This is a genomic window from Shewanella sp. 10N.286.54.B9 (assembly GCF_041468565.1).
Classification (GTDB): Bacteria; Pseudomonadota; Gammaproteobacteria; order Enterobacterales; family Shewanellaceae; genus Shewanella.
In genome coordinates this window covers 1-115,343 of the sequence record NZ_JBFRIY010000044.1, presented here as the reverse complement: position 1 = coordinate 115,343, position 115,343 = coordinate 1, and the positions used below count along the sequence as shown (strand labels likewise).

Sequence of the window (115,343 nt, the reverse complement as noted above, 5' to 3'; positions counted from 1 at the left end):
TGCCACAGTGGAAACTTAAAACTTATTTGAAATTTAGCTTCTAAATTATCAAGAGTAAAAGGGTGCTCTTTGGCCTCTTGAGCAAAGGGTTCCATATTCGGTGAACTGTTGTAAGTCACAGGAAGAATGTAGTTCACCTTATGCGGTGTTATCACATAAGGGCGGTCACCGGTTTCTGTTTCTTGGGTAATGCGGTTATCTACCAGTGACTTTTCACGCTTCACTTCGATATCTTCAGTGCTGCTACTTGCTTGCTCTGTGCTTTTAACTGGGTCGGCAACAGATGCAAATGTGCAACTTAATCCAATAGACAAAAATAGTGCGCCTAGCTTGTTCATAACATTCCCTGAAAGTGATTAAAACAGTGCTTTTTTAATTTGCGAACAAGTTTACCTAGCAACCGAGGTTATTAACAGAGTTATAGCAAGCTGGTAACTGACTCTATGATGCCGTTAAAGCGTAATACTTGCAGTCAATGTTGTGATGAAAAGCTAATATTGACCAAGCTAACTAGATCCAAATGCAATAACTTAGTGCTGAATAGCTGCTCGTTGACTGGCTGGTTTAGCATGATAAATACTGTTAGTTGTTATAAATTGCTGATTTTGTTTGTTTTTATGGTATTTTAATATTGATTTAATGACATGTACTACTTTTCTAATAACTAAAAGTTATAAATGATTTGAATTTTCTATTTATTATGGAATAAGAGGGCGGCTATATTCAGGCTATCAAATTAGAGTGAGGGTGCGTGATGGAGATTGTAACTTTACCGGGTCAAGCCGCAGGTGGAAAAGTGTGGCTAGTAGGTGCAGGCCCTGGTGATGTCGATCTACTAACAGTCAAAGCTTATCGAGTGTTGCAAAGCGCCGATGTAGTGCTTTATGACGCTTTAGTTAGCGAAGATATCATGGCGCTTATTCCTAATAAAGCAGAAAAGATAGCTGTGGGGAAACGTGCAGGCAAGCACAGTGCAGCGCAAAGCGAAATCAATCAACTATTGGTAACCAAAGCATACACCCGTAAAAACGTAGTACGCCTTAAAGGTGGCGACCCGTTTATTTTTGGTCGTGGTGGGGAAGAGTTACAGACAATTGTTGAAGCCGGTCTCTCATTTGAAGTGGTCCCTGGAATTACTGCTGCAAGCGGCACCGCTGCTTATGCGGGGATCCCATTAACCCATCGTGATTATGCGCAAGGAGTGAGTTTTATCACTGGCCATTGCCAACTAGAAAGTCGTCCTATGGACTGGCTGGGTTACGCAAACCCCAACAATACCTTAGTGGTATACATGGGGATCTTAAATGCCAATATTATCAAAGCTGGTTTGCTGGGCGCAGGACGTTCTGCAGACACGCCTGTTGCAATCGTGTCGAAAGCGACAACTCATGAGCAGCGTACTTTTGTCGGTACACTCGACAATATTGAGCAACTTGCATCCAATCCAGAACTTGTCATGCCAGCCTTAATGGTGATTGGTGAGGTGGTCGAATTGGCTGATAGCTTGAACTGGTTTAAGGCTCAAGGTTTACCAAGCAGTGATGTAAGTTTAAACAAACAAGTTAAATAGATGTGCTTAGCACAATAGAATCAAGAAGACGGAGAATTAGCATGGCCGCCAAAGAGTTAAGCCATTTGCAACAACTAGAAGCTGAGAGTATTCAAATTATCCGCGAAGTAGCGGCAGAGTTTGATAACCCAGTGATGATGTATTCCATCGGTAAAGACTCTTCAGTGATGCTGCATCTAGCACGCAAAGCTTTCTACCCAGGAAAGATCCCTTTTCCTCTGTTGCATGTCGATACTGACTGGAAGTTCAAAGAGATGATTGCCTTCCGTGACGCGCAGGCAAAAGAGTTTGGTTTTGAATTGCTAGTGCATAAAAACCCTGATGGTATTGAAATGGGCGTTGGTCCGTTTACCCACGGCAGTGCAAAGCATACCGACATCATGAAAACTCAAGGGCTTAAGCAAGCACTAAATAAATATGGTTTCGATGCCGCTTTTGGTGGCGCACGCCGTGATGAAGAAAAATCTCGAGCAAAAGAGCGAGTGTACTCGTTCCGTGATAAGCACCATACCTGGGATCCTAAAAACCAACGTCCAGAGCTATGGCGCACTTATAACGGCGCGGTGAATAAAGGCGAAAGTATCCGAGTTTTCCCTTTGTCTAACTGGACTGAGCTTGATATTTGGCAGTACATCTACCAAGAGAATATAGAGTTAGTTCCACTGTATTTTGCACAAAAGCGTCCGGTTGTTGAGCGTGATGGCATGATGATAATGGTTGATGATGAAAGGCTACCTTTAGAAGAGGGCGAAACGGCTAAAGAGGAGTTAGTACGTTTTAGAACGTTAGGTTGTTACCCACTGACCGGTGCAATGCATTCAGAAGCCGATACGTTAGAGAAGATTATCGAAGAGATGTTGTTAACTCGCTCAAGTGAGCGACAGGGACGACTTATCGATTCAGATCAAAGTGCCTCGATGGAACTCAAAAAACGTCAAGGTTACTTCTAAGCGCGGCAAGTTACAGCCTTATTAGATTTCAAAGGAATTACTCATGAATCAAGCAGTCAATAACAACACCCGCTTAGCCGCTGAGCTTGAAGATTTAGGTGTGAAAGAATATTTATCTCAGCAGCAACATAAAGGTTTGCTGCGCTTTTTAACTTGCGGTAGCGTCGATGATGGTAAAAGTACCTTAATAGGACGTTTACTGCATGACAGTGCCCAAATTTACGAAGACCAGTTAGCCAGTCTAAAAAATGATAGTGCTAAAGTGGGTACCACTGGCGAAGAGATTGATCTGGCATTACTGGTAGACGGCCTACAGGCTGAGCGTGAACAAGGGATCACCATCGATGTTGCCTACCGTTACTTTTCAAGTGATAAACGCAAATTCATTATCGCTGACACTCCAGGTCACGAACAGTACACGCGAAATATGGCAACTGGCGCTTCTACCTGTGATCTAGCGGTTATCTTGGTTGATGCGCGTTACGGCGTACAAACTCAAACTCGCCGTCATGCCTTTATCGCTTCGCAGTTAGGTTTGCGTCACTTTGTGGTTGCGATTAACAAGATGGACTTGCTTGGTTTCGATGAAAAAGTCTTTAATGATATTAAAGCTGAGTTTGCTGAATTTGCGGCGCAGCTAGGCGATATCGATATTCGTTATGTGCCGCTTTCAGCATTAAAAGGTGATAACGTTGTTGAACGCAGCGCGCAAACTCCTTGGTATACCGATGGCACTTTGCTAGAGCTATTAGAGACTATCGATACTCGTCGTGAACTCAATAGCTTGCCAGTGCGTTTCCCTGTGCAATATGTATTGCGCCCGGATCTCGATTTTAGAGGCTTCTCTGGCACTCTGTCTTCAGGAGTTATTAAAGTCGGTGACGAGTTAGTGGCTTTGCCATCAGGTAAGCGCAGTAAGGTTGAGCGTATCGTGACATTTGATGGTGATCTTCAAGAGGCTATTGCAGGGCAAGCGGTAACCTTAACACTTGAAGATGAAATCGATATCTCTCGTGGCGATCTACTATCACAAGTTGAAGATGCGCCAACGTTGGCTAATCAGGTGAGCGCAGATATCGCTTGGATGGACGAAAAGCCGCTGCAAGTAGGCCAGTTGTATGATCTAAAAGTGGCCGGTAAAAAGTTACAAGCGAGTGTAGCGAATATTGAGTATTTAGTTGATATCAATACACTAGAGCGCAAAGATAGCGAGGTGATTGGTCTAAATGATATGGCGCGAGTAACGCTTGAGTTAAATGAAGCGATTGCAATCGACCCATACACTTTGATCCGAGATACCGGTGGCATGATCTTAATCGATCGGTTGTCGAATGCGACAGTCGCCGCGGTAATGGCTGTGACAACTTCAAAAGCAAAGCCCGCAAGCAGTCAGTTTACTGATTTTGAGCTTGAGCTTAATGCATTGATCCGTAAGCAGTATCCGCACTGGCAAGCGCTAGATATAAGTAAGTTAGAGGGCTAGCCGTGTCAGAGCTGTGGGTGTTATCAAGCATACTGTTTGTCCTTGTTGCAGCCTTAATGGCTGGAATATGGACACCCGCAGCCCTGTTTTTTACGGCAGCATTAACCACTTACCTGCTTGGTATGGTGGAGTTGCAAACGGCACTTGCCAGTTTTACTAATGCAGGCTTAGTGACGTTAGTGCTGATCATTCTGTCGACGACAGCGCTAGAGAAAACTTCGTTGCTGGGCAAACTGAGCCAAGTGGTGGGTCAAGGTTCGTTAGCATCAACTATGGCAAAGTTAGGCTTTTCAACCGCGATATTGTCTTCGTTTACCAATAATACTGCGGTGGTGTCATCCTTAATTGGCGTGGTGAGACGCAATCAGTCGCACGCACCCGCTAAGTTACTATTGCCATTGTCTTATGCGGCTATTCTCGGCGGCACCTTAACGTTGATTGGCACTTCTACCAACCTTATTGTTAACTCCTTTGTTGAAAATGCAGGCCTAGTCCCCCTAGGCTTTTTTGAGTTTTCACTGATTGGTGTAGTGATAGTCACGCTTGGCGTTGGTTTACTGGTATTACTTGCCAATGTGCTGCCCGATAGACGTGAAGAAAGCGCAGAGGAAAGCTTACCTTACCTGCTTGAGGCGCGTGTGGCTAAACAGTCGCAGTTGATTGGTAAGAGTGTGCTAGATAACCGTCTACGTGCATTGAAAAAACTCTACTTAGTAGAACTTGAGCGCAGTGGAATACGTATCTGCCCGGTCCCTCCGCATCTTGTGCTGCAAAGTGAAGACATATTACGCTTTGGTGGTGCTGTTGAATCTGTAGAATTATTGCATCAGTTTGATGGACTTGAATGGTTTGGTAAGCAGCAAGCGAAAGGGCAGAATCTGATTGAAGCAGTGCTTTCACCCACATCAAAACTGGTTGGAGCCTCGTTAAAGGCATCCAAATTTAGAGAGCGTTTTGATGGTGCCGTGCTGGCTATTCGTCGTGGCCATGACCCGTTAAAAGGTGGCCTTGGTGATATTGAATTACAAGCGGGTGATGTCTTATTGATTACCCCTGGCGATAGTTTTAGCCATAACGCTAAGCTGGCCTCTGATTTTGTTGCGGTAAGTGGTTTAGATTTGAGTGTGCGGTTAGATAATAAACGCAGTCGTTGGGTGCTCGGCGGCTTCGTATTAACCATTTTTGCCAGCCTTATAGGCGCTATGCCTTTGATTAAAGGCTTACTGCTACTGTTGATTAGCTATGTCGCTATCGGCGCAGTGAGCTTAACAGAGTTAAAGCGACGCTTTCCTATTGAGCTGGTTGTTATTGTAGGCAGTGCACTTAGTTTAGCTAATCTGATGTTATCGACGGGGCTGGCAAATGATATCGCTAGTTTTATCTTAACGTCACTCAATGGGTTTGGTGTTTTTGCCGCTTTTGTCTGTGTGTATTTTTTAACGTTACTGCTAACAGAGCTTATTACCAATAATGCGGCTGCAGCACTCGCTTTCCCAGTGGCTTACGCCATCGCCTTGAATTATGGCGTCGATACTCGGCCATTTATTTTAGCGGTTGTGTTTGGCGCGAGTGCGAGTTTTATTTCGCCTTACGGTTATCAAACTAACCTAATGGTTTATAGCGCGGGAAATTATCGTTTTAGCGATTTTTTAAGAGTGGGAATACCGTTATCGGTATTGTACTCGTCGATAGTCATTATTTTAGTGCCAATGCTGTTCCCGTTTTAGATTTTAGTCAATCCTAAGCGTGTTACCTGATAGCTTGGCACATTGTTATTTATTAGATTAATGTTTTTGGAGTGGTTATGTCTGACATCGTTTGGCACCAACATAGTATTGACCAAGAGTCTCGTGCAAAGCTGAAAGGGCAAAGCCCTGTACTGCTTTGGTTTACCGGGCTTTCTGGCTCTGGTAAATCAACGCTAGCTGGAGCATTAGAGCGGGCACTGTATGATGCTGGTTTTCATACTTATCTGCTTGATGGTGACAACGTGAGGCACGGCCTGTGTAAAGACCTTGGTTTTAGTGCTGATGATAGAGACGAGAATCTTCGCCGTGTCGGTGAGGTGGCTAAACTCATGGTTGATGCCGGTTTAGTGGTTTTATCAGCCTTTATCTCACCGACTAAAGAGGAGCGTGAGCGCGTTCGCGCCCTTTTTGATGAGGGACGCTTCATTGAGGTTCATGTGTCTACGCCGATTGAGGTGTGTGAAGCCCGCGATCCTAAGGGGCTTTACAAAAAGGCGCGAGCGGGAGAAATTAAAGACTTTACTGGGATCTCTGCGCCATACGAAACCCCAACGGCGGCGGAGCTGACCATAGATACCAATAAAGGTGATTTAGCATCTCAAGTTAGCGCGTTGCTCGACTATCTAGCTGCGATTCAAGTGATTGACGGGGCTAAGCTAAAAGCGGCGGGTTAGTGTTTCACTCAAGCTGAATTGAAAACAATGCCATACATGGATTCATGTATGGCATTTTGTTTATAGGGCGACTGAGTTCTACACAGCGACTTAATTTGAAGAGAAAAATTCTATTTGAGATATTAGATTCTATGAGATCTATAAAAGTGGTTAAGTTATGTTTTACTGCAAGGCCCATTGTTTACAAAGAGGCAAATTAGATATGCTAATTTGTTAATTTTGATAAATTAAGTTATGTCTACTAGCGGAGAACCTTGGTCGATGCCCGAACCAGAAAAATCGAGAATTGAATCTTTTGAGACTGGGCAAGAACTTGCCGCTTGGCTCAAACAAAATCACGCAACTGAAACAGAGTTGTGGGTAAAGATATTTAAGAAAGGTTCTAAGGTTCAGAGCGTGACTTGGGATGATGTGGTAGTAGAGGCTTTATGCTGGGGCTGGATAGATGGCATAAAGAGGTCGCTTGATGAGCAAGCTTACCTTCAACGTATTACCCCAAGGAAAGCTCGCAGCAGCTGGTCTAAAAGAAATACTGAACATGTCGAACGCTTGATAAGTGAAGGGCGGATGAGGGAGCCTGGCTTGTTACAAGTCTTAGCTGCTAAAGAGGACGGGCGCTGGGAGAGTGCTTATCGTGTCAGTGAGATGGTGGTGCCTGCAGACTTCTTAGCTGAACTAGAGGCTCTGCCGCAAGCCAAGCAGTTTTTTGAAACGCTGAATAAATCGAGTCGTTATGTAATCGCTCATGGCCTGACAAGTGCTAAGAAACTCGAAACCAGACAGAGACGATTTAGCAAGTATATAACCATGCTTATTAATAAAGAAAAACCCTAAATAATTAACGTTCGAGATAACTGCTTTCCAATAAAGGAAACTCGTTATTTGTTCTTGAAGAGCAGTCGTTATGGCCAATGGCTTTGACTAATTAACGCAGCATCAGTATGCAGAGGAAGTATGTCGATAATAGATACAAGAGTCATAGATTCAGTCATTCTGGATGATGAGGATAAAAGCGTTGTTTTGCTAATAACAGATCACCTTGACTGGCAATCTCCTAAAGGACATTTACTTTCACTGCAGCAGAAACTGAACACGTACATTGAATTTGTCGAATCAAAACAAATTCAAAATGAGTATCCCAAGGCTGTGGGCAGAGACATATCAATTGTGGTTGCGTACCAATATGATCTTATTGAGCCTGCTGTCGTCTTCTATGAGCAAGCGGCAAAGTTTTTGTTGGAAAAAGCTAATATCAAACTTCTTTATGCATTTGAGCAATGTTGAGGGCTTTAGTCATACTCTTGTTGAGTCGCTAAGTAATTGTTATACATTGCTAATCAATCCGAAAATCTTGGGCAAATACCGCTTTTAACGCTTTGATATAGCTGGTGTCAGTATTGAAGTGGATCAACTGCGCAAGTTCATCGCCTACTGGCGTAAAACGATAATAACTAAAGAACAGCTGACCACTTTTTGGTGTGAGCTTTAGCTTGATGTTACTGAGCGCAAAGTTAATCGGCTTTTTACTACTAAGTAGACCTGTTTCTAGTTCACTGCGGTGTAAAATTCCGGCCTCAATCAAGGTTAAAATATTGGAGTAGGGTAAACCAAACTGTGATAACGCTATATTGGTTTGGGTGGGCTTCTTAAATAGATGACCTAAACCACCGGCATGCTTAAAGCCAATGACTAGCTTCAATTTGCTCTCATTATTAACCAGTACTGACATCCCTAAGGCTTTTTCCAATATTTGCGCTTCTTTGTGGGTTAGCTGCTTTAAGGTGGTTAATGTACGGAGGCTAAAGTTACCCGGGTTGGTGATCTCGCTGGCTAAAATACGCCCCCAAAGCTCCTGCATTTTGCGATTGTGGATCTGCTCCGCAAGCTGAAAGAATTGGTGCGCCCAATCGGCATCAAGATCCATACCGGTTACATCAGATGGTGTTTGGCTTATGGCAATCTTATAGATGGTTTCTAAATTTGATTGGTACTGGTTAGCGAGCTTTTGCGCTCTATACGCGCTGCGTTCGGTAATAGAAGCACTACTTGGCCGGTAATCACCTTCGCTGCTGAGTCCAAGCATTCGCCCGAGCAGCAATGCTTTCTTTCTTGCTGACACATCGGCTGACTTAGCGCTATCAATCACAGTTGGTTTGTCTGTATGCGCTTTTGTGTCTTGAACTGTTTCAACCATCAGCCGAGTCCTTTGTAAATATTACAGTTATCTTTATGCCGAACAAGTGGTTCATTGTCTAGCTATTTATCTGCATTAACCAGAGGTGCTAGCTTGCCAAATAGTGCCACCTCTTCACCTCTTTGTGGGTGACGGGGCACATTTACCGCAAGGATCAATGAGCAGACTGCAAAGCCTGCACCGATGTAAAATACTAGCGCCGGTGAGGTTAGCCACAACAAGCCTAGCAGTGCAGGGATCACCACCGCTGCAATATGGTTGATGGTGAAACTGACTGACATAGTGGCGGCAATATCTTTGGGATCGGCAATTTTCTGAAAGTAAGTTTTTACTGCAATCGCCATCGCAAATAAAAGATGGTCAATCACGTAGAGCGCAGCAGCTACTTCTGCGTGCTCAACTAGCGCATAGCTGACAAAAACCAGTATTAAACCAACATATTCAATCGTGAGTGCATTACGCTCACCAATACGACCAATGAAGCGGCCTATGGCTGGTGCAAATAACAGATTTACCACGTAATTGATTAAGAATAGTGAGGTGATCTGGCTGATACTGTAGCCAAATTTTTCAACCATCATAAAGCCTGCGAATACCATGAAGATCTGTCTTCTGGCACCGGAGAAAAAGGTCAGCATGTAATACAGCCAGTAGCGTTTTCTGAGAATGATTTTCTTGTGTTGTACTTCCCCCTGAGGAAACGTCGGGAAATACAAAGTGATGGTGATGACCATCACTAGCCCTAACACACCGATGATGGCATACATCCATTGGTAATCGAGCTGTAACCAAGTCATGATTATCCAAATACTGCCATAACCCATCAAAGCTGCAGCGCTTCGCCAAGCGAGAGCTTTTCCTAAAAAGGCAGCGGTGTTTTTCTTTTCTACCCATTGCAGTGTTAATGATTGATTAACTGTTTCAAAGTAGTGAAAGCCAATCGACATCAATACCGTGGTGATATATAGCCCCAGCACTTGTGGGAAAAATCCGGTTATCGCAACTCCCACGCACAATAAGGTTAGCGATAATAAAGCAAAGGTTTGCTCTCTGATTAGCAGCAGTACAAAGATAGCAGTGAATGCTAGAAAACCTGGAACCTCTCTCAAGCTTTGTAAAATTCCTATCTCAGCACCAGTAAACTGTGCGCGTTCGATAACAAAATTGTTAAGCAGTACCTGCCAGACGGCAAACACCAGTGACATGATGAATGTCATCCAAAGTAATAATTTTTGCGGGTTATTCTTCATTGAAACGATCCATGTACTACGGCGAAAGGATGAGCAGTATATACCCAATTAACATTAAGCAATACAAAGATGTGAATGCCTAAAAATACTCTCGCTTTTCGGACGCTAGATCCTTAGCTGCATTAATCACGCTGAAGTTCTCCATTTTTACTTGCCCTAATTTCGGCTTTGTAATCTAACGAGTTGGGCATGAGTTGCTTACACAAAACCTGCTTTGCAACGTGGTAAGTGTTCAGCTTCGACTTGGTGTAAGTGCTTTTTACACAAGTACATATTAAGCGCATATTGGTTGTGATATTACCAATGTAAAGCCTTATGTATGATCCACTCTCAGGCACTATTTTTAGTTAACAAGTTTGTAATAGCTAAATAATTACAGGTTTCACCAATTTAATCTCCACTGCCATTTTCAAATTTATCTGCTATGCATGTCATATTAAACTATTGAAATATAGCGGTTTATTGTTTGAATTGATAAGTGTTACCGCTGTTAATTTGCTTTGGCTAATGTAAGTTTAATGTAAATTATATTGTAAAGAATAATGCAAATCGTTCTCATTTAATGTAGTTTGGCGGCAATTATTAGGGATGCTGGTTTCCAGCAAGAATCAATCGAGAGCCGTTTTATGAAAAACATGTCAAAACATGTGAAGCTAAATCTACTGGCCGCCACTATCGCTGGAGTATTCAGCGCCAACGCCATGTCTGCAACTGATCCTGAAGCGTTAGCCGCTGCGATTGCTAAGCAAGAAGCTGAGCTGGTGGCATTGAAGGGGCAACTTAAAGAGTTGGCTAAGCAACAGCAACAGCAAAATGCTCAGGCTGAGCAGCAGAAACGACAGCAGGTGGAGCAGCAAGCTGCTATTGAAACGGTTCAAGCTGAATCAAGCAAACTAAGTAAATTCTCTTTTAAGTCTTACGGTAGTGTCATCTATACCAATGATGAGTACTACGACAATGTTCAAGACACTACGCCTGAACGTCGTGGGCGCTTCGATTTAGAGCGTATTGTGACTGAGTTTGGCTATCAGTTTAACGATGAGTGGGACATGGAAGTTGAAATTGAATATGAGCATGGCGGTACTGGTTCATCTCTAGAGTACGACGGCTTTGATGAATTTGGCGAGTTTGAAGCTGAAGTCGAAGCTGGCGGTGAAGTTATGATAGAGAAAGCGCAAATTCGTTATCGCCCAAGCGATGCGTTTGGCGTTAAGTTCGGTAATATCCACCTACCTGTTGGTTTGAGTAGCACCCTACACAAGCCTAATCAATACCTTACTGTTCAGCGCCACAAAAGCGAGGCTGCAATGCTTCCAGCTGTCTGGAATGAAAACGGTATTGGTGTTTTTGGTGAAATCGCTAACTTCCATTATCAAGCGCAGGTTGTCAGCGGTTTAAATTCTGAATACTTCCGTACTTACGATTGGGTTGCTTCTGGTCACCAAAAACGCTTTGAGCATGTTAATGGTGATGATCTGGCATACGTCGTACGTTTAGATTACGGCAATTTTAAAAGCGGTTCTGCTGTCGGTGTTTCGTATTACTACGGTAATACCAGTGGTAATCGTCATAAAACTAACAAGATGAGTGCCGATGGTACCGTGGGTATTTTATCTGTTGCTGGCGCCTACGTTGAAGGTCCGTGGATCCTTCGCGGTCAATATCTTAACGGGACCTTGAGCGACTCTGATGCCATTACTCAAGCGAATAAAACGACTCCAGGTTTGAAGCCGGGCAACTTTGCTCAACTAGGCAGCGAGTCTGAAGCTTTCTTTGTAGAAGCGGGCGTTGACTTAAGCCACTTTACCTCAATTCCAGTCACTATTTTTGCCAATATCGATTATTCAAATCCGCTTAAAGAGGTTGAATCGGGCATCGCCACTAAGCGATACGAAAATACCTGGATTAGCGGCGGTATCAACTATTTCCCAATTCCAGAGATTGTCATCAAGGCTGAAGCGGGTGTGCAGCAAGTTGCTGTGTCTTCAATCCCTGATACCAACTTTTTTGCGCTGGGCGTGGGCTACCAGTTCTCGCTATAAACAATTAAACACAAGTTAACTAAATCAAATTATCTAAGTTAAAAAAATGGAGTTTTTAATGAAACAATTTACTCATTCAGCGGTTGCTGTCGCGTTAATTTCTGCACTTGCTGCATGTGGTGGTTCTGGTTCTGACAGTACACCAACAACTGAACCTGATAACTCTTTCTCTTTCGATGCCACTGAGATGGTGACCAACCTTACAGAGGACGTCATCGTTGCTGGTTACAATGACTTAGCGGGCGAAGGTGAAGCTTTGTTACTCGCAACTCAAACATTGGTTGCAACCCCTACCCAGGCGAATTTAGAAGCAGCACAAGATGCATGGAAAGCGGCGCGTCAGCCTTGGGAGCAAGGTGAATCGCACATCTTCGGCCCAGTAGACTCAATGGGGATTGATCCACATTTAGATAGCTGGCCTTTGAACACCATTGATTTAACCACTGTTCTTTCTACAACGACAGGTTTTGATGCTGAAACCATTAAAAGTTGGAATGATGACGTGCAAGGATTCCATACTATGGAATACCTATTATTTGGTGATGGTGTCGCTGATAACACTAAAGCCATTGCAGATCTAACGGCCAACGAACGTGACTATTTAATGGGGCTTGCTGAAGTATTCCGTGATTACACTAAAGACCTGGATGATGCATGGGTTGTTAGTCATGACGCTAGCACGGGCAAAGCTTATGGTGAATTGCTTAAAAACCCTGGTAGTGATGGCAACACATTTTATAGCTCAAACGTCGGTGTAGTTGAAGAGCTAATTAACGGCATGATTGGTATTGTTGATGAAGTGGGCAACGGTAAAATCGCCGACCCATTTGGTGATACTGCCGCTAAGGCTGATACCTCAAAAGTTGAGTCGCAATACTCTTGGAACTCGCTAACTGACTTTAGTAATAACATCATTGGTGTACGTAATGTCTACCAAGGTGAGCTGACTGGTGCTGCAGACAAGCAAGGTATTGTTGATTTCGTTGCTGCGGCAGACAAGGACTTAGCCACGCGTGTAGGCACTGAAATTGATAATGCTATTTTGACTATTCAAGCGATTGAAGGCTCAAATGACATGCCGTTCCGTCAAGCTATCTCTGATACTGAAGGTCGCACCCGCATCGAAACTGCAGTAGAAGCATTAACAAAGCTGCAAACAAGCCTAGAGTCAGATGTACTTCCACTACTAAAGACGTGGAAAGTGTAAATAAGTGACTTTTAAAAGGCATAGGGAGTCTCTCCCTATGCCTTTTTTATGTAACCACCGGCATTTAGGTTTGTAGCTGCTAGGTAGCCTCACAAGCTAAATCGACGGTAGAACGTGTGTGGTAACAAAATGCGAAATAAAAATTATAAATTTAGATCAAATTCTATCAAGCTTAATGCTTTAGCAATCGCTACAATATTAAGCTTGTCGGCATGTGGCGGTAGCGGTGATGATGAGACGACACCTACACCGGAAGAGAAAATCTATCCTGCCTATACTGATATCACAGCCAGTGGCGGTGATACCACAACCTATGATGCTTCCGAATCTGGCCATGGTTTCTCAACACCAGCACCGAATTTAACTGATGAAGAGCTGGCGTTACATTTGGATGGTGACCTTGGCTTTGAAACCGCTTTTACAACCGCGCCGAACCCGGCACATCCAGATTTAGATGGTCTTGGTCCAGTATTTAATAATGCCGACTGTAACTCTTGCCATCAACGTGATGGTCGTAATTCAACGCCGCAAGTTACCGCAGGCGAAACTCGAGTTAAGCTGGGCTCTGAAGCTGGTATTTTTCTAAGGATAAGTAAAGCGCCTGATGAGCCATGTGTTACAGGTACTGCGGCAAACAACTATTGTGCACCCATTGCAGTACCAGATTTTGGCGGTCAGTTATTTCATCGTGGCGTGTTAAAGGCGCGCTCAGACTGGCAGCAAAATATGTTTATTGGCCAAGCAGATGTCTACCTGTCCTATGAAACTAAAACAGTTACCTATAGTGATGGCACGAGTGTGACCCTAAAGAAACCACTGTTTAATGTTGAGAACCCTTACGATGCACCTGGGGAAACTAAATCAAGCTCAAATGTGACCTCTAATCTGCTTCAAGACGATGTGCTTATGGGCTGGCGTAATGGCATGCCAGTGTTTGGCTTAGGTCTTTTAGAAGCTATTCCTGAAGCCGATATTGTGGCAAATGTTGATGCTGAAGACAGTAATAACGATGACATTTCGGGGCGTGCAAATTACGTATTTGATGCGGTAAAAGCGCAAAGTGGTGATAGTCACCCGGTATCGTTAGGTCGCTTTGGTTGGAAGGCCAATACACCAAGCGTCAGAGTACAGTCATTAGGTGCATTGCGTGGCGATATTGGTATTACTAATCCGTTATTTCCCGATGAAAGCATTAAAGGCACCGCGCTGCATGATGATTACCTCGTACGTACCGGCTTTACCGATACTGGAGAGGGGATCGATGGTGAACCTGAAGCCAATGCTGAATTTAGTGACTCAGTCGTGTTTTACGCTGAAACATTAGCGGTTCCAGCAAGACGAAATGTCACAGACCCAAATGTTCGAGAAGGTGCGCGTCTGTTTGAGCAACTTAACTGCAGTGGCTGTCATACGCCTAGCTTTGTCACTAAAGCCTCGGGTGATATTGGTGGCACAGAGATGATTGCGGGGCACAAGAGCCAGACCATCTATCCTTTTACTGACATGCTATTGCATGACATGGGTGACGAGCTGGCGGATGGTCGTGCTGATTTTCTTGCCGACGGTAATGAGTGGCGAACCCGTCCACTATGGGGAATAGGCTTGACCCAAACTGTTAATCCTCAAGCTGGTTTCTTACATGATGGCCGAGCAGCAACGCTGGAAGAAGCTATTTTATGGCATGCTGGAGAGTCGCAGCAAAGTACTGATGACTTTATGGCGCTTACGGCAACAGAGCGGTCTCAAGTTATTGATTTTTTGATGTCTCTCTAATCTAAGGCTGTAACAATCAAAGGGAATACATTTTTGTGTATTCCCTTTTTTAATTTTGTGAGGTAGGTAAAGTTAAAACGGCTTATCGCTTGGAAGCTCGTGATCTGATTCAATTAAAAATACTCGATTTTCACCTATGATTAACCCAATTAAATTTTACCTATAGGGGAGCATCTGGTGAGCAATATTCTTATCGTTTATTCAAGCGTACATGGCCAGACCCGCAAAATTTGTGCTTATCTTGAAAATAAGCTGGTAACTTTAGGCAATAAAGTTAAAGCCGTTAGTATCGATGAAACCGTTGATTTGGCCGCGTTTGACAAAATCATTATCGGTGCAAGCATTCGTCATGGTAAGCATAACCCCGCTGTTTATGACTTTATTGAAGCCAATCAAACCCTGCTAGAACAGAAGCCTAGTAGTTTTTTCTCAGTCAGTTTGGTTGCAAGAAAGCCATTGAAAAATACAGCAGAAACGAATCCTTACATGCAGGCCTTTATTGAAAAGTCTCCATGGCTTCCTGAACTAGTAGAAGTGTTTGGTGGTAACCTCAATTACCCAAGTTATGGTGTTGTTGATAGAAGCATTATTCGCTTTATTATGTGGATGACTAAAGGGCCAACTGAAGCTGATACTAATATCGAATATACCAATTGGCAAAAAGTAGAGGCTTATGCTGATAATGTCGACCAGCTGACGGTCTAATTTGTTGTTTTGAGGCGTTAAGTTACCAATTTGAGGTGAGAATGGCTAAATCAAGATTACAGAAAGTTCTGAACGTTTTCGTTGCGCGTCAGCACATCATGATTATTATTAGCGTTGCTTACCTCATCTTGACCAGTGGTTGGATCTTGATGGGGCGGAGTTTAAGAAATAATGCCAGCCTCTGGGATCTTAGCCATGTTTATCTTGGATTGTTCGCTGCTGTTCTCGCTGTTTCATTCTTAATTACCACATGCCTAAAGGGAAAGTGGCGTCAGTACTTTCCTTGGCTAATCGCAGATTTCTCACAACTAAAAAGTGATTTACAGGGGCTGGCAAAAGGTAAGGTACCGATTGCGGGTGGCAGAGGTCTGTTTAGTATTGTTGAAGGCCTAGGGTTGCTATTATTTTTAGCTGTGGGGTTTACGGGAGTATTGTGGTTTGTAACCCAAGGCTCTAGCGACGCGCTAATGTGGCGTAGTTACCATATCGTTTGTGCTAAAGGTTTTATTGGCTTTATCGTGGTGCACGTTATCTTCGCTTGTTTACATCTGCTCGACTTTATCCGTAACTAATTATCGCTAATACTGAAACAAAGCTTTTATCTTTAAAGGCTTTAAACTAACTTATCCCTATGGACTCGTTAGTGAAGGGTAGGCGTTTGCGGCCAAAGGTTATTCAGCTTATTGATGATGCAAAACTGGGTGGTGTTAATATAGCACTAGAAAGTCTTGCGGCCTCAAAACTGAAACATGAGTTTCAATTCCAGTTAGTTCACACTCAACTTAACCTGCCTAAATTTAGTCACTATGACGCATCCGTTATAGTGATCCACGCTGCAATGAGTTGGAAAAAAATACCTGCACTTTTAGCATTGAAAGTCGCCAATTGGTCGACGCCTATCTTGTATCAAGAGCATCATTATAGCCGTGAATTTGTTGGCCATTGTGTGGACAATCCTACCCGTTTTAAATGGATGCTCAAACTTGGTTATGCCGTGGTCGATAAGGTGCTTAGTGTTTCTAATCAACAGGCTGATTGGTTGGTGAGCTTTTGCCAGCAGCCTGAAAGTAAAATAGCTCGAGTTGGGCAGGCTAAAGAGTTAGCTTTGTTTAAGGCTGTCGCTAAGGGGGAACGTCATAGTCCGCTGCGGTTGGCCGCTTATGGACGGCTGACTAAACAAAAAGGTTTTGATTTATTAATCAAAGCGATTGCTCATTTCCCTGATACCGAAGTCACCTTAACTATTGCGGGTGATGGTGAAGATAAAGAGGCACTACAACAGTTGGTTGAGTGTCAGTCGCAAGTCCGATTTATTGGCGAAATAGAGGATGTAGCCAGTTTTCTGAGCACTGTTGATGTGGTGGTGATCCCTTCTCGCTGGGAACCTTTTGGGCTCACTTGTATGGAGTCCGTTGCTGCTGGCAAACATGTTATTTTACCCGCAATTGATGGCTTAGCCGATCAATTACCTGATTCTGAAGAGTGCATAGGCTTTGAGGTTATTACCTCTTTGTCTGTAATTGGGATCATCGAGGCGATAGACAACGTAAATAAGAGAACTGACATAGGTGTTAGCGAGAGTCAACGCCATGCAACCGAGCTAGCTTGGGAAAACATGCTGGAACGGTGGCGGCAGTTATTAATCCAGTACAAATGAAGCTATTTTAGCGGGTACAAATACAAAAAAGGCGCCTTTAGGCGCCTTTAACATAAGTAAATGGTTACTTATGTTCTACCGCTAGGTAGTTGATTAGGTCGATAAGCTCACCAAGAGTACGGACAGAACTCATGTTAACGGCATATTTGTCGTTAACCACGAATGCTGGAACGCTTTGTACTCTAAACTCTTGCTGCTGTGCGCGCCATAAAGCGAGTTTAGCATTAGTTTCTTTACTGTCCGCAGCTGCATCATATTGCGCGCTATCTACGCCAAATTTGGCGAATACAGCTTTGATGTCGTCACGGCTTTTTAACGGTTCGGCATGTTTATGTCCTGGAGCGCTATGGTCGTGCTTTTCACCATTGTCGCCCTGAATAACCTTAAACATAGCATCAGTAAGTGGCTTTGGGTTATCTAAGGTTTGAATCACTGCAAGAGAGCGCATGACTTCAGTGTTGATTTCAGTGTTTGCAAAATCAACATGTTTGCTGTCAAAGGTTACTTGTTTATTTAGATTGGCTTTAATGTCTGGTAGGTACATCTTTTCCATATTGAAGCAGTTACCGCAGTAAAACGAGTAAAACTCAGTCAGTTTAGGCTCACTACTTGGTGCTTTATTTGTAACAACAGTGAAGTGTTTACCTTCAACGAATTGTGCTGCAAAGCTGCTCATAGGAGCGACTACTAGGGTTAGTGCTAAAGCGATATGTTTAATCAAGCTAATGTCCTCAAAGTGACCTTGGTCTTTATCGACAAGGTTATATAGTAACGAAAAATACAGGTATTAAGCGTCCGTTACACTAATTTATATAGTTGTTAAGAATAAAACCAGATGCTTAATTATGACTTAATTTTTCCTTTCTGACATGTACTAGAGTGTGACATATATAATGCTTTAGACGGGAATCGAAACTTTTCATATTAAAGTTTGTAGTGCTTCACAATCTAGATTGAATTCCTATAGATTTTTTATTTTGTCAGGAACTTTATGGCATTAGTGGACTATATAACATTAACCTGCAACGGTTACGTTTCAGCTGATGCCATGGTTCAATATTAATAATTTAAGCTTTTCATAGACATCACGACTAAGATTAACCTGATTAAGCTAGCGACTTGTGTTAAATTTTAGCCAGATATTGAGTTTTTACTGTTGAGCCGAAGCGCTCTGGGTTAAAACCAAAAAGTCATGTTGGGGGAAATGGATTTGAATACAGCATCATATTTAGTTATAGGTTCGATGGTATTTACTGGAATGGGGCTGACTGCCAAAGCTGAAGGTACTGATTGGCGAATTGCTTTTGGTGGCCATAATACCATTGTAGAGCAGGTTGACTCACATACTCTGGGCGCCCATGCTGGCTTTTTTGTTGAGCATGTCACTGAGTCTGATATTAGCTGGAAAGGTAATATCGATATTTTTATCGATGACGATAAAGATAAGCTCGACCCTGACCATATCCCTATTTGGTTCCAAACCGCTTGGTCAGTTGATGGTAATTTGTATCGCTTTTCACCGACAATGAATCTGCAGTGGCAGGTGACTCTGGATGGTAAGCGCAATACGGTAAGCTCGGTAGAAAAACAATCGAAACTATTTCCAGCCATTGTCGCTCGATTCGATAATCAAAAGTTTTATGCCGGCCTAACGCTAGGTGGTGGTCATTATATGCTTGAAATTGATGATGATGTGCCAAGAGAGCGTGGCTATGATCGTGAAGACTTTCAAAATAAAACTGGCGCTTATACTGTTGCGGCAGATACCCAGATAATGCTGGGGGAGTCGTTTGATATCTATGCGGGCGCTCAAACATGGAATGATGGTAGCGACTGGCTAGAAAATAAATACTCAGCTGTTTTTAGCTATCACTCCGATAGCTGGATTGAAGACAGCGAGGTAAAGCTTAGTATTGAGCACAGTGAATACAACTTAGATCCATTTGATAATCGCGACAAAAACGATGCTGACTATTTAGCTATTTTGCCTTGGGATAACGACACGTTAGTTCGAATATATGTCGACATGCCTTGGGGTTAAGTGACGTTTTAAAATAATAATACTAAGAGCTGCCAAAGGCGGCCTTTAAAGTGACATCACTGTCTTTGTGTGAGCGCTATGAAAACCTTTTCTTTGTTAGTTTTACTGTTTGCCACACTAGTGGGCGTTGTCATTTCAGTGGCCATAGGTCAAAGGCTGTATGTGGAAGAAACTCAAGCTATTGAGGTTGAGTTTAGTCACGATATTGATGATAAAGCTCGGGTGTTGGAACAGGAGGTTATGCTTAATATTGAAGTTTTGCATGCGCTAAAAGGCGTATTTATAAGCTCTGAAAATGTCAGTCGTGAAGAGTTTCATCAAGTAGCCACTAGTTTTCTTTTGCGTCATCGTAATATTCAAGCTTTAGAATGGGTGCCAAAGGTTACTGCTGATGAACGGGACTCTTTTGAAAATAACCAACAGCGAACTGATCCAGACTTCGAAATTGTGGAAACATCGGTTAGTGGCGATTTAGTCGCAGCCAAGAAACGCAGTTACTACTTTCCTATTCTTTATATGGAACCTAGTTTTGGCAATGAAAATGCGCTGGGCTTTGACTTTGCTTCCAATTCTAAACTTATCCCGCTACTCAATGACTCAAGAGATCTTGGTACACCTATCGCGACTGGCGGTGTGGACCTTACTCAGGTTTACGGGCAAAAAGCGGTGGTTATTTTTCTTGCCGTCTATGAAGGTGAATCTAATACGCTAACTAAACGCCGAGAACGGCTTATAGGGTATGTCACCGGCGTGTTCAGAATTGCAGATATGTTCGATAGCGCGATAAAAAGAACTTGGGTGCAAGGGATCTATTACACCTTAGAAGATATTACCAATGATAAGCACCAAGCCCTTTATAGTAATTTGTCTGCTGACGTTTCAGCTACCTTACATCAAAGTCATAGTGAGATAGTTTATCAGCGGCCATTAACCCGTTTTAGCGGCCGGCAATGGCAAATTCATGCTATGCCAAGTGAAGGCTATATTGCAGAGCGACGAACTGCATTTCCCTATTTAGTTGCGCTGTTTGGCATATTAGGCTGTATGGTATTGGCCATCTATGTGTTCTTTATCATGAGGCACAGTCATATGGTTAATATGCAGGTACTTGGGCGTACACGAGATCTCAATGAGGCGAAGAAAAAGCTTGAAGCACTATCAATGACAGATAGTTTAACTCGCATCGGTAATCGTCGTTTTTTTGATGATGCTTTTGAGCGAGAATGGCAGTTAGCAATTAGGAACAAAACGCGGCTTGCGCTACTAATGATAGATATTGATAACTTTAAGAGTTACAACGATACCTATGGTCACCTTGCTGGAGATAAATGTTTAATTGAAGTGGCTAAAGCAATCGCTGAAGCTTTGCATCGACCTAGTGATGTGGCTGCGCGCTATGGCGGTGAGGAATTTGTGGTGATTCTGCCCCACACTCGTGATTGTTTATCACCCGCCCAGCGTTGCTGCGCAAATGTTGCGGCACTCAATATTGCCCACTCAAGCTCTACAACCCGCCCTTATGTCACTGTCAGTGTTGGAGTTACCAGTATTATCCCAACAGAGTCTGACGATATGGTTAAGTTTGCCGCTGTTGCTGATATGGCGCTTTATAAAGCTAAAGAAAATGGCCGTAATCAAGTGTTTGTTGATGCTGAGGCGATAATACCTAAAGCGCCGTAGTTTGGTCAGTCGTTAACTTATGCCGCGAAGGGCTGTGTTGTTAGTTTTTTAATACTGCAGTGAATTGATTCACTTGCTGCGATGAGCTGAACTTTAGTTATCATCAAATAGTAATTTAATTATATTTTGTTATGATTTAGTCAGTTTAATAATTTGATGAGATATCGATGTTGAATCCACTGTGGCTTAAAACGTTCGTTACGCTTGCAGAGGTTGGGCATTTTACTCGCACAGCCGAACAGTTGTTTATGACTCAACCTGGCGTTACTCAGCATATCAATAAGCTTGAGAACCAAGTTGGAACTTTACTGTTAACTCGCATAGGTAAAAGCTTTGAATTGACTGATGCTGGCTTGCAATTATTATCGTACGCTAAAACTAAAATCATCGAAGAGGAGCATCTACTGCAGATATTGCAGACTGATGAGCCCCATGCTGGAACGTGTCGCTTTGCTTGTTCGGGTGCCTTAGCAATGCACTTCTATCCTCGATTTGTCCAGTACCAGCTGCAACATGAACAGCTGCAGGTTGCTTTAGAAGCAGCCCCTAATAGCAGAATTATAGAGAGCATATTAGACAATAGCATCGATGTTGGCATTGTCACACAGCAGCAATCTTCGCTGGAACTGAATCAACTGTATTTAGGCAAGCAAGCGCTATGTTTAGTGCTGCCACCAAGCTTCAAAGGTCGTGAAATAACACTGACATTGCTGGAGGATATAGGCTTTATCAATCATCCTGACGGCCATTATTACGCCGAGCAACTGCTGAGTGCTCAGTTTGGCAATGAGTTTGTCGGTATGAGTAAGCTGAAGCAGCGTGGCTACATTAATCAGCTAAACCAAATTCTATTACCTGTTTCAAAAGGTTTAGGTTTTACCGTTCTGCCGCAGATTGTTGTCGATGAATATCCTGAGCCCTTGTTTATTGCTAATACTTTGTCTGAAGTGGCAGAAGAGCTATATATGGTCAGCAAAAAGCAACGTCAGCTGCCAAGTCGTTATCAATGGTTTATCGATACGATTTGTGAGCAGTTGACGCCACAGTAACGGTCAGCAAAGTTAGCTGTTACTCTGCGCCAACTCAGAGTCTTCACGTTTATGTTGTTGGATAAGGCGGTATTCAATGATGCTGGAGATGATAAACATCATCAAGTAGCCACAGCCCATGGCAAGTATCACCGCAACCACGTTATCAGTGAACATTCGTAAAATGTAAAACATCGCTATTAGCGTCACAACCCCAGCTACTCTAATCGACAAACTTTGTAAAAAGTGGCCATGAGCTTTGATGTAGGCCACCTGAAAGGCGTTAAGCATCATAAAGCCAAAGAACAGTGCAAAGTGCATCAATACCGGAGCTGCAGTCGCATAAGTCGATGGGAATACTAGTGTGACCAACTGTTTGCTGTAAAAAATCATAGCGAGAAAAAATACAGTGCTAATAGCAATACCTAGGGTGTAAAACCAGCGCCGCATTTGCGCTATCTGTTGATGCTGCCCCTGCCGTAGACATTGTGCTATTTCCGGCAGAATATATCGATAGACGGGGAACACAAACAATAGCGTCATGTAGGCGAACATGGGTCTCACAACAACTTGGAAATCACCGAGCTCATCAACGGTAAAGTAAGCGACGGTTAGCAAAACGGTGATGTAAATCATTAAAATGCTCGCGCCTACCTCGAGAGAGGACAGCATGCTTTTTTTCACAAAGCTGCGCATTTCAGGGTCTAGCTGCACTGGTGCAAGTGGCGTGGTGGCTATCTCTTTACGACGTTGAATAAACATATAAGCTGCTACGGCGATACTCGACAGCATTAAGCTAAAGAACAGTGATGAAACCGCGCTTTGTTGCAGTAAGTAATAACAGAATAGAAATAAGGTTATTTGTACCATAGGCTCTATCCATATTGCCTTATTTGCAATGTGGTACAACCGATACATACCTATTTGATTGGTGAAATAGACTTTAAAGCCCATTCCTAGAATGATACCGACTAGCTGCACGTATTCGACATCAATTTTGAGCTGATGCTTTATATAGGGCAGTACAATTCCCCAGGTGAGTAGTACCATTAATATCAATGAGTAACGGAAGATATTAGTAATGTCTTGCGCATTTTTAGTTTGCGAGAAACTCACCACCATAGAGGTTCGAAATCCGCTTAATAAGATTAACGACAGTGAGATGATATCGACAACGGTGTGGTAGAGGGCAAGATCGCTCTTAGCGACCCATTGAGCCAACCAGATTTTAAACGCTAGTCCAAGGGATATACTGGCGAGAGTAGCCCATATTGCCGATATAAAAGAGCGCTTTGCCCGTTCGAATGAAGTTTCTGACATAGAAGAATATAGCTCGCTGATAACGGCATGAGGTATTGATACTAGGCAGAAATATTACGTGACTATTATCAGCGCAGCAGAAATTTCGTTAAAAGGTGTGATCTTGTTAGAAAACTACTGACTAATTAATTAACCCAAGCAATTTTTATCCAGTAAGAGGAATTTCTGCGGCTAGTCTTTAGTCAAAAACATGTGGGCAAGCTGAGTAGTCATTGAAGCTATCATCCCAGCGGCGAACATCATTAGCGCGGCGCCAGCGGCTGTGCCAAAACTCCATTAAACAAGTGCCACCATCGAGTTCGACTAGAAAGGTATCTTGCTCTTTGACCTGGTCGTAAGGCGGATAGTCTTTATTGCGTCCCCAAGTAATACCACCGCGGGAATCGGCCCAGTGTTGCCAAAAGTCATCGATGCTAAGCCACTGCTCTGTAGGCTTATACCAAGCTACAGCTTCGCCTGAATGGATAATTACTTGGCCATGATAATCGCCTGTTCCTGCCGTGATTGCGGTTGCGCTAGCAGTTGATATCATAAAAAAGCCACTCATTAGTACAAATGAAACTAGTATAATTTTAATCATAAATATCTTTGGTTTGGCGAGAAATAGCTTTAAGTATAGTTGCATTTATTTACTTCTAAACCATCCGGTAATTGAAAGGCGTTGCATAGGAGTATAAGGGGGCAAATAGGTAACAGCATGAACATGACGAACATCAAATATCGTCATAGAGTTAAATTTTGGTGTCCAAGCTTCCCTTGGGGTGCCGTCATCTTGGTAAAATTGAAGTAAGCCGCCCCAGTCTGGATGCCATTGAGGGGTAAATCCAAGCACAAAAGCAAGAATTCTTCCTTCACGTTCAACCACGTCATTGTGTCGAGTTAGAAAGTTACCTGGCGTATAACGAGTACCTTGTGCACTTGCTAACTTTATATCTGAGCGTCCGGATATGTAACGCAGCTTTTCGAGGGCTTCTTCACTGTTGAGGTAGTTTTTTACTTCAATTAAGGGGCGCGGGCTTAAAGTATTAATCATGTGACGACCATACCAAAACCCTACGCCTTTAGAAGCATCACTATATAGATTCGAAAACAGTTGTTTACGATCTAGTTGAGACATTTTTGCTAGATCTTGTTCAGACGACTCAAGTGCACGACCTTGCTGAGTATAGGCATGTTTGAATTGAGTATTCTGGCCTAGGCTTTGACCTATAAGGCTTGCATGCTCTGGTGTCCAAATATTATTGACTGTGACTCTAAGGTCTTTTTGGTATTCAGCTTTAACCGCATCCCAGTCTACGCTGGTTGAAAATGTACTTTTCAATGTCTCTCCTTAGATTTTTCACTCGTTTATTTGTTTGCGTCTATACGGAATTTAACAGAATAATTACTTAATTAGGTGTGTTAAATGTTTGTATTTATAAAAGGTACCAGATATTACGGTTTTATTGGCGATAATAAGGTTATTTGTTTACCTTTGGTAAGGGGATATTCTGATTTTGTTTAAATGATGTCGAATATAAATTTTTAGTTGTAGGTTTTTGCGTGTTTCACGCATTGTTCATTAGGGGAATTAAATGGCTCTAAAATCCAATGTTAGCGTTTTTTGTAGCAGTATTTTTGCTATTACATTTTTGCCTTTTTTTGCACTTGCGGCACCAGCAGCTAATGTGAAAACTTCCATCGATAGAGCTGAAACCCCTGATAATGTGAAGGAAAAACTGCTGCTTCCCTATTTTTTTAACTCTGATTCTATGGGGCTTAATATTGGTTTAGGCGGTATGTTGAGTGGATATTTTCAAGACCAAATGACCATTGGTGGCACCGTCTTTGGTGGTGATGTAAGTCGGGGGGCGGGCTTAGGCGTTTGGAATTTTAAGCTGCCCAAAACCGAACGGTTTTTTTTAAGTACTTATGGTTTTCTTGGTTATTATCCTGATCAGCGTGCCTACGCTGGGGCTGGGCGGGAGTTTATTCCTGCAGGCACGCCATTACCGGGTAGTAACGACTCTACTAATTTACAGTTTTTAGAGGCGGATGGTTCTTCTAATTGGTTTGATATAAAACTTGAGTACGCATTGCCTATAGGGGCGACAAAAGATAAAGGCATGGTGGAATATAAGCTTGAAAACGGCTTATTAGTTTCAGAGCCGAGCGGCGGAGATAGTTGGAATCCGCTGGAAAGTGGGGCTACTGTGGTGGTACTACGGCAGTTTAATCGGTATCAAAGTTTTGAGTTTGCCGATGACGAACTTGATGGCACTATCCATGCCATCGAGCTGGGGATCTTGTACGACAATACTGATTTTTCAGTTAACCCATCTACTGGTAGTAGCCAGTACTTCTCAGTTTCACATGATGCTGCTTGGCTAGACTCTGATAATGAGTGGACCTTTGTGAATCTTGATATGAGTAAGTACTTCTCATTTGGCGCGTCAGAATATGCAAGCCAACGTATTCTCGCACTTAACTTTTGGACAGGGTACTCACCTTCTTGGGAGCTTGAATACGACGACCAAGGCGGACGCCAAGTTATCAACAATGCTCCATATAATGAAGGAGCGACTTTGGGCGGTTTCTACCGTATGCGCGGTTTTGACCAAAATCGCTTCCATGATAAAGCGGCCATTTATACCAGTGCGGAATACCGCTACACCTTAAAATACAACCCCATTGAAGACATCAATTGGCTTAAGTTTTTACGCTTAGATTGGTTCCAGGTTGTAGGGTTTGTAGAAGCTGGCAGAGTGGCTCCTGAGTATACCGCCAGTACATTACTGTCAGATCTAAAAGTAGATTACGGCTTATCGTTAAGGGCATTAACGGCTGGATTGGTGGTTCGTTTTGATATCGCTCACTCAGATGAAGCAACAAACGGCTGGGTTATGGTGGATCATCCTTTCTAGGTTTAATGGCTATATTAGGGAAGTGTTTTTGTTTCGATTAAATAGAATGAATGCAACGGTAATTTGTGTTATTCGTTCTAATATTTATTTGCTAACTTGAAGGTGATCAAAAATACTTTAGGTAAAACAGATGAACATAATTAAGCAATATCCAGCGCATAAAACCATGGACGGCGATGGGGTTAATATCACTCGAATCGCCGACTTTACGGGTAGTAATCTTGATCCATTCTTAATGATAGATGAGCTTAAATCTGCTGAGGAAGCAGACTATATTGGCGGTTTCCCTCCTCACCCACATCGCGGCATTGAAACCTTCTCCTATATTCTTAAAGGCGGCATGGAACATAAAGATCAACTCGGCAATGTAAAAACGATACAGGCTGGAGAGGTGCAATGGATGAGCACTGGCAGTGGGGTTGTTCATTCCGAGATGCCGTTAGCGGATAGTGATTATGGCCTACATGGTTTTCAAATCTGGCTCAATATGCCTGCAAGTGAAAAAATGCGTCCAGCCCGCTATCAAGATACGACGAGTACACCTATTCCAGAACTTAGAAATTCAACTGGAGCGCAAATTAGAGCACTCGCAGGCGAGTGGCAATTTGCGGGGCAGTCTGTTATTGCACCGATTCAAGAGCTGGCAGGTAATGCAGAAATAGCCGATGTTAACATTGAGGCAAACGGCAGTGCAGAGTTGATGTTAGAGCAGCATGCTTTTGTTGGTTTATACATCTATTCTGGAGAGTTGCTCGCAGCAGGAGAGGTTTATCGCGCGCAACAGCTATTGATTGTTGATGCAAGCAAAGTGATCAGCTTAACTGCAAGCAATGCTGGTGCGAGTGTGTTGCTCTTGGCTGGCACGCCTATTAAGGAAGATATTGTGCACATGGGGCCATTTGTGATGAATAGTGAAGCTGAGATACGCCAAGCTATCGATGACTATCAAAGCGGTCGTTTTGGAGAGATACCACCAGTCTAAAACTCAGTATTTTTGGAGCAAGCTATGCTGTCTCAAAGCTTGCTCCGTCAGTGTTTACAGCTTTGACGCCGGCATTATCTTTGCGCTAGTGACGAATTTAATCGGTGTTTTGTTAGGATTGTTTTTTGAGGGTGAGTAATTTTCCACTGGAAACTGGTCAAGCTTTGCTTGGGTCATATAGTTTTCAGGTGTGGTGCTAATTAGCTTTTTCTCGACCTCTTTTCCGTTTGAATCGATAGTGACTTCATAAACCCACTCTCCCGCACCCTTGGGCAACCATTTGGGTTTACTGTTATACATTTTGGGTTTTTTATATTGCACTACCCAATAGTTCGACATGTCGTCGACATTAATTTCAATCACTGCAGAGCTAAATACAGGCACTATTTCTTCTTTAGGTGTTGACTGGCAAGCCATAAGTGCGAGCGCCAGAATGACAAGGTAAATCTTGTTCATTTTCACTGTCCTTAGTGTGGTTATTTGATTATTGCTGGAAACGCTGCTTTTTTTCGATTTCACATTCATCAACTGGTTGAGGGTCATTGCTCCGGTCTGTTATCCAGCACTGGTCGTAAATAGAGCAGTAGCAAAGACTTATTTTTATATCGTTATCAATAGCCAGAAAGAGTTTGTTCTGAGCTCCTTGATATATTAGTGGTTGGATAGATTTTTCAGCGGGCAGGATTCGTTGACTAATATGTGACTGAGTAAATCTAGGGATTTCTGGAATTTCGTCCCATCTTTTAATTGATTTAGATTTGTATGTTACAGCAGCATACTTGATGATAGCGGGACCAGTCCCATTGTTGCTCACACCGTAACTAAAGCTCTGATCACTATAGCTGCGAAAAATCTCCAACCGAGGCCATACAGATGCGCGAGCATAGGCTCTATCTATATAAGCGGAGTAAATACCGACTACAGTAGTAACCACACTAATCAACAGCGCAGACAGCGCCACGATCATTTCGGGCTTCTTATACCACGAGGCTTCTTCCATGTTACAAATCTTCCTGTTTTAATATTCTTGTTGAGTTTTTACTTATTAAATTCAGCTGTATAGCGCAAAATATTACCACCTTGCTACTTGTGGCTACAACCCTATAAATCTGGGGGCGTTACGTTGCAGGTTTATAGAAAAGCGAGCAGCAATACTCGCTTTTATCTATCAATCTAATAGGATTTAATTCGCCCCGTTTAACGCTGATTATTCTCTATATCAAAGATCACTTCGCCGTCGACCCAGGTTTGCAGCACTTCAGCTTGCCAGATCTCGCTGAAGTCATCTTTGATGATATCGCGATCGATAAAGATGAAATCGGCTTTCATCCCTATATCTAAGCTGCCTATTTGATGCTCTTGGTGCGCTGAAAAAGCCGCCGCCGTGGTGAAGCTTGTCAGCGCTTGGCTGATGCTCATACTTTCATCTGCATACCAACCTTTATCTGGTTGGTTGTTATGATTTTGACGGGTGACAGATGCATGTAGCCCATAGAAAGGGTTGGCTGATTCCACCGGGAAATCTGAACCCGCGGCAATCACAGCATTGGCTTTAAGCAGTTTTTGCCACGCGTAGGCACCTTTAATGCGATCGGGCCCGACTCGGTCTTCTGCCATATTTTTATCGCTGGTGGCATGGGTTGCTTGCATAGAGGCAATAACACCCAGATTGGCAAAGCGCGGAATATCTTCGAGGCGGAGGATTTGTGCATGCTCTACTCGATGACGCAAAGCTTTAGTATTGGTTTGCTTAATAAGAGCCTCATAGGAATCTAGAACTAACTTATTGGCATGATCGCCAATAGCATGAGTATTGACCTGAAACCCTGCTTGCATTGCGGTTAACATATAGCTCTTAAGCTGTTTATCGCTATGGAGCAGCAGCCCTTTATGGCCATGAAGATCTGAATAATCTTCGATTAATGCAGCTCCTCTGCTACCCAATGCGCCATCAGCGGAAATTTTAACGCTGTTAAAATCGAGCTTTTGCGACGGATGGTGATACGGACCTTCTGCCATCAAATTATTGAATTGACTATCACCCGCTGCAACCATGCCATATACCCTAATCGGCATCTCATCTCTATTGGCTAAATTCTTATAGGCAGTAATGGTATTGCTGCCCACACCGGCATCATGAACACTGGTTAAACCTAAACGCGCAAGATCGGTCATTGCAGTTTTTAATACAGTTTCTTGCTCGCTGATACTCAGTGCTGGAATAGCTTGGCTTATCAAACTCATTGCATTGTCGATAAACACCCCGCTTGGCTCTCCATTCTCATTGCGTATTATCTCTCCGCCAGCAGGTGCTTTGCTGTCTTTGCTAATTCCGGCTAATTTCATTGCTGCACTATTCGCCCAACCTGCATGACCATCAACTCGTCTTAACCATACCGGTGTGTCAGGAAAGTGTTTATCCAGCGCCGCAGCAGTGGGGAAGGTTTTACTTGGCCACAAGACTTGGTTCCAGCCGCGCCCCTGCACCCAAGAAAGGTCAGGGTTTTGTTGGCGAAACTCGCGGGTGCGTTTTACGGCTTCAGCTTCCGACAAGCTGCCGCGCAGGTTGGTACGCATCAAGTTGAGCCCCCAACCAAGCACATGGCCATGGGCATCAATCAACCCAGGTAGCATGGTTTTACCATCGGCGTCGATGACCCGCATATCTGTGTTTATGTGGGGTTGTTGCTGGTTGTAGAGGCGGGTTATTTTGTCATCTTTGAACTCTATCGCGTCAAAAGTGCTGAGTTGGCCATTATTGATACTGTAGCCATTAACGTTTTTTATCAGAGTGGTTTGAGCATGGGCACTGCAACTTAATGCTAATAACGCAGGGTAAATCCATTTGTTGATATTTTTCATGACGTTCACTGTCTTAATTTGCTGTTGTTTTAGTTGGTATTATACCCATCCGACCTGAAAATGCAGGGTTCAGTGGGAGTTTAATGGGCTTTAGTCACAGGCTCATTGCTCCATGCTGAACCTAAGCACCTACATCCATATAGGCGAGGCATTGATTGCAGCTAATGGTTGCTCCCTTGGTAAAATTAATAACACAGAGTAAAGCCCATGTTTTTTATATAAGAAACGCCCATCGAAGAAGGGGTTGTGCAAGCCCACTTTGTTGTTGCGGCAACTTAAAAGGGAATAACCATTTCCACGTAAACGCGCCTAGAATTGAACTAGCACAACACCTCTGAAACGAGCATTTGCAAGTGGGATGGGTATAGATACTAACAGTTGCGGTTCATTACGCAATACGTAGCTGTTTCGCGTTATGATTGGTTAATCTATAGCAAAGTACAATGCAGATTAATGCGCTGGGAATCGGTATGAGTTTATATAAATTTGCCTTAGTGGCTGATAAATCAGTACAAATAAGGCAAGCGCTTGGCGCCGAAGCGGAGGCTTATTTTGCCGCTATGGAAGCGGCAGAGCTGGCCTTCTTCGGTTCAATAATGAATGAGAACAACCAGCACAAGCTTGATTGGTTACTGCTGCGCACGCACCTGATTAGTCGCATGAGTGACAAGGACATTGCAGCACTTACTGCCTATCGAGTCGACAAAGTTCAAAATGTTGCTGACCATCTTGATGGAAATGAACGGCACATATCTATCGTTACCATCGATACCTTAGCGGCGGCGATGACTGATATTAAAGCCCAACAATGGATTGGTTTTGACACTGAAACTGCGGCAACCTTTGACAAAGGTCGTCGCAACACCAACCCCGTATCTTTGATTCAAATTGCGACAGCGACTCACTGTTACCTGTTTAGAATGGTTGGCAACAATATATCGGTCTTTCAAGCGGCGCTAGCAGAGGTACTGTCTGATAAATCCAATATCCTTAAGATTGGCATTGGTCTTCGCAGTGATGTGAATGCGATGAAGCGTGATTTCAATATAGCGTTAAGCCCGATGTTAGATCTCAATTGGTTGCTCAATCAGCTTGGTGCAGCGAAACAGATGGGGACAGTACAAATAGCTGCAAGCGTATTATCGCTTAAGTTACCTAAGAGCAAGCGGGTGACATTGTCGAATTGGGCGTTGCCACTCGACAGACCATTATCAGATGAACAAGTTTTGTATGCCGCAGCCGATACGTTGGTGGCATTAGATATTTTTCACGGATTGTTTGCACAGCTAGCTCCTTATAAAATGCTTTGGCCGAATACAATAAAGCAGCGTTTTCTGGAAGAGGAATGACAGTGATAAAGAAGGGACAATTAGTTCGTTGGAACGACAGTAAAGGCTATGGCTTTATCAGACTTGAAGCTAAGGGTTCAGATGCGGGATCTGAAGATGTATTTATGCATATGTCTGCTCTTGAGCCCATGGGGAGGCGTCCTCAGCTAGGTGATGTAGTCTACTTCCAAATAGAGATGCAAGCCGATGGCAAGAAAAAAGCATTTGCTGCGCGTATTGAGAAGAGCGACATCGGTTTTGATGGCAATAAGCGACGTAAAGCAGCAGTAAAACCCGTTAAGCCACAAAAGCCAATTAAAGGCGTGTTATATCGTATTGCGATAATGCTGGTGGTATTAGCGATTGCCAGTTTTGTGTATAACAAAACTATAGCGCCAATGACTGCAAACACCGCACTACCAGTTATTTCAAATGCTATTGCCGCAGATGACTCGCAAATTAGCCAAGCGTTTAAGCAACAGCTTAGTGGTATACAAGTCCAAAGTGCTGGCGTGGTCAGTAGAATACTCAATGATGACAACAAGGGCAGTCGTCATCAGCGGTTTATTATTAAACTCAATAACGGACAAACGCTGTTAATTGCTCATAATATCGATTTAGCCCCGAAGATTAATGGTTTGAAAGAGGGTGATACGGTGAGCTTTTATGGTCAATATGAATATAACGATCGCGGCGGCGTGGTGCACTGGACTCATCATGATCCTAATGGTCGCCATGTGGGTGGTTGGCTAAAGCATCAGGGAAGAACTTACCAGTAATAGCTTTTAGGGCGGCGAACTAATTCGCCGTCCTGCTCTCTACTCTATTAGGCTCATTTTGCGCTGGCGTTTTTATTCAGTCTTGCGCGTAACTGATCACCAAACTGAAACAGTGCTAACCCCGTTAACACAAAGCAAGCGCCAATTGCCAAGGCTTGGGTTATCGCTTCGCCATTAAGCTGTGCGCCCAACATCATCGCAAATACTGGGGTAATGAGAGTGACTAATGCTACAGTGCTGGCGTTGAGGTGCTGCAACACATAGAAATAAGCAATAAAGCCTATTAACGAGCCAAAGACACCCAAATAGACGATTGCCATTAATGAACGTGGCTGCCAAGTGTCGATTGGCACTGTGCCATCAAAGAGTATCCAGGCAATAGCAAACATCGGTGTTGAATAGATAAGTGCCCCTACGGTACTGGCAATCGGATGGATGTTTATATTCACAGTTTTTATCAATACGCCACTTAAGCTAAATAAACTTACCGCGGTTAAAATCAGCAGCAAGCCAATCCAGCTATCGCTCGCCAGTGAAAGCTTAGCGGAGCAAACGATGCCAAGACCGATAAATGCAATCGCCAGAGCAAGGAAACGCATCGGACTAAATTTAGGTTCATTCAATATCTTTTGGGCTAGTAAACCAGAGATTAAAGGTGATAGTCCAAAGATCAGCGACATGGTACCTGAAGGCAGGTAACGCGCGGCAAAGTAGCTCAGTAACATACCTCCTACAATCCCAATTGAAGAAACCGCGTAGAGTTTTCTTGCGGTGGGGTTCCACGGTAAGCGAATACGCATTAATAAGATGATTAGCGAGCCCAGTAACAGGGCGATCAGCATGCGTAATAATACCGCCATCGTCGGATGCACTGACTCACTGCTCCATACGATCCCTAGTGGGGTTGTCGACCAAATTAATACCACCGACATAAAGGCCGCGGGAACCATCTTGGGTAATGCTGTTGCTGACATCTCAACACTCCTTGCGTTTATAGCCAGGTCACACATAGTGACATCATAGCTAATGATACAGATTAGATTAGAACCGCTGTTGGGCAAGGCGAGAAAAGGAGAGTTGTCCATCACCGCGCTGCTGACTGTTTGCGGTGTGGAATCGAGAATTACTGGCTAACTATTGTTATATTCCCAATTTACCGCGCAGCGACATAACCACATCACACTGGCGAGAAGTCGCAGTGTCAGGCAATTTGCTTGGCAGTAAATAGCGGTGAGAATAAGTGTCATGTTACCAATAGAATTTAATGTCTCGAAGGCCCAATAGTCTAATTGTTGTGCGTTTGAGTCAACAGTTAAATCAGTAAAAGGTAAATTAAATCTATGCTGCAGCTTTGGAGAGAATACTAAGCGGATATGCTGTTATCGTTTTTATCAAAAAACACCAGTGCTAGATAGTCAAAAGGGGCTAAGCCCTTCAGCTTTTGCCCCTTTTGTTTGCGGTTGTAAGACCCCTTGCCCTTTTTAGGTTTCTCAGTACGTGTTTTAAATAACGGACTGGTAACGATAGCCTTTAATGCATTGTCTTTAATAACCCCGCGGCCACTTTCGTGCTCTATTGGCGGTGATTGGCGATGTTTTGCCATTTGCTGACTCCAGTTAAAATTTTAGGTCGAATGTTTGCTTTCGCTGGCAATTATACGCTTAAAAATTGTACGTGCTAATACTTTTATAACGGTAATAGGTATTAGCACGTGGTTTTCGGCTATGCGTTAAGCGAAGATGAAGCTATAAAGGTAGCCAGCACCTATTGCCATACCGAGGATCACAGTTAAGAACGCTGCTATCATCTGATTCTTAAAAATCGATTTAAGCAAAATTACTTCGGTAAGGCTGGCTCCAGCGCTACCGATAATAAGCGCCATGACTGAACCGAGTGCCATACCTTTGGCGACTAATGCTGAGCTTAATGGAATGACAGCCTCTGCGCGAATGTAGAGGGGAATACCAATAACAGCAGCAATAGGAATGGCATACCACATGCCTTCACCTGCATACTTTGCAATAAGCTCTGTAGGCATAAATCCGTAAATGAATGACCCAAGTAAAATACCGACCATTAAGTAAGGTAAAACCTGCTTAAAGTCTTTCCATGTTGAGCGCCAAACACGCATCCAGCGGTTATCTTCAGTTGCTTTAGCTTTATTGTCGCCACAACTGCTTTGGGTTGTACTCGCTGGTGAGCTGCATGAGCTGGCTATTGGAGCACTGCCACATGACGCTGTTGCTAGGACTGGCGCAACAGGCGCAGGTTCATTGCAGCACGACGCTGCTTCTGCTTGAACTGGCGCAGTTTTAGGCGCTGTATCGCCACAACTTGTACCACAACTCGAGGCAGTTACCGCTTCATAAGCTTCTGGTTTAACATAACGCTCAAAGCCTAGTTTCTCTAGCACATAACCAGCTGTCACCGAAACGACCATAGCGACTAAGAAATAGAACACCGCGACTTTAAAGCCAAATGTTATGACGAACAGTCCAATAATGATTGGGTTCAATAATGGGCTTGAGAACAAGAAAACCATCATAGGGCCAAAACCTGCTTTAGCTCTAAGTAACCCTTTCAAGAAAGGAATGGTAGAGCACGAGCAAAAAGGCGTTATCGAACCCAAAAGCGCGGCAATGATGTAACCTTTACCTTTCTTCGAGCTCAAAATTGATTGGATCTTTTCCGGCGGAATATATTCTTGCAGTATTCCGACTATGTAACTTATAGCTAAGAATAGTAAGGTTAACTCTGCGGCTAGAAACAGAAACATATTAGCTGTCTCTTTTGCCATGTTGATGATTTCAGGGCTCATAATAATGACCTAAGTAAATATTTGTTTGTTATTTCTGGAATTATCGAAATAATTAAGGTGGACAGATAATAGACTCATTGAAAATAAGATCAAGCCTTATTTCGGCATTTATCGAAATAAAGTTTTGAGTTTCTTCGGTAGTGTTAAAACTTCTGGCTAATAAATGAAGTAAGCGCTTATGATAGGTTAAGGCTTTTCAAGAGCTTAAAGGAAGAAAAATGCTAGACGCTATTTGCAAATATGATGAAGCTGAACCGATCATGTTTTCAGTGTTTAAGTTTCAAAAATTATCTGATGATGATATCGAGAGGTATCGTCAAGCACTCGTTTGTCCAGCCTGTGCAGGTAAGGCTTATTATCGTAAAGCGTCAAAAGATGGCAAAGCAGCCTGCTTTGGTTCTCGATATCATCACAGTGATTGCGCCGAGTTTAAGCCATCTGCAGCTAAGGCACGCGAAGAGCTACATGCCATTGAAGTGAATCAGCTAGTGGTTGATAGCGATGCGATGATTATCGATTTTAGCCGCGTAGCAAAAGTTTCTAAGGCTAAATCTCAGCAAAAGGTGCCAAAAGAAACATCGTCGAATAACGTAAAAACAAAGCCAGAAAAAAGTGCGATCGAGGGAGGGGAAACTGCCCTCCCGCTTAATGATTCTTCCGCTTCAAAAGCAATTAGTGATAGTGAGAAAAGTGGGACTGAAAAGCGAGTTGCGACTCAAGGACTGGAGAAAGTACTGCATAGTTTATTGCGAGGCAGTGACTTAGCAAGCTCAGAACTGTGGGTTTACACCGATGAAAAGTATCGCTGGCGAGCAAAGAACTTATTTGTCAATTTTGCTGATGCGGAGCCAACTGAAAATGGAGCGCCACGAATGTATTGGGGCACCATATCCCATACCGATAAACAGCGCTTGTGGTTAAACCCTGCAGAGACCAAAGATGTCGGGATCCCTATCGATATGTTTTCTAGCTCGCTAGCCTCTCGTTTCGATCTGCAGTCGCGTCGCGACTTTGAAGGCGCGGGGATTATTTTGTTCGGAAAATGTTTTTGGAACAAAAATAAAAGCCGTAAAATTATTCAGCTATGGAGTAATGATATTAATCGGCTATTTATCTCAAAAGCGGATGAAAATGAATAGCGATATTTGTTAATCAAAAAGCTAATTATTGTGTGTTGTTTCATATGCTTGAGCCATGAGTTTACTATTATGTCGTAAAAAGTATTTACGATATTAATAATATTGATTGACTCAAAAGCGATTGAGGATTATTTTCTGCGCGATGTTTTTCCTAGGGCGTAACAACAGACCCGTAAAATACAGGGTATCGGCAGATACATTAACAGGAAAGCAGCAATTGAACTCGGCAAATAAGTGTTTGAGTTTGGTGAATAATCTTGCCATTTTGGCACTTTATTATAAGGACCTTAGCGCATGTCTGAGCCGACAGCCTTAAGTCTTATCCCACCTGCGGTGGTTTTGGTGTTAGCAATCGTGTTACGCCGTCCAATCCTTTCTTTGATCATTGGCGCTTTAGTGGGCCTCGCGATGTATGACAGCGCGAATATGCTGACTAACTTTGCTGATACATCTTTATCTGTTATGGCTGATGAAACCATTGGTTGGTTAATTCTAGTCTGTGGTGGTTTTGGTGCTTTGATTGCGCTGCTGGTAAAAACAGGCGGTTCGATGGCGTTTGGTCGTCATGCACTCAAGTTAGCCAAAGGGCAGAAGTCTTCACTGTTTATGACATTCATTCTCGGTATGGTTATCTTTATTGATGACTATCTGAATGCGCTAACGGTGGGATCTACCATGAAGCGAGTGACCGACAAATTTAAGGTCTCTCGTGAGATGTTAGCCTATGTCGTTGATTCGACCGCTGCGCCTGTTTGCGTGCTGGTGCCACTTTCGACTTGGGCAGTATTTTTCGGTGGCCTCTTAGTCGATAACGGTATTGCCAGTGAGGGGCAAGGAATTGCAGTCTACATGCAGGCTATACCTTATATGCTATATGCCTGGTTAGCGGTCGCTATGGTGCTATTGGTTATTTTGGGCATTATTCCCGCTTTTGGGCCAATGAAAAAAGCGCAGCTTGCGGCAGCTAAGGGTGAGCCTGCAAAGAAGCAGATCGATTTAGATGAGGTGCAGACCTCTGATGAGTATGCGCTTAAAGCCATTGAAGATGAGTTTAAGAATGCCGATGACGGCGGCAAGTTACATAACTTCTTTGTGCCGATTTTATTGCTAGTTGGCTTTACGGTTTACTTTGATATTGATGTGCTTAAAGGGCTTATTGCGACATTAGCATTAACCTTACCTTATTACGGTATACAGAAACTGATGCCATTGTCTGAGATGATGGAGCAGATGATTGATGGCTTTAAGAACATGTTGCCAGCAATTGGAACGGTAATTGCTGCGTTCATCTTCAAAGATGTATGTGACAAACTGATGTTGCCTGAGTTTGTGATTAACAGTTTAAGCCCCTATATGACGCCAGTTTTGTTACCCGCGGTGGTCTTCTTAACTATGTCATTGTTAGCTTTTGCAACCGGATCTAGTTGGGGCATTTTTGCGGTTTCAATTCCGATTGTTATGCCGTTAGCACAAGCCGTTGATGCCAATATTCCACTGGTGATTGGTGCATTGTTATCGGCGTCATCCTTTGGCAGTCAGGCATGTTTTTATTCCGATTCTACGGTACTGGCAGCGCAAGGTTCGGGGTGTAATCTAGTGAGCCATGCGGTGACTCAATTGCCCTATGCACTCATTGCAGCTGCGCTTACCTTTGTAGGGTTTTTACTACTGGCCTAAGTTTGGTTAAATTCTGCATACAAGGGGCACTATTTAGTGCCCCTTTTTAATTGCATATAAATATGATTAGTTTGAGTTTTTTGCGTGAATGACTAACCCGTAGTAACGGTAGTAAGCGATAAGATTGCTACTTATAAATAGGATCTCCATCACAACCGCTGCCGGGGAGCCTAAAACAATATTGTTGACCAGCCAAATGCTAGTACCGATGAGCATAAACTGACGCAGTCGTCGGTCGTTTTGACAGAATGCAGCAATAGTTTGAAGCGAACTTCCCGCAAAACTCAACACACTTAATACACCAGAAAAGGTCAGTATCAATCCAAAGGTATTTAAGCAGAGAAACAGACTCATGACCCGTTTGGAGTGAGTAAAGATAGTGACAAAGTATCGGACAGTAGCCAGTAACATTAATACTGTAGCAGTCCACTGTTCAAGGAGTGCGAAATGGCTGGTAATGAGTACGCCTGAAATAGATAAACAGGCCACTATTTTTTGTTTTTGTTTAAATTGAAATGAAAGAATATCGAACACAATCGCGATAGCAATTAAGCACTGTGAAAGGGCGTAAACGGACATGCTGTAGCCTTAGCTTTATAAGCTTGTAGATACAAGCTTTTCAATCCTCTAAGGCTAAGCACGTCGTTTGTTATAGTCATTATCTTAAGTTAATTTATCGCTCTTTTACTTGGCTTTATTGGAGGGGCGGGACTTTAATCTAGACAGGCTCACCGGAGTTATCCCTATGTAACTGGCTAGCTGGATGTTATTGAGTTGCCTAACCCAGTTAGGCCTGTATTCGGTTAGAAATCGATACCGTTGCTCAGGTGTATTGAGTAACAAGAAGGCTTCTTTCTGTTCTTTATAAATTAACTGTTGGCTTAGTAACGCTATTTTGACTGTTTGCCATTTCGGTTGAGACAGAAGTCTTATAGGAAACTGTAAGATCAATGCATCTTCTAAAACCTCTATTTGATACTGGGCGGGTTGCCCTGTTAACCAACTGGAATAGAGAAAACAAAGCTCATTAGTAAAATAAAACTCTTTAGACAAATCACTGCCATTATCGCTATAGTGACAAGCCTTTAAAATGCCAGAGACGACAAAAAAGACATGGTTTTGAATTTCACCTTGGCGTAATAAAATATCACCGCAACAAACGGACAAGCTTTGTGCTAAAGACTGCACGCTATTAGTGGCTAATACTTCATCTAGTCCAAGTTCATTTAAAACGCTGGACAGAATCACTAATGCTTCTTTAGGTGGGACCGGTGTTGACTCCCTATGGATTAGATTACTCAATCGAAAAACACTCCTTATTGGCATAATTCAATTAATGAACCAGCATCTATTAATGCTACTTTCTGCGTCAACGCGAATATTTACAAATGGTGTATTTTGACACAGTTAGTGTTTAACTGGTGATAACTCATTGTCTACTCAGCAACGAATATAAAATAATGTAGAGAGGTAGTCATCTGTTTTACAAGTAGTTTGTTGTATTTATGTTGCAGGTTTGTATTTATTCTGTTTTGATTTGAGGTGTTTGGCTAAGAATGTAACAAAATGTTTGGCTTTTTGAGTTTATCCTGCTAGGTATAAAAGGGCACCCACTCAAGAAAGGATAATCTATGAGTCAAAATAGCCTGTTTAGTCGTACTAGTATAATGCTAACCGGAGCCCTAGTTACTTTGGGTTTATTCATCTTTATGTCACAGCTAGTCAAAACGGATCAAGTCTCTAGCGGCACAGCAACGGTCGCACCTGTTTTTCAAATTACTGCTGATATTCCTGAACCATTACCTCCTAAAAAAATTGTTAGGATTGAGCCTAAACCTGTTGTGACAAAACCTCCAGTGATTACTATCCCTAACGGTGGTGACGGCGATGTCACGTCGATTGCTGAGATGAGTCCACCTGTCATGCCACAAGTTTTAGAGCAGTATACTCAAGGCCCTATTAATCAAGATGCGTTGCCAGTTGTACAAGTATCACCGCAGTACCCGATTGCAGCAGCAAGAGATGGTAAAGAGGGCTATGTGGTACTTGAATTTGATATTAGCACCTTGGGCAGTGTCACTAATGTCAGCGTGATTGATGCTAATCCAAAACGAATTTTTAACAAATCCGCCGTGCGGGCTATCAAGGGGTGGAAGTACAAGCCGAAAGTCGTTGAAGGTAATCCTGTTACGCAAAAAAAGCAGCAGGTGAGGTTAGATTTTACGTTGGATAAAGCTCAGTAGTATGAGTTCGAATAGAACTTGGGCGTAATCGAGAGCTAGAGTTTACCGCGTAAACATGACAGCCATGATTACGCGGATTTTAACTGTGTGGCTACTGAAGCTATTGCAGGTCGATTGTCACAACATTAGTCACGCCAGATGCTAATTGCACCATTCCTGTGGTATAGAAATCACCACTTTTAGCCTTAGCCTTTAGGTAATATTCGCCGCTATTAAGCATCTTAGCTCTGGTATCTAATGTAAGAATTGACTTCTTGTTCATCCAGCCATTCTCATCCATTGAATACAAGTATTGATTGCTTTCTAATGCTGCACCACTATCAAGATGATAGGCAACAAAACGCACCATTGTCATTCCATTAGGATTTTTCTCTGCCCTAATTGAGCGAATTACACCGTAATCCTTACTTGTTTTTCCTGTGCGATGGACGCTGATATCTTCGGATTCATTAGCATACTGCACAGGGCTATGTTCATAACCTGGAGCAGTCGTGGTGGTGTTGGTCGTTGTAGCAGAACCAATGCTCGCTATGTCAGATACTGAGCTAGTGATGTTACGAATGTCGGTGCTTTTACAGGCAGCAAGGCTTAATACTGCTGCACATAGGAGTACTGTTTTCATTATTTAGTCCGTTAAAGAGGCTTAAATCCATGGTTAAATCTTAGTTAAACTAAGTGGTTAATTTTGCGCAGTGCTAAGGTAACAATCACTTAGATAGGAGTCAATATAAGCTTATTATGGTTAATATTGATTTAAAGCCACTGAAGCTGGCTCTAAATCAATAATTTAACGCTAAGTAACTGCGTACTGATTACTAAAGAAATATAGCAACCCAGAAAAACTAAACCGCTTGAGGCGATAGAGTGTTGGATTTAGAGCTAATAAGCTGGCTTTTAGAGGCAAAAACAGCGAATACACTCCAAATTAACGCTACGACTGCGCATATAGTGAGAGGTTGCTGCCAGCTGCCGTTATGTTCATGAATCGCTCCCATAATAATTGGCCCTGTCGCGGCCAAAAGGTAACCTAAAAACTGTGCCATTCCCGACAGTGTGGCAGCTTGATGTGCCGTTTGGGTGCGTAAACTTATCAGAGCTAATGCGACAATAAAACCGCCTCCCGCGCCAAAACCAAATAGCATTCCCCATACCATGGCGTAACTCGGTGCATAGATTAGGCCGACAATGCCAAAAAACGCCATGATGGTTAAGCTAAAACTCAGTAAGCGCTTATCAGTGATCTTTGCCATTAGAGGAATAAGTATTATTGCGGGCACAGCGGTGAACAGTTGCAGTACACCGTGAATGACCCCTGCTTGATGATGACTGTAACCAAGCTCAACCAAAATAGTTGGAAGCCAACTGATAAAGATATACATCAAAAATGAGTTCAGCGCTAAAAACAAGGTGATGCACCAAGCATCGGTATTTCGCCATAGATAACTGTGGCCATCAAGCTCAGTGGAATCTTTGCTAGGTGCTGTATGGCTACGTAATTGTGGTAACCAGACGAGCATGGCAATAACTGGGAAAATAGTTAGGCTAGCTAATGAGAACGCCCAGCTAGGCAAGGCACTAATTGACAGTCTTGATGCTAGATCTGCTAATGGAATGGCTAAGCTGGCACTGAGCGCGGAACCGGCCCCCATCATGAGTACGTAAATAGAAGTCATAGTGGCAATCTTGGTTGGGAAATCACGCTTCATTAAGCTCGGCAGCAATACATTGGCAATAGCAATACCGGCGCCAATAATTACGGTACCAGAAAATAGCCCTATAGCATTGCCTATCGACCGAATGACTAAGCCGATGGTTAATAATATCAGTGATAGCATTAAGGCTTGTTCCAGTCCTTGCTTACGACCAATTCTGGATGCGATTGGAGAGAAAAAAGCAAATGCGAGTAAAGGTAGTGTGGTCAGCATTCCAGCTTGGGTCGCCGATAAATTCAGTTCTAAGCGAATCAAATCAAGCAGAGGACCGATACCTGTGATCGGGCTTCTAAGGCTAAGCGAAATAAGTAGTACACCTAGCATCAAAAAAGCGCCGCCAGTAAGACGAAAAGAGAGTTGTTTTGCCATGATGAGTTCCTCGAGCAAAAGAATGACTGCTTGGCAGTGAAAGTGGGCTAGATTACGCTTCATTTCTATTGCTGTATTGAGCTATAGTGACATTTTATATCTATAAACGGTCAAGTGGTTGCAACAAATTAATTCGTTTCCTGTATTTGACTCAGATGCTTTTCCGCAAGATGTGGTGGCTTTAAGCATGTCAGGAGGAGAGCGGGATGCAGAAACACCACAACATCAGCATCGTAAGTGTCAGCTAGTTATCGCACTTAGCGGCTATGTAAAGTGTAAAATTGCCGATGCTATTTGGATGGTGCCTCCTAACAGTGCAGTGTGGATCCCTAGCCAACAGTGGCACAGCAATTTGATCTCCAGTAATGCCAATGTATGTATGCTATTTGTTGATCCTGACGTGACAGGCATGCCAGAAAAGAGTTGTACCTTATCGATAACCCCATTGATAAGGGAGTTGACGATACATTTGACTCAACAAGAGCAGGACTACCAAGCCGGCAGTGCTACAGCTGACGTGGCAAAAGTACTCATCGATCAATTAAGGTTGATGCCGACAGCGCACTACGATTTTCCAACGCCGAGTGAACCAAGGTTAAAGTCAATTGCTGCGAAGCTGATTCAAGCACCGAACGATAGAAGAACTGTCGCTGATTGGGCTAGAGCTCATGCCATGAGTGAGAGAACCTTAGCGCGACTCATCAAGCAAGAGGTCGGGCTAACCTTTGGCCGTTGGCGAGGGCAGCTGCATATCGTATTAGCATTGCAAAAACTTGCTAGTGGTGAGTCTGTTCAGCGTATTGCTGAAGAGCTAGGTTATGAATCTGTGAGCGCTTTTATTACTTTTTTCAAAAAAACGCTCGGTAAATCACCCAAGCAATACATTAAGCAGACTAATCCTTAAAGCAGTGCCTTAGAGCTTGATCATCTCTTGATAATGGCCGCTACTTTCTAAGCCACACATCTCATCATAAGCAGTTTGATACTCTAGCTGGGTTTGTTGGTAACGATGGTTGCGCAGCAGCTGCTTGGCTTGCACCAATGAATTAACGACTAAAATCTCTTCCTCTTCAGTAAGCTCAATGAAGTTTTTATTGGAATCGACTGCACCAACAAGATAATGGGTGGAATCTGCGACACCGATGATCTTGGGTACATTGGTTTGCTCGAACGCCGCTTGTTGCAGTGTGTCTGCTTTGCCGAAGTTTTTCATAGGTAGCTCCTTGTCTATTTTCAAGGTATACGTTTTCTTGGTGAAATTAGTTCACCTTTTAAACCGCTTTATGCGCCAGCAAGTTGATGCTAATAACCTTGGTTACTTACACTTGATTGGTTTATCTGACTGGCTTTTGCTATTTATTTGGTCTTATTAACCATGACTTTATTTGTTGGTTGAGGCATTGTATTGAGTGTCTAAATTAGACTTCTCCTATTCATTACTTGGTTACGCATGAATGGGTAGAACTGGCATCATTAAAGAAAGGATAAGCAATGACGTTAATATGTCCGAGGATTGTGATTGTGGGCGGCGGCGCTGGTGGACTTGAGCTGGCGACTCAATTAGGGCGCAAGTTAGGTAAAAAAAAGTTAGCGCAGGTTATATTAGTTGATAAGAATCGCACCCATATTTGGAAACCTTTGCTACACGAAGTCGCGACGGGCTCGTTAGATTCTGATCTTGATGGTGTCGTTTATTCAGCACATGCCGCTAAACATGGTTATCAATTCCAACTTGGAACCTTTTGTGGTTTATCGCCAGAAGATAAGTCTATCTCTGTAGCACCGATTACTGATGATAACGGCAAGGTGTTATTACCTGAACGCCAGATACAGTTCGATAAACTGGTGATTGCTATCGGTAGCGTCAGTAATGACTTTAATACTCCAGGAGTAAAAGATAACTGTTTTTTCCTCGACTCTCATCAGCAAGCGAATCGTTTTCACAATGCGCTTTTAGACAGCTTCACTCGGGTGCACCAATCAGATTCTATCAATGAGCTTAATATTGCGATTGTTGGTGGAGGCGCGACTGGGGTAGAGCTTTCTGCTGAGCTTTATCATGTTACCGATCTTCTTAAAGTATATGGCCTGAGTAAAATGACGGCTGATAAGCTCAATATACATTTGATTGAAGCTGGGCCGAGGATCCTGCCTGCTTTGAGCGAAAGAATCGCTGGCTCTGCGCGTCATGAGCTCACTCAACTTGGCGTCTCAGTCAAAGAAAATACACGTATTAGCGAGGCAACTGCTGCTGGGTTTGTCACCGCCGAAGGGGTGTTGATTGAGGCGAATTTGATGCTTTGGGCTGCAGGTGTAAAAGCCCCTGACTTTATCAAAGATATGCAGCTATTTGAGCTTAACCGAGCTAACCAGATTAAGGTTAAAGCCACACTTAAAAGCACTGTGAACGATGATATCTATGTGATTGGTGATTGTTGTGCGTTTGAACAGGCTGACGGCAGCTTTGTCCCACCTAGAGCGCAATCGGCGCATCAAATGGCACAATGTGTAGAAAAGAACATCATTAGTGATCTCAAAGCTGAACCGCTTATTGATTATGTGTATGTGGATCACGGCTCATTGGTCAATCTATCGCGCTACAGCACTGTGGGTAGCCTGATGGGCAACCTCACTAAAAGCAGCATGTTTGTGGAAGGTAAAATTGCTCGATTTGTTTATATCTCTTTATATCGCATGCACCAAAAAGCGATTCATGGCACCTTTAAAACCATCGCACTTTGGCTAGCTGAAAAGCTGATGAGAGTGGTTAGGCCAAGAATGAAATTACACTAGAGCATTAGATATTATTAACCCAGTCAAAATTACCGTTTAACGGAGGACTGAGGTACAGTAAGCGTAATAAGAATAGTTTATATTTCATTATAAGATGGACATTTGATGAGCAAACAAGTGATTGATTTAGGATTCGATTTCGATAATAGCTATGCCAATGAACTTGAGGGGTTTTATGTCTCTTGCCAAGGTGATAAAGCACCCACTCCGGAGTTGATGAAGCTAAACATTGCATTGGCTGAACAGCTAAGGATCAGCAATCAAGATCATGCTCAGTTAGCCGAAGTCTTTTCTGGCAGCGAAGCGCCCCTAGGCGCTGCGCCATTAGCACAAGTTTACGCCGGACATCAATTTGGTGGATTTAGTCCGCAATTAGGTGATGGTCGGGCTTTGTTGTTAGGGGAGGTGCTTGATGCAAGCGGCAAGCGACAAGATATACAGCTGAAAGGGTCTGGACGTACGCAATTTTCTCGTGGTGGTGACGGTAAAGCGGTCTTAGGAGCGATACTGCGCGAGTACATACTGTGTGAAGCCATGCATGCGTTAGGCATTGCGACCACTCGAGCACTGGCGGTTGTGACCACCGGCGAGCCTATCTATAGAACCCGATATCTACCTGGTGCCGTGCTCACGCGAGTTGCATCTAGTCATATTCGGGTGGGGACATTTGAATACTTTGCTTCGCAAGGTGCAGAAGATAAGGTTAAGCAACTGGCCGATTATTCCATTGCACGTCACTATCCTGAGCTTAAACAGAGCCAACAACCCTATTTAGATTTAGTCTGCGCTGTGCGTGACAAACAAGCGCAGCTCATTGCCCAATGGATGTTAGTTGGCTTTGTACATGGAGTTATGAACACAGATAACATGACCATTAGCGGTGAGACTATCGATTACGGCCCATGTGCATTTATGGACGATTATGATGCTCGTGCGCTATTTAGTTCTATCGATCAAGATGGTCGTTATAGCTATAGTAACCAACCTACGATGGCGCAGTGGGACTTAGCTCGCTTTGCCGAAACACTGCTACCGCTAATCAGTGACGATTCAGATAAGGCGATAGCGCAAGCTACTGATGCGATAAAGGCATTTTGGGATAAATTTAAATCACATTGGTTAAATGGCATGCGCGCTAAACTGGGTATGACAGTCGAGCTTGAAGGTGATTATGAGCTTTGCGAGCAGCTACTGGCATCGATGCAAGGGCAAAAAGTGGATTATACTCAGCTGTTTCGATTGTTAGCCGATGATCTTTTGTCCGATAGCAATGAGGCTGAATTGCTCTTTACTGACTCAAGCTTATTTACGCAGTGGAAATCACTATGGCTGACCCGCTTGGCGCAAGAGTCAATGGCTGACAGTGAATCGGCAAAGCTGATGAATTCGGTTAACCCAATTTATATTCCGCGAAATCATTTAGTGGAAGCGGCTATTGAAGCGGCTGAGGAGCGCAGCGACTATCAGCCTTTTGAAATGCTAGTGAAGGTATTAGCGCAGCCATTTGTTGAGCAACAAGGTCGAGAGGAATATAGCTATTGCGCGCCAGCAAGCTTTGGTAAATTCACCACCTACTGCGGTACTTAATCATTAGACTCACCATCAAAATATCGGTCTACTCCAATAGTTAAAGCCGAGTCTTTTTCTCATAAGACTCGGCTTCTTTTGTCCTTTACAAACATAAAATTCAATTTATACATAAGCTTGAAACGGTAACGTTTTCGGAAGGTCACAGGCATTTTCGTTGGTTAAACTTACCTACATTGAATTGATTATTATGGGTAAAGGCTACTTGTCCATCTGTCGATTCTATTCAAAAAGTAATATCGGAATAACTTTCGGCTTCAAGCCATTTGCTACTCAAGGACGGTGGGATATGAACCATTATATTAAGCGAAGTAAAAATCAACTAATTGTTATTTTATGTATGCTAGTTGCACCTATGGGTTGTGCCCATAGTCAGCAAGAGCGCGCTAACAGTTATGTTTTCTATGGCGGGGATATACTGACAATGGAGAGAGCCACTTATTCGGCAGAATCTACCCCTGAAGCTATGTGGGTGAAAAATGGTATTATTGAATTTCTAGGGAATAAAGATGAGGTACTTAAGGCTGCTGGTAGGGATTTTACAGCGGTTGATCTCGAAGGTAAAACCTTGATGCCAGGTTTTGTTGAGCCACATACCCACCTTCCTCTAGTGATTAGCTTTTCAGCCGTTACCGACCTTTCTCCCTGCCTGCCTGAGCCTTATGATTTCCAATACTATAAAGATGATCCCGGCGTTGATTGCCCTAAGGGCTTTGAGAGTACTTTTGAGGTTTTAAATAAAAGTAAAAAGCGTCAGTTAGATGGAACTGAATGGATAGTGGCTAATGGTATTGACCCCTCTCGTATGGGGAATGATCCAATAGAGATGACGACCGTTAAAGCATTCATTGATGCACCAGCAGAAATACTAGAAAAGAAAGTCACAGATGGCAGCACATCCCCTATTTTTCTGTTGGATCAATCAGGACACGTGGCCTACGTTAATAGGCAAGCCTTCATTGCCGCTAAGATATGTAAAGCAGGCGCTGATGAAATCTGCGGTCCCGACAATTTAGCCAAGGGGGCAAAGCTGCCTGGCTCTCTAGGGACTTGGGTCGTCGACGCTGGTGGCCATTTTACCGGCAAACTCTTAGAAGAGCCGGCATATGCGAAATTCATGTTGGCGATTATTGAAGCTTTGGCTGCTGGAGACGATGAGAAGGAATCAGCCTTAGAGACGAGTCCTTTTTTCTTTATGACTAAAGAGGAGGGACTAGCAAAGGCGCCACAGTTCATCGAACAACTGGCAAGCACAGGCATCACCACTATTGTCAATGCGGGTGGCTTTAAAGAATCTGAAGTACTTTTTTTCAAAGAGCTCGCAGCGGAGCAAAACTCTAGACTTCGTTATCGTTCTTTGGTGAGTGCCGATATTATGGCTTCTGCTGAAGTTAACGACATTGATGGCAATAAGCAGACTGAAGCACAGAGGTCGTTCGCCGTTGCTAATCGTTTGAGAACACCTGTCTGGGATGCTAGTAATAAAGGCTTGTACGGCGTCTACGGGGTGAAGTTGTGGGTAGATGGATCGACTCAAGGTTGCAGTGCTTATTTAGCGGCTGACTACTCTGAAGCTGGTATTTGCCAGGGGACTGCTGGAGATAAGGGGGCAAACTATTCCAGTAATGCCTTATTAAATGCACTGAAGCCTTTTTGGTCGGAATGGCAGGTGCAGGTTCATGCCAATGGCAATAGCGCCATGACTCAAGCGTTGGCAGCATTCTCGACACTGCAATCGAACTGCGGCTCAGGTGATGCAGCTAATAAGCAACCGATAGTATTGCACCATGCCACCGTTGGCGGCAGCCCTGAAGCACGAACCAACATTGTGGCTGACATTGCTAAATATCGTCTTGAGTCATATGAATGTAAAGGAAATGCGAATGAAGCAAGTCCGCTGGATATATCGGTTAGCCACACCAGTGCGCATATTGCTTATTGGGGGGGCGCTTTTCAAAGCATTTTAGATGGCAAAGGGCAAGTTGAAGAAGGTGGGGCAATTGAACCAGATACTAAGGGCAGATCGACTCTTATCGACCCGATTGCAGAGGAAACGAGACTTGGGATCCCTTATTCGTTACACAGTGATGTGCCTGTTTCACCCGCCAATCCACTTTGGTATGTGCAACAAGTTGTCACCCGGGATACTTGGTTTTACACCGACTTAGCCACAGATGACGCTGAACCTATGCCTGCGAATAGTATAGAGGGAAAACAGAATGCCGATATTTATCAGGCGTTAAGAGGAATTACAATTGTGCCAGCGATTCAAAATCAGCTGGAGAACTATATTGGTAGCTTAGAAAAAGGCAAAGTAGCTGATTTAGTTATATTGGATAAAAACCCACTAAAAGTAGCTGCAAAAGATATACATAGCATTAGAGCTAAAAGTACCTTTGTTAACGGCATAGAACATATTTGGATTCAGCCTGAATAACTAGGCTTCATCAGCGACTTTTAATAAAAAAACCACGCAATGTAATGTTTCATTGCGTGGTAGTCGAGTACTAATGCCGAGTTGTGGGGTGAGGCATCAATCTAAAAACGCTAGCTCTAAGTGTGCTTTTTCACCTTTGACTTCGACTGCGACGCGATAGCTGTCAATGGCATCTTTCCACTCAACTGAATCTAGCTCAAGGTTGTACTTACCTGATTCTAATTCCGTAATTGCCATGGTGCAGTCGACATCGGCAATGCAGTTAGAATGGTTAGCTTGATGCCAGCCAAGCTTATATTTGACTGATGAACTGCCTTCTTTAGGATAGCCCATCAAGATTAAGTTAAAGGCACCTGCGTCAGTGACTAACTTTTCGTCATCGCCAGTCAGTGTTAATGCCACACTGCCTTTTTCTGCATCGACAGTTGTTAAGTTAACGCTCAAGGTTTCTGTATCATTAATTCCAATTGTCGATACAGGTGGCTCAACAGGTGGTTCTACTGGTTTGTTGTCGTCATCATCACTACCACAACCGAGTAAAAGCACAGAGCTGAGGCCGATAGCACAACATAGTTTAGTGTGTTTCATTATCATTCTCCCTGCTATTAGTGGCCAGTGTGGCAGGTATCACATGCCATATTGGTTTTCACACTTGGGGCAAATGTAGATTCAGAAGTGTGGCACTGTTGACAGCTGGCAACCGTATCTGAAATTGGATGTGGATTTGTCGTATCACCGTCAAATGCATTGTTTAGCATAGTGACTAATTCATAAACAATTGAAGCTGACAGTTGCTTACAACGCATACCTTTTTGGCTAAATGATTTACCATTTTCATTGGCCCAAAGGCTAATTGAAGAGTGACACATAATGCTATTGGCAGATGTTGGCGTACCGACTTGATCGAGCGTCTCAGTCATATCAGCACCAATGCCAGCAATAAACTCAGCAGTTTGCAGTGGCAGCTTCTCACTTTCGTAGTAGCGCATGGTTGGGTTAAGGATACTATTGGCCGATTCACCATTAATAGATAGCAAGTTAACTAGCATGCCAGTCGCGTTAATATTACCGCAAACTGTTCCTTCGCCTAACATACCAGCATAACCATAATGTGCCATTGCGGTAGGTACTTGAGCAAATTTCTCTGCATCAGGAGAGTTTGATGCCGCTAAGCTTTGAATAATGCTGTCAAACACTTGGAACATACAACCGTTTCCAGTCTCATAAGCTAACTTGGCGACAGTCATTGGATCTAACTTAACATAAGCGAGTCGAGTACCGACTTCTAGTTTCCAATCACCAGTACTACTCGTTACGGCTGCAATAACTGGGTTGGCTACTAGTGCGCCGCCAGCGGCTACTGAAGAGATACCAATGATACGGTTTATTGCTTGTCTTCTATTTAATGTTTTCATCGTTTCACGTCCCATTTTTTATAAGTCACTCAATACTTAGGTTGAGCGTTTTGAATTAGCAGCAGACTATTGATAACTGACTTAACTCGGTGCCAGGTTTCATTGCTGCCTTGGCTTGAGGTAAGCATGACAGGCGTGAAAAATGGTGATGAGAGCTAGTTCAAAGTAATTTTTTGGGGAAATATGGCTGTGACATTAATTCGCTTTGTTAGCATTTTACGTCTTAGATTGACGGTTTATTGATAAAAAAGTTCGTGATCAGTGTTTTTGTTAGTACGTAATACTAATTACAGGGTTTTACCTTACTTATTATCATTAGGATTAATTGATCTAGATCTAATAAAGGGTCGAATCGCTATATGTTTATATCGTCGATTAATAATTATTAACAGCTTTTCTGTGAATGCTTAATCGCTGAAAACTACTCAAATTTTGTACTAATATTAATTGGATAAGTACATTGCTTATTAGTGCTTTATAACATTGACATGCTCTACATTATTGGCATTAGTTAGAACTAATGCATAGTTGTCACTAAATTATGCAATCTATTACCAATTTGTGATTAGCTGGAGGTTTGTCGGCTCATATATCGAGTAAACTGCATATAGATTATTATACGGACGTGATTGATATGCGGTTAAAAACCTTTGAGTTTGACATTGCTAATAGCCAACTATTTAACAGTGACACTCAAAGCTCATTTCATCTAACTCGTACCGAATGCCAGGTACTTGAACAGCTTGCTAACCACCCTAATCAAGTCATGAGTAAAGGGCAGCTCGCCTGTGCAGGTTCACAAACTGCAGTAATGAGTGAGTCGGCAGTGGCAAAGGCTGTTTTTACGCTACGGAAATACTTTGGTGAGCAGCATGCAGAGCTCATTGAAACACTGCCACGTAAAGGCTATCGACTTAATATAGAAGCGCCTACAGCGAGTTGGTCAAAGCATTCAAGAGCGAAAAAAAAGTATCTTGTATTCACCGTTACCGGACTTCTTTTAACTTGTATTGCAGTCGTCACCGCGATGCACCAATACATATTGTTTGAGAGTGTCGATGCACCCATTAAGAACAGCCGCAATATAGTATTAGATAATGGTGAACAGGTGCTCCTGACTTGGCTGGAATCGCCCCGCATCAGATTGCGACAAGAAGTTCCCATCGAAGAAAAAGTCATTGCAGCATTGAATCGTTGTCCACACCTAACGTGGCAGAGTGTAAACCTGGCGTTTTCTAATGATATGCAAGTGCTAAATGTGTCTATGCTTGGGCAGTCTGCGAGTGGTGAAACATTGATGAGAAACATTAAGACTATTGATTTTAGCTTGAGCCCAGAGTTCATTTCACAAAGCTGGCTGGAAGAGGTATCTCTCTGTGATTAAGTATTTAAAAGTAGCACTTAGCGGCGCACTGCTAGCACTTGTGATCGGTGTCATTGTGTTGCAACACATAAAGGCCACAGAAGTTGATATTGTGCTTTCTTGTCGTAATGAACTAGTGGCTACCAATCCGCAAACCCATGAAATAGAGCATCACTCACTGATCGCTGATTTTGCATTGCAAAAGCGCTCTGCCAGTATTAGTTATCGCTATTTCACTACTGACGGCATTCCTATCGCTACTTTACAATTAAAAGGGGACGTGTTGAGCGCAAATAAGGATAAAGATACCTATATCCTTAACTTAGTGAGTAGCGAGTTGATCCGCCATAATAGTGAACTATCATTGCCACTGCATGGAACACATTTAGAAGCTTTCGCCAGCCGTAACATCACCAAGGAAGGGGTACATAATCTGACTATACAGATTGTTAGCCGTGATGAAGCAGAAAATACGGCACTTTTGTATTTCTTGCCTAGCACAAATATTTGCGCCTGCAGTTTAGTCACCATGGGCTAATTCTCTGCCGTTAGGAGAGGTTAAGTCTATTTCGGTTTGATGGCTTTACGCTTCTTTGCTTTTTATCGACTTTTTTTCCACCTTTCTCTTTATATAGTGACGTTTTAAACACTATAGACAAGCGTTTCGGGGGAAACATTATGAAGAAAGTGAGTAAAGCGATAATGATTGCGGGCGGCAGCCTTTGCATATTAGCAAGCAATATTGTTTCAGCGACGGAGACTGAATCGTTACCAACAAAACACTGGTTAACTCAAGCGCCCAATCAGAGTGTAAAAGAGCAACGCTTGGAACAGTACTTGCGCGGGTTTGATCAACCCATGTGGGAAGTAGGCGAGCGCTATCAACATATAGAACAAGCCATAAGAGATAAAAACTTTGAACTGGCAACTTATCACTGGAACAAAATCAAAACCACCATCGAAAATGGACTGATGAAACGTCCTGCGCGGCGTCAAAATGCCGAGGCGATACTGCTAAACGCCACTTGAGGCGAAGTGAGTGCCGCATTTGCTAGTATGGACATCGATAAGGCGCAGCAAGGAGTCGTTAAGGCGAAAGCCGCGTGCATGGCATGTCATGCGGCTGAAAACGTGGCGTTTATTAATAATCAGCCATTGTTCACTCAATAGAGCAGCCGTCGCTCTGCTAGTGAAAGCAAGATCAGCTATAATTTTATTATTGGTTTGCGCTTACAGCTTGCTTGTTGCCAACAAGCAAGCTGTAACATCTATGTATCGGTGGTGAGCATGACAGAACTTAAAGTAAAGCGTGTTGGTAAAGGGCTAGGGTTAGAGTTCCCCGAAGAGATTGTCGAGCAATTACACCTTGGCGCGGGTGACGATATTTGTTTAGAACAGATGGGGCACGGTAGTTTTCGACTCAGGAATAGAACCGATATGCAGGCTGAGCAGATTGCATTAATCGAAGGTTATATGCATGAGGAGGATGCTTAGCCTTAGCGTTTTTCTGTTCATTTTTAGGGTCATTGAAACGAGTTATCATTGACCTAACAGCTTTCCAGCTCTTGAATTGTTAGCACTTCATTAAACCTCAATGCGTCGCTTTTATTATTGTTTTTAAAAACCTTACAAGGCACAAAAGCATTTTATTGGTATTCAATATAGAGTAAATACAGTTTTTATTTACAAGCCTTTGTTATCGTTTATCGATAATAAGTTATTGACTAATGTTGGTTCAACAGGTAGGTTTCAAGCTAAATTAGCTGAAGTTATACCAGTCACAGTAAGTAAGTGTTCAGAAATAGCGTAGGAAAAACGCTAGAGAACAAGGCGGGAGTTTTCGATAAGTAGTTATTCTACAGTTAAAATTTCTAACGACGTTATCGGGTGTTTTAACGAGCTAGGGTGAGCAGTTACTTACTACGATTGGTATTAAATAAGGATGTTGAATGAAACGCGTTGGAAACATAATCATGTTTTGCATGGGGTTATTGCTACTGTCGGCTTGCCAGACTATATCTATCACCGAGAAACACTTTCTATATCCTGACGACTCAATTACTCAAGACCAAGTAGACAGTTGGGGGCGACAGCAACAACTAGAGTTTATAGTCATTGCTGCAGCCGATGGCACCGAGCTGAAAGGTGCGCTAATTACACAAGTTAATGCTCGTTCTACACTGATCTATTTTGGCGGCAACCAGTTTCGGTTAGAGTCTCAAGGTGGAGAGCTCGCAAAGATACTGAGCCAGTTTGGGAATAATCTGTTGATTATGGATCATCGTGGGTACGGTATGAGTCAAGGCTCTCCAACTATTAGCGCATTACAAACCGATGCCGTTGATATCTATGATTACGTAAAATCTGACCCAAACCTAGGAGAGCTTCCAGTTATTATTCACGGACTATCGTTAGGCAGTATGATTGCAGGTCGCTTAGCCCACCAACGTCCAATCGATGGCTTAGTATTGGAAGGCTCTACAACTACGGCGCAAGGGTTGATTGATGCTCAAGTACCTTGGTACGCGGCACCATTTATAGAGCTAAGTATTAGTGAAAAATTGGCAAATGTAGATAACTTAGCCAATATTGAAAACTATACTGGTCAATTACTCATAATGGTGGGAGAAAATGATCAAACTACGCCAGTGAGTTTGTCAGAAAGTTTATATAAGCAGGCAACCACGGCAAGTAAACAGCTGGTGGTGGTTGAAGGTAAAGGGCACGGTAATGCGATTAAGTCTGAAGATTTTTCTGCGATGTATAAAGCTTTTGTGCAGAGTGTTATCTTAGCTAAAGCGAGTGAAGCGCTATGAATAGAATTAAAACGCTGAGCTTACTTGTTAAACTGGGGCTATATTTCACCTTGCTGTCAATGCTTCTGAGCTTGTTGATAGGGGTCTTGCACCAAGATCACCATCTTGTTATTGGTGGAGAAGGTGGCATGCAAGCTTGGTTGGGGCTAGAGGTCTCCGGTAATTGGCAATCGCTGGCTGAGGAGTTAGCACTCAGTGGCTTTAATGAGGTGCTGTTACTGGGCGTAATGCAATTAGTGCCGCTGCTTATTATAAACTGCATATTGCTGCGACTATTTAGTTTATATCAACAAGGCAGAGTATTTGATCTCGCTAACATCAATTGTTTTAGGTATTTGGGATGGACGTTAGTGGGCCAGTTTTTACTCAATATCATCTACCCGCCTTTGGTCACATTGGTTATGAACTCAATGTATGCGGATCTTGCACTGACACGGTCTATTACTTTTGGTGAAAACGACATTGCAATGTTATTAGTAGGTTTTATCATCATCGTTATTGCTGAAGTGATGCGACAAGGGCTAATCTTGAAATTAGAGCAAGAGCTAACAATTTAATATGGCAATTATTATTGAGCTTGATGTACAGCTCGCACAACGCAAAATGAAATCGACTGAGTTGGCCGCAGCGATTGGTATCACTCCGCAGAACTTGTCAATTCTAAGAGCGGGACGAGCTAAAGCTATACGCTTTTCAACTCTAGAGGCCATTTGTCGTTATTTACAATGCCAGCCGGGAGATATTCTGCGTTATCAAGATGATCCTACCGAACCTTAAGGGCTTCATCGTCGATAGAGGTTGACTGAGTAAGGCTTGTATTCCAAGCCTTCAACTTCCTTTTTTAGCTAGATTTTTAATTAAGAAACATTGTTTTCAACTGCTCAGGATGCCGATAAAGCTGGTGCTACTCTAGAGGTGATTTTCTACATCAGCCGATAACAGATGTGCTCGATATTAATGTACACTTTGGTGGCTAAACCTTAAGTGTTTGGCGTTTTTAATCAGCTTGATAAAGTCACTTCGCTTCATATGGACGAGGTTGCTGTGATCTCCTGCCTCAAAATAGATCTCTTTAGCATTGATCAATAAGTCATCATAAACCGCTTCTAAGTTAAAAGCGGCGCCTAAAGAGGGGATAGCGCCCAGCTTACAATCATTAAACATTGGATAGATCTCTTGTTCGCTTATTAAGCGTAGGTCTCGGTTTAGTTTATCACCGAGAGAGCGCAAACTAACTCTATGATCCGCGGGTAAAACAGCCATCATCTTACGGCCTTCGTGATCCTCTAAAATCACAGCTTTGGCAAGTTGTGTAGGCGACACATGTGCAGCAATCGCGGAGCCTATGGAGCTGACACTGCGAGGATGCGACACGAGATCGTACGTCACTTTATTGTCGTCTAAATACTGAGTCAACCGAGTTGAAATAGTCATAATATTACCTCTATTAGCGATATGACCTTAACCATAATTATAGTTCAATCCGCTTGACCGTGTGTCGGCTTAGGTGATGGATATAGCATCACCTGCTAGGTTATTTGGACCTTATCGATTGCGGCAAGATTGAGCTGGCAACTAAAATTGGCACCACCGAGGTGGCTGTGGCTGACTGATAATGTCCCTTGCATTCGCCTTGCAGCAGCTTTTGCAATCGCTAAACCGAGTCCTAATCCACCCGTTTGTTGGCTGCGGCTCTGATCTATGCGAGCAAAAGGTAAAAAGATGGTTTCAAAGTGCTGACTTTCAATACCTGTACCATCGTCATCAACACTAATAACGAGTTGACGAATTTCGCCCTCTTTTTGGCTAAAGCTGAGCGTGACTTCAACTTGAGAGCAGGCATACCTAAGTGCATTTTTAAATAGATTATCAAACATTAACCTGAGGTATGCGGGGTCACATTCAAACTCCATTGGCTGCAGGTTTAAGTTGATGGTAATAGCATGGTCTTTGCTTAACTGCCTAATTCGGCTTTGTAAATATTCATCAAGTTTGACTCGTTCCTGGTTCTGGCTATCACTTTTCTTTGACAGTGCATTGAGCTTTGAGAAAGTGAGTACTTGGCGAGTTAACTTTTCGATATCGTCTATATAATTATCAATATTATCGAGTAAGAGCTGTTCTTGAACATCTTGTTTGCGTTGTCGTAAAAGTCCTGTAGCGAGTTGGATTCGGCTCAGTGGAGTGCGCATCTCGTGGGGAACGGCTTGGGCAAATATTTGGTTTTCTTTAACGGTTTCTGTAATTGAATCAGCCATTTTGTTAAAGCTATTTGCTAGTAAGTTGACAGGCTCTGAATAGTGACCATTGGCCCTAATGTTAAGTTCACCTTGGCCAAACTTTTGGTTTGTCTGCACTAATTGGTTTATTTGTTTTTGTAACTTTCGTACCGAAAAGTAGAGCGTTGTACCTATGGTGATGATGACAATGAGTAGCAAGATAAATGGAGCAAAGCTAGTCGGGTTATGTTGCCAGACTTTTGTTATTGTCGATAGTAACTCGTCACTTGTGCGATCAAAAAACAGATCATGTTCTTCTAAGTCCGATAATAGTAGTATGCCTTTGGGCTGTTCAAGTGGGTATACGGCAAGTAGCCTATTTTCTGTCATCTGATAAATAGCAGTATCGTTGATCTTGGTTAAAAACTGACAATCAACACAATCTTTAGCGGCAAACCACTGCTGCTGCCAGTCAATTTTAAACTGATTTCTTTGTTGTTCTAAATCGATTATGTACTTTACTGGGTCGACTTTCGTATGCCTTAGCTCGGAACGGAGTTCGATAAATAGATGAAAAGTATCTTCATAAAAATCAATATTTTCATTGCGTTCTAGAAAAACCTCACTGAGATACAGCGTCAACAAAATGCTCGCAAATAATGCAGCAAGCAAGCTTATATAAAGGCGTGTGAACAGAGGTGGAAGTATATTAGTCATTAATTAACATGTAGCCTTTATTGCGTACGGTGATGATTTTTTTGTAGGGTGGATGGTCATCATTGAGTTTTCTTCTCAGGCCTGATATTCGCATGTCGACAGAGCGATCATTGAAGTCGTAATCAATACCTCGTAATGAGCGACAACAATCTTCCCTTGATACCACATTGCCTGCGTTTGATGCGAGTATATGTATCATCTCATATTCGGCAGTCGTTAATGGAATTGCAACGGAGTTATAGCTAACTAACTGTTTGGCGCTATCAACGCATAGCTGTCCCACTACGAGTTTGTTAGCAGTTGTGGCTTTGGCGATTTGACTGCGTCTAAGTAATGCTTCGATTCTAGCAACCATCACATGAGGACGGACAGGCTTGATGAGGTAATCATCTGCACCTAGCTTAAGTAAACTGACTTCGCTCATGTCATCAGCACAGGCCGTTAATACCAGAATGGGAGAGACGTAGAACTCTCTAACTTGTTTGCATATCGATATACCATCTAAACCAGGTAGCATTAAGTCTAAAATGATGAGGTCGGGTTGATAGTGCTGCACGCTGCTAACAGCTTTGAGCCCATCAGTAACGATTTGAGTGTGGTAGTTTTCTGCTTCAAGGTACATAGCGGTAAGACGAGAGATCTCTTTATCATCTTCAATAATCAGTATTTTGGCCTTGGTCACTCAATTTCCCCTTGGCATTTTTTAATCAAAGCAGTCGCTATAATTTTACAGACTATTGCTACTATTAAAAGTGCGCTTACATATGCTTACGCGTAGCGATTATCAGCTTACTCGCTCTTACTCGTTTAACTATTTCCCTATGTTAATTTCAATGTTCACATTTTGAATGAGTTGGAGTTATTTATGGTGATTAGAGCATTCGTTGTCGGCGCTGTTGTTAGTGGCGTATTGGGGTTAGTGGCTTGTAACTCAGATTCTTCAAATACATCTAATAGTGGTAATGATAGTAATCTTGGCTCAGGCTTATCGGCAGAAACTAAAGCGTTAGGCATTGAATCTGTGCCGGCGAGGTTATCTACGACCTATAGTGCAGCCCTTAATTTTAACCGCTACTTAGCAGTCAAAGCCCCTAATGGCAAACCTATTCATTTGATAGCTCAAGATAAGCTGAGTGATAACCAGGTTTTACGTGCACGAGCAATCCTAAATCATTACTTAACCGACCTACCAGGCTCTACATTTGGTAGTGATAAGTCTGCTGTGGCTAACAAAATGGCTGATAATGGCGCTGTTTTGTTATTACTTAACGGCAGTGACGATGGCAGTAATAGTGCTACGAACTTAAATGGCCAGCCATTGTACCAAAATGAAATACAAGTAGAGGGAGGCACTTGGTATATCAGTCAGGATTATGAACAACATCGGGATGCCAGTTTTGAAGAGATATTACATATGGTGCATGATTATGGCATTGGAGTTGATCAAAATAGTGAATTTGTCGGTGCATTACCGGGATTCCAAGCCGAAATCCGTTCAGCTCAAATAACAGCACTCAATGATAAGTTATGGGGTGGGGATGCGAACTGGATTACCGAGCTGACTGCAGAGAACAGTTTAAGCCAAGAGTATTTAGCAGCAGTCATTGATGCTTACTATGGTCTATGGGGGGCATGGACTGGCAGTGAGACCCACAGCATGTGGGGAGGGTATATTGCGAAGACTCGAGCTGAACTCAACGATGAAGATCCATCCGCTGCAGCACTTATGAATAACCAGTTTTTCCATTCTTACTTAACCTACAATGCGCGTATAGATGCAAGTTTTAAGGGCGATTTTAGCCTCAGGTTTAACCCTGAACTCGGCTATACCCATCACTCTCAATACCTTAAGGATATAACCTTAACAGGTACAGAAGCCAGTAATGTGGTGGTTAACCAACTGGATAATAATATCACTGGAAACAGTGCGACGAATCAAGTCAAATTCAGTGGTAACTCTTCACAGTACAGTATTGATAAAAAAGATGATGGTACAACAACAATTACAGACATGGTGCGTGATAGAGACGGGTACAACACGCTAAACGGTATTGAGCAGGCTGTATTTATCGATAGCAGCATTTCTTTGTAATTTGGATTACCAAAGCCGCTGCATTAGCGGCTTTATATCAATGTTGTTAACTCACTCTGCGCGAGTAACGCTGCTCAAAGCTAAATGCACTCATTTTAAAGGTGCGGACGGCATCAACCCAACCCACAATAAAAGGCACAAGTGTCCAGCTAAACACTAGGTATAAACTACCTTTTAGGTAGTGGCCTAAATAAAACTTATGTACCCCTAAGCCGCCAAACAGAATGCTAAACCATACCGCGAGACGTTGATTTTTGATGCGAATATCAGGGTCGACACCACAGAGAGATTCCAGCCCTTGTGCGGCCTTGCAATGCGGACAAGTTGTTAGGTCAATCTCAATCTCTTGGTGGCACTGAGGGCAATTGATATTCTGCATCGCAATCTCCAATTATCAAAAAATACATTATGCGTACAAGCGTGCGCTGAAATATAGGTGTGTAGTTCACACTATTAAAATAAAGCTCATAGGATTGATGAGTTAAGAGTGGTTTGCTGCAATTGAATTTGGGTTATTGAGGTTAGGATATTGAATTTTTTACTAGCAAGGGGAGGGCAATGCATAAGTCCAGCGCTGTTTGCCTATATCAATTGATATAAGCAAACTTTCTATTGGTCGTGTTTTTGTTTGTTATCGATAATATTCGCTGGCTTAAGGGCTATGAAATGATATCTCGATAGAGGTTAGATCGTTTACTGGTGATGCTCTTTTAGCTTCTGAAACAACACATCTTTTAGGTTGGCGCGCTGTACCTTGAGTTGGTGCATATGCTCGTCATCAGTCGGGCTACCGTCAATTTCTAGCTGACGAATTTCATAATCTAATAGGTGATATTGCTTGGACTGTTCTTCAAAGATTGGGTCTTTATGGTTCAAATGGACAATGTCTTGTTTAAATTCTGGGAAGTCAAAAATAAGCGCGTGATTTTCATTTAGCATAGTTACTCCTGAAATGTGAACTACAACGTTGTTACTCTCCACATTACAGCATTCTTGACTTTATCAAAGGCTAAATTTAGCTATTTTAGTGATCTCTCTAACAAAATTTATTAGCCTTATTAAAGCCATTAAGTAAGGTCGTTATCACGCCGGCGAAAACACAATTGAATTCGTCTCATGAAGTGTATTTGGCCATGTTATACACTTATATCAATCCCATTATGGATATACTCAGTTCAGAGCTTTCTCAGAGCTTTCTCAGGGCTTTCAATTCAAGGCGCGTTGTTAAGCCAATGCAACGTAGCAGTGAAAGCGCCAGAGGCGCTCACAACGTGCGGCTGATATTTAAGGCATGGGGAAATAACTTAATACAGCGCATGTGCCATTCGATAGAGAATAACGATTAGCGATAAACCACTGACTTGTCTAAGTGATTTTAACTCCCGCTGAATGAGCAACTCTTTAATGGAGTTGGTATTAGCTAAACGTGTCCTTTAATTGATTGGCAAAGGCGATAAACTTCTCTTTAATCGTGCGCTTTACTGAAACAGATAGACTGCCGAGAATGACTTTACCTTCGATAGTAATGATAGGGGCTTGGCGGTTTGCCATCGACGGCGCACAATTTTCAACACTACTTACCGCGCAGTAGGTTTTGCACACCACATTAACATTCTCAGGAATAAATACCGTAGCACTGCCAAGAATACAGTTCAGTTTTATGGTGATATCTTGATGCTGAAAAATGGCATCGGTAAAGTCGAGTGTCGTTTCACCTAATACATTGTTAACTTGAATTGTTTTAGGCACAACCCATTGGCCGCTGCGCTCATTGTTGCCAAGTACACAATTAATACTTAGGTCGTCATCGCGCTGCTTACTTGAGTAATTAGGAGTGAATTGTTGATCTTTTTTACTGCTATATTCTTCGTCAGTAGACAATGACAGATCAGCAACTAAGTCGAGCAACTCTTGATGCGACTCACTGGCCATCGCATCATCGAGACGACGCTCAAACGCTTCCGCGGAGATGACTCCGTGGCTATAGTTCACAATCAGCTTATCAATGACTTCTTCTCTAACTTTTTCTATCGGCCTATCTTCTAATGTGACTGGCATCTGCCGCTCCTTTGGCTGTTAATAGTGTTTTAGAGTATGGACGACTAATTAAGCATGTTACATACCAACTTACTAAACATCATTTTAATCATTATGTTAGCTGATTGTTAATTTAATTTGAGCCAGAATAGCTACAGCTATTTAGCTATTTAGTTAAACATAACACTAAAAAATGGTGATTTTAACAGCGCTACAGCAGTACCGTTGCAATTGGTTATGATGGAGGTGGTATTGCCGATGAGGTTAACTGTAGGCTTAGATTACTTCAACTTTAGAGCCTGCCAATAATCATATAGAGCAGCGATATTGGATGAACAAAGTAGTGGCACTGCAGGTTTAAGCTGCTCATCGCTCCAAAGCCACCACTGCATTTTAAGTAACTGAGATATTTCTGTTGCAGAAAAGCGGAAACGAATGTGCTTTGCTGGGTTAGAGCCCACAATTTCATAAGGCGCGACATCTTTGGTCACCACAGCGCGGCTAGCAATAATAGCGCCATCACCAACATTGACGCCACTCATTATCATGGCTTCACTACCAATCCAAACATCATTACCAATAACGGTATCGCCAGCACGTTCAAAACCATCAATCCCATGACTAAAGTTTTCATGATCCTGATAGAAAAATGGAAAGGTACTGATCCAATCGTGTTGGTGGCCTTGATTACCCGCCATCATAAATACCGCACCTGAGCCAATGGAGCAGTAGTTACCAATAATAAGCTTATCGACGTCTGTTCTATCGGCCATAAGATAACGCGCACAATCATCGAAACTATGATTGTGATAATAGCCAGAATAATAGCTATGCTTACCGACAATAATATTGGGGTTAGTGACTTGCTCTTGCAGTGGCTTACCCACAAATGGGCTTTCGAAATAGTTGTTCAAGTTATAAAACCTTTAGTTCTAATGCAGGCAATATTTTAGTCAGTAATTAGCACTGGGTGACAACACTGGTAATTGTTGGCTCTCCAGAGGTTTGCCAATGGTATTCAAAGTAGCAATTAGTTGCGAAGAGTTTATGCCAACGATTATTCAGATTTTGCAGAAATTCGGTTGATCACTTCATGAGCTTCTTTTAGTCCAGCGCCTGTCTCCTGGCGATATAGGCGAATAGCGGTTAACTTTTTACCTAAGGTAATCGCCGTTAACACCTCTCTAGATACATGTATGTTTTCATCAAACACAATGCCGTTATTCTCTAGCAATGTGTCTATTTTATTTTCTATGATTTTTAATTTTCTATCTGTTTTTTGTATATGGAAAATGTAAAAAACGAGCCCTAAAATAACGATGATTAACAGTGGTTCATCCATGATGTATCGATTCCTTGTCCCTTGAGGATTTTGTTACACAGTGTCTTCAAATTGAGCGTTATAAACTCATTTGTTCTGTATAGCACTTTTGATTTACTTAGGGAAGCGGCGACAATATTGTGGAGCGATTAGATAGAGAACATCGTCAAAAATAAACAGCCCCAGTCAAAGTTATAGAACTGAGCGTTACATCGGTCAGTGGATAAAATTAAAAGGTAGAGACAAAAAATGCCGATAGTTAGTGCAACATCACTATCGGCATTTAATTTAGGCTGAATCAGCTCTTAGGAATGAGCGCCAATTAAGGTTAACCTTCGCTTTCCAGCCACTCTAGGTCTGAGTTCACCCAAGCAAGGGTCAGTTGCGCTAAGGCGATATAGAAATTACCGGTGTCGACCTTGGCGACCTTTGCTACAAAAGTCGCTAACCAATTGGCGAGATTGTCGCGAATAAACTTAAGCTGCTCTTGGTTACTGCTATGCATATTGATATGCGCCACATAAGCCAAGATTACCGCCAGATGATCAGCAGGCTCTGGGAACTCGCTCTGCACTTGCAATTGACTCTGTTTCAAGAACTGCGTCATCTGTTGATGCTGCTCGCCAAATAACAGTGGCTCGTCACCTTTTGCTACAGGCTTGTCGGTTAAATACAGACTGGCGTAAGGCGAAGCACTGTGTTTGGTACCGACTAAAAATAAGCCACAATAATCGGCAGCTAGCTCAAGCAGAGCTTTGTCACTATTAAGTTTGGCAAACTCGGCAACGATCACATCAACGTCAGCTTTAAAGCTTGGTTCAGCAGCCAGTTGTGACCAAAACGCTTGCGCCTGAGTGCTGGTTAACTCATGCAGTGTTTTATGGTCGATCTCCTTGGCAAACAAAGATGAAAGTAACTGGTAAATGGTACTTCTCGCTTGGTTGACTGGGTTCGCTGCTGTTGCTGTGCTCATAGTGCTATCTCAACTGGTCCGCTAAATGAACTAACATTGGGTACTTTACCTTGATACTTTTCAAATTCAACCAGGCAAGTATAGGCTGAGCAAGCTTGCGCCAGTTTTGAGGTACCAATATCTTGAGTCAAAGTGTTTGGATCGCCGTAGCTACACAGTGCTCCAATTTCTGCACCGCCCTCTTTGCTACCGTCTTCACCAACCGGGCCATACCAAGCACCTTCGTGGATACGGATAACGCCTTTAGGGAAGTTACTCGATACCACTGCACCAGCGAGTAGTTGACCGCGGTCGTTGAATACGCGTACCACATCACCCGCTTTAATACCGCGGTGTTTAGCGTCATCAGGATTTAGGTAAACAGGTTCGCGACCATTCACTGTGTAGGTTTCACGGAACTGCTCTGATTCACACATCTGTGAATGCAAACGCTTATCAGGGTGGCAAGATTGCATCCACACTGGGAACTTATCAGAACCTGGTCCGCCGTGGCTGCGCTCTGATTTTTCCATCCAAGTGGGGTGGCCTGGGCAGTCATCGTAGTTATATTGGGCAATTTTACGGCTAAAGATCTCAATCAAACCTGACGGTGTACCCAGTGGGTTGATCTCGGGATCTTCTCTAAATGCCGCATGACGTGTCCAAGGTTTACCTTCACCAAAGTGTACGTAACCCTGTTTCCAGAACTGGTCAAACTCAGGCATTTCAAACTTACCCGCGTTAGCATTTTTACAGTCAGTGTATAGCTTGTTGAGCCATTCACGTTCGGTCATGCCGCGGGTGTACTCTTTCTCTTTACCCATAATACGGGCAAAGCGCGTGAATATTTCAAAATCTGACAAGCTTTCATAAAGCGGCTCGACCATCTTCTGCATTGCTAATACACCACGGTTAGCATAGCTACCATAGACATCAATATCGTTACGCTCAAACGTGGTACATGCCGGCAGCACGATGTCTGAGAAGCGACAAGTTGCCGTCCAGTTCATGTCGATAGTGACTACACATTCAAGCTTTTGAAACGCTTGCTTCATGCGGTTACGATCTTGGTGGTGGTTCCAAGGGTTGTTGCCTGAGAACACCATCATTTTAATATCTGGGAAGGTAACTTTGCTGCCGTTTGAGTCAATGGTTTTACCTGGCTCAAGGATCGCGTCTATCCAGCGTGCAACAGGTATGGTGCTGCTCGTGCCTTTAAAGTCATTGCTGTCAAACAGTGGCTTTTGGTCTTCATCCAAGTTGCGCGGGAAAGCGCCCGGCGCTGCTGCACCAGATGATGGCACGCCAATGCTTGAATAATGATGACCATAGCTAATGCCGCCGCCGGGTAGACCTATTTGACCTATCATGGTGGCCAGAACAGCTGCCATCCAGTAGGGTTGCTCGCCATGCTGCTGACGCTGAATACACCAGCCCATGAGCATTTGGGTGCGATTCTTGGTCATTACCTTGGCGAGATCGCGAATAATTTCTGCGGATACGCCGGTGATCTCAGCCGCCCATTCTGGTGTTTTTGCAACGCCATCGGTTTCACCTTGAATATAAGGTAGGAAACGATCGAAACCTAAGCTGTAACCTTCAATAAACTGAGTGTCATGAAGGTTCTTTGCCACCATTTCGTGGGCAATACCTAACATTAACGCTACGTCAGTTTGTGGGTTAACGTATAACTGCTCACAGCCTAAATATTGTTGGGTTTTAGTGACGACAGGATCGATGCTAATAACGCGGATCTCACCTTTTGCCACTTTCTCTTTTAGCTCGGCAAGGTAAGCATAAGACTCATGAGTCTCAGCATTCCAGCCGACTTGCAAGTTCTTGTAAGGATCGTTCGACCACAAGATAATCGTCTTAGAGTTCTCAAGAATGAGCGGCCAAGAGGTGCCCTGGGCATATACTTCTGTAGAGCCTAAGATGTAAGGTAAAATGGTTTGCCCAGCTCCGGTAGAGTAGTCGCCGACCTTCTTAACAAAGTTGCCATGCATACCAACAGCGCGCTGCATATGGCTGGTGCTAGAGTGCAGCTGACCAGTTGCACGCCAGCCTGTTTGGCCTGCATGAAGTCCTGAAGGGCCATATTTAGTTTGCACTTCATCAAGTGAGTCTTTAAATAGTGTGAGTGCTTTATCCCAAGTGACACGTACAAAGCGGAAATCACCACGTTGGGTGGTATCACTTTTATGGCCTTTAAGTAAAAAGTCCAAACGAACCATTGGGTAACGCACACGAGACGGGTTGTAGACTAAGCCTTTAACACCGTTAATCATGTCTGTTGGATATTTATCACGGTCAAACGGAATAACTTGATCAATCACACCGTTCTTACGCTTCATTTTGAACGCACCAAAGTGTGAACCTGTGGTCAACCAGCCGTCACTTGATTTGGCGCCTGTTGCAGCTAACGCGTTAAGTGGCGCTAATACTGACGAACCGCTAAGTACAACATACGAGGTGCCGACTAAGCCTTTTAAAAAGTCTCTTCTGTTCATGTTGTTATATCCTATTAGTGAGCCGACTTATCGAAGGTTGATGAATGCTCTTGCAGGTACTTCTGTACTAGCGCTTGGGTATCTTGGTCCATGTTGACGAAGGCGATCATGCCTTGGAACATTCCAGGCCAAGTGTTAGCGTCAAAATGCGCTTCATCTGGCTGGGTGTGACATACACTGCAGCTGTCGCTATAGGTGCTGCGTGCGTAGTTCCAAAGTGGTTGTAAGTCGCTAAGTAGATAGTCGGTATCTGTCCAAATGACCGCTTCTACACGCTGCCATTTAAGGCCTGTCATTGGATCTTCTTTCTCTTCGAAAGTTTGAATCACTCCCTCTTCAAGCGCCGCATCTTTTGTCAGTTGAGCCGAAAGAATATTCAAACCAAAGTCATAGTAGATCACGCGACCTGCACCGATTTTCTTTCTCCAGCCATCGATACCTATCTTGGCGCGATTGCCCTTAAGTTCTAACACTTTCACTTTAGTGGCGATGTTCAAGGTACCGGCTTCTACGTCTGTTTTTTCATTAAAATAAACAGGCTTGGTCAGTGCAGTAAAGTAGCTTTGGTCAACCTCTAGGCCGTTAACACCTGAACCAACTTCTGCAATCAGTTCTGGTGCACGGGCGGTACCCATATCCGGTAACTTGTGAGCGATGCCTTTGTGGCAATCGATACAGCTTTGATCTAGCTCAGCAGCGCGTTTCATCTGCTTTTGCGCAAGCTTAGACATGCTGTCCCACTTCATTGAGTCGTAGTTATGGCAGTTTTTACAAGCTAGAGAGTTATCACGGTCGAATCGCTTCCATTCACGGCTTGCCATCTCTAGGCGTTTGTCTTCGAATTTTTCAGGGGTATTGACGGTTTGCAGTAACCAGCCCCAAACATCATGAGAAGCTTCGATTTTACGGCCAATTTTACGGCTCCACTCATGAGGAACATGACAGTCAGGGCAGGTTGCGCGTACACCTGAGTGATTTGACCAATGCACAGTTTCTTGTAGCTCTTTATACGGCATGCTTTCCATGCTGTGGCAGCTAATACAAAACTCTTCGGTGTTGGTGGCTTCAAGTGCGGTGTTAAAACCACCCCAAAAGATAACTCCCATTAGAAACGCTGACACACTAACGGTGCCGAGTGTAAGGTATTGTGCTGGTTTGGTTAGTGTGCGCCAGATGTTAAGTAACCATCTCATAATCGCATCCTCGTAATAAGTTTATAAAGTGAAATAGGGGATTAGTGAGCGACAACGCCGCCAAATGCTTGGATCATCCAAATGATGAAGCCATAGCTACTCACAAAGGCAATGCTTAGCGCAGGGAATAATATAAAGATGATGAAGCTCAATGCTTTAAGCTCATCTTTCTTGCTACTCGTATTCGGGTTATTCGGATTTTGATTTGTCATGACCATTCAGCTCCAGCTCAATCCTTTCTTTGATGAGGCCATTATAGGGAGATGATGTGAACAGCGATGGGGCTTGCAATGAACAGCTTGAGACAAGTTATGAATAAATATGAACAGAATTAGAGATTGGTAATTAAGCAAGTTGTAGTTTTTAAAATCAGTGACTTGTATTGGTTTTGGCTGGAGGGTGGACGTAATAGCTTGCAGAGGTTATATCAGCCGTCCATAAGCGCTGCAAACAGCGGCTGATACTAAAAGTGTGATTATTTTGTCATAACATGATAGCTAATAAATCCAATCCAACTTAGGGTCAGTAAACCCCAAGGTAGGTAAGGACTGGCGGCGCGGTCTTCTATGTTTTCTTCAGTATGCTCATTTTCAGCTGCTTTGGCTTTAGCGCGAACCTGTTGTTTCTTTTGTTTATCACGAACCCTAGCCTTACCTTTTTGCTGCTTTTTATATTCAGCAATGCCTTTTTCTATACCTTGAGCAATCAGCTTGGTTTGCTCTTTTGTTTGACCTGGTTTTTGGTTTGCTTTAGCGACTTTCATCGCCTCATCCTTGGTTTCGCTCGAGATCTGTTGTGCCATATTAATTGAATGCTTAGCTAAGAATGAGCTCACTATAACATGAGCGCATTTATCATTTAGTGACTTATTTTCCCTGCTAGCCTAAATGCTTTTTAATTTTGATTTTCAGCCAAAAATTCAAACAGACCTGTTTGCATATTCACATTCCAAAAGCGTCCCGCCAACGTCAGTGTTAATGCGTTACTGCTTAGCTGCGCGAGTCCATGACTTTGCCATGCTTTGAATAACGGTTGTAATTGCTCGACAAGATCAGTTTCAAGCTGGCTAAATTGCAATTTCCCGCCGTCTAAACCTCGTTTAAAAATAGCGTCGAGTTTGGCTGATGGGTTAGGCGTAAACATCATTCCTGGTACATTATGAGGCGTAGATAATGATGCGTCATTACCAATCGTGCAGGGCTGTTGTTGGGCTTGATGCCAATCGGTCAAACTGCGAGCGTTCATCATCGAATGACCATGAATACTGCCACCAGCACCTGCACCAAAGGGAAGGATCTCAATGCCACTCTTAGCTAACGAGTTATAGACGCTGCGCTCACGTGCATCGCGGCGCCAGTGGCAACTCGATAAACGTTGCCATTGGTTTGATTCTAGATGCTCTGCGCCATAAGCATACATCTGTGCGCGGGTTTGACTGTCGGCTTGAAATTCACTGCTATTGGTTCCGAGCACTTTGCCTTTGTCACTGGCACGATCAATTCGGGTACCACCTAGACCTATAAGTTGATAAAGATCGACTCCATGGACACCGCTATCTAGGACTGCTTGTAAATCCTGCTGCCAGATTGACAGAGTTTGCCCCGGTAGGCCAAAAATAAGATCGACCACGATGCTGGCGCTATCATGTTGGCTTAACGTTGATAGTCGCTGCAATAATTGTGCTTTGTCATCAAAACGGCCTGCGGCGCGTCTAACTTCAGTGTCAAAACTCTGCACACCGAATGAAAAGCGATTAAAGCCAGCAGCCAACGCGCTATGCCATTTGCCATCATCAAAGCCATTGAGACGACCTTCGAGCGTCACCTCTGCATTATCAACTAATGGGAAGCGGTTTATTGCCTCACCTAGCATCGCAATTTCTGTAGCTTGTATATCGGTAGGTGTGCCACCACCTACGTATACCGTGTCAAATGGTTGGCTTTGTGCAAATGGGCTGTTAGCGGCAACGCTTAATTGCTGACACAACTGCTGCACATAATCACTTATTCGCTGAGGGTTAGCGCCATTTTCGAAGAAATTACAGAAACTACAGCGCTTACGGCAAAAAGGGATATGGACATATAGCGCTCTATGCTGTGCCTGAGTGGGTTGTTGCCACCATTGTTGCCACAGCTCTGGCGTGACATTCGCTGGGCGGCTGCCACTGCGACCAGCGTGTGGTGCACTCTTTACCTTAAAGGCATGCTGCAGTGGTTCAGGGCTTGAGATCCCTGTCATGGATGGCGTTAGAATCATTATTTCTCTCAAAAACTACAATTATAATCGATTGCTGAATGATAACTATTATCAATTGAGATTTGAGTGAGATGGATCAAGTTAGCTGCTGTTTGCAATGTAAATGTTGAGTCGAATGGGGCGGCATGAGCCATCTCCATCCGTGGAAATAGCAAAGCTAAAACGAGTATCAATATACCCATTAGCAAGAGTAAGTTGTTTGTTGACTCGATAATTAAAACAGCAGTGGTGTTTGTTGTCCCGGTTCCATCACTACTATGGGGTCGTACTTCCATACTTGTCTTATGGTTTCTGCTGTTAATGCTGCAGCAGGAGTACCATCACTGACCACTTTTCCCTGCTCCAATATAATCAACCTATCAGCATATCGGGATGCTTGATTTAGATCATGCAACACAACCACCACTGCATAATTGTTTTCATGGGCGAGTGACTTTGCCAGTTTTAAAACCCGGTGTTGCTGCGCCAAATCTAGTGCTGATGTTGGTTCATCTAGAAACAGGATTGCAGGTTTGTCTGATTGCGTGAGTTGAGTTAATACTCGTGCCAGCTGTACTCGCTGCTTTTCACCGCCTGAGAGTGTGGGATAGCTGCGCTGTTTCAAAGCCGTTAGATCTAATTTATCTAGCTGACTATCGATGAGTTGCTGACCTTGCGGCTTTGAAAGCGTTAACGGGTATAACCCCATCTCAACCACTTGATTGACCTTAAAGGGAAATGTTAACGAAGCATGTTGTGGTAACACTGCGAGTGATTTAGCTAACTGCTGCCTATCCCAGCTACCCAAGGCTTGGCCGTGAACTTTTATTCGGCCAGCTTCAGCTTCAACCTCTTGGCATAAGCTTTTTAGCAGGGTTGACTTACCTGCGCCATTTGGCCCCAAAAGCGCAGTGACTTCACCTGCTTGTATCGTCAAGTCTATGTCTGTGAGTACAGGCTTATGACCGATGCGTACTGACAGGTGGTTAACTTCTATTACAGTCGCCTTAGAGTCAGATTGCGACAAAGGTTTAGATTGAGAAAACTTTGTTTGCTTCATGCTTATATCAACCTCATATTCATACCAGCCGACTGCGCTGTTTGAGCAATAAAACGATAAAGAAGGGCGCACCGAGTAGCGCTGTCACTAAACCGACTGGCAGCTCGGATGGGGCAACGATAGCGCGTGCGCCTATATCTGCAAGGGCTAGTAATGCGGCACCTAGCATCGCGCTAAGAGGCAATAGTTGCTTATGATCTGGGCCAACTAACATGCGAACAAGATGTGGTATCACCAGGCCGATAAAGCCAATAATACCGGTCGCTGCAACCGATATTCCGACGCCGATAGCGCACAGCACAATCAGCTTCAGTTTCAGTTTGTCGACATCAAGGCCTAAGTGTCGGGCTTCGGCTTCTCCAAGTAATAATGCATTAAGCGCTTTGGCTGAGCGATTGAACTGCCAACTGACGAGCGCAAGCGCAATCAGTGTAAGGATGACGTAATGCCATTGAGCACCTGCTATCGAGCCTAGCTGCCAAAGCGTGAGATCTCTAAGTGCCATGTCGTCAGCCATATAGGTAAGTAGTCCAATCCCTGCACCAGCAAGTGCCGCAACAGCAACTCCCGATAGTAGCAGTAGCACTACCGAAGTCCCCGTTGGACTGCTGGCAAGGCGATAGACGACTAACGTGGTGACTAAACCTGCTAAGAAGGCACTGATTGCAACTGCATACTCACCACCTTGGGGAAACAGCACGATACAGACTGCGGCACCGAGTGCTGCGCCGGATGAAACACCAATAATGCCCGGATCGGCCAGTGGGTTACGAAAAAGTCCCTGCATCACTGCGCCACATTGTGCTAACACTGCTCCAACAGCTAAGGCGAGCAGGGTGCGTGGTAAGCGCACATTATCAACCACTAATTGTTCATGGGGGGCAACATTTCCAATCTCTAAATGTGTTGCCCAATTGATGACGGCACTGAAGCTAGCACTGGGACTAATTTGTAGTGGACCTATGCTGACAGACATCAGGCTTGTTACAACCAGAGCGGTTAGTAAACAGGGCCAAAGCCAACGAGTATTTTCCATTTATGGTTTCCAGTTATGCTATTTAGTAACGCTTAACGTTGATAAAATCGCTGGCTAGCTTGTCAGCTGCTGCGATTGCACTAATTCCTAAACCACCCAATAAGGCTTGTGAGTTAAGGTTTTGGATCTGCTTGTTTTTCCCTGCTGGAGTGTGTGCCAATAACGGCATATTTTTAAGCAATGTATCAACGGGATTTGCAGTTTCTTTGTCTGAACGGTTTGAGATCAAAATAACGTCAGGGTTAAGTGCCAAAACCCCCTCTTGTGAGACACTTTTATAGCCGGAGAAACCGGCGATATTTTTGCCGCCGGCTAAGTTGATGATGATATCCGCAGCTGTGTCGTCACCTCCTACACGAGCGGGTCTGTCTGCTTGCAACAGTAGAAATAACACCTTGGGCGCATCGCCTTTACTGGCAATCTGTTGCTTTTTAGCTTCAATATCTACAAATGATTGCTGTAACTCTGACTTCAGCTGCTTTGCTTGGGATTCTCTTTGTAGCAGTTTGCCCATTTGATCAATATTGCTATATAGCTGAGCTTGCGTGTTGGCACTGGGCAGTTGTACCACGTTAACGTTAGCGGCCGACAATACATCTAAGGTTGCTTTAGGTCCCATGGCATCTGAACCCAATACAATGCTTGGATTAAGCGCCAAAATTCCCTCGGCAGATAGCATTCTGTGATAACCAAGTTTAGCGATATCTTTAGATTCACTTGGCAGTTGGCTGGTGGAGTCAACGGCAACCAACTCGTTGCCTGCATCGAGTGCAAATACTAATTCCGTCATTCCCGCTCCGGCGCTGACAACGCGTGAGCCGCTGTGCTGATGCTCTCCCTCATGAGCAGTAGCGCTGCTGCACAATAGCGCTGATATGCAAAGGCTCGCAGCCATGCGGCGGCTAGATGGCAGTATAGTCGTTAAGTTAAGCATGAAAAACTCCAGAAATTAATCTTGTCATTAAAGCGTGAATCAAACATTTGACTCACGTAAACTTGGCTGAGTAACTAAAAAGCAACTTGTCTAAGGTGCTGCATACTTGAGTGCGGTTTTTGTATTAAGGCTCCATCAAAATTTGGGTATTGCTGATCTGTTGCCGTTGTAGCAATGCCAGTACATTCATTAAGGGTTGTACTGGAGCATTTTTGTCTGCAGCAACCACGACCTTAACGTCAGGATCAACCCTAAATACCTTGATGAATTCGGCTTCAAACTCATCGAAGTTTTGATATGTGGTGCCGTTAATCGCCCAATGTGGATCGGCGGTGAGAATGTTTATCGCCACATGCTTATCGTGGGACAGAGCATTTAAGCTTGAGTCAGCTTCTGTCGGCACATCGACTGGCAAGCTAAGTAGTTGGGTATTGGCGGTTAACAATAAAAACACCAGCACGATAAAGATGATGTCAATGAGTGGGGTTAGATCTAACCCTTGCAGAGCGCTGCTATGCTCGCTGTCACTTGTGATCATCAGCTCGCTCCATTTGGCACTTGGCAGCTTGCTTCTTTGCAAGTAGCCGCTTTACTGCAGAGCTGCGCAGCACTGTCGCTGCCTATGCTCAAGGCTTGATCAAAACCTGCTAGCCACAGGTTTAACAGGTTGAGTGCATGGGCTAATTTATTGCAACGTCTTTCAGCCCAAAGCGTAAACAGGTGAGCCATGGTGATGGCTGGAACCGCAATAATAAGTCCTGCGGCGGTGGTATTCATCGCAAGGCCTAGACCGGAAGCCAGTTCCGACGGTGTCACCGGGCCGTCGGATAGGCCTAGTTGATTAAACATTTCGATTAAGCCAAGCACTGTGCCTAACAAGCCTAGTAATGGCGTGATTATGCCGATGATCTGCAAAACTTTGAGGCCTGAAAGTAGTCGGCTTTTTTGCTTCACGAGCCACAGGTTGACGATCTCTTCGCGCATTTCACGACTTTGATCACTGTGGCGCAATAGCAATGCAGTGCCTTTAGCCAACATGCTGCGACCTTGACTGATCTCTGCTGTCAATTGTTGACGTTGTTCGGGAGTTGCACTGCGTGCTTGTTGACGTAACTGGGTCAGCCAGTTGTCACGTTTTGGCAGCTCATAAAGCATGAGCGCAAGGCGCTCGAGGATAATCATTAGTGCCACAAAAGCACAGATAAAAAGTGGCCATGTAAGATAGCCTAGTTGCTCTGCAAGTTGCTGATACAGCGGTTGGGACACAGATTGCGCTGCTGATTGAGATAAAGCTTGAGACATTTAAGTTTCCTATACGATAACCATTTATCGCGTTTTGTTAATGGTGTTATTCGCGTCGTCCCTAAAACGCATTTGTTACTTTTTAGCAGCAGCTAAAAGAGTCTAAATTTCTCTCCTAGAGAAATGTCATCGAAAATAAGTCCGAGATTCCCGTTTTCTCCGATCTAACACCGCCTCGGATCTTCGTATTAATTGAGTTGAAACTTAACCGGCACACGCACTGTGTAGGCGTATGCAGTTTGCGGGGAGGGCGCTGAAAATTGCCACTTCTCTACCGCATTAAGTGCTGCTTTATCGAGTAACCGGTAACCGGAACTGTCGATTAAAGTCAGTGATAACTGCTCACCCACCTGATTGAAAATCACCTCAATGGTTGCAGTGCCCTGTAGTCCGCGTTTACGGGCTTTTTTGGGGTAGTGCGGCTGTGCGGGGGGACTGGCAAATGTTGGCTGGCTCAACTCTACAGACTGTTGAGTCACGCCCTGCTTGGCACTCTCCTGGCTTTGATTATGGGCTATCTCTTTATTGCTATTGTCTAGAGCTGACTCTTTGGCAGGCGCTGTATCGTTAATTTTCTTGGTAACGGCCTCAGCAACAGGTTTGCTACTTGCTGTTGGCTTTTCAGCTGCTGTCGCTGCGGTTTTAGGTTTGCTTGTTACAACAGGTTTTGAATCTGCTGGTGTGGACTCGACAGCTTTGGTTTTAACGGGTTTTGGCGGCGCAATATCTTTAACTGGCTCAGGTTCTGCAGCGCTACTTGCTGGTGCTTGACTTGCTTGCATGGCAATCGAAAGGTTCACCGCCTGATGAGTCCCCATCGCTGAGCCTGCATCTAGTTGCAGACTTGGGGAGGTGTTTTGAGAGGCAAGCACTCCACCTTGGATTAACAAAGTGATGCAACCAAAAGCAAAATATCGTTTAGGAGTCATGGCCGATTGTCTTGTCTAAAATCATTACTGCTGAATACACCTTAAGAAATACATATGCTTAGCCAAGCTTTACAAAACTTACAATTTACATATTTTACAGAAGGTTATATTCAATAGTTTTATCGAATGACAATAAGATACACAAATCTTAATGAGATCGCAAATGATAATGATTTTCATTTGATCTATATTTTTTTCTCAGGTAAAGTGCCGAAAATAATAGAACGGGTGTCCGATTCTGCGCAATTAATGGACTAATAAGTTGTTGTCGCTCCCACCATAAACTTACCTTGAGGATTGAAACATGACCAAGAAGCCACTCGTAATTGCAATGGCAATGGCTTTTAGCTCCAGTGTATATGCAGAGCAAACCCAGCAAGTTACCGAATTTGATGAAGTCGTTGTTTCTGCCACTCGTGTCACTGAAAAAGTATCAGAAACGAGCCGTAGCGTAGCTGTCGTCAGCGAGGAACAGCTACAAGAGCTTCAACCTGCATCAGTCGCTCAAGCACTTAAAAATGAAGCAAACGTTAATGTTTCAAATGGCCCAAGAGCTTCATCTCAGGGAGTTGAAATTCGAGGCTTAGGTGGCCAACGTGTGCTGCAAACTATTGATGGTGCACGCCAAAATACTAACTCAGGTCATCGCGGAACCTACTTCATCGATCCCGAATTACTCAGTTCTGTTGAAGTTGTACGTGGCCCTGCAAGTAGCCTTTGGGGCAGTGGAGCGATAGGTGGTGTGGTTGCCCAAAACACCAAATCTGCGAGTGACTTTCTTGAAGATGAAGACACGTTCGGCGGTTATTTAAAGCAAGGTTTCGAAAGCAATGGAGATCGCGCTAAAACCAGTGGTGCAATCTATGGATTATCTGAAACTGCGAACACCGGCACGGTAGATTGGCTGATAAATGGTAGTTATTACGACAGTAATAATATTAAAGTGGGTAATGACAAAACCCTTGAAAATAGTGCTTCTGAAGGCACAAGCGGCTTAGCCAAATTAGGTTGGGAGCCGACCGAAGAGCAGCGGTTGCAGCTTTCAGCAAGATTTTCTAAAGTTGATGAGTTAGTACCGAGCAATCCAACCACTGAAGTGGGTAGCTCTGTACCACTGGTGAAACGTAAAACTAACGATCAAAACGTCACCTTAGATTATAGCTTCAACCCAACTGCGAATAAGTTGCTCGATCTCAATGCCACCTTGTACTGGAATGGTACCGACTATGACGAAGACCGTGTCACTAAAAACCAAGTCGACAGCACTGAATACAACACTCTTGGTTTCAGTATCAATAACAGTTCCGAGTTCGCCAATACGGTATTAACATATGGCGTAGATGGGTACCAAGACACGATAAAAACAGTACGTGATGATAGCGGACAAGCGGGTCAGCGTCCTGACGATATTGACGGTGAAACCGCAGTTTGGGGCGCTTTCACTCGTGCCGATATTAGCTTATCTGACAACTGGAAAGTCGATGCGGCCGTACGCTACGACGCCTTTAAAAATACCAGTAACAACTTAAACCAAGAATCTGACGACAGTGCGTTTTCACCGTCTGTGGGCTTGGTATGGACGACAACGGATTGGTTAACCTTAAGCGCTCGCTATGACCAAGCTTTCCGTGCACCCAGTATTGAGGAGATGTATTCAACCGGTACTCATTACTGCATCCCGCCGATCCCTGGCTTTTTGCCTGGCGGGCTTTGCAATACCTTTGAAATCAATCCAGATCTAAAAGCAGAAAAAGCGCAAAACAAAGAGATAAAAGCAGATCTTCGTTTTAGTGAACTTGCTGGTAACGATGAACTAGCAATGACCTTAAGCGTATTCAGAAATGATGTTGATGATTTTATCGAACAATCAGTGTCAGATCCGCTTATGGGCATTCCTGGTTTTGAGCAAACGACCTCTTGGAACAACGTTGATGAAGCCAAACTAACAGGTTTTGAATTCAGTACTCGTTACCGTTATGAGCAAACTCGCTTGAGCTTAAATTATGGTCAAACAGAGGGTAAAGACAAAACCGAAGGCGACTACCTGACTAACATACCAGCTAAAAAATTGGGCATCGATCTGTCACAAGCCATTATGGAAGGTGATATGAAGTTTGGTACTCGTTTCACTTACGTTGCTGAGCAAGATCAGTTACCTGAGGATTACGCTAATCAGTATGACTCATACAAACTTTGGGATGTCTATGTTGCATGGGAACCTGCAATGGGCACATTCGAAGGCTTAAGAGTCGACTTTGCAGTTGAAAACATCGGTGATGAGGAATATCGCCAAGCGTGGCAAACCCTGTATGAACAGGGAAGGAACTTTAAATTGTCTGCGCGTTATAGCTTCTAACGAAGCTGTCGAATAAGGCCAAGTCACCAACAATAAGTGACTTGGCCTTTTGTTGTTTTTTTAATTGGAGATATTCCATGTCAGCTACAGTAGAAACCATCCGCCAACACCTGATTGATAACGCTAGTGCAATGCCTAGCCAAATAGCAGCAGAACTTAACGTGTCTGAGTTTGAAGTGGTGTCAGCACTACCAAGCGAGCAACTGGCACTGCTGCCGATCTCAGAAAAAGATACCTTGCTGGCCTCTCTGCCTGAATGGGGCAACATGACCACTATCGTGTCAGTATCAGGCAGCATTTTTGAGTTTAAAGGTGCGTTCCCTAAAGGAAAGTATGCCCACGGTTATTACAACCTCATCACCAAAGGTGATGGTTTACATGGTCATTTAAAGTTAGATGATATTAGCGCCATTGCCTTAATCAGCAAGCCGTTTCGTGGCACAGAAAGTCACTCAATTAATTTCTTTGGCGCCGCTGGTGAAGTGGTATTTAAAGTGTATTTAGGTCGCGACAAAAAACGCGTATTACTGCCAGAGCAAGTGACTCGTTTCAAAGCATTAAAAGCTGAACTAAAGACAGCTACGGCTTAACGCTATATCCAAGATTTTAGCGGAATAAACTTAATAACCACTGCTCGAAAAGTTGAAGTACTGGCTACAAATTAAAATAAGAGAATAGTGCAATGACGACTGAAAAAGAACAAAGATTACGAGACAAACTACTGCCAGAGATTGAAGAGTTTAAGCGTGCTCGCTCAACCCTACAGCTTGCAACACAAGACGCGAGTGGTATTCCAAATGCCAGCTATGCCCCATTTGCATTAGCCGACGATGGCTTTTACATTTTAGTCAGTGAGCTTGCTCGTCATGGCACTAATCTAAAAGCCTCAAACATCTTGTCTGTGATGCTGGTTGAAGACGAAAATGAAGCCAAAAGTGTTTTCGCCCGTAAGCGCTTAACCTTCGATGCTACTGCTGAACTGGTCGAGCGTGATAGCGAAACCTTTACAAAAGGAGTGGCAGCGCTTTCTGGCCGTTTCGGTGAGATGATCGATAACCTCGCAGGCCTAACAGATTTCAACCTGTTTAAGCTAAATCCCCATCAAGGGCTCTATGTTAAAGGCTTTGGCCAAGCATTTAGCTTATCGGGAGCGGAGCTGCTTGATGTGGATTGGAAGCGAGATGGTCATCATGGCACACCCAAAGCGGAGCTTGCTGAAATTAAATAGCTGCTGTAGCTGTATTATTTAGTAAGCCTCAGCCTGAAACACGGCCAAGACACATATTCACATACAAAGCATTTTCTAAACATTACCCGCTTTCTGGCGGGTTTTGTTATTCTAATCCTGTATATATTCAAATCTAGGACATTGCATTGAGTCAACAAGCATCTTCTGTCTCGACAGGAACCACTGAGACCACTGCGGGCAATAAGGCGCCGCTAGACACCGCTGGACTAACCCCACCGGTTAGCCGCCGTGCTGTTTTGCCATGGATTGGTGCTTTTTTAAAACCTTATCGCGCTAAAGTCATCGCCGCGATTATTTTCCTCTTTATCGGCTCTTTAGCTTGGCTTTCACTCGGACAAGGTGTCCGTTTGATGGTTGATGAAGGTTTTTTACAAGACAATGGTTCGCGTCTTAACGAAATCATTTTGTTGGTGGTTGCCATAACAGCCTTGAGCAGCAGCGCGATATTTTGTCGTTTCTACTTGATGACTTGGCTTGGTGAGCGCGTGAGTGCCGATATCCGTCTTAAAGTTTATGATCATCTATTAAAGTTATCGCCGGGTTTCTACGCCAAGCTCAGAACCGGTGAAGTGATCTCCCGTTTTACCGCCGACTCAACCTTGCTGCAGTCAGTTGTTGGGCAAAGTTTGTCTATGGCACTGCGCGCCAGTGTGACCGTGATTGGTGGCATTGTGATGATGGCAATCACCAGCCTTAAAATGACTGGGCTGGTGCTACTGGCGGTACCTATGGTGCTGGGGCCAATCTTCTTTTTTGGTCGTAAGGTGCGTGACTTATCCCGAAAAAGCCAAGATAAAGTGGGTGACTTGGGCGCCTATGTCGATGAGACCCTGCACGAAATACATACCGTGCAGGCTTACTCTCATGAAGATAGAGACCGTGCGCTATTTGGTGAGCGTGTCGAGTCTGTCATGGATGCCGCCAAAGGGCGTATCAAGTACCGCTCTATTCTTATTTCGCTGGTGATGTTCTTAAGTATTTTAGCTATCGCACTTGTTACTTGGGTGGGCGCCCATGATGTAATGAATGGCAGTATCACCGGTGGTGAGCTATCCGCCTTTATGTTTTATGCGGTAATGGTCGCGGGCTCCGTGGCAACCATCAGTGAGGTCATTGGCGAAATACAGCGAGCAGCAGGTGCGACGGAGAGGTTAATCGAATTGGTTGAAACGCCAATAGATATCCCTACAGTTGCAGAGCCATTGTCTTTACCTGAAGTGGTTAAAGGTGAACTGGCGTTAAAACAGGTGCGATTTGCTTACAGTAATATTCGTGAAGGTGGCATTGAGGAGCATGGCGAAGATGAGGTGATCCGCGGGCTTAATATTCACATTAAACCGGCCGAGCGAGTTGCCCTCGTCGGCGCTAGCGGCGCAGGTAAGAGTACCTTGTTTGAATTACTGCAGCGCTTTTACGTGCTTAACAGCGGTAGTATTGAGCTTGACGGCGTTGATATCTCAAAGTTATGTCCGCAAATCCTCAGACAGCAATATGCATTAGTGCCGCAAGAGTCGGTTATTTTTGCAACCAGCGTGCTAGAAAATGTGCGTTACGGGCGACTTGATGCTAGCGAAGCAGAGGTAAAGCAAGCTTGCATTGCTGCCAGAGCCGATGAGTTTATTACTGAATTTAGTGATGGTTACCACACCTATTTAGGTGAGCGTGGCGTGCGTTTATCTGGCGGGCAAAAGCAGCGAATCGCCATTGCGCGTGCCATATTAGCAGATAGACCAATCTTATTGCTGGATGAAGCCACCAGTGCGCTTGACGCCATTAGTGAGCAAAAGGTCAAGCAAGCGCTTGATAGCTTAATGGTTAACAAAACAACGTTAATCATTGCCCATCGTCTATCGACGGTCATTAATGCCGACCGGATTTTGGTGTTGGATAAAGGCCAGTTGATTGCTAGTGGCACCCATAATGAATTAATGCAAAGCAGTGAGCTATATCGTGAATTTGCCAGTTTACAGCTATTAACTGAAGACGTTACCGCCGCAACGAGTTAACCGTGTCATGGTATGGTTTAAAGAGGGCGAGTTATCTCGCCCTTTTTTATTCAACATATTGAGATTTAAAATTGTGGTCACGGTGAACTATATTCTAATCGTTAACGTATTGAATCATTGTGGTTTACTATTATTCTGTTGAGGGTTTATCTATGCGGTTTTGCTTAGTGTTATCTATGTTGTTTCTGTCAGCTTGTACCAGCCTCCCAAAAGGCATTCAACCGGTTGATGACTTTGAGTTACCTAAGTACCTCGGCACTTGGTATGAAATCGCTAGGCTCGACCATAGTTTTGAGCGTGGCATGGAGCAGGTGACGGCTAATTACGAGATGCGTGAAGACGGTGGCGTTAAGGTGACAAACCGCGGTTTTAAAACCGACGAGCAGGTGTGGGATAGCGCCGAGGGCAAAGCGTTCTTTGTTGATGAGACTAACATTGGCCATTTAAAGGTGTCGTTCTTCGGACCATTTTACGGCTCTTATGTAGTGTATGAATTAGATAAAGAGGGTTATCAGTACGCGTTTATCACCAGTTATAACCGCGATTACCTGTGGTTTTTATCTAGAACACCAGAGGTGAGTGAAGCGCTTAAACAGCAGTTTACCGAGCAAGCGAAAGCGTTAGGGTTTGCGATGGATGAGATTATCTGGGTTAATCAGTCATAGATCGTTACGGGTAGGTAACTGTTAGCAACTAGCGATTAAAGCTGCGTTTAATTGTGCATCTCTGAATCCTGCACTATGGCCTGCGGCCACTGAGGTCGTGGCGCTTCGCCCACACCCGAGCCAAGGGGGAAAGCGCTTGTCCCCCTTGGCGAACCCTCAGCGCCCCGGCGAAATTTAAAAAGCAAAATTTCCAACGGGGAAGATGGTGTTTTCAATTATTTTGTCGTTTATTGATGAACTCAGCATCTTAAAATTAAAAACTAAAATGCCGGATGATTACGCTTTTCAAACCCGGTGTAGATGCGGCTGAGGCCTTCGATAACAGGGATGTTTTCGTTGAGCTTACATGGAAGTACTTGCAGCGAGCCTCAGTTGCGTTTGCACATACGACTGCCGCAGGCAATTGGAACCACTGAAGGCAAAGTACCAAGCTTCGCTTGAGCTATTCATTATAGCCAACGTCGTGGCGCTTCGCCCATTTTCGTAATCAAGAGCAGAGCCAAGGGGTAAAGCGCTTGTACCCGCTCTTGATTTCATAAGAGTCCAACTCTCAGCACCTCGGCGAAGTTTAAAAAGCGAAATTTCCAACGGGGAAGATTGCTGTCTACAAATTTGGCTACTTAAATATAAATACTTATGTTCACTGATGTGGAGGTTCATCTAAATTAAAAGCTTTTATTGATAAACCCAATGCTTAGAGGTGCGCTTTTATAACCCTGTGTCGCTATGGCCGTGACTGGCCATGACATGGATGTTATGGCAGAGCCATCCACGGATGGACTTGTAGCGTGTCACGGAAGTATCAGCACATACGGTCGTTCATTCACATCCATGTTATCACGATATTCAGATCTCCTATCCCGCATCTACCGCAGGCAATTTATTTGCCTATGCTTAGCTAATATCGTTATGACATGGCTTAAAGAAAATAACGGTAAAAATCATTTACAACAGTATTTTAGTGGTGGTAAATTCAACAACATTCACCCTTTCGGGCAAAGAATGGAATCGTGCGACTGTTATTTGCTACGTGTAGTATTGAGAGCCATTCGAGTTTTGTTGGATAATTAAAATGACGTTTTTTTTCGTAGTATTTTGTCTGTGGTTACTGCCGATTATTTTTATCTCGATTTCCAAAAAAGTTTCAGGTGCCGAAAAGGCTGCTTGGATCTTAGCGATTGTTTTTATCTCTTGGCTTGCTTGGATATTTTATATATTGCTTGCTCCGCTGAAACCAAGACCAAACCAGTTCGGTGACTCTTAGGTAGAGCTGATGAAGTAGTGAAGAGCATTATCGAACAGCTAATGAATAAGATAAGGGAGTCATGGTGGCAATTTATAACTCATGCCAGAAAGCGATAAGGCGAGGGGATGAGCAGAGCTAAAAAATTTAACCTGTTGCTAATTGTTCAACTAGTTGCCACTGTGATGTTTAAAACGATTTCAGTCGATGTTGCGTTCTATATGAACCCTTTTTATATAGTCGGCATGGCGCTGGGTATTTATTTAATGTTAAAAGCAGTTGTTTATACTTGCTCAAGCTGCGGAAAACATCAAATTATGCTTAGCTGGTTTAAGTATCGTTTACCTACAGATAACTGTTATACATGTTCACATAAAATGGACTGATTATCAGATAGGCATAAATTATACTGTGCTCATAGAGATTGCCGCGGTGATTCAGAATTGTTCAATTTGTTTCAAGTTGGAAAATGATAAAAGGGAGCCATAGGCTCCCTTTATTTTTTACTCAAAAACTTAACTCAAATCTAACTCACTTGCGCAGTTCTCTGCGCAGGATCTTACCGACTGTCGATTTAGGTAGAGCATCAACGAAGGTGATGATCTTAGGCACTTTGTAAGCGGTTAGCTGTTCACGGCAGTAACTATCGATGGTTGTTTTTGCTTGCTGGTGATCCATGTTGCTGTCATTGAGCACGATAACCGCTTTAACCGCTTCGCCGCTGCGCTCGTCTTCGATACCAATCACTGCACATTCGAGTACTGCTTCATGGTTGGATAATACATCTTCGACTTCGTTAGGGTAGACGTTAAAGCCAGAAACGATAATCATGTCCTTTTTTCGGTCGACAATTTTGTGGTAACCATCATTTGTTGCGAGCGCAATATCGCCAGTTTTAAAGTAACCATCACTGGTCATCACCTTGGCGGTCTCATCTGGGTTATTCCAATAACCGAGCATCACTTGTGGGCCAAAAACGGCTAACTCGCCAGTCTCGCCATTGGGGACTTCTTTATCATCCATGTCGAGGATCTTTACATGGGTGCCGATTACAGGTTTTCCTATGGTACCGAGTTGCTCAAGCCCTGGGGCATTGAGTGACACAACTGGTGATGTTTCCGATAAACCGTAACCTTCGGAGATAGTGCAACCTGTGGTTTGCTGCCACATATTGGCAGCGGCTTGGGTGAGCGCGGTGCCACCTGAGATGGTGACTTTGAGATGACTAAAGTCGAGCGCCTTAAATTCTGGTTGGTGGCACAGGCCAACAAACAAAGTGTTGAGCCCAGCAAAGCCGGTAAATGGGTAGTTTGCGAGTGTCGAGATAAGCCCTGAAATATCGCGCGGATTAGGAATTAATACCGAACAGCCACCACGTTCATAGTAGAGCACTAAATTCACCATAAAGGCGTAGATGTGGTAAACAGGCAGCGGCGCGACAAATATCTCCTCGCCTTCCACTAGTCGGTCGCCTAAGCGAGATTTTATCTGCATCGCATTGGCAAGTAGATTGCCATGGGTCAGCATTGCGCCTTTCGATAAACCAGTGGTACCGCCTGTATATTGCAACGCGGCGATTTGCCCGGAAACACTAATCACTGGCGCATAGTGGAGTTTTTCGCCTGCAGCAAGCACGTCACAAAAGGATACGGTCGCAAATGGCACTTCAGGTTGTGGCTGTGGTGCAATTAAGTCCATCGCATGGGTTGAGATAACCGTTTCTATCTCTGTGTTAGCGATCACTTCGGTTAGCGTTGGCAGTAAGTCTGATAGCACCACTAAGGCTTTAGCGCCTGAGTCATTGAACTGGTGGATAAGTTCACGCTGGGTGTAGAGAGGGTTAGTGTTAACTAACACCATACCAGCCTTGATAGCACCATAAGCGGCAATTACAAATTGAGTAATATTGGGCAATTGAATCGCGACTCTGTCACCTTGCACGAGATTGGTCTCTTGCTGTAAGTAAGCTGCAAATTGACGCGAATAATGGTTAATTTCGTTGAAGGTTGTCTCTTGGCCTAAGCAGGAGTACGCGGCTTTGTCACCATATCTTGCACTAGCCAGTTCTATCAGATCATTAAGCGATGCGTAGCGTGAAAGGTCTAGTGTTGAGTCTGAATCATATGCCATGGAGATACCTTAGTTAGCCAGTTTCTAATTATGATGGATTAGTAAAAATCAAACAGGTGTTTAGATTAGTGCGATTATCCCTCCAAGGTCAATGGTCAACAGTGAAATAAATTGTTTCAGCAGAAATCAAACTTAAGAGGAGTATCGTATTGTTAGAGTTAGACTTTTTACTCTATTTGGCAGCGGCGGCTATAAAAATGAAAGGTAAAGCAGATCACGCATTACCTTTCATTGTTTGAGGTGAAAACTGGAGTTTAAATCGGACTAAAGAAGCTGGAGTTTTGCGTTACCTGACTATGGCTGTGTTGCTCGGCGACCACAAAGGTAATTTCACTGCGGCTTTTATCAAGCGTATTAAGGTTGGCTAAAACAGTAACCGGGTAATCTAACTGCTCACCAGCCTCAATTAATACTCGTGATTTTCCTGCGAGTTGGTAGCTGCTATTACCCGAGACGTATATTTGATAATGACGCGCCTGTTGAGTTTTATTGCGGATCTTTAAGGTAAAACTGTTCTCGATTGCATCGGTGAGCGTTTCACGGTAAAGCGTTTGTCTATCACGAATAACATTGAGCTCAATGGCAGAGCGGTTACTGATATCAAAACCAATCACTGTCAGCATGATTAACGCGGCGATGCCATAACCTAGAAATTTATAGGATTCATAAAAAGGCACGGCTTTGTCGACGAGTTGGTTCTCACTTGCGTAACTGATAAGGTCAGGTTTATAACCGAACTTTTCCATGGTTTGATTACAGGCATCGACGCAGGCCCCGCAGTTGATGCATTCATACTGCAGGCCATTTCGAATATCAATACCAGTAGGGCAAACATCCACACACAGGTTACAGTCGACGCAGTCGCCCAAGTCGGTCTCTTGTTTGCGTTTGCGTGGGCCACGGCTTTCACCGCGGGCGGTATCATAGGTGACGGTCTTGGTGTTAGCGTCAAACATCACTGACTGAAAGCGTGCGTAAGGGCAGCAATGTAGACACATCTGCTCACGCATCCAGCCCGCATTTAAGTAGGTACAAATTGCAAAGAACCATACCCAGGTAGAGATCCAAAAGCTGGCTTCGAAAGTTAAAATGTCTAAATAAAGCTCTCTAGCAGGAATAAAGTAAGCGATAAAACCACAGCCAGTAAGCAGAGCAATAGCGCCCCAGGCTAAGTGCTTGCTAATGCGTTTGCTCGCCTTTTGTAAGCTCATTGGCGCCTTGTCTAAGGCCGAGCGTTTGTTGCTACTGCCCTCTATTCGTTCTTCAATCCAAACGAACATAAATGTCCAAGCGGTTTGTGGACATAGGTAACCACACCAGACTCTGCCCCAAAATACTGTGGCAAAAAATAGTAAGAAAGCGGCTGCAATAAATACCCAAGCGAGAATAGTAAAGTCTTGTGGCCATAAAGTGGTGCCAAAGAAGATAAACTGCTGCTCACTAATATTGAACAAGATAGCTTGCCTGCCTTGATAGGAGATAAAGGGCTGTAGGAAAAATAGCGCCACTAAAAGGCTATTCATTCCGGTTCTAATACGTTGAAAGTATCCCTTTTGTTGGCGAATATGGATCTTGCCACTGATTTGGTTGTCGATCTGCTTAATTGGAATACGTTGATTTGTTAGTGGGCTGCTTTTAGCCACGTTGCTGTTCTCTACCGCACTACTATTGCTATTTAACATTGGCTTCTCTATAGACACTGACATTATTCACTCAGGGTCTACATAGCAAACATTAGGCCATCTATTAAAGTGTTGATTAATGGCTATTTTTATCTATTTATGGTCTATTATTATCACGATATATCGATAAGTGGCGATATATCGTGAGTTTCCGGAGCGTTTAAATGGGACGGCTAATACCCAACTTGCTCATTCGAGATCGTAAAGTGCTGGGTGGCATACCGAGTATTGCCGCTGCCCCTGTTGCACCAGAGATCCGCCATTGGTTCTGCTTTAATATCTTTAGTATGTGGGCTTTTTCTATTTCAGCTAATGTTTGCTTAGCCCCGCTACTGCTTGATGTTTGCATTTGTGGTTCTGCTGCTAACTGGCCAAACTCTAGTACAGGGCCATTTGATAAAATCATTTCTCTTTCGAGCACATTTTGCAGCTCACGTACATTGCCAGGCCAACTGTGTTTGATGAGCTTTTGCATACCGCGTTGGCTCACTTTGCTGATCTTCTTACCGAGCTTCTTATTAAGTTCTTGAATTAAGTGGCTGACAAGTTCAGGAATATCAGATAATCGATTACGCAGCGGAGGGACGATGATTGGAAAGACATTAAGGCGGTAGTACAGATCCATTCTAAATAATCCCTGTTCGACCCGTTTGAGTAGATCATGGTGAGTAGCAGTAATCAATCTAATATCGACCTTTATCGTTTGGCTGCTACCGACTCGCTCGAACTCTTGTTCTTGAATAACGCGTAGTAATTTTGATTGGGCTTCAAGAGTGAGTTCCGCCACTTCATCGAGAAACAGGGTGCCATTGTTAGCTAATTCAAATCGTCCTTTGCGGCGGCTCGTGGCCCCGGTGTAAGCGCCTTTTTCATGGCCAAACAGTTCACTCTCTAGCAGTGCTGCTGAGAATGCAGCGCAGTTAACACTCACTAACGGTTTGTCTGCTCGGTTACTCAAACGGTGCAGATTGCGGGCTACCAACTCTTTACCTGTGCCGTTCTCACCGCTAATCAGTACCGTACTTTCTGTGTTTGCCACTAGTTTTATTTGTTGGATAAGTTGCATCATCAGCGGGCTACTGCCAGAGATCCCCACGTCTCCGGTTCTATCTGCAAGTTCAAGTTGCAGGTACTGATTCTCGAAAGATAACTTTTCTGACAACGCCTGAACCTGCTCCAACGCTTGACGTAAAGAGTGCTCGGTTTGTTTTTGAATGCTGATGTCACGAAATATCGCTACTACACCCATCATTACACCATCTTTATAGACGGCGGTAGAGGTGTAATGTACAGGAAAACTTGAGCCATCTTTACGCCAAAATACTTCGTGGCTTATTTCGCGGGCGACACCATCTTTAAGTGTGCTATAGATGGGGCAGTCTTCCTTGGGGTAGTGGCTGCCATCGTTGTGGCTATGGTGGTGGCAGTCATGAATATTTTTTCCCAGTAGCTCTTCAGTTTGCCACCCTGTCATTTTTTCTGCGGCAGGGTTGATGAATACCGCATTGCCCTCGAGATCAAAACCATAGATCCCTTCGCTGACGGCATTCAGTATCAGTTGATTTTCAGGCAGAAAGTCTGCGTGAGTGGTTTTTTGTTGCAGATTGATGGCTGTCATGGTCTTCCCGTCGCGATATAAGGTGAGCAAGCTTGCATAAGTATAAGTTAAATTGCAAGGGCACGATATAGCGTGACTAAATGGTTATAAGTTAATTCGAAGTTGATAGTAAGATAATTGTCTAAGTGAATTTTTGCTGATTACTGGTTTATATTCGATACGAAAATATAATTGAGCAGGGCAGCTAAGCATTTATTAAGTTAAAATGGTATCAGTTGAGTCTTTACTGAGTTTTGGCCCTGATTATGGAATACGATTTTTTGCGCAATACAATAACCGGCACTGCATTTGCGCGCTTTAGTATGGATCATGAAGCGTTAGGTTTTTGGTTGTCGGAAGAGCTAGGTGATAATGCCGAAAAACATGTTGAAATCTGTCAGCATATTGAAAAAATACAAGCTAGCCAATTAAGTGATTGGCGTCTAGTTGGAAAGGCACTCTCTATTGAGCTAGATCGTGAGCAAGCTAGGATCTTTGCTAATAATATCGCCGAAGGTGACAGTGATGAAGTTGAGATGGACGAATCTATGTCATTTTATGACGGTGAGTCAGAAGCTTTTTGCGGACTAGAAGATTTTTACGATGTATTGATTAATTGGCGTAAATTTTTAGATGAACGCTAGATGATAGATGCTTCTTGAGTATTAAAAAAGGCAGCCTAGGCTGCCTTTTGTTGTTTAGTATTGGATAGGTCATTACTGGTTAAGGTATCTAACTGCCATCTCAGTGCGAGATTTTGCGTTTGCTTTACGCAGTAAGTTCTTCACATGTACCTTAACGGTACCTTCACTGATGTGCAGTTGCTCTGCAACGACGCGGTTGCTTTGTCCTTCTGCAAGGTGTTGCAGAATTTCAAGCTCTCTTGGCGTTAAGTTCTCAATCCATTCCTGTTCGTTGACAGAGCTATTTAGCTCCGACAAGTACTCTTTGACATTATCGCTAATAATACGATGGCCAAGCATGGCGTTTTTAAGCATATCGAGCAGCAAATCTGGCTCGGTGTCTTTTAGCAGGTAACCATCAGCGCCCGCTCTTACTAGCCTAATCACATCTTGTTTAGCATCGGAAACAGTTAAAATGACAATACGAGAGGTGACCCCCTCTTGCCGCAGTGCATTGAGCGTATCTAATCCTGTCATCCCTTTCATATTCAAATCGAGTAATACGATGTCGGGTTCATTTTCAGCAATTGCTGAAAGCGCATCTAGACCACTTCCAGCTTCACCGAACAGAGTGAAATCTGAATCTGAGGTAATAAGTTGACAGATCCCACGACGTAATAATGGATGATCGTCAATAACGAGTACTGAATAAGGCTTACCCATTTAAAGGCCTCCTGCTGAGGTAAATTTGTAATACCAATCGGTATAAGTAGTGGGTCTACTCAGAGTGTTTTTTGGCGAACTAATTCAAGGCGGAGAATTGCCATAATGGTCGTTCCCTTTTGCCTTTATCCAACACCGAAGTAGTAAGCCAAAAACACTCCTTACAGGCGAGTTTTAGCGGCTCTGATGCTGCGTTAATGAGCTTGAACGTAGAATAACTATGTACTTCACTCAAAGCCTTGCCTCAAAACCGCTAAACTCTCGCTGAGCGACCGAATCTTTATACTGATTGGTATAATTCAAAAAATAGCATCTGTTTTGTCTTATCTACCTGTTTTGTTTAGTTATATTTTTACACAGGTTCTTGTTGAGGCGAGAAAGTCAACGACACCGTAGCGCCACCTTGCTCATTTTGATTAAATTCTACCACACCTGAGAGGCGACTGGCGCGCTCATGCATGATCCCTAAGCCAAAATGTTGGTCTCTTTCTTTGAGCTTTTCGATACCTACGCCATCATCACTGATATCGATAATCACTTTTTCGTCGCTGATCTTCTGACAACTAATATGAATATGCTTCGCTTTGGCATGCTTAACCGCATTGAGTGTTGCTTCTCGGGTGAGTTGAAGAATATGAATATGTTGATGTGCCCCGAGCAACTGTACTGGCAGCTTGTAGTCTAAGGTTATTTCGGCATCTGTTTGGCCACGAAGCTGCTCTATCATGGCCTCAATAGCATGGCCCAAATTGGGATCTTTAATGGTCAACCTAAAGGTTGAAAGTAATTCCCTAAGCTGCACATAGGCAGTATTCACTCCTTCATTTATCTCTTGCAGCTGCTCGGCCGCGCGCGGGCTTTTTGAAGTTTTATCGAGCTCCTTAGAAAGCAGGTTAACTTGGATTTTCAAGAAGGATAGTAATTGGCCTAATGAATCATGCAGTTCGCGAGCGATCACGCCGCGCTCCTCCATCAGTGCTAACTGCTGTCTCTGCTCTCCTGCATTATAGGTCACCATTGAGCGAGCAAGCATAATAGCAAAATTGCTATAAAGCGCATTGGAGAAGGGTTGGCTAGAAATTACCTCCAAATAGCCCAAATTATTATGTTCAAACTGCAGCGCAAATTTCTGTGTGGCTTTTGCATCGCGCGGCCATTCGCCTTGCGCATCTATAATATATTGCACTTGCTCTTCTTCGACGACCACTAATCTTAAATTAATATCCGGATCATGGCTTTGCAGCTGATTAATTGCATCGGTTAATGTACTAATGTCTAATTTACTCGAATGCAACATCACCACATTATCGTAGAGTAATTTTAATTCGTTGTTAGCACGGGTAAGGGCTATTGTCTTTTCTTGAACTTGTGATTCGAGCCCTTGATAAACACTGGCGAGCTTTTTAACCGTGGTATCGAGTGCGCTGCTTAAAGCACTCAATTCGATATACTCTGTTTTAGGCATTTCTACATTAAAATTACCTTGTGAAATTGTATCAGCGGCCTGCATCAATTGTTGCAATGGCTTAACAACTTTACGTTTGGCTATTCTTACTGTGACAAAGGCAATAAGCAACATTATCGCCAAACCGGTAATTTGACTAATGGCGAGCATTTTAAGTTTAAATGCGGCGTGCTGCTCTGTTTCTAGTACAAATAAATCAATGGTATCGACAAAGTCTTTAAGTGCTGCGGCATACAGACGAGAGTTCTCGGACTCAATGTAATAACGCATCACTTGCCACTTATCGATAACGGCCAAATATTTCTCTTTAAGATCTTGGGGGGTATACCAAGTTAGCGATGTTCTAAGGGCTTGAGAGTTAAGAGTGTTCTCGAACTCCGCGATTTTATCTGCAGCGGATTCACTGCCTGAATTGGCATAAAACATAAGTCGATAGCTTTGCATTCGCAGTGAGCCAGAGGCATTAATGGCGCGAGCGTCACCTAAACTATACGAAAGATTAACAATGGCAAAAATGGCGAGTCCACTAGAGAGTAATATCAGGGTTAACATGAATCCCCATATTGCTGATGTAAGTCTGCCTTTTTTCATTCAAAAACTCTCAATTATTGGGTTTATGTGCTATTCGTTTATAGCGGTTCTACATTAGTGGTTGATTGAATACATTAACAAAAATGCAAAAGTGTGAGCAACAACACGTTCACATGTTGATCTAACGCAAGTTTTCCATGGGATACCCCCTAAGGGGTATGTTTTTGTTTTAGATAAGAGTCTAACTTCAACCTTGCAATAGGTGGGGCTATAAAGATTATAAAGTAATATGGAGATGAGATGGTGAGAACATTAACTAAAAAGACTTTTGCACTTAGTGCAATGGTCGTTGCTAGCTTACTAGCTGGCAGCACATTCGCAAGTGATAAAACTGAACCTCGTAACGAAGTTTACAAAAATAAGTTCAAGAATCAATATGAGACTTGGCATGACACTTCAGAAAGCAAAGAAATTGTTGATATGCTTGAAGAAGTACCAAGCCTAGTTGTCCTTTGGGCGGGTTATGGTTTTGCTAAAGACTATAACGCTCCTCGTGGTCACATGTACGCAGTTACAGACGTACGTAACACACTTCGTACTGGCGCACCGACTTCAGCTGAAGATGGTCCAATGCCAATGGCATGTTGGTCTTGTAAGAGCCCAGATGTACCTCGTATGATCGAAGAGCAAGGTGAAGATGGTTACTTCACTGGCAAGTGGTCTAAAGGCGGTCCTGAAATCGTTAACGCACTTGGCTGTGGCGATTGTCACGTAAAAGGTTCTTCTAAGCTACGTATCTCTCGTCCATTCGCTGAACGCGCAATGGAAACACTTGGCACTCCATTTGATAAAGCGTCTAAGAAAGACAAGCAGTCAATGGTATGTGGTCAGTGTCACGTAGAGTACTACTTCGAGAAGACTAAAGATAAGAAGGGCTTTGTTAAATTCCCTTGGGATATGGGCACCACTGTTGAACAGATGGAAGCTTACTATGACAACATGGAATTCTCTGACTGGACTCACGCCGTTTCTAAAACGCCAATGCTTAAAGCACAGCATCCTGGTTATGAAACTTGGCAGTTAGGTGTTCACGGTAAGAACAACGTAAGTTGTACTGACTGTCATATGCCTAAAGTTAAGAGTGACAAAGGCCGTAAGTTCACTGATCACAAAGTCGGTAACCCATTCGACCGCTTTGAAGAAACTTGTGCAACTTGTCACGAGCAAAGCAAAGAGTTCATGGTTAACTTAACTGAAGAACGTAAGCATAAAGTTGCTGACCTTAAAGCTCGCGCTGAAACTCAGTTAGTTAAAGCTCACTTCGAAGCAAAAGCTGCTTGGGATGCGGGTGCAACTGAAACTGAAATGAAGCCTATCCTTATGGATATCCGTCATTCACAATGGCGCTGGGACTACGCAACTGCATCACACGGTGTTGCTGCTCACGCTGCTGATGAAGCGCTTCGTGTACTAGGTACTGCGGTAGACAAAGCTGCTGACGCTCGCATCAAGCTTGCTCAACTACTCGCTGCTAAAGGCGTTAAGCAACCAATTGCTTACCCTGACACTTCTACCAAAGCTAAAGCTCAAGCAGCTCTAGGTATGGATATGAAGAAGATGAATGCTGATAAAGCTGAATTCAAGAAAACTATGTTGCCTAAGTGGGATGCTGAAGCTGAAAAGCGTGAAGCGACTTACAAGTAACAGCTAATATATAGCTAAGTTTTCTCTGCATAGCTCTATTGTAAAAAGCCCTCATTATGAGGGCTTTTTTTATGCTTAAGGCTTTATGTTAGAGTCGTTATTTAATTAATTCCAGTAATGCTTTAAAGCGCTCGCCTATGGCTTCATGTTGCAATTCGAATAGCAATGATTCGACATTTGTTTTTAGCGCGCCATGTTCCTGCATCATCTCTATGCCTAACTGTTTATTTTCAGGCGTTCTCGAAGACATTGCATCGACAATTAAATGTGTTGGGTAAGCATTATCGAGAAGGTCCATACAGGTTTGGTAGACACAAACATGAGTTTCTATACCTGCGACCAATATATGTTTCTGTCCCATAGCGGATAGCTTTGCTCTGAATTTAGGGCATTGCCAGCCACTAAAGTGCTGCTTAGCTATTGGTTCGGTGGTTTGTATCAACTCGGTGGCTAACACGTCTGTTGTTGCACCAAGTTTATCTGGTAGCTGCTCTAGCCACAAAATAGGTATGTCGAATAACTGTACCCCTTTTATCAATATGGTCAGTTTTTGGTGAAGTGCTTCACTCTGATGCATCACCCGGGCAAGCTGCCCTTGCACGTCCACAACAACTAATACGCAATCTTCAGGTTTCAACATTTAAGGTCCTTGGTACTTGTGGATTATTTGCACCAGTACAACTCAATTCCGTGTTGTAGCCAATAGGCGATAAGTCTAAGCCGCAGTGACGGTGCCTTATGGCAGTGCAGCTGCTGCATAAATGCACTCGATTGGTGCATTTAAATTCCTTCTAACATGAGTGTTATTCTCTATCTGTATGTTTTTAATCGCTTTGTAATTTTGGCCTGATGCTTGAATTATCTTTATCAGAATTAAAAATAGTCTTCAGGGAGATAGCCATGAAATTGGTCAGTGCCATTATTAAGCCGTTTAAGTTAGATGATGTAAGAGAAGCTATCGCCAATGTCGGCATTGAAGGGATGACAGTCACTGAAGTTAAAGGCTTTGGTCGTCAAAAAGGCCATACCGAGCTGTATCGAGGTGCTGAGTATCAAGTTGATTTTCTGCCAAAAGTTAAACTAGAAATAGCTACTAAAGCAGAAAATGTAGAGATGCTCGTCGAGGCAATAACAGGGGCGGCTCGAACGGGCAAGATTGGTGATGGCAAAATTTTTGTTACCAATTTAGAGCAAGCAACCAGGATACGTACTGGCGAACTTGATAACGAAGCACTTTAAAGGGGTAGGGAAATGGACGATTTAACTAAACTAGGATTAACAGTAACAGAGCTACGTTTTGCTCTGGATACTTTTTATTTTTTGATCTCCGGTGCGCTAGTGATGTGGATGGCTGCAGGTTTTGCCATGTTAGAGGCGGGGCTGGTTCGCTCGAAGAACACCACTGAAATCTTAACTAAGAACGTCTGCTTATATTCTATTGCATGCGTAATGTACCTAATCGTTGGCTACAACATTATGTATGTTGATAACGCTGAGGGAGGTTGGTTACCTTCATTTGGCTCATTGATTGGTTCACAAGCTGATGGCGCGGATCATGCGCTTGAATCTGACTTCTTCTTCCAAGTGGTATTTGTGGCAACGGCCATGTCAATCGTATCTGGTGCGGTTGCTGAGCGCATGAAACTATGGGCATTCTTGGCATTTTCAGTATTTATGACAGCTGTTATTTATCCTGTTGAAGGGTACTGGACATGGGGCGGTGGCTTCTTATCAGAAGCGGGCTTTGTTGATTTTGCAGGGAGTGGCATTGTGCACATGGCAGGCGCTGCAGCCGCTATTTCAGGGGTGTTATTACTTGGAGCCCGTAAAGGTAAGTATGGTGCAAACGGACAGGTGAATCCTATTCCTGGTTCAAACCTACCCATGGCTACTTTGGGCATGTTTATTTTGTGGATGGGTTGGTTTGGTTTTAATGGTGGTTCGCAGTTATTGGTATCAGACGCTGAAAATGCCAGTGCAGTGGCAAAGATTTTTGTCAACACTAACTCAGCAGCGGCATTTGGTGCCCTGTCAGCGCTCATTGTTTGTCGACTCATTTGGGGCAAAGCTGATTTAACCATGATCTTAAATGGTGCCTTGGCAGGTCTTGTTGCGATAACTGCCGATCCATTATCGCCATCATTAGCGATGGCGGGAGTGATAGGCATTGTCGCTGGTGGTGTGGTGGTGTTTTCTATTGTGGCGTTTGATCGAGTGCAGATTGACGACCCTGTTGGGGCTATTTCGGTGCATGGTGTAGCTGGGCTATTAGGCTTAATCTTAGTACCTATATCTAATGCGGACGCTTCTTTTATCACTCAGCTTTATGGCGCTGCAGTGATATTTGGCTGGGTGTTCATTGCTTCTACACTTGTTTGGCTTGGCCTTAAAGTGACCATGGGGATCCGTGTTACTGAAGAGGAAGAGTATAACGGTATGGATGCATCTGATTGTGGCATTGATGCTTACCCAGAGTTTGTCTCGGTAAAAAGTGGTAGTTAGAGCTTCACCAAATGAAAACAGCAGAGCTTAGGCTCTGCTTTTTTATGGGAAATGTTTACTCGAAGTGCCGAGAACCAGTTTGTTACAGGTGATAAAAAGGGGGATGGCATAAGGCCAATGGATTTGCACGAGTGTTAAGTATAGGATGGAGTTAACGTTATCTTAGGCATTACTTGGTGATGGATTAATGAAAAAAATCATAAATACCGGTTTACTATTGTTGTGCTTTAGTAGCTTTAGCGCAGTATCTGGTCAAGTGGTGGTGCGTAAATCCAGTGAACCATTTGATGCTTTTGCTGTTCGTGACCAAGTGCTTTTAGAGCATGATTGGCAACAAGCACTTAGATTTCAACGTCAAATCCAGATCCTACAGGCACTGCCCATAGGTTGTTTGCCTATTATGGTTCCCTATCGCCATTTTACCTGTGGTGCTCAATTTTATCGGCCTTATCGTTACCAAGATAAACAACTTTATATAGAGATAGATAAGCCGTCTCCTAAAGCTTCTCAATCAAAGTCTATAATTATTGATTAATGAGGTTATGCTTTTGATTTACGATTTGTAACGTTTTTAGCAAAGAGAGTAAGCCATACCTACTATGCTTATAGGTAAGGTTTATTGTGTTGAGAGCGTTATGAAGAGTGTTTCTATAACCTTGTTATCATTTCTACTTCTGTTACTACAAGCGTGTAGTTCGACCTCGGAATCAAGCAAACAGTATGCGCTTGAAAGCTATTACCATGATGAACACTTTAATGTGGTAGTAGACCTTCCTGTTGCTGACAGCCTATTTTATTTGTCAGATGACGACCTTAAAAGCGTTCGTAGGGACTTTAATCGCTCCAAACTGTCTGCTACTAGCAGCACCATGGTTCATCAGTGGTTGGCAAATTATATTAACGCTCAAGATGGTGGATTTCGTTATGCCGATAACTTAACCCGCTCTGCCAGTGAAACCTTTAATGACAGAGAAGGTAACTGTCTATCCCTAGTGTTATTAACCGCCGCAATAGCCGATGAGCTAGATGTAACGGTTCAATTTCAAGAGATTGATGTTCCACCTGTTTGGGATAAACAAGGAGGCTTCTATCTTGTAAATGGTCACATTAACCTTAAGTTACTGCCGCAAGAGCAACGTAATAGCATTAACTTTTCTACTGGTGCCATTCAAATAGATTTTTTACCCGAACGAGCGATGCAAGGCTATGACAAGCGTCGAGTGAGCCAGTCGATGGTGGCCTCAATGTATTACAATAATGTTGCCGCTGAAGCTTTGGTAAAGGGGCAGTATGATAAAGCGTATGGCTTGTTAAAACTCAGTTTGCAGCAGGATAATCAATTCTTGCCAGCGATTAATACGCTAGCTGTGTTATATCGATATAAAGGGCTGGTTGAAGAGGCAGAGGCTTTGTATAAATTAGCGTTAACCATAGATCCCAATGATATGAATGCGCTCTATAACTATGCCATTATACTTGGAGAGCAAAATAGGCTTGATGAGTGGGCTGATGTGCACAAAGTCATGGAACTCGCTCGGATCCATAATCCTTATTATTACTACAGCATGGCGCAGCAGGCATACTTCGATAAAGAATATAAGCTAGCGTTAAACTGGTATAAAAAAGCGATTGATAAGGCCGATTACCGCCATGAATTCTATTTTGGCCTTTCTAGAACATATTGGGCTACGGGCGATGAACGCAAAGCTGAAGTCAATATGGAGAAAGCATTATCATTAACCAATGACTCAAACAACAAGCATCGCTATCAATCAAAGCTGCAAGCAATGAGAAGTCATTAGCTGCCTGCTAGTGGCGTCGATTTTTATCGATGTGAGTGATAGCTCATGCTTATCTTTTATAGGATAACTTCTGTCGCCCTCCAATAACACAATCACCATAACAGTGCTTTCGTTGATTTTTACAGCAGGAAGGGCGGCCGCGCTCATAACTACTTAATATACTTGTGCATGACGGTATTTGAGCACGTTATTAGTTTGTTGAAAGCATTATAGGATGTTTAGTGGGAATTAATTGGCTCTATATAGAATAAATACAGTGAAAATTTTTTTAAATTATTGTTTAGAAATATACAGTTAAATTTATTTTATGTGATTTTTAATTACTTGATTGCAATGTGAGGAGATACTGGATAAATTGAACGCAGTATCGCAATCGAGAGATAAGAATTCACACGCTAGACGGAGCGCAGTATTACCATGTATTACCAAAATGATGATGTTCGAATTAATAAGATTAAAGAGTTGTTACCTCCAATTGCCATTTTGGAGCGATTTCCGGCAACAGAGAACGCATCAGCGACCGTATTTAATGCGCGTGAAAGCATTCATAATATCTTAGCAAAAAAAGATGATCGCCTTTTAGTGGTTATCGGTCCTTGCTCTATCCATGACCCTATTGCAGCTGTTGAGTACGGTAAACGTCTTGTTGAGCTGCGTAAAAAGTACAAAGATCAATTAGAAATCGTTATGCGAGTCTACTTTGAAAAGCCACGTACTACGGTTGGTTGGAAGGGCTTGATTAACGATCCGTATATGGACAACAGCTTTAAGCTCAATGATGGTTTACGCACTGCTCGCAAGCTGTTGCTAGATCTTAATGATATGGGCTTACCTACGGCTGGTGAGTTTCTAGATATGATCACGCCGCAATATGTTGCTGACTTAATGTGCTGGGGAGCCATTGGCGCGCGTACCACTGAGTCGCAGGTACATAGAGAGCTAGCTTCTGGCCTTTCAAGCCCTGTAGGCTTTAAAAATGGTACTGATGGCACCATCAAGGTGGCCATTGATGCCATTGGTGCAGCCAGTGCGCCACACCATTTCCTATCGGTGACTAAATTTGGCCATTCAGCGATTGTTGAAACCAAAGGTAATCCTGATTGCCATATCATCTTACGTGGTGGTAAAGAGCCTAATTACAGTGCAGCACACGTGGCAGAGATCAACCTGCAACTTGATAAAGCCGGGCTTGCGAATAATATTATGATTGATTTTAGCCATGCTAATAGCCGCAAACAGTTTGCACTACAGATGTCTGTTGCCGATGATGTTGCGGGCCAATTAAGTGCTGGTGAAACATCGATATTTGGCGTTATGGTTGAGAGTAACTTAGTTGAAGGTCGTCAGGACCCTGTTGAAGGACAATCGCTATGTTATGGCCAGAGCGTAACCGATGCATGTATCGGTTGGGATGACACAGAGAAAATGCTGAGCGTATTGAACGAGAGTATACTTAAGCGTCGATAACGGTTAGTGGCAAGTTTTTTGTTAAATTAAAACCTGGTGTTGCACCGGGTTTTTTTATGGCTTTTTGTAACGACAAAAAGAGCATCTAGGCTCTTTGTTGATAAACGCAGCATTCCTGGTGTTTATCTCGTATCGTAAAGTCTGCCTGTTCAATATCTACAGCTCTTTCCTATAACTACTGACAGGTTGGTCTGCTTATTTTGAGGTCACTTTAATTTTTTCAATGTTACTCACTGGTGCTTCAACAACAAAATCAAGCTGTACTAACGAGCCTTTTGCGCCAGTTTTAGACTCGCTATAACGCCACTGCTTTAAGGCTTTAATGGCTGATGCATCAAATACTGCAGTTGGCGATGACTTGATCACTTCAACATTGTTCACTTCGCCTGTGGGAGTGATATCAAATTGCATTACTACAAATCCATTTTGATTGGCTTCTACTGCCGCAGCAGGATAGGCGGGTTCAATTCTGATAACTGGATGGATATCAGGATTTTTATCATCTCCGGCTAACACTTGCTGGTTAAGTAAAAGGCTGCTTAAGCCCAGTGCCACAGTCAGCCCAATAACGGCTAAGCCACTTTGGCCTTGTTGATGAGTTCTCATTTGCATTATACGCTCCTTGAGTATGTGTTTGTTTCCATAGTGTGTGTGTAACAAGCCGTGATTAGCTTGTTGTGAGTATGCGAGCAACAGTTTGCTGTAAACTATTTTCTCTGCAGTATCGAGAGTGGCAGTTACCTTAGCATCACAGGCTAACTCCTGATCATTCCTAAAACGTCTATACGCTATCCAAAACAAAGGGTTAAACCAAAATACAGCTAAGATCCCGTAGGCTAAAAGATTACAACTCAGATCTAATCTTTGGTGATGGTATTGTTCGTGCTCAATAATGGCACGCTGCTGTAGCGGACTTAGATTTACAAACCCAGTAGGTAGAATAATCTTGGGGTGAATAACCCCAACGAGCATAGGAGAGTGAACCTTTTCATGGCTGTATGTTGCTAGGTAGGAAGCTAAACCTTCTACCTTTTTAGCTGTCTGTAGCAATGTGCGTAGGTAAGCGCCTTGCAACCACAATGCCAGTGACATTGTGCTTAAACCTATAAGCCAGATGACGGTTAGTGCTTGGCTGTACCAAGATGATTCACTTTGCTTTATGGCTTTGCCGGCCTGAACACTGTAATAAGCAATCTGATTAGATTGCACGGGAAATAGTTGCGTAGGAACATAGTTGACTAATATAGAACTCAACAAAAGTAGCGGTAATAACATCCACAAAGTATAGGTTTTGTGTGCACCTAAGTGTTTCTGTAATCTGCTATGGCCAAGTAATAGTATGCTGCAAATAAGGCTTAATAACAGAGTTTGCTGCAGTAACCAAAGGCTCATGACTTATTTTCCTCTTGCCAGGTATCAATCAGTTGTTGTAACTCTTCAACATCTTTTGCGCTTAGCTTGTTTTCGCGAGCAAAGCCTGCAACTAAAGGAGCAACCCGACCAGAGAAGAGTCTTTCGATAAAAGATTCACTCTCTTTCAGTTGATAATCACTTTGAGCAATGAGTGGATAATATAAGTAACTACGACCCTGTTTTTCAAAACCGATAGCTTGCTTTTTAACAAGTCTATTAAGCAGCGTTTTAACTGTTTTCTCGTGCCAGTCATTATTCTTACTTAACTGGGCTACAACTTCGCTGGCACTTATTGGCGATTTTTGCCAAAGCACATTAAGTACATTGAGCTCAGCATTACTTATCTCTTTCATGATGATTATCTCGTCAATAGCTATTACTTCACTGATGATAGCTATTGATTACAGTTGTAATTTTTAATTATGATTACAAATGTAATCATAATGTGCAAGCCCTTATGTTAATAAAATGATAATGAGTGATGGCGTTTCAAGTATGCGGTTGAATAGATTAACTATTGGTTCGCTAAAAGCTGGCTGTACCCTTAGGAGAGATTTTTATCTATGCCTTTTGCTGCTGTAACGATACAATCTGTTAAACATAAATACCCTAAACAAGGATTGTAAAGGTATGAAAGCAAGTCAGCCGTCACGCTGGGTAATCTGTTCAGTACTTTTATGCTGTCATTTTTCAATGGGGGCGTATGCATCAGAAACGACAGAGAGCTCGATTGATAAGTCGCCTATGCAACTGTCTATTTTTAGCCAGAAATTAAGTTTTTTCCTTCCCGATGACTGGAAACTAGCCTATACACAACGAGAAGATGGGATGTTCTCTGCTGAGTTTTTACCTCAAGTTGAAGGCCTAAATAATTGGTCTTCAATGGTATGCATTCAAGGTTTCGAGGGGATGGCAGTTAATATTAAACCGGATGATTTCCTTGATACCATGGTTGCTACCTATCGAGATAACTGCAGTGGTGAGGTGATATATGAACGCGTTGATAATGAATTTATTAATGGTCATCAAACTGCTAGTGCCATCATTGGTTGTACCCGAATGCCAAACACCCATCTAAATGGACTTGAAATAGATTTTTATAAAGAGCCTCAACGCCTAAGTGAGGTTGGTTATTATACTGCTATTAGCGGAGAGAAGGATTTGTATCTTATCCATAAGTCGTTGCGAGGTAATGAATTTAATACCATCAGCACTCTGGTTGAAAAGAAAAACTATCGTGAGTTTATGTCTGCGGTCAGCCCGTTTAATTTAAATTAAAACATCAGTGGCCTGATACTGTGTTTTGACCTAAATGGATGGCACTTAAATCTTCACCTAGAATCGACATGCCTTTGCTAAAAATGGCTTTGATACTTGGTTTTCTAATGAGTATCACAGAGTAAGACTAAAGACTTAGTGGGTGAATTCTATCTAGCTCCGACAGGTAATAGTCGTAAGTTCACTCATTGCAATCTAAGCTAGAACAAATCTGCTCTTTGATTAGTTAGACATTTAACCGTATAGACGTCTATAATGCGCGCACAAAGCGGTAACCTCAACATACCGCAGCGTAACAACGATAAAAAATAACTAACTAGTCAACTTTATTGGTGCCTCTAGTTTCAACATTAATTGTTGGCTGAGGATAATCGGGAAGTCAGTTAAATTCTGACACTGCCCCCGCAACGGTGAATGGTGAGGCACAAGCGCTTTAAAGTTTGTTGTCGCATATTGATGACTTCATCAATATAGAACCTAAGTCCGGAGACCGGCCCGTAAAGTGATTTCGATGATTTCGGCGGGCAGATCTCGAAGTGCGGCAACTGGTAAATGTAGCGAAGGAACTATGCGCTATTTGATTTACAATGCCGTGACGCATTTGCCCCGTTTTCCTTTAGGAGTCAAGGGTAAATGGGTACTAAACCATCTAAAATTGCGTTGCTTATCAGCGGCGTATTCAGCTTAACTGCATTGCCAACAGTGGCGGCAGAATCCAATCAAGACGTGACTATTGATGAAACTATTACCGTAACCGGTACCCGTTTCGATAGAAGCACTGAAAAACAGCTTACCGTTATTAATACTATTGAACGCAGCGAGATTGAACGCTTGAATCCTAAGTCGGTTGCAGACGTGTTAGAAAGACTGCCAGGCGTTAGTGTTGTGCGAAATGGCGGTGCAGGGCAAAGTGCTTCAATTAGCTTGCGCGGCACAAATTCAAGCCATGTATTGGTCATTGTTGATGGCGTAAAGGTAGGTTCGGCGACATTGGGTAACTTTAGTTTTAACACCTTGTCCCCTGAAAGCATCGAGCGTATTGAAGTGTTGAAAGGTCCTAGAGCGTCTGTATGGGGCAGTGATGCCATTGGCGGTGTGGTTCAAATCTTTACTCGTCAGCTGAAGAGTGATGAATGGTATGTTGGTGCTGAATATGGCTCTAATGACTACATTCGAGGCTCTGCGGGAGTCGGTATTGAGCATGGTGAAGGCAGTAGCACCTTGACTGTAAACCGCGAACAATCAGACGGCTATGATATTTATCAGGGTGCAGATTCAGAGAAGGATGATGATGGCTACAGTCGTACATCTTTATCTCTTAAGGGCTCGCAGCAATTGGCTCCGCAATGGCAAGCATTATGGAGTGGCCAATACGACCGAGGGAATACTCAGTACGACGATATCTACGCCAGTGGTAGCGCGGACGAATCTGACTATGCAAACTACATTTGGAACTTAGGTGCTCAATACCAAGGTGACAAACTTACAAGCAAATTCACTGTAAATCAGTCTAGAGATTATAACGAGAACTTTCGCGGCGATAATAACGATGTACCGCGCGCTGACTTTGAAACGATGCGTAAACAGGTTAGCTGGAACAATCAGTATTTGTTAGCTGATGGTTTAAACCTCAATGGTGGCTTAGATTGGTCAAACGAGGCTGTACTAGGGGATTATGCTCAAGACGAGAGAGACATTCTTGGCGCATATATTTTAGTTGGCAAGCAGTGGCAGCAGCTACTAGCCGAAGTAGCGGTTCGTTATGATGATGTTGAAAATATCGACAGTGAAACGACTTATAACGTCAGCTTAGCATATCAGTTTGATAAAAACTGGCGTTTATCTGCCACGACGGGTACAGCCTTTAAAGTACCTACTTTTAATGATCTGTACTGGCCTAATTCAGGTAATCCAGATCTGCTCTCTGAAACTTCTACAAGTTATGATGTGACACTAAATTATAGCCGTAACACAGTTAGTGCTTATATTAGCGTATTTAAAAATGATATTGATAACTTGATAGCTTGGGCGCCTACTGGCGAAGTTGATGACAATGGTTGGGATATCTGGAAGCCTGCTAATGTAAACAATGCAGAAATTTCAGGCGTTGAATTCTTTACTAAGTTTGAAATATTTGGATTTGATAATCAGTTAGCTTATACCTATTTAGAGCCGGAGGATAAGAAAACGGGTGAAATGCTAATTGGTCGTAGTGTTGAAGAGCTTAATTACAGTTTAAGTTATCAGTGGCATAACTTTGATTTGTTAGCTAACTACCACTACCAAGGAAAGCGTTACGCAGGTTATGGTTTATATCTTGAGGCATATCAACAGTTAGATTTAGGTATTGGATATCAAGTGGCTGATAATTGGCAGTTACGCTTAAAAGCTAACAATATATTTGATGAAGAGATCATCTCTGCAACCAACTATATTAGCCCTGGCCGGGAGTTGTTCTTTAGCGTCAGTTACAGCGCTTTGTAAAAACCGATAAGCCAAAGCGTTTAGTCAATAAAAGCCAGTCTCAATAAGACTGGCTTTTTTGTGCATGGTAATTACTAAAGAATGGACGCTGTAGAGATTTCAAATCTCAGATACAAAAAAACCTCGCTAGGCGAGGTTTAAGTTGTAAGCTTAAGGTCTTAGATTGCCTTAGCTTAATGTTTAAATGTTGCAACACCTAAACTAAATATTGGTGCCCGAACCCGGAATCGAACCAGGGACACGAGGATTTTCAATCCTCTGCTCTACCGACTGAGCTATTCGGGCAACGGGCGCTATTAAAAGGCTTTTACCGATTTGAGTCAACCAATTTCTGCTAAATATCATTATTTTTTAGTTGTGCGTTGAATAATTCAGCGTTTAGCTGCACAACTGAGCAATTTGTTTAGTAGAGAGAAGATTCTAACGACTGGACTACTATTTGTTATAAAGCTGTGAATATAATCGTGGTTTACACGGTCTAGTCTATATAATCCGCATAATTAAATTATCAGCAAGGATGATGCTAGTTGCATACTCAGACAGTTTGGAAAATTCAACGTTACCCTGTAATGCTTTTCGTAGCTATTGCGTTTCTGCTGCTGCTTTCATTGTTAGGACTGCATAGGTTGAATCTTGATGTCGATTTTAGTGATTACTTTTCTCCAGAGGATCCGCGCTTTATCGCTTTTAATAGCATGAGTGATAGCTTCGAACGTCATGACCAGCTGTGGTTATTACTTGAGAGCAAGCAAGATTGGCGTGACGGAGAGCTTAACCAGTCCTTGTTAGCGTTTGTCTCTCAAATTGATAAACAGCCAAATATCATCAGTGTGCAGGGCTATAATCAATTTGTGCAGGGCCATGCCCAATTAAACAAAATTCTGCCCTATAAGAAACATCCTCGCCTAGATTCTGTTTTGTCTAATGACGGCCATGCAATATTGCTCCAGTTTCAGTTAGACGAATCTAAAGCATCACAATTTAAAACGCGCAGCTTATGGCTTATCGATACTCTCGATGATATTAAGCTCCAATCGCAACAATTCTGGCAACCACTGAAGGTTAACAGCTACCTTAATGGCACCCATGCCTTGAACTGGCAATATGCCAAAGTATTACGCCATGATCTGACTTGGTTTGCTCCCTCTTTATTACTGGTCATTTTTGTTATGGCTGCACTATTTATTCGGCAAAAAGTGTGGGTTGCAGCGCTGTGTCTTAACAGCTTAATAGCACTTGTTTTGACGGTTGGCGTTGCAGCATGGTTGAAGCTCACTTTGGCTGCGATTAGCGCTTTTGTGCCGGTGATTATTGTGACGCTAGCACTTGCCTATGCATCGCACCTGTATTTTGGTTGGCGCAGGTCGGTGAATAATGGTTTGTCGAATGAACTTGCGCTAACTGAAACCGTTCGTGTTAATCAAGCACCACTTTTCTACTCAACCGTTACCACTATATTTGGTTTCTGTTTATTAACTTTTAGCCCATCGCCTCCAATTCAAAGCTTTGGATTGCTAGTGGCTTTTGCCGTGCTCTGTAACTATTTACTGAGCCTGACCACACTTATTTATTTTGCCAAATTCTCGGTTACAAAGCCTCATCCAATCCGTTTTTTTGCCACAGTAATAGGCTTAGCTAAATATAATGTAAAAAGGCCCAATGCGGTTATGTTAGGCATTGTTCTTATCAGTGTCGCTGCCACATTTAGTGTGTCGAAATTGACCTTAAATGACGACCCACTAAGTTACTTTAATGATGACAACCCTTTTACCGTTTCTAGCCAAAAAATGCGTCAGTATTTTGCCGGTATTAACTTGCAGCATTACGTAGTTGCTAGTGTCTCTGCTGAGCAAGTGGATAGGACTGAGCTGAGCTTTATTTATAAGTTTGCTCGGTTTTTAAAGGCTCAGGAAGAGGTCAATAAAGTGCAGCACTTAGGTGACTGGATTAGAAGTACCGGGATTGGGCAAAGTCAGTTTCATCAATTGCTGGCTGATAACTCAGTGACCGAGCTGCATTTACAGAGTGAACTGTCCGCAAACAAGAGTGCTGCTCTAGTAACGCTGTATTTAAAACCGATGACGGCGATGGAGTTGGTGGCATTCGAGAAGAAAGTTAATTATTGGCTGGAGCAGAATGCTTCGCAGGTTACCGTTAGCCCGCCGCTTGGTAGCAATTTATTGTTTGCTCACCTAAGCATTGATAACGCCAATAATATGCTGTCTTCATTTGGTGTGGCTTTGATTGCGTTAGCCGTTCTACTCAGTATTTTAAAGCGTTCGTTACTGTTTGGTTTTATGGGACTGTTACTTAACTTCCTACCTTTACTGTGGGTATTTGCGCTGTGGCAGCTTAACGGCGGCTTTATTAGCTTAGGCACGGCCGTTGTGCTCGGTATGATGTTGGGGGTGATTGTTGACGATACATTACACTTGATGTTGAAACTGCCGAGCGAACCTTCAAAAGACAGCATAGCGCTTATGTGGCAAGGCTTAAGTAAGGTACTACCGGTGATCAGCTTTACCACGCTGACGATAGCTCTTGGTTTTTCCATTGGCTTGTTGTCTGACTTTGCTCCTATAGCACAACTGAGTTTGTTGTCCTGTTTGGTCGTGCTTTTCGCCTGGGGCTTTGATGTGTTGATGTTACCAGTTCTTTACCAGCGTTGGGTGCTAAGGAGGTCAAATGCTTGAGCGAAATTTACCTCGATGTTTTCCATTGAGACGCAAACACTCAATTGGGTTGGCTGATCATGCAAATGGCCAACGAATCGAAAGTTGGTTGCAAGCGGCAACAGTCTCTCCAATCCGTTTTTCTGATCAACAGACTGACGCGATGGCAAGATTGCTGCCCTTATTATTGTGCGGTGAGCAATCGGCGCAGTTAGTATTTAACAGCGAGATAGCGCGCTTAGCAGGCTCTGAACATAAACGTATCATCAGCTGTTTACATGGAGTGGAAGCGGATGAATATCGACACGACTTAGCTTTGCAGCAAGTTGCAAATCAATTGACTGAACTGACAAGTTTTAGCCAAGTGCAACGAAAGGCCAAGCGTTTTTATACCAGCTTAGGGCGAGTCGAAAACTACAGCGAACACTTTGTCAGAATTGCCATCTTAGATACCTGTGTCACCCATATCATGCAGTCATTTGAGCATTGCCATTTAGGATCGGAGCATCCCTTTGCCCAGTTGTGCGGGCTAATAAAAAAAGATGAAGCTAAACATGTTTACATAAGCCGCAAACATGCAATGGCGCTTGGTGCGAGTGCCAAGCAATTTGCTGAGCAACATGAGCAAGTGGTGGGTAACTTGATGCAACTATTGCTGACTCAAGGGGGAGCATTTGAGTCTATGGGTGTGTGTTTAGACGGCGTAACAAGAAAGCTGGAGGCTAAATGGCGGTAAAATTTGCTAAACATTCGCTCTCATTGAAGGGGATTGATCACGCCCTACCTCACGACAATATTGATAATGAATATTTGTTAGAGAAGCTAAGGCAGCAGTGCGGTTTGTTGACCGCAAGAAAAGCCAAAGCGATTGCACGGCGAATGGGAATAGAGGGAAGGCATTTGTGTCGTGATCTTAATGTCGCAACAAGTAGACCTTCACCAACCAGTATAGAGTTGAGCGCCCAAGCTCTCAATGGTGCGCTGCTAGCTGCAGATGTTGAAATAAGCGAGCTCGACTATTTACTCTCTCATACCTGCACACCACATACTCAAGTTCCTCCCAATGCAGCCTGGGTAGCGGATAAATTGTCATACCATGGCCCTTATTTAGAGTTACGGCAAGCGTGTACGGGTTTTGCTAACGGGTTGCAGATAGCCTCTAGCTTTTGCGCTGTGAACCAACATCCCGTGGCTATTGTTGGCTGTGAGACAGGTTCTGTCTATTTTGATATGGATAATCAATTTATTGATACCGAGCAGCTGGTGAACTACGTGCAGATGGGAGATGGCGCAGCGGCGGTGGTGCTAGCACCTGCAGAGCAATTAGCAGGTTCGATTGGCACTATTTCTGATATCTATTTGGGCCATATAGGCGTGGGTAAAGAGGCTGGTTTCTACCTTGACTCAGGTTCGAACGATGTCTCTAATAAGCAGATGGCAAGGTTTCATCATAATACTCAGGCGGTAAGGAAGCAGGGCAGTCAATTATTTGAACTCGGTTTAGCGGCTTTGCAATCGCGAGGGCATCATCTTGATGACTTTCGTTTCATATTGCCACATCAAGCGAATGGCCATATTGATCGATTACTTGGTGAGGTGTTGTCTATTGAATCTAGCCGGATTATTAATGACGCAAAATCTTTAGGCAACTTAGGTTCGGCGGCGATATGGGTCAGTTTAGCTAAACTGATTAACTCTGGCGTGTTGAATGCTGGTGATAAGGTGATGATATTAGGTGCTGAAGCGACAAAATATCTATATGGCGGTTTTGTTTACCAACATTTGTAAATGTTTCGATAAAAAAATAAAGGCCTCAAAAGAGGCCTTTATTTATCATAATGAGTGACAACACAGCGTTAATAATTAGCGCTGAGCAACCAATTTGTTATCAGGGAAGTTAGCTTGCATCACCATAAGTGTATGCTCTTTAAGCTTATCTTGTCCTAGTTCACCATAAGCCTCAGACATAATCTCCAAGGCTCTTTCTGTTGATGGTGTACCTGGAAAACCTTCCATAACAAGCTGTGCTCGAATAGCCGCTGCACTCCAAGCATTCATTTTTATGTAGTATTCAGCTACCTTGATCGAGTAAAGTGCCAGTCTATTTTTTAAGTGTTGCATGCGTTTTTGAGCATCTGCTGCATACTTACTGTTTGGATAAGCCTTAACCAGTCTATCGAAATCTTTAAATGCATCTTGAGCCGCTTTAGGATCACGATCAGATCTATCGATGTTTAACATATCGTGGAAAAGGTAACGATCAGACTGCATATTGACTAGACCGCGCATATAGTAAACGTAATCTATGTCTTTATGTGTTGGGTTTAATCGAATGAAACGGTCGATGTTAGCAATACCAGAAGCTGGATCATCAAGCTTGTAGTAAGCAAATATTAAATCAAGTTGGACTTGTGTTTTATGTGGTCCAAACGGGAAACGGGAATCCAAAGCTTCTAAAGAACGAACTGCTTTGCTGTAATTTCCCAGCTCCATAGAGGTTCTTGCTTGAGAATAAAGCACTTCAGGCGAACTTTTGATCATTGCAGGGTCTTCGCCCTGTTTACTACTACAGGCCGTAACAGCAAGCGATATTAGGACTACAGCAACACTTTTAGCAATTTTATGCATACTTGAATTCGATTCTTTTAAAGTTATAGTTAAGAATTTTTCCATTTCACGATAAAATAGAAACAATCCGATTGTAACAGATAGTAAACATTTTTGGACCCCGAAACGTGGGTACGGTTCATATGACTCAAGAGATTAAACTAAAAAGCGAGATAACATCAATACAAACAGGGCAAAGATTAGACCAGACTTTGGCTGATTTGTTCCCTGATTACTCGCGAACACGCATTAAAGAGTGGATTCTGTCCGGTGCAGTTAGCATTGACGGTAATGTTTCAGACAAACCTAGAACCAAAGTTTTAGAAGGTCAGGAGATCATTGTCTTAGCAACACTGGAAGAAGAAACATCGGCAAAAGCTGAAGCTATCGATCTAGATATTGTTTATGAAGATGACCATATATTGGTTATCAATAAACAAGCTGGGCTCGTTGTGCATCCCGGTGCGGGTAACCAAGATGGCACCTTGATGAATGCATTACTGCATCATTGTCCAGGTATCGAATTGGTGCCTCGCGCAGGTATTGTCCATCGTTTAGATAAAGATACGACCGGTTTGATGGTTGTGGCAAAAACGGTAGAAGCACAGACGCACTTAGTCACAGCACTGCAAGCTCGTGAGATCACTCGTGAGTATGAAGCGATTGTTCAAGGCGGTATTATTGCGGGCGGCACTGTCGATGAACCTATCGATCGTCATCCAACTAAGCGTACCCATATGGCTGTTGTCCATAATGGTAAGCCTGCGATGACTCATTACCGCGTGGCTGAGAAGTTCCGAGCTCATACCCGTTTACGTCTTCGCCTAGAGTCTGGTCGTACACACCAAATTCGTGTGCATATGGCTTACATCGGTCATGTATTGGTTGGTGATCCTGTTTATGCTGGTCGCCCGCGTCCACCTAAAGGTGCCGCGCCTGACTTTTTTGAAACCTATATGGCGTTCAAACGTCAAGCATTACACGCGATACGTCTTGAGTTAGCGCATCCTTTCACTTGTGAAATTATGAGCTGGCAAGCACCTGTGCCTGACGACATGGTCAAACTGACAAAAGCACTGCGTCAAGATACCCTTGATAACCCCGCTGTTATTTAATGGTTGATGTTGTTGATGAGAAGTTAGCATGGTTTATTCCTAAGGGAGTAAACCTTGCTTTTTCGACTCGTCAAGGCGGGCATAGTTTACCGCCCTACAATAGCTTAAACCTCGGTGCGCATGTTGGTGACGATTTAGCTCATGTTAATCGCAATCGACACAACATTGAAAATCGATTAAACCTGCCAGTAAGTCCTGCTTGGCTTGAACAAACTCATAGTATAGAGGTTGTTAACGCCGATAATAGCCAAATCCATAATGCTGACGGTAGTTATTGCAATAGCCATAATCAGGTCTGTGTGGTGATGACTGCTGATTGTCTTCCGGTTTTATTGTGTGATCAACAAGGCACTGAAGTTGCTGCGGTTCATGCTGGGTGGCGTGGATTATGCGATGGGATTATAGAAGTTGCTGTCAGTAAGTTTAGTCATTCGCCAGAAGAGCTTATTGCTTACCTTGGTCCTGCAATTGGCCCCAGTGCTTTTGAAGTGGGTGAAGAGGTAAAGCAGCAGTTTATAAGCCATGATCTTGAAGCTGAAAATTGTTTCAGGCAAACATGTCTGCAAGAAGGCAGTGATAAGTATATGGCTGATATTCATGCCCTAGCAAAGATCCGACTGCGCAAACTTGGTGTGAATAAGGTCTATGCCGATAAACGCTGCACCGTGACTGACTCTGAATCATTTTTCTCTTACCGCCGTGATGGTATCACCGGCAGAATGGCCTCATTTATTTGGCTCAGTGCACAACCCCTTACTTGAAATTGTTCAAATAGCCCCCATATTTTAGTTATCACATGCTTTACGGTCTTGTAGAGCAAATCTATTATTTTCTGTTTGTATCAAGCCAAATGTAGTGCTCAAAGAGTATTGAATTCTGGGTGACGATTTGTGGCACTGATACAAACCTAACTGAGTTACCGGAGGAATGATGCGATTAGATCGTATGACCAATAAATTCCAAATTGCTATCTCGGATGCTCAATCATTGGCATTGGGTCGAGATCATCAATTTATCGAGCCCGTACATTTGATGATGGCATTGCTTAATCAAGATGGCGGTTCAATTCACCCATTATTGACCCAATCTGGAATTCAAGTCAGTAGCTTGCGTTCTTTATTAAGTAAAGAGTTAGAGCTGTTGCCTCAGGTTGAAGGCACTGGCGGAGATGTTCAGCTGTCTCAAGCATTAATACGCCTTCTCAATGTGTGCGATAAACTTGCACAAAAGCGTAAAGACAAGTTTATCTCTAGTGAACTATTTGTCCTCGCCGCATTGGATGGCAATGATGTATTGGCCAAAGCTTTGAAAAAGTCAGGTGCAGATAAAGCCCTGCTGGAAAATACAATTGATCAGATCCGAAATGGTCAGAATGTCGATGACCCTAATGCGGAAGATCAACGCCAAGCATTGAAAAAATTCACGGTTGATCTGACAGAACGTGCCGAGCAGGGAAAGTTAGACCCTGTGATTGGTCGGGATGATGAAATTCGTCGCACCATTCAAGTTTTGCAGCGTCGTAGTAAAAACAACCCGGTACTGATTGGTGAACCCGGCGTGGGAAAAACCGCTATCGTCGAAGGCTTAGCACAGCGGATTATTAATAATGAAGTGCCTGAAGGGATAAAAAACAAGCGAGTCTTATCTTTGGATATGGGCGCGTTAGTTGCAGGTGCTAAATACCGTGGTGAGTTTGAAGAGCGTTTAAAAGCGGTACTAAATGAGCTGTCTCAGGAAGAGGGCCAAGTTATCCTCTTTATTGATGAGTTGCACACTATGGTTGGTGCCGGTAAAGGCGACGGTGCCATGGATGCGGGCAATATGCTTAAACCTGCATTGGCCCGTGGTGACTTACATTGTGTTGGTGCGACGACTTTAGATGAATATCGTCAGTATATTGAAAAGGATGCTGCACTTGAGCGACGTTTCCAAAAGGTGCTGGTGGATGAGCCCAATGTTGAAGATACCATTGCTATTCTGCGTGGGCTAAAAGAGCGCTATGAGCTGCATCATCATGTGGAGATCACTGACCCCGCTATTGTCGCGGCTGCAAGTATGTCTAATCGCTATATATCAGATCGTAAACTACCTGATAAAGCCATTGATTTGATCGATGAAGCCGCTTCCAGTATCAGAATACAGATAGACTCTAAGCCCGAATCTCTCGATAAGCTTGAACGCCGTGCAATTCAGTTAAAACTTGAAGAGCAAGCGGTAAGCAAAGAGGAAGATGAAGCAAGCCTGCGTCGCTTAGATGTGCTGCGCTCTGAATTAAAAGAGGTTGAAGCGAAAGCCGGTGAGCTTAACGAGATCTGGCACACTGAAAAAGCTGCACTTGCAGGTACTCAGCACATAAAGGCAGATCTTGAACAAGCGAGAATGGATCTTGAGGTTGCAAGGCGAGCGGGTGATTTAACACGCATGTCTGAATTGCAATATGGTCGCATTCCTGAACTTGAAAAACAGCTAGATTTAGCTGCGCAAGCTGAAATGCAGGATATGACGTTGCTTCGCAACAAGGTCACCGATATTGAAATAGCAGAAGTGTTGTCCAAAGCGACCGGGATCCCTGTATCTAAAATGCTTGAAGGCGAGCGTGAGAAATTACTGCAGATGGAAGATGCTTTGCATGAGCGTGTCATCGGTCAAAACGAAGCTGTCGATTCGGTATCAAATGCAATTCGTCGTAGCCGTGCGGGGCTGGCTGATCCTAATCGTCCAATAGGCTCTTTTCTATTTTTAGGGCCTACAGGGGTTGGTAAAACAGAGTTGTGTAAGTCACTGGCAAAATTTCTGTTCGATACAGAATCAGCCTTAGTCAGAATAGATATGTCTGAGTTTATGGAAAAGCATTCTGTTTCGCGTTTAGTTGGTGCTCCTCCAGGCTACGTTGGCTATGAAGAAGGCGGCTATCTAACGGAAGCTGTAAGACGTAAACCTTATTCAGTGATTTTGCTTGATGAAGTAGAGAAAGCGCATCCCGACGTTTTCAATATCTTACTGCAAGTACTCGATGACGGTCGCTTGACTGATGGCCAAGGTCGCACTGTCGATTTTCGTAATACAGTTGTAATCATGACGTCGAACCTTGGCTCTGATGCGATTCAAGCTGGCTTTGGTTCTCAAAACTACGATGAAATGAAGTCGAATGTAATGCAAGTTGTTACTCAGCATTTTAGACCTGAGTTTTTAAATCGTGTTGATGAGTCTGTTGTTTTCCATCCATTAAATAAGGAAAACATTGCTCATATTGCATCGATTCAAATTGATGGACTTAAGCAAAGGCTAGCCGAGAAAGACTACGAGTTAGTCATTAGTGATGACGCCTTAGCGATTATCGCTGACGCGGGTTACGACCCTATATATGGTGCGAGACCACTAAAGCGGGCATTGCAGCAGGAAGTTGAAAACCCACTGGCACAAAAAATACTAAGTGGACAACTACAACCGGGCAAAACGATTCATATCTCGGTATTAGACAATCAACTGACTTTTACCCAGTAATTGTGTTGTGAATGAGTTATTCATCAAATGGCATCTCTGTGAAGGGGATGCCATTTTTGCTTTCTTGTCTCCTTAGCTGGAAAGGTCCGGATCTGTAACTTAACGATTTGTTTGTATTCTCAAATTTATCGTCAATACTCAATGATATTGATAACTGCAATGCATTAGTTAATTTTCAATGTGTTGGTTATAGGGTTTTCTTACAGGGAGGCGTGAATATGAAGTTCCATTTAGCAATAATCGTTTTAACTTCAGTCGTTACAGTGGGCTGTGCCAATGATGATCAACGCGGGCTTGCATCTGCCCCTTATATTGGTGAAGGTAATCAGGAGTTTGAGAGTCTTTATCACTATGGTTACTATCGGGGTTGTAAGAATGCTTATGTAACCAAGCAACAACAAACAGAGTTATACGGCTCAGTAGTCAAAGATACTGCACTTGATGGTTTAGATAAATTTGACGATGGTTGGGAGGCGGGATTGAAAGCCTGCGAAGATGGTGTTGCACGTTCGATGTATAACCTAACTGCTAACAAATAGTGATGGCACAGAGACAGACTCAGATTTAGTCTGTCTCAATTACCTTCTCAGGCAGAAGTTACACTACTTAGAGCAAAATAAAGAGACCCGCTGTTTTTGTTCTTTTATCGCACCTTGTCTTTGTTCTTCTGTCATAGCGACACTTTCACCAGACTCTTTACTCTGTTTATTCAACTTTGAATGGCTAGTTAGTACATTGAGGCTGTGTTTTGCATTATCACAGATCATTTTTGCTTGAGCTTTATCAGATTTATTTATTGCTGCAGCGGACTTTTCTAACTCAGTGGCCTCATTTTTAACTTTGATTGTTGCTTGAGGGGACACCGAACCTATTTTTGCTGGTTTTATGTCTTCACTATAAATCTTTTTAACTTGATTATGCTCTGGTGGCTCTTGGCTGTAATGGGTAACGCCATGCTCATCAACCCAAGTATAGATTTCAGTCGCGTATATGTCGGTACTATATAAGCTAATAAACAATGCAAAAATCGACAGAACGACTAGAACGGAGTGAACGAAGATATTTTGATTATGTTTTTGGAGAACAGCGACAGTAACTGGAGCTAATAACATGCTTCACCTTCTATTGTTGTATTTATAAGTGAGTGACTTAGTGTTGTTTCAATTATCTTGAGTATTATTGCCATGCTAGCTCGATCATTAGATTAATAGCAAATGAAGACCCTTACCATGACATAGAGGCAGTCTTTGGTTTTAGTCAGTGAAGTACTCGCTCAAATGTAATCAGTTAAGGTGAACCATCAATTCCTGCACTAAGAGGAATGGGATTTGTTTGAAAACCATGCATTGTGAGCGTGGTTTGTTCAGTTAGGGGGTTAAATTGGATTTTATTATACTTTTCTTTAATTCTCCCTTGCGCTCCTCTACGATTTCCCTATAATGC

At 43.2% G+C, this 115,343-nt stretch carries 107 protein-coding genes, 1 tRNA gene, 1 pseudogene and 1 riboswitch (1 of these 110 running past the window's edge); of the genes and pseudogenes, 58 read left to right on the top strand and 51 right to left on the bottom strand.

Annotated elements, in window-relative coordinates:
• Positions 1 to 338, bottom strand: partial view of a phospholipase A gene (locus tag AB4135_RS16415; RefSeq protein ID WP_371994546.1) — the beginning only. The gene continues 607 nt to the left of window position 1, outside the view; only the first 338 of its 945 coding nucleotides appear in the window; its start codon is at positions 336 to 338; its stop codon lies beyond the left edge, outside the window.
• Between the two features lie 416 nt (positions 339 to 754).
• Between AB4135_RS16415 and cobA the strand changes: the two genes are divergently transcribed.
• The 7 genes from cobA to AB4135_RS16380 all read left to right on the top strand — a co-directional run bounded on the left by cobA (position 755) and on the right by AB4135_RS16380 (position 7,709).
• Complete coding sequence (gene cobA / locus AB4135_RS16410) at positions 755 to 1,570, top strand: uroporphyrinogen-III C-methyltransferase (protein WP_371994545.1); 816 nt, start codon at positions 755 to 757, stop codon at positions 1,568 to 1,570.
• 41 nt (positions 1,571 to 1,611) lie between these two features.
• Positions 1,612 to 2,520, top strand: a complete 909-nt coding sequence (gene cysD, locus AB4135_RS16405) for a sulfate adenylyltransferase subunit CysD (protein ID WP_371994544.1) — start codon at positions 1,612 to 1,614, stop codon at positions 2,518 to 2,520.
• A gap of 43 nt (positions 2,521 to 2,563) precedes the next feature.
• Positions 2,564 to 4,003, top strand: coding sequence for a sulfate adenylyltransferase subunit CysN (gene cysN / locus AB4135_RS16400; protein ID WP_371994543.1), 1,440 nt, complete (start codon positions 2,564 to 2,566; stop codon positions 4,001 to 4,003).
• 2 nt (positions 4,004 to 4,005) lie between these two features.
• Complete coding sequence (locus tag AB4135_RS16395; RefSeq protein WP_371994542.1) at positions 4,006 to 5,730, top strand: SLC13 family permease; 1,725 nt, start codon at positions 4,006 to 4,008, stop codon at positions 5,728 to 5,730.
• Positions 5,731 to 5,807: 77 nt separating this feature from the next.
• On the top strand, positions 5,808 to 6,425 hold the full coding sequence (gene cysC / locus AB4135_RS16390) for an adenylyl-sulfate kinase (protein ID WP_371994541.1): 618 nt from the start codon (positions 5,808 to 5,810) through the stop codon (positions 6,423 to 6,425).
• Positions 6,426 to 6,686: 261 nt separating this feature from the next.
• On the top strand, positions 6,687 to 7,259 hold the full coding sequence (locus AB4135_RS16385) for a YdeI family protein (protein ID WP_371994585.1): 573 nt from the start codon (positions 6,687 to 6,689) through the stop codon (positions 7,257 to 7,259).
• Positions 7,260 to 7,379: 120 nt separating this feature from the next.
• A complete protein-coding gene (locus AB4135_RS16380) occupies positions 7,380 to 7,709 on the top strand; it encodes a DUF6572 domain-containing protein (protein ID WP_371994540.1) in 330 nt (109 codons plus the stop codon).
• A 49-nt stretch (positions 7,710 to 7,758) separates the two neighbouring features.
• Here the strand turns inward: AB4135_RS16380 and AB4135_RS16375 are convergent, their stop codons facing one another.
• A complete protein-coding gene (locus tag AB4135_RS16375; protein WP_371994539.1) occupies positions 7,759 to 8,619 on the bottom strand; it encodes a TIGR03899 family protein in 861 nt (286 codons plus the stop codon).
• A 62-nt stretch (positions 8,620 to 8,681) separates the two neighbouring features.
• Positions 8,682 to 9,869, bottom strand: a complete 1,188-nt coding sequence (locus tag AB4135_RS16370; protein ID WP_371994538.1) for an MFS transporter — start codon at positions 9,867 to 9,869, stop codon at positions 8,682 to 8,684.
• A 626-nt stretch (positions 9,870 to 10,495) separates the two neighbouring features.
• Between AB4135_RS16370 and AB4135_RS16365 the strand changes: the two genes are divergently transcribed.
• The 6 genes from AB4135_RS16365 (at position 10,496) to AB4135_RS16340 (ending at position 17,253) form a co-directional block, all read left to right on the top strand.
• Positions 10,496 to 11,911: a hypothetical protein gene (locus AB4135_RS16365; RefSeq protein ID WP_371994537.1), complete on the top strand. Its 1,416-nt coding sequence runs from the start codon at positions 10,496 to 10,498 to the stop codon at positions 11,909 to 11,911.
• Between the two features lie 58 nt (positions 11,912 to 11,969).
• Positions 11,970 to 13,118, top strand: coding sequence for an imelysin family protein (locus tag AB4135_RS16360; RefSeq protein WP_371994536.1), 1,149 nt, complete (start codon positions 11,970 to 11,972; stop codon positions 13,116 to 13,118).
• Positions 13,119 to 13,247: 129 nt separating this feature from the next.
• Positions 13,248 to 14,891 (top strand): di-heme oxidoredictase family protein, encoded by a 1,644-nt coding sequence (locus AB4135_RS16355; RefSeq protein ID WP_371994535.1) that lies wholly within the window; start codon positions 13,248 to 13,250, stop codon positions 14,889 to 14,891.
• 177 nt (positions 14,892 to 15,068) lie between these two features.
• Positions 15,069 to 15,596, top strand: coding sequence for a menaquinone-dependent protoporphyrinogen IX dehydrogenase (gene hemG / locus AB4135_RS16350; protein ID WP_371994534.1), 528 nt, complete (start codon positions 15,069 to 15,071; stop codon positions 15,594 to 15,596).
• 41 nt (positions 15,597 to 15,637) lie between these two features.
• Positions 15,638 to 16,168 (top strand): cytochrome b/b6 domain-containing protein, encoded by a 531-nt coding sequence (locus AB4135_RS16345; protein WP_371994533.1) that lies wholly within the window; start codon positions 15,638 to 15,640, stop codon positions 16,166 to 16,168.
• Between the two features lie 86 nt (positions 16,169 to 16,254).
• Positions 16,255 to 17,253 carry a glycosyltransferase gene (locus AB4135_RS16340; protein WP_371994532.1) on the top strand — a complete coding sequence of 333 codons (999 nt, stop codon included), beginning with the start codon at positions 16,255 to 16,257 and terminating at the stop codon, positions 17,251 to 17,253.
• Positions 17,254 to 17,317: 64 nt separating this feature from the next.
• Here AB4135_RS16340 and AB4135_RS16335 read toward each other — a convergent pair whose 3' ends face one another.
• Positions 17,318 to 17,974, bottom strand: coding sequence for a thiol:disulfide interchange protein DsbA/DsbL (locus AB4135_RS16335; RefSeq protein ID WP_371994531.1), 657 nt, complete (start codon positions 17,972 to 17,974; stop codon positions 17,318 to 17,320).
• 489 nt (positions 17,975 to 18,463) lie between these two features.
• Here AB4135_RS16335 and AB4135_RS16330 point away from each other — a divergent pair, with 489 nt between their 5' ends.
• The 3 genes from AB4135_RS16330 to AB4135_RS16320 all read left to right on the top strand — a co-directional run bounded on the left by AB4135_RS16330 (position 18,464) and on the right by AB4135_RS16320 (position 22,023).
• Positions 18,464 to 19,294 (top strand): hypothetical protein, encoded by an 831-nt coding sequence (locus AB4135_RS16330; protein WP_371994530.1) that lies wholly within the window; start codon positions 18,464 to 18,466, stop codon positions 19,292 to 19,294.
• A gap of 78 nt (positions 19,295 to 19,372) precedes the next feature.
• Positions 19,373 to 20,974: a diguanylate cyclase domain-containing protein gene (locus AB4135_RS16325; protein ID WP_371994529.1), complete on the top strand. Its 1,602-nt coding sequence runs from the start codon at positions 19,373 to 19,375 to the stop codon at positions 20,972 to 20,974.
• A 167-nt stretch (positions 20,975 to 21,141) separates the two neighbouring features.
• On the top strand, positions 21,142 to 22,023 hold the full coding sequence (locus AB4135_RS16320; RefSeq protein WP_371994528.1) for a LysR family transcriptional regulator: 882 nt from the start codon (positions 21,142 to 21,144) through the stop codon (positions 22,021 to 22,023).
• A gap of 12 nt (positions 22,024 to 22,035) precedes the next feature.
• On the opposite strand, the gene AB4135_RS16315 is transcribed toward AB4135_RS16320, so the two are convergent.
• From AB4135_RS16315 to AB4135_RS16305, 3 genes are all read right to left on the bottom strand, one after another.
• Positions 22,036 to 23,322 carry a hypothetical protein gene (locus AB4135_RS16315; protein WP_371994527.1) on the bottom strand — a complete coding sequence of 429 codons (1,287 nt, stop codon included), beginning with the start codon at positions 23,320 to 23,322 and terminating at the stop codon, positions 22,036 to 22,038.
• A gap of 178 nt (positions 23,323 to 23,500) precedes the next feature.
• On the bottom strand, positions 23,501 to 23,854 hold the full coding sequence (locus tag AB4135_RS16310; RefSeq protein WP_371994526.1) for a hypothetical protein: 354 nt from the start codon (positions 23,852 to 23,854) through the stop codon (positions 23,501 to 23,503).
• Between the two features lie 93 nt (positions 23,855 to 23,947).
• The gene (locus tag AB4135_RS16305; RefSeq protein WP_371994525.1) at positions 23,948 to 24,643 is read right to left on the bottom strand and encodes a 2OG-Fe(II) oxygenase family protein; all 696 of its coding nucleotides are present in this window, start codon (positions 24,641 to 24,643) and stop codon (positions 23,948 to 23,950) included.
• Positions 24,644 to 24,896: 253 nt separating this feature from the next.
• Here AB4135_RS16305 and AB4135_RS16300 point away from each other — a divergent pair, with 253 nt between their 5' ends.
• Both AB4135_RS16300 and AB4135_RS16295 read left to right on the top strand, forming a co-directional pair.
• A complete protein-coding gene (locus AB4135_RS16300) occupies positions 24,897 to 26,225 on the top strand; it encodes a BamA/TamA family outer membrane protein (protein ID WP_371994524.1) in 1,329 nt (442 codons plus the stop codon).
• Between the two features lie 130 nt (positions 26,226 to 26,355).
• Entirely contained in the window at positions 26,356 to 27,207 is an 852-nt protein-coding gene (locus tag AB4135_RS16295; RefSeq protein WP_371994523.1) for a pirin family protein, read from the top strand.
• Between the two features lie 54 nt (positions 27,208 to 27,261).
• Here the strand turns inward: AB4135_RS16295 and AB4135_RS16290 are convergent, their stop codons facing one another.
• From AB4135_RS16290 to AB4135_RS16280, 3 genes are all read right to left on the bottom strand, one after another.
• Complete coding sequence (locus AB4135_RS16290; protein ID WP_371994522.1) at positions 27,262 to 27,663, bottom strand: hypothetical protein; 402 nt, start codon at positions 27,661 to 27,663, stop codon at positions 27,262 to 27,264.
• Positions 27,664 to 27,691: 28 nt separating this feature from the next.
• Positions 27,692 to 28,207 (bottom strand): hypothetical protein, encoded by a 516-nt coding sequence (locus AB4135_RS16285; protein WP_371994521.1) that lies wholly within the window; start codon positions 28,205 to 28,207, stop codon positions 27,692 to 27,694.
• 197 nt (positions 28,208 to 28,404) lie between these two features.
• Positions 28,405 to 30,069, bottom strand: coding sequence for an amidohydrolase (locus tag AB4135_RS16280; RefSeq protein ID WP_371994520.1), 1,665 nt, complete (start codon positions 30,067 to 30,069; stop codon positions 28,405 to 28,407).
• Positions 30,070 to 30,539: 470 nt separating this feature from the next.
• Here AB4135_RS16280 and AB4135_RS16275 point away from each other — a divergent pair, with 470 nt between their 5' ends.
• Positions 30,540 to 31,418, top strand: a complete 879-nt coding sequence (locus AB4135_RS16275; protein ID WP_371994519.1) for a 3'-5' exonuclease — start codon at positions 30,540 to 30,542, stop codon at positions 31,416 to 31,418.
• Complete coding sequence (locus tag AB4135_RS16270; protein WP_371994518.1) at positions 31,415 to 32,176, top strand: DUF3465 domain-containing protein; 762 nt, start codon at positions 31,415 to 31,417, stop codon at positions 32,174 to 32,176. Before AB4135_RS16275 ends, AB4135_RS16270 begins: the two co-directional genes overlap by 4 nt.
• Positions 32,177 to 32,229: 53 nt before the next feature.
• Here the strand turns inward: AB4135_RS16270 and AB4135_RS16265 are convergent, their stop codons facing one another.
• The 3 genes from AB4135_RS16265 to AB4135_RS16255 all read right to left on the bottom strand — a co-directional run bounded on the left by AB4135_RS16265 (position 32,230) and on the right by AB4135_RS16255 (position 34,994).
• Positions 32,230 to 33,150 (bottom strand): DMT family transporter, encoded by a 921-nt coding sequence (locus AB4135_RS16265; protein WP_371994517.1) that lies wholly within the window; start codon positions 33,148 to 33,150, stop codon positions 32,230 to 32,232.
• 389 nt (positions 33,151 to 33,539) lie between these two features.
• Positions 33,540 to 33,779, bottom strand: coding sequence for a ribosome alternative rescue factor ArfA (locus AB4135_RS16260; protein WP_371994516.1), 240 nt, complete (start codon positions 33,777 to 33,779; stop codon positions 33,540 to 33,542).
• A 126-nt stretch (positions 33,780 to 33,905) separates the two neighbouring features.
• On the bottom strand, positions 33,906 to 34,994 hold the full coding sequence (locus tag AB4135_RS16255; RefSeq protein ID WP_371994514.1) for a permease: 1,089 nt from the start codon (positions 34,992 to 34,994) through the stop codon (positions 33,906 to 33,908).
• 218 nt (positions 34,995 to 35,212) lie between these two features.
• Between AB4135_RS16255 and AB4135_RS16250 the strand changes: the two genes are divergently transcribed.
• Positions 35,213 to 36,133 (top strand): hypothetical protein, encoded by a 921-nt coding sequence (locus AB4135_RS16250; RefSeq protein WP_371994512.1) that lies wholly within the window; start codon positions 35,213 to 35,215, stop codon positions 36,131 to 36,133.
• Positions 36,134 to 36,427: 294 nt separating this feature from the next.
• Positions 36,428 to 37,810, top strand: coding sequence for a Na+/H+ antiporter NhaC family protein (locus AB4135_RS16245; protein WP_371994510.1), 1,383 nt, complete (start codon positions 36,428 to 36,430; stop codon positions 37,808 to 37,810).
• Positions 37,811 to 37,876: 66 nt separating this feature from the next.
• Here AB4135_RS16245 and AB4135_RS16240 read toward each other — a convergent pair whose 3' ends face one another.
• On the bottom strand, positions 37,877 to 38,389 hold the full coding sequence (locus AB4135_RS16240) for a YgjV family protein (RefSeq protein WP_371994508.1): 513 nt from the start codon (positions 38,387 to 38,389) through the stop codon (positions 37,877 to 37,879).
• Between the two features lie 105 nt (positions 38,390 to 38,494).
• Positions 38,495 to 39,112, bottom strand: coding sequence for a Crp/Fnr family transcriptional regulator (locus AB4135_RS16235; protein WP_371994506.1), 618 nt, complete (start codon positions 39,110 to 39,112; stop codon positions 38,495 to 38,497).
• A gap of 329 nt (positions 39,113 to 39,441) precedes the next feature.
• On the opposite strand from AB4135_RS16235, the gene AB4135_RS16230 reads away from it, so the two are divergent.
• Positions 39,442 to 40,053: a TonB family protein gene (locus AB4135_RS16230; protein ID WP_371994504.1), complete on the top strand. Its 612-nt coding sequence runs from the start codon at positions 39,442 to 39,444 to the stop codon at positions 40,051 to 40,053.
• A 100-nt stretch (positions 40,054 to 40,153) separates the two neighbouring features.
• On the opposite strand, the gene AB4135_RS16225 is transcribed toward AB4135_RS16230, so the two are convergent.
• Together AB4135_RS16225 and AB4135_RS16220 are read right to left on the bottom strand one after the other, a co-directional pair.
• Entirely contained in the window at positions 40,154 to 40,675 is a 522-nt protein-coding gene (locus tag AB4135_RS16225; RefSeq protein WP_371994502.1) for a hypothetical protein, read from the bottom strand.
• 220 nt (positions 40,676 to 40,895) lie between these two features.
• Entirely contained in the window at positions 40,896 to 42,134 is a 1,239-nt protein-coding gene (locus AB4135_RS16220; RefSeq protein WP_371994500.1) for an MFS transporter, read from the bottom strand.
• Between the two features lie 187 nt (positions 42,135 to 42,321).
• On the opposite strand from AB4135_RS16220, the gene AB4135_RS16215 reads away from it, so the two are divergent.
• Positions 42,322 to 43,038, top strand: coding sequence for a helix-turn-helix domain-containing protein (locus tag AB4135_RS16215; protein ID WP_371994584.1), 717 nt, complete (start codon positions 42,322 to 42,324; stop codon positions 43,036 to 43,038).
• Between the two features lie 9 nt (positions 43,039 to 43,047).
• On the opposite strand, the gene AB4135_RS16210 is transcribed toward AB4135_RS16215, so the two are convergent.
• Positions 43,048 to 43,347, bottom strand: coding sequence for a DUF6482 family protein (locus AB4135_RS16210; protein WP_371994498.1), 300 nt, complete (start codon positions 43,345 to 43,347; stop codon positions 43,048 to 43,050).
• A gap of 278 nt (positions 43,348 to 43,625) precedes the next feature.
• Between AB4135_RS16210 and AB4135_RS16205 the strand changes: the two genes are divergently transcribed.
• From AB4135_RS16205 to AB4135_RS16190, 4 genes and pseudogenes are all read left to right on the top strand, one after another.
• Complete coding sequence (locus tag AB4135_RS16205; RefSeq protein ID WP_371994496.1) at positions 43,626 to 44,927, top strand: NAD(P)/FAD-dependent oxidoreductase; 1,302 nt, start codon at positions 43,626 to 43,628, stop codon at positions 44,925 to 44,927.
• Between the two features lie 105 nt (positions 44,928 to 45,032).
• The gene (locus tag AB4135_RS16200) at positions 45,033 to 46,514 is read left to right on the top strand and encodes a YdiU family protein (RefSeq protein ID WP_371994494.1); all 1,482 of its coding nucleotides are present in this window, start codon (positions 45,033 to 45,035) and stop codon (positions 46,512 to 46,514) included.
• Between the two features lie 190 nt (positions 46,515 to 46,704).
• Positions 46,705 to 48,303: pseudogene (locus tag AB4135_RS16195) on the top strand (hypothetical protein); the annotation flags it as partial.
• A 141-nt stretch (positions 48,304 to 48,444) separates the two neighbouring features.
• On the top strand, positions 48,445 to 48,951 hold the full coding sequence (locus tag AB4135_RS16190) for an amidohydrolase family protein (protein WP_371994583.1): 507 nt from the start codon (positions 48,445 to 48,447) through the stop codon (positions 48,949 to 48,951).
• Positions 48,952 to 49,047: 96 nt separating this feature from the next.
• Here the strand turns inward: AB4135_RS16190 and AB4135_RS16185 are convergent, their stop codons facing one another.
• Both AB4135_RS16185 and AB4135_RS16180 read right to left on the bottom strand, forming a co-directional pair.
• Complete coding sequence (locus tag AB4135_RS16185; RefSeq protein WP_371994492.1) at positions 49,048 to 49,539, bottom strand: hypothetical protein; 492 nt, start codon at positions 49,537 to 49,539, stop codon at positions 49,048 to 49,050.
• A 17-nt stretch (positions 49,540 to 49,556) separates the two neighbouring features.
• Entirely contained in the window at positions 49,557 to 50,366 is an 810-nt protein-coding gene (locus AB4135_RS16180) for a cytochrome c3 family protein (RefSeq protein ID WP_371994490.1), read from the bottom strand.
• A 634-nt stretch (positions 50,367 to 51,000) separates the two neighbouring features.
• Between AB4135_RS16180 and AB4135_RS16175 the strand changes: the two genes are divergently transcribed.
• From AB4135_RS16175 to AB4135_RS16140, 8 genes are all read left to right on the top strand, one after another.
• Positions 51,001 to 51,750: a transcriptional regulator gene (locus AB4135_RS16175; RefSeq protein ID WP_371994488.1), complete on the top strand. Its 750-nt coding sequence runs from the start codon at positions 51,001 to 51,003 to the stop codon at positions 51,748 to 51,750.
• On the top strand, positions 51,743 to 52,267 hold the full coding sequence (locus tag AB4135_RS16170) for a hypothetical protein (protein ID WP_371994486.1): 525 nt from the start codon (positions 51,743 to 51,745) through the stop codon (positions 52,265 to 52,267). Before AB4135_RS16175 ends, AB4135_RS16170 begins: the two co-directional genes overlap by 8 nt.
• A 140-nt stretch (positions 52,268 to 52,407) precedes the next feature.
• A complete protein-coding gene (locus tag AB4135_RS16165; protein WP_371994485.1) occupies positions 52,408 to 52,758 on the top strand; it encodes a hypothetical protein in 351 nt (116 codons plus the stop codon).
• 6 nt (positions 52,759 to 52,764) lie between these two features.
• Positions 52,765 to 52,899, top strand: a complete 135-nt coding sequence (locus AB4135_RS16160; RefSeq protein ID WP_371994483.1) for a hypothetical protein — start codon at positions 52,765 to 52,767, stop codon at positions 52,897 to 52,899.
• Between the two features lie 117 nt (positions 52,900 to 53,016).
• Positions 53,017 to 53,223, top strand: a complete 207-nt coding sequence (locus AB4135_RS16155) for a hypothetical protein (RefSeq protein ID WP_371994481.1) — start codon at positions 53,017 to 53,019, stop codon at positions 53,221 to 53,223.
• Positions 53,224 to 53,678: 455 nt separating this feature from the next.
• Positions 53,679 to 54,545 carry an alpha/beta hydrolase gene (locus AB4135_RS16150; protein WP_371994479.1) on the top strand — a complete coding sequence of 289 codons (867 nt, stop codon included), beginning with the start codon at positions 53,679 to 53,681 and terminating at the stop codon, positions 54,543 to 54,545.
• A complete protein-coding gene (locus AB4135_RS16145; protein WP_371994477.1) occupies positions 54,542 to 55,102 on the top strand; it encodes a DUF2975 domain-containing protein in 561 nt (186 codons plus the stop codon). Before AB4135_RS16150 ends, AB4135_RS16145 begins: the two co-directional genes overlap by 4 nt.
• Before the next feature lies 1 nt (position 55,103).
• On the top strand, positions 55,104 to 55,322 hold the full coding sequence (locus AB4135_RS16140) for a helix-turn-helix domain-containing protein (RefSeq protein ID WP_371994475.1): 219 nt from the start codon (positions 55,104 to 55,106) through the stop codon (positions 55,320 to 55,322).
• A gap of 177 nt (positions 55,323 to 55,499) precedes the next feature.
• On the opposite strand, the gene AB4135_RS16135 is transcribed toward AB4135_RS16140, so the two are convergent.
• The 3 genes from AB4135_RS16135 to AB4135_RS16125 form a co-directional block, all read right to left on the bottom strand.
• Positions 55,500 to 55,979, bottom strand: coding sequence for an aminoacyl-tRNA deacylase (locus AB4135_RS16135; RefSeq protein ID WP_371994473.1), 480 nt, complete (start codon positions 55,977 to 55,979; stop codon positions 55,500 to 55,502).
• Positions 55,980 to 56,074: 95 nt separating this feature from the next.
• A complete protein-coding gene (locus AB4135_RS16130; protein ID WP_371994471.1) occupies positions 56,075 to 57,481 on the bottom strand; it encodes an ATP-binding protein in 1,407 nt (468 codons plus the stop codon).
• Complete coding sequence (locus AB4135_RS16125) at positions 57,474 to 58,163, bottom strand: response regulator transcription factor (RefSeq protein WP_371994469.1); 690 nt, start codon at positions 58,161 to 58,163, stop codon at positions 57,474 to 57,476. The genes AB4135_RS16130 and AB4135_RS16125 overlap by 8 nt, the downstream gene beginning before the upstream one ends.
• A gap of 183 nt (positions 58,164 to 58,346) precedes the next feature.
• Between AB4135_RS16125 and AB4135_RS16120 the strand changes: the two genes are divergently transcribed.
• Positions 58,347 to 59,573: a hypothetical protein gene (locus AB4135_RS16120; protein ID WP_371994467.1), complete on the top strand. Its 1,227-nt coding sequence runs from the start codon at positions 58,347 to 58,349 to the stop codon at positions 59,571 to 59,573.
• Between the two features lie 46 nt (positions 59,574 to 59,619).
• Here AB4135_RS16120 and AB4135_RS16115 read toward each other — a convergent pair whose 3' ends face one another.
• The 17 genes from AB4135_RS16115 to AB4135_RS16035 all read right to left on the bottom strand — a co-directional run bounded on the left by AB4135_RS16115 (position 59,620) and on the right by AB4135_RS16035 (position 75,082).
• A complete protein-coding gene (locus AB4135_RS16115) occupies positions 59,620 to 59,952 on the bottom strand; it encodes an NINE protein (protein WP_371994465.1) in 333 nt (110 codons plus the stop codon).
• Between the two features lie 314 nt (positions 59,953 to 60,266).
• A complete protein-coding gene (locus AB4135_RS16110; RefSeq protein ID WP_248973115.1) occupies positions 60,267 to 60,512 on the bottom strand; it encodes a YdcH family protein in 246 nt (81 codons plus the stop codon).
• A 477-nt stretch (positions 60,513 to 60,989) separates the two neighbouring features.
• Positions 60,990 to 61,631 carry a LiaF domain-containing protein gene (locus AB4135_RS16105; protein WP_371994463.1) on the bottom strand — a complete coding sequence of 214 codons (642 nt, stop codon included), beginning with the start codon at positions 61,629 to 61,631 and terminating at the stop codon, positions 60,990 to 60,992.
• A gap of 260 nt (positions 61,632 to 61,891) precedes the next feature.
• Positions 61,892 to 62,524 carry a type B chloramphenicol O-acetyltransferase gene (catB, locus tag AB4135_RS16100; protein ID WP_371994461.1) on the bottom strand — a complete coding sequence of 211 codons (633 nt, stop codon included), beginning with the start codon at positions 62,522 to 62,524 and terminating at the stop codon, positions 61,892 to 61,894.
• A gap of 143 nt (positions 62,525 to 62,667) precedes the next feature.
• The gene (locus AB4135_RS16095; protein WP_371994459.1) at positions 62,668 to 62,952 is read right to left on the bottom strand and encodes a hypothetical protein; all 285 of its coding nucleotides are present in this window, start codon (positions 62,950 to 62,952) and stop codon (positions 62,668 to 62,670) included.
• A 307-nt stretch (positions 62,953 to 63,259) separates the two neighbouring features.
• Positions 63,260 to 63,904 (bottom strand): molecular chaperone TorD, encoded by a 645-nt coding sequence (torD, locus tag AB4135_RS16090; protein ID WP_371994457.1) that lies wholly within the window; start codon positions 63,902 to 63,904, stop codon positions 63,260 to 63,262.
• A complete protein-coding gene (gene torA, locus AB4135_RS16085) occupies positions 63,901 to 66,393 on the bottom strand; it encodes a trimethylamine-N-oxide reductase TorA (RefSeq protein WP_371994455.1) in 2,493 nt (830 codons plus the stop codon). The genes torD and torA overlap by 4 nt, the downstream gene beginning before the upstream one ends.
• A gap of 14 nt (positions 66,394 to 66,407) precedes the next feature.
• Positions 66,408 to 67,586 carry a pentaheme c-type cytochrome TorC gene (gene torC, locus AB4135_RS16080; RefSeq protein ID WP_020914001.1) on the bottom strand — a complete coding sequence of 393 codons (1,179 nt, stop codon included), beginning with the start codon at positions 67,584 to 67,586 and terminating at the stop codon, positions 66,408 to 66,410.
• Positions 67,587 to 67,627: 41 nt separating this feature from the next.
• Positions 67,628 to 67,798, bottom strand: coding sequence for a trimethylamine N-oxide reductase system protein TorE (torE, locus tag AB4135_RS16075; RefSeq protein WP_371994453.1), 171 nt, complete (start codon positions 67,796 to 67,798; stop codon positions 67,628 to 67,630).
• 263 nt (positions 67,799 to 68,061) lie between these two features.
• Complete coding sequence (locus tag AB4135_RS16070; protein ID WP_371994451.1) at positions 68,062 to 68,388, bottom strand: DUF2956 domain-containing protein; 327 nt, start codon at positions 68,386 to 68,388, stop codon at positions 68,062 to 68,064.
• 92 nt (positions 68,389 to 68,480) lie between these two features.
• A complete protein-coding gene (gene hutW, locus AB4135_RS16065) occupies positions 68,481 to 69,842 on the bottom strand; it encodes a heme anaerobic degradation radical SAM methyltransferase ChuW/HutW (RefSeq protein ID WP_371994449.1) in 1,362 nt (453 codons plus the stop codon).
• A gap of 214 nt (positions 69,843 to 70,056) precedes the next feature.
• The gene (locus tag AB4135_RS16060; RefSeq protein ID WP_371994447.1) at positions 70,057 to 70,881 is read right to left on the bottom strand and encodes a heme ABC transporter ATP-binding protein; all 825 of its coding nucleotides are present in this window, start codon (positions 70,879 to 70,881) and stop codon (positions 70,057 to 70,059) included.
• A gap of 19 nt (positions 70,882 to 70,900) precedes the next feature.
• A complete protein-coding gene (locus AB4135_RS16055; protein WP_371994445.1) occupies positions 70,901 to 71,917 on the bottom strand; it encodes a FecCD family ABC transporter permease in 1,017 nt (338 codons plus the stop codon).
• A 22-nt stretch (positions 71,918 to 71,939) separates the two neighbouring features.
• A complete protein-coding gene (locus tag AB4135_RS16050; RefSeq protein ID WP_371994443.1) occupies positions 71,940 to 72,851 on the bottom strand; it encodes a hemin ABC transporter substrate-binding protein in 912 nt (303 codons plus the stop codon).
• 124 nt (positions 72,852 to 72,975) lie between these two features.
• Positions 72,976 to 73,389 (bottom strand): ExbD/TolR family protein, encoded by a 414-nt coding sequence (locus AB4135_RS16045; protein WP_371994441.1) that lies wholly within the window; start codon positions 73,387 to 73,389, stop codon positions 72,976 to 72,978.
• Positions 73,389 to 74,153: a MotA/TolQ/ExbB proton channel family protein gene (locus AB4135_RS16040; protein WP_371994439.1), complete on the bottom strand. Its 765-nt coding sequence runs from the start codon at positions 74,151 to 74,153 to the stop codon at positions 73,389 to 73,391. The genes AB4135_RS16045 and AB4135_RS16040 overlap by 1 nt, the downstream gene beginning before the upstream one ends.
• Positions 74,154 to 74,341: 188 nt before the next feature.
• Complete coding sequence (locus AB4135_RS16035; protein WP_371994437.1) at positions 74,342 to 75,082, bottom strand: TonB family protein; 741 nt, start codon at positions 75,080 to 75,082, stop codon at positions 74,342 to 74,344.
• Positions 75,083 to 75,386: 304 nt separating this feature from the next.
• Between AB4135_RS16035 and AB4135_RS16030 the strand changes: the two genes are divergently transcribed.
• The 5 genes from AB4135_RS16030 to AB4135_RS16010 all read left to right on the top strand — a co-directional run bounded on the left by AB4135_RS16030 (position 75,387) and on the right by AB4135_RS16010 (position 81,358).
• Entirely contained in the window at positions 75,387 to 77,438 is a 2,052-nt protein-coding gene (locus AB4135_RS16030) for a TonB-dependent hemoglobin/transferrin/lactoferrin family receptor (protein ID WP_371994435.1), read from the top strand.
• A gap of 77 nt (positions 77,439 to 77,515) precedes the next feature.
• Positions 77,516 to 78,028 carry a heme utilization cystosolic carrier protein HutX gene (gene hutX / locus AB4135_RS16025; RefSeq protein ID WP_371994433.1) on the top strand — a complete coding sequence of 171 codons (513 nt, stop codon included), beginning with the start codon at positions 77,516 to 77,518 and terminating at the stop codon, positions 78,026 to 78,028.
• A gap of 92 nt (positions 78,029 to 78,120) precedes the next feature.
• Entirely contained in the window at positions 78,121 to 78,666 is a 546-nt protein-coding gene (gene hutZ / locus AB4135_RS16020; RefSeq protein ID WP_371994431.1) for a heme utilization protein HutZ, read from the top strand.
• A gap of 146 nt (positions 78,667 to 78,812) precedes the next feature.
• Positions 78,813 to 80,693, top strand: a complete 1,881-nt coding sequence (locus tag AB4135_RS16015) for an ABC transporter transmembrane domain-containing protein (protein ID WP_371994429.1) — start codon at positions 78,813 to 78,815, stop codon at positions 80,691 to 80,693.
• 152 nt (positions 80,694 to 80,845) lie between these two features.
• Positions 80,846 to 81,358: a lipocalin family protein gene (locus tag AB4135_RS16010; protein WP_371994427.1), complete on the top strand. Its 513-nt coding sequence runs from the start codon at positions 80,846 to 80,848 to the stop codon at positions 81,356 to 81,358.
• 1,774 nt (positions 81,359 to 83,132) lie between these two features.
• Here AB4135_RS16010 and AB4135_RS16005 read toward each other — a convergent pair.
• The 3 genes from AB4135_RS16005 to AB4135_RS15995 all read right to left on the bottom strand — a co-directional run bounded on the left by AB4135_RS16005 (position 83,133) and on the right by AB4135_RS15995 (position 88,031).
• On the bottom strand, positions 83,133 to 84,731 hold the full coding sequence (locus tag AB4135_RS16005) for an AMP-binding protein (RefSeq protein WP_371994425.1): 1,599 nt from the start codon (positions 84,729 to 84,731) through the stop codon (positions 83,133 to 83,135).
• 254 nt (positions 84,732 to 84,985) lie between these two features.
• Positions 84,986 to 86,413, bottom strand: coding sequence for a cytochrome c oxidase accessory protein CcoG (gene ccoG / locus AB4135_RS16000; RefSeq protein ID WP_371994424.1), 1,428 nt, complete (start codon positions 86,411 to 86,413; stop codon positions 84,986 to 84,988).
• Between the two features lie 160 nt (positions 86,414 to 86,573).
• Positions 86,574 to 88,031 (bottom strand): sigma-54 interaction domain-containing protein, encoded by a 1,458-nt coding sequence (locus AB4135_RS15995; RefSeq protein ID WP_371994422.1) that lies wholly within the window; start codon positions 88,029 to 88,031, stop codon positions 86,574 to 86,576.
• A gap of 245 nt (positions 88,032 to 88,276) precedes the next feature.
• On the opposite strand from AB4135_RS15995, the gene AB4135_RS15990 reads away from it, so the two are divergent.
• Positions 88,277 to 88,654, top strand: coding sequence for a YacL family protein (locus AB4135_RS15990; RefSeq protein WP_371994421.1), 378 nt, complete (start codon positions 88,277 to 88,279; stop codon positions 88,652 to 88,654).
• Between the two features lie 72 nt (positions 88,655 to 88,726).
• On the opposite strand, the gene AB4135_RS15985 is transcribed toward AB4135_RS15990, so the two are convergent.
• Together AB4135_RS15985 and narQ are read right to left on the bottom strand one after the other, a co-directional pair.
• Positions 88,727 to 89,356, bottom strand: coding sequence for a response regulator (locus AB4135_RS15985; RefSeq protein ID WP_220737077.1), 630 nt, complete (start codon positions 89,354 to 89,356; stop codon positions 88,727 to 88,729).
• Positions 89,357 to 89,708: 352 nt separating this feature from the next.
• The gene (gene narQ, locus AB4135_RS15980; RefSeq protein WP_371994419.1) at positions 89,709 to 91,412 is read right to left on the bottom strand and encodes a nitrate/nitrite two-component system sensor histidine kinase NarQ; all 1,704 of its coding nucleotides are present in this window, start codon (positions 91,410 to 91,412) and stop codon (positions 89,709 to 89,711) included.
• A 240-nt stretch (positions 91,413 to 91,652) separates the two neighbouring features.
• Between narQ and nrfA the strand changes: the two genes are divergently transcribed.
• Positions 91,653 to 93,056: an ammonia-forming nitrite reductase cytochrome c552 subunit gene (nrfA, locus tag AB4135_RS15975; RefSeq protein WP_371994417.1), complete on the top strand. Its 1,404-nt coding sequence runs from the start codon at positions 91,653 to 91,655 to the stop codon at positions 93,054 to 93,056.
• A gap of 97 nt (positions 93,057 to 93,153) precedes the next feature.
• Here nrfA and AB4135_RS15970 read toward each other — a convergent pair whose 3' ends face one another.
• Positions 93,154 to 93,696 carry an isochorismatase family protein gene (locus tag AB4135_RS15970; protein ID WP_371994415.1) on the bottom strand — a complete coding sequence of 181 codons (543 nt, stop codon included), beginning with the start codon at positions 93,694 to 93,696 and terminating at the stop codon, positions 93,154 to 93,156.
• Positions 93,697 to 93,956: 260 nt separating this feature from the next.
• Here AB4135_RS15970 and AB4135_RS15965 point away from each other — a divergent pair, with 260 nt between their 5' ends.
• The 5 genes from AB4135_RS15965 to aroG all read left to right on the top strand — a co-directional run bounded on the left by AB4135_RS15965 (position 93,957) and on the right by aroG (position 98,827).
• Positions 93,957 to 94,295, top strand: coding sequence for a P-II family nitrogen regulator (locus AB4135_RS15965; RefSeq protein ID WP_248973143.1), 339 nt, complete (start codon positions 93,957 to 93,959; stop codon positions 94,293 to 94,295).
• 12 nt (positions 94,296 to 94,307) lie between these two features.
• Complete coding sequence (locus AB4135_RS15960) at positions 94,308 to 95,558, top strand: ammonium transporter (RefSeq protein WP_371994413.1); 1,251 nt, start codon at positions 94,308 to 94,310, stop codon at positions 95,556 to 95,558.
• 187 nt (positions 95,559 to 95,745) lie between these two features.
• A complete protein-coding gene (locus AB4135_RS15955) occupies positions 95,746 to 96,093 on the top strand; it encodes a hypothetical protein (RefSeq protein ID WP_371994411.1) in 348 nt (115 codons plus the stop codon).
• 100 nt (positions 96,094 to 96,193) lie between these two features.
• Positions 96,194 to 97,360: a tetratricopeptide repeat protein gene (locus AB4135_RS15950; protein WP_371994409.1), complete on the top strand. Its 1,167-nt coding sequence runs from the start codon at positions 96,194 to 96,196 to the stop codon at positions 97,358 to 97,360.
• A gap of 417 nt (positions 97,361 to 97,777) precedes the next feature.
• Complete coding sequence (aroG, locus tag AB4135_RS15945) at positions 97,778 to 98,827, top strand: 3-deoxy-7-phosphoheptulonate synthase AroG (protein WP_371994407.1); 1,050 nt, start codon at positions 97,778 to 97,780, stop codon at positions 98,825 to 98,827.
• Between the two features lie 195 nt (positions 98,828 to 99,022).
• Here the strand turns inward: aroG and AB4135_RS15940 are convergent, their stop codons facing one another.
• Positions 99,023 to 100,219 (bottom strand): TonB family protein, encoded by a 1,197-nt coding sequence (locus tag AB4135_RS15940; RefSeq protein WP_371994405.1) that lies wholly within the window; start codon positions 100,217 to 100,219, stop codon positions 99,023 to 99,025.
• Positions 100,216 to 100,593 carry a BlaI/MecI/CopY family transcriptional regulator gene (locus tag AB4135_RS15935; RefSeq protein ID WP_371994403.1) on the bottom strand — a complete coding sequence of 126 codons (378 nt, stop codon included), beginning with the start codon at positions 100,591 to 100,593 and terminating at the stop codon, positions 100,216 to 100,218. Before AB4135_RS15935 ends, AB4135_RS15940 begins: the two co-directional genes overlap by 4 nt.
• 277 nt (positions 100,594 to 100,870) lie before the next feature.
• Here AB4135_RS15935 and AB4135_RS15930 point away from each other — a divergent pair, with 277 nt between their 5' ends.
• The gene (locus AB4135_RS15930) at positions 100,871 to 101,518 is read left to right on the top strand and encodes a hypothetical protein (RefSeq protein WP_371994401.1); all 648 of its coding nucleotides are present in this window, start codon (positions 100,871 to 100,873) and stop codon (positions 101,516 to 101,518) included.
• Between the two features lie 313 nt (positions 101,519 to 101,831).
• A riboswitch (cobalamin riboswitch) is annotated at positions 101,832 to 102,032 on the top strand.
• 119 nt (positions 102,033 to 102,151) lie between these two features.
• Positions 102,152 to 104,002 (top strand): TonB-dependent receptor domain-containing protein, encoded by a 1,851-nt coding sequence (locus AB4135_RS15925; protein ID WP_371994399.1) that lies wholly within the window; start codon positions 102,152 to 102,154, stop codon positions 104,000 to 104,002.
• A gap of 209 nt (positions 104,003 to 104,211) precedes the next feature.
• Here AB4135_RS15925 and AB4135_RS15920 read toward each other — a convergent pair.
• Positions 104,212 to 104,287, bottom strand: a tRNA-Phe gene (locus AB4135_RS15920).
• Positions 104,288 to 104,529: 242 nt separating this feature from the next.
• Here AB4135_RS15920 and AB4135_RS15915 point away from each other — a divergent pair.
• The 3 genes from AB4135_RS15915 to AB4135_RS15905 are packed head-to-tail and all read left to right on the top strand — an operon-like array spanning position 104,530 to position 108,462.
• A complete protein-coding gene (locus AB4135_RS15915) occupies positions 104,530 to 106,695 on the top strand; it encodes an RND family transporter (RefSeq protein ID WP_371994397.1) in 2,166 nt (721 codons plus the stop codon).
• Positions 106,688 to 107,410 (top strand): hypothetical protein, encoded by a 723-nt coding sequence (locus AB4135_RS15910; protein ID WP_371994396.1) that lies wholly within the window; start codon positions 106,688 to 106,690, stop codon positions 107,408 to 107,410. Before AB4135_RS15915 ends, AB4135_RS15910 begins: the two co-directional genes overlap by 8 nt.
• Positions 107,401 to 108,462, top strand: a complete 1,062-nt coding sequence (locus AB4135_RS15905; RefSeq protein WP_371994394.1) for a 3-oxoacyl-ACP synthase III family protein — start codon at positions 107,401 to 107,403, stop codon at positions 108,460 to 108,462. The genes AB4135_RS15910 and AB4135_RS15905 overlap by 10 nt, the downstream gene beginning before the upstream one ends.
• Positions 108,463 to 108,537: 75 nt before the next feature.
• Here the strand turns inward: AB4135_RS15905 and AB4135_RS15900 are convergent, their stop codons facing one another.
• Positions 108,538 to 109,302, bottom strand: a complete 765-nt coding sequence (locus AB4135_RS15900; RefSeq protein WP_371994392.1) for an outer membrane protein assembly factor BamD — start codon at positions 109,300 to 109,302, stop codon at positions 108,538 to 108,540.
• A gap of 122 nt (positions 109,303 to 109,424) precedes the next feature.
• Here AB4135_RS15900 and rluD point away from each other — a divergent pair, with 122 nt between their 5' ends.
• From rluD to AB4135_RS15880, 4 genes are all read left to right on the top strand, one after another.
• Positions 109,425 to 110,396: a 23S rRNA pseudouridine(1911/1915/1917) synthase RluD gene (gene rluD, locus AB4135_RS15895; protein WP_371994390.1), complete on the top strand. Its 972-nt coding sequence runs from the start codon at positions 109,425 to 109,427 to the stop codon at positions 110,394 to 110,396.
• The gene (pgeF, locus tag AB4135_RS15890; protein ID WP_371994388.1) at positions 110,396 to 111,157 is read left to right on the top strand and encodes a peptidoglycan editing factor PgeF; all 762 of its coding nucleotides are present in this window, start codon (positions 110,396 to 110,398) and stop codon (positions 111,155 to 111,157) included. Before rluD ends, pgeF begins: the two co-directional genes overlap by 1 nt.
• 169 nt (positions 111,158 to 111,326) lie before the next feature.
• A complete protein-coding gene (clpB, locus tag AB4135_RS15885) occupies positions 111,327 to 113,900 on the top strand; it encodes an ATP-dependent chaperone ClpB (protein ID WP_371994386.1) in 2,574 nt (857 codons plus the stop codon).
• A gap of 218 nt (positions 113,901 to 114,118) precedes the next feature.
• Entirely contained in the window at positions 114,119 to 114,439 is a 321-nt protein-coding gene (locus tag AB4135_RS15880; RefSeq protein WP_371994384.1) for a hypothetical protein, read from the top strand.
• A gap of 63 nt (positions 114,440 to 114,502) precedes the next feature.
• On the opposite strand, the gene AB4135_RS15875 is transcribed toward AB4135_RS15880, so the two are convergent.
• Positions 114,503 to 115,012 (bottom strand): DUF4124 domain-containing protein, encoded by a 510-nt coding sequence (locus AB4135_RS15875; protein ID WP_371994382.1) that lies wholly within the window; start codon positions 115,010 to 115,012, stop codon positions 114,503 to 114,505.
• Between the last annotated feature and the right edge of the window lie 331 nt (positions 115,013 to 115,343).

Coding starts and splice junctions, on each gene's coding strand:
- cobA (WP_371994545.1), top strand. CDS start 755: ATGGAGATTGTAACTTTACCGGGTCAAGCCGCAGGTGGAAAAGTGTGG.
- cysD (WP_371994544.1), top strand. CDS start 1,612: ATGGCCGCCAAAGAGTTAAGCCATTTGCAACAACTAGAAGCTGAGAGT.
- cysN (WP_371994543.1), top strand. CDS start 2,564: ATGAATCAAGCAGTCAATAACAACACCCGCTTAGCCGCTGAGCTTGAA.
- cysC (WP_371994541.1), top strand. CDS start 5,808: ATGTCTGACATCGTTTGGCACCAACATAGTATTGACCAAGAGTCTCGT.
- AB4135_RS16385 (WP_371994585.1), top strand. CDS start 6,687: ATGCCCGAACCAGAAAAATCGAGAATTGAATCTTTTGAGACTGGGCAA.
- AB4135_RS16380 (WP_371994540.1), top strand. CDS start 7,380: ATGTCGATAATAGATACAAGAGTCATAGATTCAGTCATTCTGGATGAT.
- AB4135_RS16375 (WP_371994539.1), bottom strand. CDS start 8,619: ATGGTTGAAACAGTTCAAGACACAAAAGCGCATACAGACAAACCAACT.
- AB4135_RS16370 (WP_371994538.1), bottom strand. CDS start 9,869: ATGAAGAATAACCCGCAAAAATTATTACTTTGGATGACATTCATCATG.
- AB4135_RS16365 (WP_371994537.1), top strand. CDS start 10,496: ATGAAAAACATGTCAAAACATGTGAAGCTAAATCTACTGGCCGCCACT.
- AB4135_RS16360 (WP_371994536.1), top strand. CDS start 11,970: ATGAAACAATTTACTCATTCAGCGGTTGCTGTCGCGTTAATTTCTGCA.
- AB4135_RS16355 (WP_371994535.1), top strand. CDS start 13,248: ATGCGAAATAAAAATTATAAATTTAGATCAAATTCTATCAAGCTTAAT.
- AB4135_RS16345 (WP_371994533.1), top strand. CDS start 15,638: ATGGCTAAATCAAGATTACAGAAAGTTCTGAACGTTTTCGTTGCGCGT.
- AB4135_RS16325 (WP_371994529.1), top strand. CDS start 19,373: ATGAAAACCTTTTCTTTGTTAGTTTTACTGTTTGCCACACTAGTGGGC.
- AB4135_RS16320 (WP_371994528.1), top strand. CDS start 21,142: ATGTTGAATCCACTGTGGCTTAAAACGTTCGTTACGCTTGCAGAGGTT.
- AB4135_RS16315 (WP_371994527.1), bottom strand. CDS start 23,322: ATGTCAGAAACTTCATTCGAACGGGCAAAGCGCTCTTTTATATCGGCA.
- AB4135_RS16310 (WP_371994526.1), bottom strand. CDS start 23,854: ATGATATCAACTGCTAGCGCAACCGCAATCACGGCAGGAACAGGCGAT.
- AB4135_RS16300 (WP_371994524.1), top strand. CDS start 24,897: ATGGCTCTAAAATCCAATGTTAGCGTTTTTTGTAGCAGTATTTTTGCT.
- AB4135_RS16295 (WP_371994523.1), top strand. CDS start 26,356: ATGAACATAATTAAGCAATATCCAGCGCATAAAACCATGGACGGCGAT.
- AB4135_RS16290 (WP_371994522.1), bottom strand. CDS start 27,663: ATGAACAAGATTTACCTTGTCATTCTGGCGCTCGCACTTATGGCTTGC.
- AB4135_RS16285 (WP_371994521.1), bottom strand. CDS start 28,207: ATGGAAGAAGCCTCGTGGTATAAGAAGCCCGAAATGATCGTGGCGCTG.
- AB4135_RS16280 (WP_371994520.1), bottom strand. CDS start 30,069: ATGAAAAATATCAACAAATGGATTTACCCTGCGTTATTAGCATTAAGT.
- AB4135_RS16275 (WP_371994519.1), top strand. CDS start 30,540: ATGAGTTTATATAAATTTGCCTTAGTGGCTGATAAATCAGTACAAATA.
- AB4135_RS16270 (WP_371994518.1), top strand. CDS start 31,415: ATGACAGTGATAAAGAAGGGACAATTAGTTCGTTGGAACGACAGTAAA.
- AB4135_RS16265 (WP_371994517.1), bottom strand. CDS start 33,150: ATGTCAGCAACAGCATTACCCAAGATGGTTCCCGCGGCCTTTATGTCG.
- AB4135_RS16260 (WP_371994516.1), bottom strand. CDS start 33,779: ATGGCAAAACATCGCCAATCACCGCCAATAGAGCACGAAAGTGGCCGC.
- AB4135_RS16255 (WP_371994514.1), bottom strand. CDS start 34,994: ATGAGCCCTGAAATCATCAACATGGCAAAAGAGACAGCTAATATGTTT.
- AB4135_RS16250 (WP_371994512.1), top strand. CDS start 35,213: ATGCTAGACGCTATTTGCAAATATGATGAAGCTGAACCGATCATGTTT.
- AB4135_RS16245 (WP_371994510.1), top strand. CDS start 36,428: ATGTCTGAGCCGACAGCCTTAAGTCTTATCCCACCTGCGGTGGTTTTG.
- AB4135_RS16240 (WP_371994508.1), bottom strand. CDS start 38,389: ATGTCCGTTTACGCCCTTTCACAGTGCTTAATTGCTATCGCGATTGTG.
- AB4135_RS16230 (WP_371994504.1), top strand. CDS start 39,442: ATGAGTCAAAATAGCCTGTTTAGTCGTACTAGTATAATGCTAACCGGA.
- AB4135_RS16225 (WP_371994502.1), bottom strand. CDS start 40,675: ATGAAAACAGTACTCCTATGTGCAGCAGTATTAAGCCTTGCTGCCTGT.
- AB4135_RS16220 (WP_371994500.1), bottom strand. CDS start 42,134: ATGGCAAAACAACTCTCTTTTCGTCTTACTGGCGGCGCTTTTTTGATG.
- AB4135_RS16215 (WP_371994584.1), top strand. CDS start 42,322: ATGTCAGGAGGAGAGCGGGATGCAGAAACACCACAACATCAGCATCGT.
- AB4135_RS16210 (WP_371994498.1), bottom strand. CDS start 43,347: ATGAAAAACTTCGGCAAAGCAGACACACTGCAACAAGCGGCGTTCGAG.
- AB4135_RS16205 (WP_371994496.1), top strand. CDS start 43,626: ATGACGTTAATATGTCCGAGGATTGTGATTGTGGGCGGCGGCGCTGGT.
- AB4135_RS16200 (WP_371994494.1), top strand. CDS start 45,033: ATGAGCAAACAAGTGATTGATTTAGGATTCGATTTCGATAATAGCTAT.
- AB4135_RS16185 (WP_371994492.1), bottom strand. CDS start 49,539: ATGAAACACACTAAACTATGTTGTGCTATCGGCCTCAGCTCTGTGCTT.
- AB4135_RS16180 (WP_371994490.1), bottom strand. CDS start 50,366: ATGAAAACATTAAATAGAAGACAAGCAATAAACCGTATCATTGGTATC.
- AB4135_RS16175 (WP_371994488.1), top strand. CDS start 51,001: ATGCGGTTAAAAACCTTTGAGTTTGACATTGCTAATAGCCAACTATTT.
- AB4135_RS16165 (WP_371994485.1), top strand. CDS start 52,408: ATGAAGAAAGTGAGTAAAGCGATAATGATTGCGGGCGGCAGCCTTTGC.
- AB4135_RS16155 (WP_371994481.1), top strand. CDS start 53,017: ATGACAGAACTTAAAGTAAAGCGTGTTGGTAAAGGGCTAGGGTTAGAG.
- AB4135_RS16150 (WP_371994479.1), top strand. CDS start 53,679: ATGAAACGCGTTGGAAACATAATCATGTTTTGCATGGGGTTATTGCTA.
- AB4135_RS16145 (WP_371994477.1), top strand. CDS start 54,542: ATGAATAGAATTAAAACGCTGAGCTTACTTGTTAAACTGGGGCTATAT.
- AB4135_RS16140 (WP_371994475.1), top strand. CDS start 55,104: ATGGCAATTATTATTGAGCTTGATGTACAGCTCGCACAACGCAAAATG.
- AB4135_RS16135 (WP_371994473.1), bottom strand. CDS start 55,979: ATGACTATTTCAACTCGGTTGACTCAGTATTTAGACGACAATAAAGTG.
- AB4135_RS16130 (WP_371994471.1), bottom strand. CDS start 57,481: ATGACTAATATACTTCCACCTCTGTTCACACGCCTTTATATAAGCTTG.
- AB4135_RS16120 (WP_371994467.1), top strand. CDS start 58,347: ATGGTGATTAGAGCATTCGTTGTCGGCGCTGTTGTTAGTGGCGTATTG.
- AB4135_RS16115 (WP_371994465.1), bottom strand. CDS start 59,952: ATGCAGAATATCAATTGCCCTCAGTGCCACCAAGAGATTGAGATTGAC.
- AB4135_RS16110 (WP_248973115.1), bottom strand. CDS start 60,512: ATGCTAAATGAAAATCACGCGCTTATTTTTGACTTCCCAGAATTTAAA.
- AB4135_RS16105 (WP_371994463.1), bottom strand. CDS start 61,631: ATGCCAGTCACATTAGAAGATAGGCCGATAGAAAAAGTTAGAGAAGAA.
- AB4135_RS16095 (WP_371994459.1), bottom strand. CDS start 62,952: ATGGATGAACCACTGTTAATCATCGTTATTTTAGGGCTCGTTTTTTAC.
- torD (WP_371994457.1), bottom strand. CDS start 63,904: ATGAGCACAGCAACAGCAGCGAACCCAGTCAACCAAGCGAGAAGTACC.
- torA (WP_371994455.1), bottom strand. CDS start 66,393: ATGAACAGAAGAGACTTTTTAAAAGGCTTAGTCGGCACCTCGTATGTT.
- torC (WP_020914001.1), bottom strand. CDS start 67,586: ATGAGATGGTTACTTAACATCTGGCGCACACTAACCAAACCAGCACAA.
- torE (WP_371994453.1), bottom strand. CDS start 67,798: ATGACAAATCAAAATCCGAATAACCCGAATACGAGTAGCAAGAAAGAT.
- AB4135_RS16070 (WP_371994451.1), bottom strand. CDS start 68,388: ATGGCACAACAGATCTCGAGCGAAACCAAGGATGAGGCGATGAAAGTC.
- hutW (WP_371994449.1), bottom strand. CDS start 69,842: ATGATTCTAACGCCATCCATGACAGGGATCTCAAGCCCTGAACCACTG.
- AB4135_RS16060 (WP_371994447.1), bottom strand. CDS start 70,881: ATGAAGCAAACAAAGTTTTCTCAATCTAAACCTTTGTCGCAATCTGAC.
- AB4135_RS16055 (WP_371994445.1), bottom strand. CDS start 71,917: ATGGAAAATACTCGTTGGCTTTGGCCCTGTTTACTAACCGCTCTGGTT.
- AB4135_RS16050 (WP_371994443.1), bottom strand. CDS start 72,851: ATGCTTAACTTAACGACTATACTGCCATCTAGCCGCCGCATGGCTGCG.
- AB4135_RS16045 (WP_371994441.1), bottom strand. CDS start 73,389: ATGATCACAAGTGACAGCGAGCATAGCAGCGCTCTGCAAGGGTTAGAT.
- AB4135_RS16040 (WP_371994439.1), bottom strand. CDS start 74,153: ATGTCTCAAGCTTTATCTCAATCAGCAGCGCAATCTGTGTCCCAACCG.
- AB4135_RS16035 (WP_371994437.1), bottom strand. CDS start 75,082: ATGACTCCTAAACGATATTTTGCTTTTGGTTGCATCACTTTGTTAATC.
- AB4135_RS16030 (WP_371994435.1), top strand. CDS start 75,387: ATGACCAAGAAGCCACTCGTAATTGCAATGGCAATGGCTTTTAGCTCC.
- hutX (WP_371994433.1), top strand. CDS start 77,516: ATGTCAGCTACAGTAGAAACCATCCGCCAACACCTGATTGATAACGCT.
- hutZ (WP_371994431.1), top strand. CDS start 78,121: ATGACGACTGAAAAAGAACAAAGATTACGAGACAAACTACTGCCAGAG.
- AB4135_RS16010 (WP_371994427.1), top strand. CDS start 80,846: ATGCGGTTTTGCTTAGTGTTATCTATGTTGTTTCTGTCAGCTTGTACC.
- AB4135_RS16005 (WP_371994425.1), bottom strand. CDS start 84,731: ATGGCATATGATTCAGACTCAACACTAGACCTTTCACGCTACGCATCG.
- ccoG (WP_371994424.1), bottom strand. CDS start 86,413: ATGTTAAATAGCAATAGTAGTGCGGTAGAGAACAGCAACGTGGCTAAA.
- AB4135_RS15995 (WP_371994422.1), bottom strand. CDS start 88,031: ATGACAGCCATCAATCTGCAACAAAAAACCACTCACGCAGACTTTCTG.
- AB4135_RS15990 (WP_371994421.1), top strand. CDS start 88,277: ATGGAATACGATTTTTTGCGCAATACAATAACCGGCACTGCATTTGCG.
- AB4135_RS15985 (WP_220737077.1), bottom strand. CDS start 89,356: ATGGGTAAGCCTTATTCAGTACTCGTTATTGACGATCATCCATTATTA.
- narQ (WP_371994419.1), bottom strand. CDS start 91,412: ATGAAAAAAGGCAGACTTACATCAGCAATATGGGGATTCATGTTAACC.
- nrfA (WP_371994417.1), top strand. CDS start 91,653: ATGGTGAGAACATTAACTAAAAAGACTTTTGCACTTAGTGCAATGGTC.
- AB4135_RS15970 (WP_371994415.1), bottom strand. CDS start 93,696: ATGTTGAAACCTGAAGATTGCGTATTAGTTGTTGTGGACGTGCAAGGG.
- AB4135_RS15965 (WP_248973143.1), top strand. CDS start 93,957: ATGAAATTGGTCAGTGCCATTATTAAGCCGTTTAAGTTAGATGATGTA.
- AB4135_RS15960 (WP_371994413.1), top strand. CDS start 94,308: ATGGACGATTTAACTAAACTAGGATTAACAGTAACAGAGCTACGTTTT.
- AB4135_RS15955 (WP_371994411.1), top strand. CDS start 95,746: ATGAAAAAAATCATAAATACCGGTTTACTATTGTTGTGCTTTAGTAGC.
- AB4135_RS15950 (WP_371994409.1), top strand. CDS start 96,194: ATGAAGAGTGTTTCTATAACCTTGTTATCATTTCTACTTCTGTTACTA.
- aroG (WP_371994407.1), top strand. CDS start 97,778: ATGTATTACCAAAATGATGATGTTCGAATTAATAAGATTAAAGAGTTG.
- AB4135_RS15940 (WP_371994405.1), bottom strand. CDS start 100,219: ATGAGCCTTTGGTTACTGCAGCAAACTCTGTTATTAAGCCTTATTTGC.
- AB4135_RS15935 (WP_371994403.1), bottom strand. CDS start 100,593: ATGAAAGAGATAAGTAATGCTGAGCTCAATGTACTTAATGTGCTTTGG.
- AB4135_RS15930 (WP_371994401.1), top strand. CDS start 100,871: ATGAAAGCAAGTCAGCCGTCACGCTGGGTAATCTGTTCAGTACTTTTA.
- AB4135_RS15925 (WP_371994399.1), top strand. CDS start 102,152: ATGGGTACTAAACCATCTAAAATTGCGTTGCTTATCAGCGGCGTATTC.
- AB4135_RS15910 (WP_371994396.1), top strand. CDS start 106,688: ATGCTTGAGCGAAATTTACCTCGATGTTTTCCATTGAGACGCAAACAC.
- AB4135_RS15905 (WP_371994394.1), top strand. CDS start 107,401: ATGGCGGTAAAATTTGCTAAACATTCGCTCTCATTGAAGGGGATTGAT.
- AB4135_RS15900 (WP_371994392.1), bottom strand. CDS start 109,302: ATGCATAAAATTGCTAAAAGTGTTGCTGTAGTCCTAATATCGCTTGCT.
- rluD (WP_371994390.1), top strand. CDS start 109,425: ATGACTCAAGAGATTAAACTAAAAAGCGAGATAACATCAATACAAACA.
- pgeF (WP_371994388.1), top strand. CDS start 110,396: ATGGTTGATGTTGTTGATGAGAAGTTAGCATGGTTTATTCCTAAGGGA.
- clpB (WP_371994386.1), top strand. CDS start 111,327: ATGCGATTAGATCGTATGACCAATAAATTCCAAATTGCTATCTCGGAT.
- AB4135_RS15880 (WP_371994384.1), top strand. CDS start 114,119: ATGAAGTTCCATTTAGCAATAATCGTTTTAACTTCAGTCGTTACAGTG.
- AB4135_RS15875 (WP_371994382.1), bottom strand. CDS start 115,012: ATGTTATTAGCTCCAGTTACTGTCGCTGTTCTCCAAAAACATAATCAA.